Source organism: Pararhizobium polonicum (genome assembly GCF_001687365.1).
GTDB lineage: Bacteria > Pseudomonadota > Alphaproteobacteria > Rhizobiales > Rhizobiaceae > Pararhizobium > Pararhizobium polonicum.
This window is the reverse complement of sequence record NZ_LGLV01000012.1, coordinates 1-110,559: the sequence shown is the minus strand read 5'-3', so window position 1 is coordinate 110,559 and position 110,559 is coordinate 1. Positions and strand designations below refer to the sequence as shown.

The 110,559-nt window shown below is 61.8% G+C and carries 111 protein-coding genes and 4 pseudogenes (1 of these 115 only partly in view); 64 read left to right on the top strand and 51 right to left on the bottom strand.

Annotation, left to right across the window (positions count from 1 at the left end; genetic code table 11):
- Nucleotides 1-335 carry the 5' end (the start) of a zinc-dependent alcohol dehydrogenase family protein gene (locus tag ADU59_RS19315; protein WP_068955781.1) on the bottom strand. Its footprint begins 691 nt before the window's first position, so only the first 335 of its 1,026 coding nucleotides appear in the window; it begins with the start codon at nt 333-335; the stop codon falls past the left edge of the window.
- Nucleotides 336-449: 114 nt separating this feature from the next.
- On the opposite strand from ADU59_RS19315, the gene ADU59_RS19310 reads away from it, so the two are divergent.
- From ADU59_RS19310 to ADU59_RS19275, 8 genes are all read left to right on the top strand, one after another.
- The gene (locus ADU59_RS19310) at nt 450-1,355 is read left to right on the top strand and encodes a LysR family transcriptional regulator (protein WP_068955918.1); all 906 of its coding nucleotides are present in this window, start codon (nt 450-452) and stop codon (nt 1,353-1,355) included.
- A gap of 132 nt (nt 1,356-1,487) precedes the next feature.
- Entirely contained in the window at nt 1,488-1,772 is a 285-nt protein-coding gene (locus ADU59_RS19305) for an acyl carrier protein (RefSeq protein ID WP_099050880.1), read from the top strand.
- 224 nt (nt 1,773-1,996) lie between these two features.
- Nucleotides 1,997-2,482, top strand: a complete 486-nt coding sequence (locus ADU59_RS19300) for a 3-hydroxyacyl-ACP dehydratase FabZ family protein (RefSeq protein ID WP_068955916.1) — start codon at nt 1,997-1,999, stop codon at nt 2,480-2,482.
- 2 nt (nt 2,483-2,484) lie between these two features.
- Nucleotides 2,485-3,690 carry a beta-ketoacyl-ACP synthase gene (locus tag ADU59_RS19295; RefSeq protein WP_068955780.1) on the top strand — a complete coding sequence of 402 codons (1,206 nt, stop codon included), beginning with the start codon at nt 2,485-2,487 and terminating at the stop codon, nt 3,688-3,690.
- Nucleotides 3,691-3,702: 12 nt separating this feature from the next.
- A complete protein-coding gene (locus tag ADU59_RS19290; RefSeq protein ID WP_068955779.1) occupies nt 3,703-4,986 on the top strand; it encodes a beta-ketoacyl-ACP synthase in 1,284 nt (427 codons plus the stop codon).
- 55 nt (nt 4,987-5,041) lie between these two features.
- Nucleotides 5,042-6,070: a zinc-binding dehydrogenase gene (locus ADU59_RS19285; protein WP_068955778.1), complete on the top strand. Its 1,029-nt coding sequence runs from the start codon at nt 5,042-5,044 to the stop codon at nt 6,068-6,070.
- Nucleotides 6,071-6,081: 11 nt separating this feature from the next.
- Nucleotides 6,082-7,014 carry a lipid A biosynthesis lauroyl acyltransferase gene (locus ADU59_RS19280; RefSeq protein ID WP_068955777.1) on the top strand — a complete coding sequence of 311 codons (933 nt, stop codon included), beginning with the start codon at nt 6,082-6,084 and terminating at the stop codon, nt 7,012-7,014.
- 405 nt (nt 7,015-7,419) lie between these two features.
- Complete coding sequence (locus tag ADU59_RS19275) at nt 7,420-8,136, top strand: PAS domain-containing protein (protein WP_068955776.1); 717 nt, start codon at nt 7,420-7,422, stop codon at nt 8,134-8,136.
- 55 nt (nt 8,137-8,191) lie between these two features.
- On the opposite strand, the gene ADU59_RS19270 is transcribed toward ADU59_RS19275, so the two are convergent.
- Both ADU59_RS19270 and ADU59_RS19265 read right to left on the bottom strand, forming a co-directional pair.
- The gene (locus tag ADU59_RS19270; RefSeq protein WP_068955775.1) at nt 8,192-8,542 is read right to left on the bottom strand and encodes a VOC family protein; all 351 of its coding nucleotides are present in this window, start codon (nt 8,540-8,542) and stop codon (nt 8,192-8,194) included.
- Between the two features lie 15 nt (nt 8,543-8,557).
- The gene (locus tag ADU59_RS19265) at nt 8,558-8,947 is read right to left on the bottom strand and encodes a polyketide cyclase (protein WP_068955774.1); all 390 of its coding nucleotides are present in this window, start codon (nt 8,945-8,947) and stop codon (nt 8,558-8,560) included.
- Nucleotides 8,948-9,408: 461 nt separating this feature from the next.
- Between ADU59_RS19265 and gndA the strand changes: the two genes are divergently transcribed.
- Nucleotides 9,409-10,839 carry an NADP-dependent phosphogluconate dehydrogenase gene (gene gndA / locus ADU59_RS19260; RefSeq protein ID WP_068955773.1) on the top strand — a complete coding sequence of 477 codons (1,431 nt, stop codon included), beginning with the start codon at nt 9,409-9,411 and terminating at the stop codon, nt 10,837-10,839.
- Nucleotides 10,840-10,908: 69 nt separating this feature from the next.
- Here the strand turns inward: gndA and ADU59_RS19255 are convergent, their stop codons facing one another.
- On the bottom strand, nt 10,909-11,946 hold the full coding sequence (locus ADU59_RS19255) for a LacI family transcriptional regulator (protein WP_068955772.1): 1,038 nt from the start codon (nt 11,944-11,946) through the stop codon (nt 10,909-10,911).
- Nucleotides 11,947-12,443: 497 nt separating this feature from the next.
- On the opposite strand from ADU59_RS19255, the gene ADU59_RS19250 reads away from it, so the two are divergent.
- The 9 genes from ADU59_RS19250 (at nt 12,444) to mgrA (ending at nt 23,198) form a co-directional block, all read left to right on the top strand.
- On the top strand, nt 12,444-13,679 hold the full coding sequence (locus ADU59_RS19250) for an ABC transporter substrate-binding protein (RefSeq protein WP_068955771.1): 1,236 nt from the start codon (nt 12,444-12,446) through the stop codon (nt 13,677-13,679).
- 123 nt (nt 13,680-13,802) lie between these two features.
- On the top strand, nt 13,803-14,705 hold the full coding sequence (locus ADU59_RS19245; RefSeq protein WP_068955770.1) for a carbohydrate ABC transporter permease: 903 nt from the start codon (nt 13,803-13,805) through the stop codon (nt 14,703-14,705).
- 76 nt (nt 14,706-14,781) lie between these two features.
- Complete coding sequence (locus ADU59_RS19240) at nt 14,782-15,630, top strand: carbohydrate ABC transporter permease (protein WP_244506469.1); 849 nt, start codon at nt 14,782-14,784, stop codon at nt 15,628-15,630.
- Nucleotides 15,631-15,634: 4 nt separating this feature from the next.
- On the top strand, nt 15,635-16,720 hold the full coding sequence (locus ADU59_RS19235; RefSeq protein WP_068955768.1) for an ABC transporter ATP-binding protein: 1,086 nt from the start codon (nt 15,635-15,637) through the stop codon (nt 16,718-16,720).
- 206 nt (nt 16,721-16,926) lie between these two features.
- Nucleotides 16,927-19,392, top strand: a complete 2,466-nt coding sequence (locus ADU59_RS19230; RefSeq protein WP_068955767.1) for a beta-mannosidase — start codon at nt 16,927-16,929, stop codon at nt 19,390-19,392.
- A 9-nt stretch (nt 19,393-19,401) separates the two neighbouring features.
- On the top strand, nt 19,402-20,091 hold the full coding sequence (locus ADU59_RS19225) for a D-lyxose/D-mannose family sugar isomerase (protein WP_068955766.1): 690 nt from the start codon (nt 19,402-19,404) through the stop codon (nt 20,089-20,091).
- Between the two features lie 20 nt (nt 20,092-20,111).
- Complete coding sequence (locus ADU59_RS19220) at nt 20,112-20,873, top strand: sugar phosphate isomerase/epimerase family protein (RefSeq protein ID WP_068955765.1); 762 nt, start codon at nt 20,112-20,114, stop codon at nt 20,871-20,873.
- Nucleotides 20,874-20,888: 15 nt separating this feature from the next.
- A complete protein-coding gene (locus ADU59_RS19215) occupies nt 20,889-22,037 on the top strand; it encodes a Gfo/Idh/MocA family protein (protein WP_068955764.1) in 1,149 nt (382 codons plus the stop codon).
- A 129-nt stretch (nt 22,038-22,166) separates the two neighbouring features.
- Nucleotides 22,167-23,198, top strand: coding sequence for an L-glyceraldehyde 3-phosphate reductase (mgrA, locus tag ADU59_RS19210; protein WP_068955763.1), 1,032 nt, complete (start codon nt 22,167-22,169; stop codon nt 23,196-23,198).
- Between the two features lie 92 nt (nt 23,199-23,290).
- On the opposite strand, the gene ADU59_RS19205 is transcribed toward mgrA, so the two are convergent.
- From ADU59_RS19205 to ADU59_RS19190, 4 genes are all read right to left on the bottom strand, one after another.
- Nucleotides 23,291-24,310, bottom strand: coding sequence for a sulfate/molybdate ABC transporter ATP-binding protein (locus tag ADU59_RS19205; RefSeq protein WP_068955762.1), 1,020 nt, complete (start codon nt 24,308-24,310; stop codon nt 23,291-23,293).
- On the bottom strand, nt 24,307-25,212 hold the full coding sequence (cysW, locus tag ADU59_RS19200; RefSeq protein ID WP_068955761.1) for a sulfate ABC transporter permease subunit CysW: 906 nt from the start codon (nt 25,210-25,212) through the stop codon (nt 24,307-24,309). The genes ADU59_RS19205 and cysW overlap by 4 nt, the downstream gene beginning before the upstream one ends.
- Nucleotides 25,213-25,214: 2 nt before the next feature.
- On the bottom strand, nt 25,215-26,069 hold the full coding sequence (cysT, locus tag ADU59_RS19195; protein ID WP_083198342.1) for a sulfate ABC transporter permease subunit CysT: 855 nt from the start codon (nt 26,067-26,069) through the stop codon (nt 25,215-25,217).
- Between the two features lie 62 nt (nt 26,070-26,131).
- A complete protein-coding gene (locus ADU59_RS19190) occupies nt 26,132-27,109 on the bottom strand; it encodes a sulfate ABC transporter substrate-binding protein (RefSeq protein WP_068955759.1) in 978 nt (325 codons plus the stop codon).
- A 516-nt stretch (nt 27,110-27,625) separates the two neighbouring features.
- Here ADU59_RS19190 and ADU59_RS19185 point away from each other — a divergent pair.
- On the top strand, nt 27,626-28,732 hold the full coding sequence (locus tag ADU59_RS19185) for a TRAP transporter substrate-binding protein (RefSeq protein WP_068955758.1): 1,107 nt from the start codon (nt 27,626-27,628) through the stop codon (nt 28,730-28,732).
- Nucleotides 28,733-28,841: 109 nt separating this feature from the next.
- On the opposite strand, the gene ADU59_RS19180 is transcribed toward ADU59_RS19185, so the two are convergent.
- Both ADU59_RS19180 and ADU59_RS19175 read right to left on the bottom strand, forming a co-directional pair.
- Complete coding sequence (locus ADU59_RS19180) at nt 28,842-30,641, bottom strand: TRAP transporter large permease (RefSeq protein WP_068955757.1); 1,800 nt, start codon at nt 30,639-30,641, stop codon at nt 28,842-28,844.
- Nucleotides 30,638-31,210, bottom strand: coding sequence for a TRAP transporter small permease subunit (locus tag ADU59_RS19175; RefSeq protein WP_068955756.1), 573 nt, complete (start codon nt 31,208-31,210; stop codon nt 30,638-30,640). The genes ADU59_RS19180 and ADU59_RS19175 overlap by 4 nt, the downstream gene beginning before the upstream one ends.
- Before the next feature lie 579 nt (nt 31,211-31,789).
- Between ADU59_RS19175 and ADU59_RS19165 the strand changes: the two genes are divergently transcribed.
- Nucleotides 31,790-32,143, top strand: a complete 354-nt coding sequence (locus tag ADU59_RS19165) for an RcnB family protein (RefSeq protein ID WP_068955754.1) — start codon at nt 31,790-31,792, stop codon at nt 32,141-32,143.
- A 197-nt stretch (nt 32,144-32,340) separates the two neighbouring features.
- Here ADU59_RS19165 and zigA read toward each other — a convergent pair whose 3' ends face one another.
- Nucleotides 32,341-33,546: a zinc metallochaperone GTPase ZigA gene (zigA, locus tag ADU59_RS19160; protein WP_068955753.1), complete on the bottom strand. Its 1,206-nt coding sequence runs from the start codon at nt 33,544-33,546 to the stop codon at nt 32,341-32,343.
- A 94-nt stretch (nt 33,547-33,640) separates the two neighbouring features.
- Nucleotides 33,641-34,618, bottom strand: coding sequence for a zinc ABC transporter substrate-binding protein ZnuA (locus ADU59_RS19155; protein WP_068955915.1), 978 nt, complete (start codon nt 34,616-34,618; stop codon nt 33,641-33,643).
- Between the two features lie 120 nt (nt 34,619-34,738).
- On the opposite strand from ADU59_RS19155, the gene ADU59_RS19150 reads away from it, so the two are divergent.
- From ADU59_RS19150 to ADU59_RS19135, 4 genes are all read left to right on the top strand, one after another.
- On the top strand, nt 34,739-35,686 hold the full coding sequence (locus tag ADU59_RS19150) for an ATP-binding cassette domain-containing protein (RefSeq protein WP_068955752.1): 948 nt from the start codon (nt 34,739-34,741) through the stop codon (nt 35,684-35,686).
- Nucleotides 35,679-36,512, top strand: coding sequence for a zinc ABC transporter permease subunit ZnuB (znuB, locus tag ADU59_RS19145; protein WP_068955751.1), 834 nt, complete (start codon nt 35,679-35,681; stop codon nt 36,510-36,512). The genes ADU59_RS19150 and znuB overlap by 8 nt, the downstream gene beginning before the upstream one ends.
- The gene (locus ADU59_RS19140) at nt 36,512-36,916 is read left to right on the top strand and encodes a Fur family transcriptional regulator (protein WP_068955750.1); all 405 of its coding nucleotides are present in this window, start codon (nt 36,512-36,514) and stop codon (nt 36,914-36,916) included. The genes znuB and ADU59_RS19140 overlap by 1 nt, the downstream gene beginning before the upstream one ends.
- Nucleotides 36,917-37,007: 91 nt before the next feature.
- Entirely contained in the window at nt 37,008-39,392 is a 2,385-nt protein-coding gene (locus tag ADU59_RS19135) for a heavy metal translocating P-type ATPase (protein WP_068955749.1), read from the top strand.
- A gap of 6 nt (nt 39,393-39,398) precedes the next feature.
- Here the strand turns inward: ADU59_RS19135 and ADU59_RS19130 are convergent, their stop codons facing one another.
- From ADU59_RS19130 to ADU59_RS19120, 3 genes are all read right to left on the bottom strand, one after another.
- Nucleotides 39,399-39,929, bottom strand: a complete 531-nt coding sequence (locus ADU59_RS19130) for a gamma carbonic anhydrase family protein (RefSeq protein ID WP_068955748.1) — start codon at nt 39,927-39,929, stop codon at nt 39,399-39,401.
- Between the two features lie 18 nt (nt 39,930-39,947).
- Nucleotides 39,948-40,631: a fumarylacetoacetate hydrolase family protein gene (locus ADU59_RS19125; protein ID WP_068955747.1), complete on the bottom strand. Its 684-nt coding sequence runs from the start codon at nt 40,629-40,631 to the stop codon at nt 39,948-39,950.
- A 67-nt stretch (nt 40,632-40,698) separates the two neighbouring features.
- Nucleotides 40,699-40,902 (bottom strand): hypothetical protein, encoded by a 204-nt coding sequence (locus tag ADU59_RS19120; protein WP_068955746.1) that lies wholly within the window; start codon nt 40,900-40,902, stop codon nt 40,699-40,701.
- A 314-nt stretch (nt 40,903-41,216) separates the two neighbouring features.
- Here ADU59_RS19120 and ADU59_RS19115 point away from each other — a divergent pair, with 314 nt between their 5' ends.
- Together ADU59_RS19115 and ADU59_RS19110 are read left to right on the top strand one after the other, a co-directional pair.
- Complete coding sequence (locus ADU59_RS19115) at nt 41,217-41,465, top strand: hypothetical protein (RefSeq protein WP_068955745.1); 249 nt, start codon at nt 41,217-41,219, stop codon at nt 41,463-41,465.
- A 252-nt stretch (nt 41,466-41,717) separates the two neighbouring features.
- Entirely contained in the window at nt 41,718-41,960 is a 243-nt protein-coding gene (locus ADU59_RS19110; protein WP_068955744.1) for a DUF982 domain-containing protein, read from the top strand.
- A 148-nt stretch (nt 41,961-42,108) separates the two neighbouring features.
- Here ADU59_RS19110 and ADU59_RS19105 read toward each other — a convergent pair whose 3' ends face one another.
- Complete coding sequence (locus ADU59_RS19105; RefSeq protein WP_083198341.1) at nt 42,109-42,531, bottom strand: hypothetical protein; 423 nt, start codon at nt 42,529-42,531, stop codon at nt 42,109-42,111.
- Between the two features lie 338 nt (nt 42,532-42,869).
- On the opposite strand from ADU59_RS19105, the gene dusA reads away from it, so the two are divergent.
- The gene (gene dusA / locus ADU59_RS19100) at nt 42,870-43,958 is read left to right on the top strand and encodes a tRNA dihydrouridine(20/20a) synthase DusA (RefSeq protein ID WP_068955743.1); all 1,089 of its coding nucleotides are present in this window, start codon (nt 42,870-42,872) and stop codon (nt 43,956-43,958) included.
- A 156-nt stretch (nt 43,959-44,114) separates the two neighbouring features.
- On the opposite strand, the gene ADU59_RS19095 is transcribed toward dusA, so the two are convergent.
- Complete coding sequence (locus ADU59_RS19095; RefSeq protein WP_037095903.1) at nt 44,115-44,327, bottom strand: cold-shock protein; 213 nt, start codon at nt 44,325-44,327, stop codon at nt 44,115-44,117.
- A 556-nt stretch (nt 44,328-44,883) separates the two neighbouring features.
- Between ADU59_RS19095 and ADU59_RS19090 the strand changes: the two genes are divergently transcribed.
- The gene (locus tag ADU59_RS19090; protein WP_068955742.1) at nt 44,884-45,468 is read left to right on the top strand and encodes a J domain-containing protein; all 585 of its coding nucleotides are present in this window, start codon (nt 44,884-44,886) and stop codon (nt 45,466-45,468) included.
- 28 nt (nt 45,469-45,496) lie between these two features.
- Here the strand turns inward: ADU59_RS19090 and ADU59_RS19085 are convergent, their stop codons facing one another.
- The 6 genes and pseudogenes from ADU59_RS19085 to ADU59_RS19065 all read right to left on the bottom strand — a co-directional run bounded on the left by ADU59_RS19085 (nt 45,497) and on the right by ADU59_RS19065 (nt 53,110).
- On the bottom strand, nt 45,497-45,940 hold the full coding sequence (locus tag ADU59_RS19085) for a hypothetical protein (protein ID WP_068955741.1): 444 nt from the start codon (nt 45,938-45,940) through the stop codon (nt 45,497-45,499).
- A 1,153-nt stretch (nt 45,941-47,093) separates the two neighbouring features.
- Nucleotides 47,094-47,351: pseudogene (locus ADU59_RS31470) on the bottom strand (hypothetical protein); the annotation flags it as partial.
- 183 nt (nt 47,352-47,534) lie between these two features.
- Nucleotides 47,535-50,636 (bottom strand): excinuclease ABC subunit UvrB, encoded by a 3,102-nt coding sequence (gene uvrB / locus ADU59_RS19080; protein WP_068955740.1) that lies wholly within the window; start codon nt 50,634-50,636, stop codon nt 47,535-47,537.
- Between the two features lie 691 nt (nt 50,637-51,327).
- Complete coding sequence (locus ADU59_RS19075; protein ID WP_068955739.1) at nt 51,328-51,627, bottom strand: putative quinol monooxygenase; 300 nt, start codon at nt 51,625-51,627, stop codon at nt 51,328-51,330.
- Between the two features lie 78 nt (nt 51,628-51,705).
- Nucleotides 51,706-52,256, bottom strand: a pseudogene (locus tag ADU59_RS29700) (IS1595 family transposase); the annotation flags it as partial.
- Nucleotides 52,257-52,477: 221 nt separating this feature from the next.
- Nucleotides 52,478-53,110, bottom strand: a complete 633-nt coding sequence (locus ADU59_RS19065; protein WP_068955737.1) for a CatB-related O-acetyltransferase — start codon at nt 53,108-53,110, stop codon at nt 52,478-52,480.
- Between the two features lie 360 nt (nt 53,111-53,470).
- On the opposite strand from ADU59_RS19065, the gene ADU59_RS19060 reads away from it, so the two are divergent.
- From ADU59_RS19060 to ADU59_RS19045, 4 genes are all read left to right on the top strand, one after another.
- The gene (locus ADU59_RS19060; RefSeq protein WP_068955736.1) at nt 53,471-53,824 is read left to right on the top strand and encodes a DMT family protein; all 354 of its coding nucleotides are present in this window, start codon (nt 53,471-53,473) and stop codon (nt 53,822-53,824) included.
- Nucleotides 53,825-53,905: 81 nt separating this feature from the next.
- A complete protein-coding gene (locus ADU59_RS19055; protein WP_068955735.1) occupies nt 53,906-55,423 on the top strand; it encodes a DUF1800 domain-containing protein in 1,518 nt (505 codons plus the stop codon).
- A 7-nt stretch (nt 55,424-55,430) separates the two neighbouring features.
- Nucleotides 55,431-56,615, top strand: a complete 1,185-nt coding sequence (locus tag ADU59_RS19050) for a DUF1501 domain-containing protein (RefSeq protein ID WP_068955734.1) — start codon at nt 55,431-55,433, stop codon at nt 56,613-56,615.
- 286 nt (nt 56,616-56,901) lie between these two features.
- Nucleotides 56,902-57,681 carry a hypothetical protein gene (locus tag ADU59_RS19045; RefSeq protein ID WP_068955733.1) on the top strand — a complete coding sequence of 260 codons (780 nt, stop codon included), beginning with the start codon at nt 56,902-56,904 and terminating at the stop codon, nt 57,679-57,681.
- A 3-nt stretch (nt 57,682-57,684) separates the two neighbouring features.
- Here the strand turns inward: ADU59_RS19045 and ADU59_RS19040 are convergent, their stop codons facing one another.
- The 4 genes from ADU59_RS19040 to ADU59_RS19025 form a co-directional block, all read right to left on the bottom strand.
- Nucleotides 57,685-58,554 (bottom strand): ATP-binding cassette domain-containing protein, encoded by an 870-nt coding sequence (locus ADU59_RS19040; RefSeq protein WP_068955732.1) that lies wholly within the window; start codon nt 58,552-58,554, stop codon nt 57,685-57,687.
- A gap of 47 nt (nt 58,555-58,601) precedes the next feature.
- Entirely contained in the window at nt 58,602-59,381 is a 780-nt protein-coding gene (locus ADU59_RS19035; protein WP_068955731.1) for an ABC transporter permease subunit, read from the bottom strand.
- Between the two features lie 70 nt (nt 59,382-59,451).
- On the bottom strand, nt 59,452-60,420 hold the full coding sequence (locus tag ADU59_RS19030) for an aliphatic sulfonate ABC transporter substrate-binding protein (protein ID WP_068955730.1): 969 nt from the start codon (nt 60,418-60,420) through the stop codon (nt 59,452-59,454).
- A gap of 181 nt (nt 60,421-60,601) precedes the next feature.
- A complete protein-coding gene (locus ADU59_RS19025; RefSeq protein WP_068955729.1) occupies nt 60,602-61,516 on the bottom strand; it encodes an AraC family transcriptional regulator in 915 nt (304 codons plus the stop codon).
- Between the two features lie 90 nt (nt 61,517-61,606).
- On the opposite strand from ADU59_RS19025, the gene ADU59_RS19020 reads away from it, so the two are divergent.
- A complete protein-coding gene (locus ADU59_RS19020) occupies nt 61,607-62,437 on the top strand; it encodes an SDR family oxidoreductase (protein ID WP_068955728.1) in 831 nt (276 codons plus the stop codon).
- 55 nt (nt 62,438-62,492) lie between these two features.
- On the opposite strand, the gene ADU59_RS19015 is transcribed toward ADU59_RS19020, so the two are convergent.
- Nucleotides 62,493-63,080 (bottom strand): hypothetical protein, encoded by a 588-nt coding sequence (locus ADU59_RS19015; protein WP_068955727.1) that lies wholly within the window; start codon nt 63,078-63,080, stop codon nt 62,493-62,495.
- A gap of 68 nt (nt 63,081-63,148) precedes the next feature.
- Nucleotides 63,149-63,529 (bottom strand): acyl-CoA thioesterase, encoded by a 381-nt coding sequence (locus ADU59_RS19010; protein WP_068955726.1) that lies wholly within the window; start codon nt 63,527-63,529, stop codon nt 63,149-63,151.
- A 281-nt stretch (nt 63,530-63,810) separates the two neighbouring features.
- On the opposite strand from ADU59_RS19010, the gene ADU59_RS19005 reads away from it, so the two are divergent.
- Nucleotides 63,811-64,416: a Kazal-type serine protease inhibitor domain-containing protein gene (locus ADU59_RS19005; protein ID WP_068955725.1), complete on the top strand. Its 606-nt coding sequence runs from the start codon at nt 63,811-63,813 to the stop codon at nt 64,414-64,416.
- Between the two features lie 26 nt (nt 64,417-64,442).
- On the opposite strand, the pseudogene ADU59_RS29695 reads toward ADU59_RS19005, so the two are convergent.
- Nucleotides 64,443-64,725: pseudogene (locus ADU59_RS29695) on the bottom strand (transposase family protein); the annotation flags it as partial.
- An 85-nt stretch (nt 64,726-64,810) separates the two neighbouring features.
- Between ADU59_RS29695 and ADU59_RS19000 the strand changes: the two are divergent.
- The 6 genes from ADU59_RS19000 (at nt 64,811) to ADU59_RS18980 (ending at nt 68,836) form a co-directional block, all read left to right on the top strand.
- Nucleotides 64,811-65,461: a LysE family translocator gene (locus ADU59_RS19000; RefSeq protein WP_068955724.1), complete on the top strand. Its 651-nt coding sequence runs from the start codon at nt 64,811-64,813 to the stop codon at nt 65,459-65,461.
- Between the two features lie 87 nt (nt 65,462-65,548).
- The gene (locus ADU59_RS18995; RefSeq protein ID WP_193427093.1) at nt 65,549-66,358 is read left to right on the top strand and encodes an endonuclease/exonuclease/phosphatase family protein; all 810 of its coding nucleotides are present in this window, start codon (nt 65,549-65,551) and stop codon (nt 66,356-66,358) included.
- 22 nt (nt 66,359-66,380) lie between these two features.
- Complete coding sequence (locus tag ADU59_RS31195) at nt 66,381-66,605, top strand: hypothetical protein (RefSeq protein WP_244506464.1); 225 nt, start codon at nt 66,381-66,383, stop codon at nt 66,603-66,605.
- The gene (locus ADU59_RS31190; RefSeq protein ID WP_338012945.1) at nt 66,551-66,823 is read left to right on the top strand and encodes a DUF488 family protein; all 273 of its coding nucleotides are present in this window, start codon (nt 66,551-66,553) and stop codon (nt 66,821-66,823) included. The genes ADU59_RS31195 and ADU59_RS31190 overlap by 55 nt, the downstream gene beginning before the upstream one ends.
- 222 nt (nt 66,824-67,045) lie before the next feature.
- Nucleotides 67,046-68,335, top strand: a complete 1,290-nt coding sequence (locus ADU59_RS18985) for an extensin-like domain-containing protein (protein WP_068955723.1) — start codon at nt 67,046-67,048, stop codon at nt 68,333-68,335.
- Between the two features lie 114 nt (nt 68,336-68,449).
- Nucleotides 68,450-68,836: a GFA family protein gene (locus ADU59_RS18980; protein ID WP_068955722.1), complete on the top strand. Its 387-nt coding sequence runs from the start codon at nt 68,450-68,452 to the stop codon at nt 68,834-68,836.
- Between the two features lie 55 nt (nt 68,837-68,891).
- Here ADU59_RS18980 and ADU59_RS18975 read toward each other — a convergent pair whose 3' ends face one another.
- Entirely contained in the window at nt 68,892-69,965 is a 1,074-nt protein-coding gene (locus ADU59_RS18975; RefSeq protein ID WP_068955721.1) for an aldo/keto reductase, read from the bottom strand.
- Between the two features lie 90 nt (nt 69,966-70,055).
- Between ADU59_RS18975 and ADU59_RS18970 the strand changes: the two genes are divergently transcribed.
- Nucleotides 70,056-70,973: a LysR family transcriptional regulator gene (locus ADU59_RS18970; RefSeq protein WP_068955720.1), complete on the top strand. Its 918-nt coding sequence runs from the start codon at nt 70,056-70,058 to the stop codon at nt 70,971-70,973.
- A 108-nt stretch (nt 70,974-71,081) separates the two neighbouring features.
- Here the strand turns inward: ADU59_RS18970 and ADU59_RS18965 are convergent, their stop codons facing one another.
- Entirely contained in the window at nt 71,082-71,513 is a 432-nt protein-coding gene (locus ADU59_RS18965) for a winged helix-turn-helix transcriptional regulator (protein WP_068955719.1), read from the bottom strand.
- Between the two features lie 89 nt (nt 71,514-71,602).
- On the opposite strand from ADU59_RS18965, the gene ADU59_RS18960 reads away from it, so the two are divergent.
- The 5 genes from ADU59_RS18960 to ADU59_RS18940 all read left to right on the top strand — a co-directional run bounded on the left by ADU59_RS18960 (nt 71,603) and on the right by ADU59_RS18940 (nt 76,111).
- Nucleotides 71,603-72,418, top strand: coding sequence for an oxidoreductase (locus ADU59_RS18960; RefSeq protein ID WP_068955718.1), 816 nt, complete (start codon nt 71,603-71,605; stop codon nt 72,416-72,418).
- 44 nt (nt 72,419-72,462) lie between these two features.
- Nucleotides 72,463-73,464, top strand: a complete 1,002-nt coding sequence (locus tag ADU59_RS18955; protein WP_068955717.1) for an NADP-dependent oxidoreductase — start codon at nt 72,463-72,465, stop codon at nt 73,462-73,464.
- A gap of 344 nt (nt 73,465-73,808) precedes the next feature.
- On the top strand, nt 73,809-74,735 hold the full coding sequence (locus ADU59_RS18950) for an ABC transporter ATP-binding protein (protein WP_068955716.1): 927 nt from the start codon (nt 73,809-73,811) through the stop codon (nt 74,733-74,735).
- Nucleotides 74,732-75,493: an ABC transporter permease gene (locus ADU59_RS18945; RefSeq protein WP_068955715.1), complete on the top strand. Its 762-nt coding sequence runs from the start codon at nt 74,732-74,734 to the stop codon at nt 75,491-75,493. Before ADU59_RS18950 ends, ADU59_RS18945 begins: the two co-directional genes overlap by 4 nt.
- 78 nt (nt 75,494-75,571) lie before the next feature.
- Nucleotides 75,572-76,111, top strand: a complete 540-nt coding sequence (locus ADU59_RS18940; RefSeq protein ID WP_068955714.1) for a hypothetical protein — start codon at nt 75,572-75,574, stop codon at nt 76,109-76,111.
- Nucleotides 76,112-76,177: 66 nt separating this feature from the next.
- Here ADU59_RS18940 and ADU59_RS18935 read toward each other — a convergent pair whose 3' ends face one another.
- The 5 genes from ADU59_RS18935 to ADU59_RS18915 form a co-directional block, all read right to left on the bottom strand.
- Nucleotides 76,178-77,317, bottom strand: a complete 1,140-nt coding sequence (locus ADU59_RS18935; protein ID WP_068955713.1) for a glycosyltransferase — start codon at nt 77,315-77,317, stop codon at nt 76,178-76,180.
- 563 nt (nt 77,318-77,880) lie between these two features.
- Nucleotides 77,881-78,363: a hypothetical protein gene (locus ADU59_RS18930; protein ID WP_068955712.1), complete on the bottom strand. Its 483-nt coding sequence runs from the start codon at nt 78,361-78,363 to the stop codon at nt 77,881-77,883.
- A 21-nt stretch (nt 78,364-78,384) separates the two neighbouring features.
- A complete protein-coding gene (locus tag ADU59_RS18925; protein ID WP_068955711.1) occupies nt 78,385-79,086 on the bottom strand; it encodes a TIGR02281 family clan AA aspartic protease in 702 nt (233 codons plus the stop codon).
- Nucleotides 79,083-79,307 carry a DUF1289 domain-containing protein gene (locus ADU59_RS18920; RefSeq protein WP_068955710.1) on the bottom strand — a complete coding sequence of 75 codons (225 nt, stop codon included), beginning with the start codon at nt 79,305-79,307 and terminating at the stop codon, nt 79,083-79,085. The genes ADU59_RS18925 and ADU59_RS18920 overlap by 4 nt, the downstream gene beginning before the upstream one ends.
- Nucleotides 79,308-79,354: 47 nt before the next feature.
- A complete protein-coding gene (locus ADU59_RS18915) occupies nt 79,355-80,143 on the bottom strand; it encodes an adenosylcobinamide-GDP ribazoletransferase (protein WP_068955709.1) in 789 nt (262 codons plus the stop codon).
- A 267-nt stretch (nt 80,144-80,410) separates the two neighbouring features.
- Between ADU59_RS18915 and cobT the strand changes: the two genes are divergently transcribed.
- The 5 genes from cobT to ADU59_RS18890 all read left to right on the top strand — a co-directional run bounded on the left by cobT (nt 80,411) and on the right by ADU59_RS18890 (nt 86,036).
- Nucleotides 80,411-81,427, top strand: a complete 1,017-nt coding sequence (gene cobT, locus ADU59_RS18910) for a nicotinate-nucleotide--dimethylbenzimidazole phosphoribosyltransferase (RefSeq protein ID WP_068955708.1) — start codon at nt 80,411-80,413, stop codon at nt 81,425-81,427.
- 238 nt (nt 81,428-81,665) lie between these two features.
- Nucleotides 81,666-82,082, top strand: coding sequence for a diacylglycerol kinase (locus ADU59_RS18905; RefSeq protein ID WP_068955707.1), 417 nt, complete (start codon nt 81,666-81,668; stop codon nt 82,080-82,082).
- A 163-nt stretch (nt 82,083-82,245) separates the two neighbouring features.
- Nucleotides 82,246-83,265, top strand: coding sequence for an iron ABC transporter substrate-binding protein (locus ADU59_RS18900; RefSeq protein ID WP_068955706.1), 1,020 nt, complete (start codon nt 82,246-82,248; stop codon nt 83,263-83,265).
- A 174-nt stretch (nt 83,266-83,439) separates the two neighbouring features.
- The gene (locus ADU59_RS18895) at nt 83,440-84,981 is read left to right on the top strand and encodes an ABC transporter permease (protein ID WP_244506467.1); all 1,542 of its coding nucleotides are present in this window, start codon (nt 83,440-83,442) and stop codon (nt 84,979-84,981) included.
- Entirely contained in the window at nt 84,978-86,036 is a 1,059-nt protein-coding gene (locus tag ADU59_RS18890) for an ABC transporter ATP-binding protein (RefSeq protein ID WP_068955705.1), read from the top strand. The genes ADU59_RS18895 and ADU59_RS18890 overlap by 4 nt, the downstream gene beginning before the upstream one ends.
- Before the next feature lie 6 nt (nt 86,037-86,042).
- Here the strand turns inward: ADU59_RS18890 and ADU59_RS18885 are convergent, their stop codons facing one another.
- Nucleotides 86,043-87,578 (bottom strand): sensor histidine kinase, encoded by a 1,536-nt coding sequence (locus ADU59_RS18885; protein ID WP_068955704.1) that lies wholly within the window; start codon nt 87,576-87,578, stop codon nt 86,043-86,045.
- Nucleotides 87,579-87,716: 138 nt separating this feature from the next.
- Between ADU59_RS18885 and ADU59_RS18880 the strand changes: the two genes are divergently transcribed.
- From ADU59_RS18880 to ADU59_RS18860, 5 genes are all read left to right on the top strand, one after another.
- Complete coding sequence (locus ADU59_RS18880) at nt 87,717-88,307, top strand: thermonuclease family protein (RefSeq protein ID WP_068955911.1); 591 nt, start codon at nt 87,717-87,719, stop codon at nt 88,305-88,307.
- Nucleotides 88,300-88,932, top strand: a complete 633-nt coding sequence (locus ADU59_RS18875) for a uracil-DNA glycosylase family protein (RefSeq protein ID WP_068955703.1) — start codon at nt 88,300-88,302, stop codon at nt 88,930-88,932. Before ADU59_RS18880 ends, ADU59_RS18875 begins: the two co-directional genes overlap by 8 nt.
- 65 nt (nt 88,933-88,997) lie before the next feature.
- On the top strand, nt 88,998-89,486 hold the full coding sequence (locus ADU59_RS18870; RefSeq protein WP_068955702.1) for an Lrp/AsnC family transcriptional regulator: 489 nt from the start codon (nt 88,998-89,000) through the stop codon (nt 89,484-89,486).
- A gap of 58 nt (nt 89,487-89,544) precedes the next feature.
- Nucleotides 89,545-89,826 carry a ribbon-helix-helix domain-containing protein gene (locus ADU59_RS18865; RefSeq protein ID WP_068955701.1) on the top strand — a complete coding sequence of 94 codons (282 nt, stop codon included), beginning with the start codon at nt 89,545-89,547 and terminating at the stop codon, nt 89,824-89,826.
- 4 nt (nt 89,827-89,830) lie between these two features.
- A complete protein-coding gene (locus ADU59_RS18860) occupies nt 89,831-90,124 on the top strand; it encodes a type II toxin-antitoxin system RelE/ParE family toxin (RefSeq protein WP_068955700.1) in 294 nt (97 codons plus the stop codon).
- Between the two features lie 22 nt (nt 90,125-90,146).
- On the opposite strand, the gene ADU59_RS18855 is transcribed toward ADU59_RS18860, so the two are convergent.
- Complete coding sequence (locus ADU59_RS18855; RefSeq protein WP_274534654.1) at nt 90,147-91,037, bottom strand: NAD(P)-dependent oxidoreductase; 891 nt, start codon at nt 91,035-91,037, stop codon at nt 90,147-90,149.
- Between the two features lie 247 nt (nt 91,038-91,284).
- Here ADU59_RS18855 and ADU59_RS18850 point away from each other — a divergent pair, with 247 nt between their 5' ends.
- The 3 genes from ADU59_RS18850 to ADU59_RS18840 all read left to right on the top strand — a co-directional run bounded on the left by ADU59_RS18850 (nt 91,285) and on the right by ADU59_RS18840 (nt 93,263).
- The gene (locus ADU59_RS18850) at nt 91,285-92,256 is read left to right on the top strand and encodes an aliphatic sulfonate ABC transporter substrate-binding protein (protein ID WP_068955698.1); all 972 of its coding nucleotides are present in this window, start codon (nt 91,285-91,287) and stop codon (nt 92,254-92,256) included.
- A gap of 378 nt (nt 92,257-92,634) precedes the next feature.
- The gene (locus tag ADU59_RS18845; protein WP_068955697.1) at nt 92,635-92,892 is read left to right on the top strand and encodes a ribbon-helix-helix domain-containing protein; all 258 of its coding nucleotides are present in this window, start codon (nt 92,635-92,637) and stop codon (nt 92,890-92,892) included.
- A complete protein-coding gene (locus ADU59_RS18840; protein WP_068955696.1) occupies nt 92,892-93,263 on the top strand; it encodes a type II toxin-antitoxin system RelE/ParE family toxin in 372 nt (123 codons plus the stop codon). The genes ADU59_RS18845 and ADU59_RS18840 overlap by 1 nt, the downstream gene beginning before the upstream one ends.
- Before the next feature lie 34 nt (nt 93,264-93,297).
- Here the strand turns inward: ADU59_RS18840 and ADU59_RS18835 are convergent, their stop codons facing one another.
- The 3 genes from ADU59_RS18835 to ADU59_RS18825 all read right to left on the bottom strand — a co-directional run bounded on the left by ADU59_RS18835 (nt 93,298) and on the right by ADU59_RS18825 (nt 96,375).
- Nucleotides 93,298-94,494, bottom strand: coding sequence for a hypothetical protein (locus tag ADU59_RS18835; protein ID WP_068955695.1), 1,197 nt, complete (start codon nt 94,492-94,494; stop codon nt 93,298-93,300).
- A gap of 11 nt (nt 94,495-94,505) precedes the next feature.
- Entirely contained in the window at nt 94,506-95,117 is a 612-nt protein-coding gene (locus ADU59_RS18830; RefSeq protein ID WP_068955694.1) for a hypothetical protein, read from the bottom strand.
- 442 nt (nt 95,118-95,559) lie between these two features.
- On the bottom strand, nt 95,560-96,375 hold the full coding sequence (locus ADU59_RS18825) for a class I SAM-dependent methyltransferase (RefSeq protein ID WP_068955693.1): 816 nt from the start codon (nt 96,373-96,375) through the stop codon (nt 95,560-95,562).
- A 232-nt stretch (nt 96,376-96,607) separates the two neighbouring features.
- On the opposite strand from ADU59_RS18825, the gene ADU59_RS18820 reads away from it, so the two are divergent.
- Entirely contained in the window at nt 96,608-97,312 is a 705-nt protein-coding gene (locus ADU59_RS18820; RefSeq protein WP_068955692.1) for an SDR family oxidoreductase, read from the top strand.
- Between the two features lie 24 nt (nt 97,313-97,336).
- Here the strand turns inward: ADU59_RS18820 and ADU59_RS18815 are convergent, their stop codons facing one another.
- The 4 genes from ADU59_RS18815 to ADU59_RS18800 form a co-directional block, all read right to left on the bottom strand.
- On the bottom strand, nt 97,337-97,603 hold the full coding sequence (locus ADU59_RS18815) for an usg protein (RefSeq protein ID WP_068955691.1): 267 nt from the start codon (nt 97,601-97,603) through the stop codon (nt 97,337-97,339).
- A 152-nt stretch (nt 97,604-97,755) separates the two neighbouring features.
- Complete coding sequence (locus ADU59_RS18810; protein WP_068955690.1) at nt 97,756-98,586, bottom strand: ABC transporter permease; 831 nt, start codon at nt 98,584-98,586, stop codon at nt 97,756-97,758.
- Entirely contained in the window at nt 98,583-99,386 is an 804-nt protein-coding gene (locus ADU59_RS18805; RefSeq protein WP_068955689.1) for an ABC transporter permease, read from the bottom strand. The genes ADU59_RS18810 and ADU59_RS18805 overlap by 4 nt, the downstream gene beginning before the upstream one ends.
- Nucleotides 99,387-99,512: 126 nt before the next feature.
- Nucleotides 99,513-100,295, bottom strand: a complete 783-nt coding sequence (locus ADU59_RS18800; RefSeq protein WP_068955910.1) for an ABC transporter substrate-binding protein — start codon at nt 100,293-100,295, stop codon at nt 99,513-99,515.
- Between ADU59_RS18800 and ADU59_RS30320 the strand changes: the two genes are divergently transcribed.
- From ADU59_RS30320 to ADU59_RS18790, 3 genes are all read left to right on the top strand, one after another.
- Nucleotides 100,270-100,527 (top strand): hypothetical protein, encoded by a 258-nt coding sequence (locus tag ADU59_RS30320; protein WP_139093195.1) that lies wholly within the window; start codon nt 100,270-100,272, stop codon nt 100,525-100,527. The genes ADU59_RS18800 and ADU59_RS30320 overlap by 26 nt on opposite strands.
- 146 nt (nt 100,528-100,673) lie before the next feature.
- Nucleotides 100,674-103,019 carry an OmpA family protein gene (locus tag ADU59_RS18795; protein WP_068955688.1) on the top strand — a complete coding sequence of 782 codons (2,346 nt, stop codon included), beginning with the start codon at nt 100,674-100,676 and terminating at the stop codon, nt 103,017-103,019.
- Nucleotides 103,020-103,142: 123 nt separating this feature from the next.
- A complete protein-coding gene (locus tag ADU59_RS18790) occupies nt 103,143-103,877 on the top strand; it encodes a polysaccharide deacetylase family protein (RefSeq protein ID WP_068955687.1) in 735 nt (244 codons plus the stop codon).
- Nucleotides 103,878-103,887: 10 nt separating this feature from the next.
- Here the strand turns inward: ADU59_RS18790 and mobB are convergent, their stop codons facing one another.
- From mobB to ADU59_RS18775, 3 genes are read right to left on the bottom strand one after another with little or no spacing between them, the layout of a single operon-like run.
- Complete coding sequence (gene mobB, locus ADU59_RS18785; protein ID WP_068955686.1) at nt 103,888-104,424, bottom strand: molybdopterin-guanine dinucleotide biosynthesis protein B; 537 nt, start codon at nt 104,422-104,424, stop codon at nt 103,888-103,890.
- Nucleotides 104,421-105,080 (bottom strand): molybdenum cofactor guanylyltransferase MobA, encoded by a 660-nt coding sequence (gene mobA, locus ADU59_RS18780; protein WP_068955685.1) that lies wholly within the window; start codon nt 105,078-105,080, stop codon nt 104,421-104,423. The genes mobB and mobA overlap by 4 nt, the downstream gene beginning before the upstream one ends.
- A 43-nt stretch (nt 105,081-105,123) precedes the next feature.
- A complete protein-coding gene (locus ADU59_RS18775; RefSeq protein ID WP_068955684.1) occupies nt 105,124-106,032 on the bottom strand; it encodes a DMT family transporter in 909 nt (302 codons plus the stop codon).
- A gap of 454 nt (nt 106,033-106,486) precedes the next feature.
- On the opposite strand from ADU59_RS18775, the gene ADU59_RS18770 reads away from it, so the two are divergent.
- Nucleotides 106,487-109,042, top strand: coding sequence for a methyl-accepting chemotaxis protein (locus tag ADU59_RS18770; protein WP_068955683.1), 2,556 nt, complete (start codon nt 106,487-106,489; stop codon nt 109,040-109,042).
- A 153-nt stretch (nt 109,043-109,195) separates the two neighbouring features.
- On the opposite strand, the gene ADU59_RS18765 is transcribed toward ADU59_RS18770, so the two are convergent.
- Together ADU59_RS18765 and ADU59_RS29690 are read right to left on the bottom strand one after the other, a co-directional pair.
- A complete protein-coding gene (locus tag ADU59_RS18765) occupies nt 109,196-110,260 on the bottom strand; it encodes an NAD-dependent epimerase/dehydratase family protein (RefSeq protein WP_158515737.1) in 1,065 nt (354 codons plus the stop codon).
- Nucleotides 110,261-110,424: 164 nt separating this feature from the next.
- Nucleotides 110,425-110,559: pseudogene (locus ADU59_RS29690) on the bottom strand (GTP 3',8-cyclase MoaA); the annotation flags it as partial.

Below are 110,559 nucleotides of genomic sequence, written 5' to 3'. Positions count from 1 at the left end.
GTCTTGTAGGCCGGTGTGCGGGCATTGCCGTTGTCTCCCGCGTCGATCCAGTCCGGTTTGAAAGTGGACATCACCCGGTCGCCGGGCTTGAACCGCGTGACACTGGTTCCAATTGCATCGACCACGCCCGCCATATCTGAAACGGGAATGAAGGGATCGGGAAGGGGCAGTCCCATCCCCGTCTCGATCACCAGCTTGTCGCGATAGTTGAGCGATGCGGCAGAAACCTTTACGCGGATTTCGCCTTGTCCCGGTTGCGGGATACCAACAGTCTCGAGTTTCAGTTTATCACGGCCGATGGCCGCCATCGACCAGCGCCTCATGAGGTCCGTCATGTTTCGTCTCCTGCTTTTGGTTTGTTCCAAGCTATGAGGCTAAACTAGCATTGCGTTTCATTCGCCAGTGGCGATATGATTTCCGATCATTGGTTCCTTGAGGGCTACAAACAGATGAACGATCGTTTGAGTGGCGTGTCCGTCTTTGTCGAGGCCGTCGAGGCTGACAGCTTTTCCGCGGCGGCCCAGCGACTAAATCTGTCCCGCTCGGCCGTTGGCAAGACGATTGCGCGGCTGGAAGATCGGCTCGGCGCTCGGCTTTTTCATCGCACTACGCGCAGTCAGACGCTGACTGAGGACGGACAGGCCTTTTATGAGCGTTGCCTGCGGGCGCTGGAGGAGTTGCGGGCAGGCGAAGCGATGCTCGAATCAGGCCGCAAGGAAGTCGTGGGTCGCCTGCGGATCTCCATGCCAGTCCTGTTTGGCCGCCGCTGTGTCGCGCCGATTCTACTGAAGCTTGCTGGCGAGCATCCGAAGCTCGAACTCGATCTGAATTTCACCGACAGCCGGGTCGACATCGTCGAAGACGGATTCGATCTCGCTATCCGCAATGGCCCGCTCAGCGAATGGCCCGGGTTGATGACCCGCCGACTTTCGCATCAGCGTATGACGGTCTGCGCGTCTCCGGAATATCTGCGCAGCCATGGCGTGCCGAAGACCAGGGAGGAGCTGCTTGAACATCCTGCAATCCTGTATGCCAGGTCCGGGCGTATCCGCTCATGGCTTTTCCCGGCGGAGAGTGGGCCGGATGCGGAAATCCTGCCGCGTTCACGCATGCGCTTCGACGATCTGGAAATGATCGCCGATGCCGCTGTCGCAGGGCTTGGGATTGTCTGGCTGCCCTGCTGGCTGGTCCAGGAAAGGGTTCGGGCCGGCAGCCTTGTCCGGCTCTTCGAAAATGAACGCCGATTGTCTTTCGATTGCTACGCCGTTTGGCCGAAAACGCCGCATCTGCCGCTCAGGGTGAGGCTTGCCATCGATGCGCTGGCAGCCCGTCTGCCTGCCGCGACCGGCCTTTGAGGGCAGGGATTGCGCGCATATCCTGCTGTTTGCGCAACACAGTTGTTCTAAATGCAACTCTTGGGCTCAAGGCCATTGGCTTTTCGGCCGCATTTACCTATAGGATCGGCCAAACATGTATTCTAAAGAGGTATGGGCGTGACAGCTACATTCGACAAGGTTGCCGACATCATTGCAGAAACCAGCGAGATCGATCGCGAGACGATCACGCCCGAGAGCCACACCATCGACGATCTCGGTATCGACAGCCTGGACTTCCTCGACATCGTGTTTGCGATCGACAAGGAATTCGGCATCAAGATCCCGCTTGAGCAGTGGACGCAGGAAGTCAACGAAGGCAAAGTTTCGACGGAAGAGTATTTCGTCCTGAAGAACCTCTGCGCCAAGATCGACGAACTGAAGGCCGCCAAGGCCTGAAACATATCCTGCGTTTGACGCGCGGAACACGCGTATGAACGATATCAATGCCGCCTGTCGCGTGGTCTGCGCTTGACAGGCGGCATTTGCGTTTTTACTTGACGGTCGCATGATCGCGACACCGGACCGGTTTCGGGCGGGGTCATGCGCTGATTTGAAATCCGGAGTCTTGCCGGCGCTGTCTTCAAAGCGCCGTGCTCCGGGCCAAGCTGGATTTGCTCCTGATGCTCCTTGAATATTTTCAGATGATCGATCGGGTCGAGACGGTCGATCTCAACGCCAAGACGCTGACGGCGCGATCGGTCGTTCCGGCCAAAAGCCCTGTTTTCGAGGGGCATTTCCCCGGCTACCCGCTGGTTCCCGGCGTTCTCCTGATCGAGACGATGGCACAGGCCTGTGGTTTTCTCGTGCTGGCCGCCACCGATTTCGCTGCCATGCCGTTCCTGATGTCGGTCGACAGCGCCAAGATGCGCACCTTTGTCGAGCCGGAAGCGGTGCTCGACATCGAAGCCTTTCTGGAGCATGACGGCTCCGGTTTTGCCGTCGTGAAGGCAAAGATCACCTCGCAGGGCAAGAAAGTCTGCGATGCGCAGCTGAAATTGCGCACCATGCCGTTCGATCAGGTGCCGCTCGGCCCGATCGTCAGGAAACGTGCCGAAGAAGTGGGGCTGATCGCCGCTATGGCGCATTCGGCCACGACGGAGGAATGACGATGAGCAAGTCCGCCAATGATGTCGTGATCACCGGTGTCGGCATCGTCACCAGCCAGGGCGTCGGTACCGAAGTGCACACAGCACTTCTGACGGCCGGCCAGCCGCCGGTGGTTCGTGTCGATACCGAACGTTTCGCGCCTTATCCGGTGCATCCGCTGCCGGAAATCGATTGGTCCCAGCAGATCGCCAAGCGCGGCGACCAGCGCCAGATGGAAAACTGGCAGCGCCTCGGCGTCTTCAGCGCCGGCCTGGCACTTGACGATGCCGGGTTCAAGGACGATCTGGACGCCTGCGGCAGCATGGACATGATCGTGGCGGCCGGCGGCGGCGAGCGCGATATCAATGTCGATTCGCTGATCGTCGACGAAGCCCTCAAGCGCAATGACCGCGAACAGCTGCTCAATGAAAAACTGACGACGGAGCTGCGCCCGACGCTGTTCCTGGCGCAGCTTTCCAATCTGCTGGCCGGCAATATCTCAATCGTCCACAAGGTCACGGGCTCTTCGCGAACCTTCATGGGGGAAGAAGGCGCGGGGATTTCGGCGATCGAAACCGCCTTTGCCCGTATCAAGGCTGGACAGTCGACCCATACGCTGGTCGGCGGCGCCTTTTCAGCCGAACGTCTCGACATGATCCTGCTTATCGAAGCGATCCAGGGCCATGCGCTTGGTGGCTATCATCCGATCTGGTCGCGCAAGCCGGAAGATGGTGGCGGCATGATCCTCGGCTCGGTCGGTGCCTTTTTGATGCTGGAATCGCGCGAACACGCTGAAGCGCGCGGCGCGCGCATCTACGCGACGATCGATGCGATCGGTGGCGACCGGGGCAGCCGTGACGGCGACCGCCTTGAGCAGCGGCTGGACTATCTGACGAAGCCTGCGGCCGATGCCGATCCGGCCGCAACGATCGTGTTTTCCGGCACGACCGGATTTCACGATCTCGCAGCCCGCGAAAGGGCGTTCCTGGATGCCCAGTTCCCGAAGGCAGCGATTCGCGCCTATGGCGGGCTTGCCGGGCATGGGCTGGAAGCGCAGTTCCCGCTGGGTCTTGCTTTCGCAGCGTTGGCGCTCGGTTCTGGCGCCAAGGTTCCACCCTTCGATCCGGCGGCTGAAGCGCCCATGGAAAAACCTGCCACGACGGCCATCGTCACGACGATCGGTCATGCACGCGGCGAAGGCATCGCCGTTCTCTCGGCAGCAGAATAAGGAGCGGCAGATATGACCAGCGCTTACAAGGATCATCTCGGCCGCCCGCTGATCGCCGTTACCGGCATGGGCGTCATCACCTCGCTCGGCCAGGGTCTCGAAGACAATTGGAAGGCGCTGACGTCGGGCGTTTCAGGCATCCACAAGATTACCCGTTTTCCCACCGAGGGCCTCTCGACCCGAATCAGCGGAACCGTCGATTTCATTGATATTCCAGCCGAAAACTCCGTCGAGCGGTCCTACGCCTTTGCCCGCGAAACGACCGCGGAAGCCTTGGCGCAGGCCGGTCTGTCCGGCGATTTCAATGGACCGCTGTTTCTGGCGGCGCCGCCGATCGAGCCGGAATGGAGCGCCCGCTTCGAACTGGCCGACCGGGCAAAGCCGTCCGAAAAGCCGGGCGATGCCTATAACCGTTTTCTCGCAGCGATGCGTGAACGTGCCGATGCAGTCTTCCACGAGGCCTCGCTGTTTGGCGCGATATCCGAGCGTCTGTCCGACCGGTTCGGAACGCGCGGCCTGCCCGTGACCCTGTCGACGGCCTGTGCCTCCGGTGCGACGGCCATCCAGCTTGGCGTTGAAGCGATCCGGCAGGGGCGCACGGATCGTGCACTCACTGTTGCCACGGACGGTTCGGTCAGCGCGGAAGCGCTGATCCGCTTTTCGCTTCTCTCTGCCCTGTCCACCCAGAACGATCCGCCGGAGCGGGCATCGAAGCCTTTCTCCAAGGACCGCGACGGCTTCGTCATTGCGGAAGGTGCCGCAACGCTGGTGCTCGAATCGCTGGAGGCAGCCGTGGCGCGTGGCGCGCGGATTTACGGCATCCTGAAAGGCTGCGGCGAGAAGGCGGATTCGTTCCACCGCACGCGTTCCTCGCCCGATGGCGGGCCGGCGATCGCAACGATCCGCGCAGCGCTTGCCGATGCCGGTTTGAGCGAGGGCGATATCGGCTATATCAACGCGCACGGCACATCGACGCCGGAGAATGACAAGATGGAATACGGCGCGATGCTGTCGGTGTTCGGCGAGGCCCTGCCGTCCATTCCCGTCTCATCGAACAAGTCGATGATCGGTCATACGCTCACCGCCGCCGGCGCCGTCGAGGCCGTGTTCTCGCTGCAGACGATCCTCACAGGCACGCTGCCGCCGACGATCAACTATCAGAATCCCGATCCATCCATCGTTCTCGATGTCGTGCCGAACGTGAAGCGGGACGCCAGGGTCACGGCCGTGCTGTCGAACTCCTTCGGCTTCGGCGGTCAGAACGCCAGCCTTGTCATGGCGGCCGAACCGGCCTAATTCGACACGCGACACTTTTCGATGAAAGATGCCCCCGGGCGTAAGGACTTATATCATGCGCGCTTTGCAACTGGTCGACGACCGCAAGCTGGAAATTACCGATCTTCCCGAACCGGAAGCACCGGGTCCCGGTGAAGTCACGCTCCGCGTCAAGGCTGTCGCGCTCAATCATATCGACGTGTGGGGTTGGCGCGGCATGGCGTTCGCCAAGCGCAAGATGCCGCTGGTGATCGGCGCGGAGGCCTCCGGCGTGGTCGATCAGATCGGCCCGGGTGTCGCCAATGTTCTGCCGGGGCAGCTTGTTTCCATCTACGGTGCCCGTACCTGCGGCCTCTGCCGTCCGTGCCGTGAAGGCCGCGACAATCTGTGCGAACATGTCGGCGGCGTGCATGGCTTCCATCTCGACGGCTTTGCCCAGGAAAAGGTCAATCTTCCGGCACGCCTGCTCGTTCCGGCCCCTCCGGGGGTGGATGCTGTTGCTGCTGCGGTTGCTCCTGTGACGTTCGGCACCGTCGAGCATATGCTGTTCGACAATGCCAAGCTTGAGCCCGGCGAAACCATCCTCATTCACGCTGGCGGCTCCGGCATCGGTTCGGCGGCGATCCAGCTTGCCAAGAAGATCGGCTGTACCGTCATCACCACCGTCGGCTCCGACGACAAGATCGAGCGGGCCAAGGCGCTTGGTGCCGATCACGTCATCAACTATCGCGTCGATCGCTTCGAGGGCGTCGTGCGCAAGCTGACCAAGAAGAAAGGCGTCGATGTCGTCTTCGAACATGTCGGCAAGGACACCTGGGCGGCGTCGATGTTCTGCCTGAAGCGGGGCGGGCGTCTGGTCACCTGTGGCTCGACCTCCGGCGTCTCGACCGAGATGAACCTGATGATGCTGTTCCAGCAGCAGCTGAAGCTGCTCGGCTCGTTCGGCTGCCGCATGGAAAACATGGCGGATGCCATGCAGAAGATGGCGCGCGGCCTCGTTCACCCCGTCATCGATACGGAAGTCGGTTTTGGTGAAATCGACAAGGCGCTGGAGCGGATGGAAACCCGCCAGGTCTTCGGTAAAATCATCCTGCGGATGGACTGAACGCCGTGCGCATGCTGATCACACGGCTGGTTCTCTCGGCGGAGCGTTTTCGCCAGTGGTCGATCGCCCAGTTCGTCTTCCTGCTCTTGGGCACGCTGAAGCTGTTCCCTGCCAGAGGCGCCATCGAGTTTGCCGACCGCTTTACCCGCTGGCTCGGACCGAAGCTGAAGGGCCGCCACAGGCTGACCCTGACCAATCTGCGCAATGCGTTTCCGGAAAAGAGCGAGGCCGAGATCGAGGCAATCGCGCTCGAAAGCTGGGGCAGCATCGGGCGGCTGGCTGCCGAATACGTCTTCCTCGACGAGATCTTCGATTTCGATCCGGCCAACACGAAGCCGGGCCGTATCGAGGTTTCAGGCATTCCGCTGTTTCTCGAACTGCGCGACAACCCGCGCCCGTTCATCGTCTTCACCGCCCATAGCGGCAATTTCGAGCTTCTGCCGGTCGCAAGCGCGGCATTTGGCCTTGACGTGACGGTGCTTTTCCGTCCGCCCAACAATCCGTATGTTGCCGAAAAAGTCTTTAATTTCCGCAAGCAGCGCATGGGCAACCTCGTTCCCTCGCATGCCGGTTCGTCCTTTACGCTGGCGCGCAAGCTGGAGGCGGGCGGCGCTGTCGGGGTTCTGGTCGACCAGAAGTTCCGCAAGGGCCTGACGACCACGTTCTTCGGCCGGGATGTGCGTACCAATCCGCTGCTGGCCAAACTGGTGCGGCAGTTCAATTGCGAGGTTTATCCGGCGCGCTCCATCCGGTTGCCGGACGGGCGCTTCCGGCTCGAGCTCGAGCCCGCCATCGACATTCCGCGCAGGGCTGACGGCAGCGTCGATGTCACCGCGACGGCACAGCTGCTCAACGATAAGGTCGAGAGCTGGGTGCGCGAATATCCGGGACAATGGCTCTGGTATCATGACCGCTGGAACATCAAGAAAAGCCTGAAAGACTGACACAGCGTTCGACTGCGGACGGCCCTTTAAAAAATGGGGGTTTCAAGCATGTTGCATCGCAATGGAATCAGTTAAACAGGTTTTACCCTTTCAGGTCGTATTTCTGATCTGGTCGCGCTATGGATGTTTTCCGTGGCGGAGGGCGTCATTTTTAAAAATGCTGCGGAATTGTATTTTATTTCATCTTGAGTGCCTAAAATAAGTTTACCGGAAACGTTTCAGGTTATTTTTGAGGAGTTGAACGCCTCTTCGTTGGGTGTAAACTTCAATAATTACAGTATGCGATTGCAAGCATTTCCGGGTTGAGACTGAGGGCTGCTCAATCGATTTATGTTTTGGTTGCGTTCAATTTTCCAAAAGCTCGGGCGGGCGATGTTGGAAGATCGGGTGGAGTGGGGTGGAAAATTGAAAGCACTGATCGAGCTCTTCTGGTTCAAATATTCTCAACTGCAATATGCGGTCAAATCCGGCGATGACCTGCTGATCAGCATTCTTGACCGCGAGATCGAACCGGTTCTGGGCGCGATCTATCAGGAAACGGCCGAGACTGTCGCCGAAGCGCGTCTGCAGTTTCAGTTCATTCTCGATCTGTTGAGCAAGGAAGCCGACGACGTCTCCAGTGTGCTGCGTCAGCGTGAAGCCCTGCAAGCGCTGGCGGACCGGTATTTTTCCCGGGGAAGCGATGAGGTTCTCGGAAAGCCTCAGGGGCCTTCTCCGGCGCCTGTCGCTGCGCTGAAGGGGCGGGCCGCCGACGAAGGGTTCCTCAATGAGGCGATCCTCGATTGTCTGCCGGATCGCATTGCGGTCATCACGCCGGACTACCGCTATCTCTATACCAATCCCGTCAACGCCGCGCGGCTTGAGGAGCGCCCGATGGATCTCGTCGGCCGTCACATCGTCGAGTTCGTCGGCATCCAGCGCTTCGAACAGCGGGTCAAGCCGAACCTCGACAAATGTTTTTCCGGTGAAATGGTCGATTATACCTTCGCCAAGGAGGTCGGAAGCCGGACTATCGTGGTGCGCTGCCGCATGACGCCATGCATGTCGAGCACCGGCAAGATCATCGGTGCGATCCTGATGCTGCAGGAAATCGCCGACCGCCGCCGCTCAATCGCGGCCTGAAGGCCGAAAGGCGAGGGCGGTTTGCCCTCGCGCAATCTCAATTGTCGTTTTGCCGTTATTTGTCGGACCACACAGCCAGTTCGTAGCCGTCCAGGTCCTGGAACTGGAACCGCCTGCCGCCGGGGAAGGCAAAGGTTTCAACGACGATGCGGGCACCCGCCGCTTCCAGCCGCGCCTGTGTTGCGGCGAGATCGTCCGCATAGAGAATGACCAGGGGACCGCCCGGTTTGACTGGCCCGGTCGTCAACCCGCCGGTCAGCCGCCCATCGCTGAATTCGCAATAGGTCGGGCCGTAGTCGGTGAACGACCAGCCGAAGGCAGTGCCATAGAATGCCTTCGAGCGGGCGATGTCGGCAACCGCGAATTCGATGTTGTCGATCTGGCGATCGATGCCCTTCTGTCCCATTTCCGTCTTCCTTGTTTATGTTTGCAGCAGTTTTTTCAGTGTGGTGAGGTCCTTGAGGACCCAGTCGGCATCAGCTTCGAATTGTTCGTCGCTCATCCCGGACTGTTTCAGCAGGGTGAACATGACTTCCGTCCCGTCACCGTTCGGCACGACGCGCAGCACATTGTTGACCTGTTGGCCTGATTCCATCGTGACGAGGTGATCTAGCACGCCAAAATCGTTGTATGGCGTGAAATGCACGCGGACGCTGCCGAGGACCCCGTGCGCCACCCAGTCCTCGCCATCCGGCTCCAGCCCGGTCCCAAGTCCGGATGCCCAGAGCGGCATGTTTTCCGGTCTGGCTGCGAAGGCATACACATCGCGCCAGTGTCTTTCGATGCTGATATGGACGATTCTTGCTTTCATCGCGGGCACGGTGTTTTCCTTTCATCCCGCTGCCGGCGAATTTGCCGCTGCCGGAGCGCAAAATCTTGAACGAAACGGACAATCAACCGGCGCATTGCCGGCGAATGTCGCTGGCCGACAAGCCGGGATGGCGCCGGCTGCTGCTCCCTGTAGTGTCCGGCAGACGATGCCATGACCAGCTCTTTCGGCTCCATATTCAACCGTCGTCCTCCGCCTCTCCATCCGACCGCACGACGCTTTCGCACGCTGCTAAACTTATCCGGCCTGTCCGGAAAAGTCTCGCTTTTGACAACAATCACTTGTCGTTAATCGATTTGAATGCCAAAACTCCGTCAGCATTCGCTAGGCGGGTTCAGGCGTTCAGCGCCGTACAAAAAATGTCCCGCACAGTTCAATCTGGTGGAGTTGTCGCCAATGCCCGGCCGGGCTGCGGCGCTCCGCCATCCAACGGAGGCACATACGTGGCACAGGCAGAAATCGGCCTTATCGGTCTTGGCGTTATGGGATCGAATCTGGCGCTCAACATTGCCGAAAAGGGCAACAAGATCGCAGTCTTCAACCGCACGGTCGACGCGACGCGGAAATTTTATGCCGAAGCTGGCGAATTGCAGAGCCAGATCGTGCCTTGCGAAACCATCGAGGAATTCGTTGCCGCCATCCGCCCGCCGCGCCCGATCATCATCATGATCAAGGCCGGCGAGCCGGTCGACCAGCAGATGGAACTGCTCAAGCCATACCTTGAGAACAACGACATCATGATCGATGCCGGTAATGCCAATTTCCGCGATACGATGCGCCGCTTCGACAATCTCAAGGACAGCGGCCTGACCTTCATCGGCATGGGCGTGTCCGGCGGCGAGGAGGGCGCGCGTCATGGCCCGTCCATCATGGTCGGCGGCAAGGAAGAGTCCTGGAAGCGCGTCGAGAAGGTTCTGACCTCGATCGCCGCCAAATACAATGAAGACCCGTGCGTTGCCTGGCTCGGTGAAAACGGCGCCGGTCACTTCGTCAAGACCATCCACAACGGCATCGAATATGCCGACATGCAGATGATCGCCGAAATCTACGGCATCCTGCGCGACGGCCTGAAGATGAGCGCCACGGAAATCGGCGAAGTCTTCGGCACGTGGAACAAGGGACGGTTGAACTCCTACCTGATCGAAATCACCGAGAAGGTCCTGAAGGCAGCCGATCCGATCACCGGCAAGCCGATCGTCGATCTCATCCTCGACAAGGCCGGCCAGAAGGGCACCGGCAAGTGGTCGGTGATCGAAGCGCAGAACATGGGTATCCCGGCAACCGCCATCGAGGCTGCCGTTGCCGCCCGCAGCATCTCGTCCGTCAAGAGCGAACGCGAAGCGGCTGAAAAGGTGCTCGGCCTGCCTGCCGTCGGCGAATTCAAGGTCGCCGACAAGGCTGCCTTCCTGAAGGACCTCGAAAGCGCGCTGCTGGCCGCCAAGATCGGCGCTTATGCGCAAGGCTTCGCCGTCATGGCGCAGGCCTCGCGTGAGTTCAACTGGAACCTGCCGATGCCGACGATCGCCAGGATCTGGCGTGCGGGCTGCATCATCCGCTCGGTCTTCCTCGACGAGATCACCACGGCCTTCACCAAGGATCCGAACGTCGCCAACCTGATCGTCACCCCGGCCTTTGCCGATATGGTCAAGGAAACCGACGGTGCGCTTCGCCGGGTTGTCTCGGCGGCTGCTCTTGGTGGCCTGCCGGTACCGGCGCTCGCTTCGGCGCTCGGCTATTTCGACAGCTATCGCCGCGGCCGCGGCACGGCCAATGTCATCCAGGCACAGCGCGACTTCTTCGGCGCGCATGGCTTTGACCGCGTTGATGGCGCCGATGCGCATCATGGCCCCTGGGGCAGCGGACTGAACGCCTGATATCGGGCTTGATTGAGAAAGCACATGGAGCGGCCGCTGATCGACAGCGGCCGTTCTGCTTTGTGCCGGTCAGTTCTGCAGAACCGGAAAGCTCAGGGTCTGCAGTTCTGCCGCAGACTGACCTTCTATGCGGGCAATCACTGCCTTTGCCAGTTCGCGGCCTGCCAGCCGGAAATCTTCCCTGAGCGTGATGACTTCGGGCCTGAGCCACTGAAGGAAGTCGTTCGATTGTTTCGACACCATGTCGACGTCGTGCGCGAGCTTCAATCCCGCATCTTCAGTTCCGGCCACGAGCGCCACGGCTCCTGCGCCGCTGCCTGAGATCACGCCGTCGGGGGCGTCTGGCGCGCGCATTGCAGCCTCGCAGGCCGCGCGGATATCCACCAGGCTGTTGTCGAGATCGACCTTGTTGAACGGAACCGCCGTCGCGCCGAAATCGCGCAGACCGCGCTCGAAACCGGCGCGCATGTGCATATGATAGGTCAGGGACGGTGGCGGGTGCAGCAGCATGATCCGGCGGCGGCCGCGTTCCACCAGCATGCGCACGGCATCATAGGCGAAGCGCTCGTTGTCGAAGTCGTGATAGGGATGGACGAGGCCCATTTCGGTGCGGCCATGCGTACCAAAGGGAAAATTGCGCTCCATCATCAGGGCGACGCGCGGATCCTTCGGCTCGGTACGTGAGATGATGACGCCATCAGCGGCTCCCGTCTCCAGAACATAACGCACCGGATCGAGCGGATCGCTGCGGGCGCTGTAGGGCGTGATGACCAGGTGATACTGGGTGGCCGCAAGGACTTCCGAGATACCGACGACCATGGGGCTCGTCAGGCCGATGAATTCTTCTTCCAGGCTGAGGATCAGGCTGATGACGTTTGTCTTGCCGGTGCGCAGCCGAACGCCGGCGCGATTGGGCTGATAGCCCACCTGCTTGGCGACAAGCCGCACCCGTTCCTTGGTTTCGGCGCCGATATCCGGAGCGTCCTTCAATGCCCGCGACACCGTGGTGATGCCGAGACCGGTCATGAAGGCGATTGTCTTCAAGGTCGGCCGTTCATTCAGCGAGGGGGGCGTTATTGCCTGCCTGCTCTTGGTCTTCTCGTCCATTCCCCACCCATCGCCTTCCTGTATTCAGGCCGCAACGTCGCACGGACGGTGGCACCCTGCAGCGGAGCCCCCAAGCTCTCATCTGCCTTATATCTGATTTGCGATTTTTAGGCACCTGTCGCCCATTCTCTCCCCCAATGCCAAAATCTGTAACGATACAGTAGACTTGTCGAGCGGTTTTTTCGCTTTCGAAACGGCATTTCTCCGTAAGGTTGAATCATGCGCTGCATGATGTGAATTTTGCATCTGCGAAGTGCGTGGCCAGCCGGAATTTATACAAATGTGCAAAAATACACAGAAATATTTGCATTTAATATGATTTTTTCGACGAATACGCAGCGCAGCAAAGGGACGGCGCCAATGCGCAGTTTTGAGGATTTATACATCTATAAATTGTTGTTTGGTTTTTATGAGGAATTATGCGTTGTGTCTGTTGCGTCTGCAAATCGATTGAACTAAGTTTTTTACGGTAACGTTACAGTGAGGGAGGAAAACTCATGAAATTGCGTTTGTTGGCTGCTGCATTGGCGGCGAGTGTAGTGCTTCCATTTGGTGCGGCTAACGCGGCCGAGCTGGAAGTGACCCATTGGTGGACGTCCGGCGGTGAAGCTGCGGCGGTTGCAGAACTTGCCAAGGCATTCGATGCCACCGGCAACAAATGGGTGGACGGCGCGATCGCCGGTTCCGGCGGCACGGCGCGGCCGATCATGGTCAGCCGCATCACCGGCGGCGACCCGATGGGCGCGACCCAGTTCAACCACGGCCGTCAGGCCGAGGAGTTGGTTCAGTCCGGATTGATGCGCGACCTGACCGATGTTGCCACCAAGGAACATTGGAAAGACATCATCAAGCCGTCGAGCCTGCTCGACAGCTGCACCATCGACGGCAAGATCTATTGCGCCCCGGTCAATATCCACTCCTGGCAGTGGCTGTGGCTCTCGAATGCGGCCTTCAAGACGGCCGGCGTCGAAGTGCCGAAGAACTGGGACGAATTCGTGGCTGCCGCTCCGGCGCTTGAAAAGGCGGGTATCGTTCCGCTGGCAGTCGGTGGCCAGCCATGGCAGGCAAACGGCGCCTTCGGCGTCCTGATGATCGCGATCGGCGGCAAGGATGTCTATCAGAAGGTCTTCGCCGACAAGGATGCGGAAGCGGCCGCTGGCCCGGAAATGGTCAAGGTCTTCAAGGCTGCCGACGATGCGCGCCGCCTGTCGAAGGGCACCAATGTCCAGGACTGGAACCAGGCGACCAATCTGGTGATCACCGGAAAGGCAGGCGGCCAGATCATGGGTGACTGGGCGCAGGGTGAATTCCAGCTTGCCGGCCAGAAGGCTGGTACCGACTATACCTGCCTGCCGGGTCTCGGTGTGAATGAGGTCATTTCGACCGGTGGCGATGCGTTCTATTTCCCGCTCCTGAAGGATGAGGAAAAGTCGAAGGCGCAGGAGGTGCTTGCATCGACGCTTCTGAACCCAACGACGCAGGTCGCGTTCAACCTGAAGAAGGGCTCGCTGCCGGTCCGCGGTGACGTGGATCTTGCTGCTGCCAACGATTGCATGAAGAAGGGCCTCGATATTCTGGCCAAGGGCAATGTTGTGACCAGCACCGACCAGATGGTTTCCGCGGACACCCAAAAGCAGATGGAAGATCTCTTCTCCGAGTTCTTCGCCACGCCGACGATGACGCCGGACGCTGCGCAGAAGCGTTTCGTCGATATCATCGCTGCGGCTGACTGACAGGACCAGTCTCTGTGGAAGGCCGGCTCCTCCTGTGGGGCCGGTCTGAAGTTCCCGGTTGATGCCATATCCGGACTTTCGCCACGTCCGCAAGAAAACCACGATCCAGGGGAGGGTTGACCTATGACGGGCCACGCGAACGCCGGCCGGCCAAACCAGTTGTTGCGCAATCTGCATTCGAAGATTGCCTCAATTCCGATGATTCTCACCGCCGTCGTCATCTTTCTCGGCGGTACGCTCTGGACGGTGTTTTATTCCTTCACCAATTCCAAGCTTCTGCCGCGCCTGACATTTGTCGGACTGGATCAGTACGAGCGGTTGTGGTCGGCACCCCGCTGGCTGATTTCCATCCAGAACCTGGCCATCTACGGCGTTTTTTCGCTGATTTTCAGCCTAGTGATCGGCTTCCTGCTCGCGGCGCTGATGGACCAGAAGATCCGGTTCGAGAACACCTTTCGCACGATCTTTCTCTATCCCTTCGCGCTCTCCTTCATCGTCACCGGCCTGGTCTGGCAGTGGATCCTCAATCCGGAGTTCGGCATCCAGTCGGTCGTGCGCTCGCTTGGCTGGAGCACATTCACGTTCGACCCGCTCTACAATCCCAGCATCGTCATCTACGGCATCCTGATCGCTGCACTCTGGCAGGGCACCGGGCTTGTCATGTGCCTGATGCTGGCAGGCTTGCGCGGCATCGACGAGGATATCTGGAAGGCTGCGCGCGTCGACGGCATCCCGATGTGGAAGACCTATCTTTTCATCATCATCCCGATGATGCGCGCCGTGTTCATCACCACGCTTGTGATCATCGCCAGCGGCATCGTCCGGGTCTACGACCTTGTCGTGGCGCAGACCAGCGGCGGTCCCGGCATCGCGTCGGAAGTGCCCGCCAAATACGTCTACGACTACATGTTCCAGGCGCAGAACCTCGGTCAGGGCTTTGCCGCCTCGACCATGATGCTGATCACCGTCGCCATCATCATCGTGCCCTGGGCCTATCTGGAATTCGGAGGACGCAAGCGTGGCTGATACGATATCCCTGAAGACGACAGCCGCCACGGCTGGACAACTCGCCGCCGGGCCGCGGGGCAAGAAGCCGCGCCCGATGTTTTCGCCGCGCAACATCATGATCTACGGCGCGCTGATCTTTGCCGCCGCCTATTACCTGCTGCCGCTCTACGTGATGGTCGTCACCTCGCTGAAGGGCATGCCGGAAATCCGGCTCGGCAACATCTTCTCGCCGCCGCTCGAAATCACCTTCGAGCCCTGGGTAAAAGCGTGGTCCAGCGCCTGCACGGGTCTCAACTGCGACGGCCTTTCGCGGGGGTTCTGGAACTCGGTGCGGATCACCATCCCCTCGACGATCGTTTCCATCGCCATTGCCTCGATCAACGGCTATGCGCTGGCCAACTGGCGCTTCAAGGGCGCGGACCTGTTTTTCACCATCCTGATCGTCGGCGCCTTCATCCCCTATCAGGTGATGATCTATCCGATCGTCATCGTGCTGCGCGAAATGGGTCTTTATGGCTCGCTCACCGGCCTGATCATCGTGCACACGATCTTCGGTATGCCGATCCTCACACTGTTGTTCCGCAATTACTTCACCTCGCTGCCGGAGGAACTGTTCAAGGCGGCGCGTGTGGATGGGGCAGGGTTCTGGACGATCTATTTCAGGATCATGCTGCCGATGTCGCTGCCAATCTTCGTGGTTGCGATGATCCTGCAGGTCACCGGCATCTGGAACGACTTCCTGTTCGGCGTCGTGTTCACGCGGCCGGAATACTACCCGATGACCGTCCAGCTCAACAATATCGTCAATTCGGTTCAGGGCGTGAAGGAATACAACGTCAACATGGCGGCAACCATCCTGACCGGTGCCGTGCCGTTGATCGTCTACTTCGTCTCCGGACGGCTTTTCGTCCGTGGCATCGCCGCCGGCGCAGTGAAAGGGTAATGGCATGAACAGCAACAGCGTATCGGTCAGGGATCTGTCGTTGAGTTTCGGTGCGGTCACCGTTCTCGAAACGCTCAATCTCGACGTCAAGGACGGCGAATTCCTCGTGCTTCTCGGTTCGTCCGGCTGTGGAAAATCGACCCTTCTCAATTGCATCGCCGGCCTTCTCGATGTCTCCGACGGCCAGATTTTCATCAAGGACAAGAACGTCACCTGGGAGGAACCCAAGGATCGCGGCATCGGCATGGTGTTCCAGTCCTATGCGCTTTATCCGCAGATGACGGTGGAGGGCAACCTGTCCTTCGGCCTCAAGGTCGCAAAGCTGCCGCAGGCGGAAATCGACAAGCGGGTGGCGCGCGCCGCCGAAATCCTGCAGATCCAGCCGCTGCTGAAGCGTAAGCCGTCCGAGCTGTCCGGCGGCCAGCGCCAGCGTGTGGCGATCGGCCGGGCGCTGGTGCGGGATGTCGATGTGTTCCTGTTCGACGAGCCGCTATCCAATCTCGACGCCAAGCTGCGTTCGGAACTGCGCGTCGAAATCAAGCGGCTGCACCAGTCTTTGAAGAACACGATGATCTACGTCACCCACGACCAGATCGAGGCGCTGACGCTGGCCGACCGGATCGCCGTGATGAAGAGCGGGGTCATCCAGCAGCTGGCCGATCCGATGACGATCTACAACATGCCGGAAAACCTCTTCGTCGCCGGGTTCATCGGTTCGCCGTCGATGAATTTCTTCCGTGGCGAGATCAAGGACAAGGGCGGCCGCAAGGTTGTCGATGTTAACGGCGTCGATTTCGGCATGGATGCCTATCCGGCCCGCGGACCTCTGGAGGCTGGCCGCAAAGTCGTTCTCGGCGTGCGCCCGGAACATGTCAAGGTCGACGAGCCCGGTGAGGAAATCCACGATGCGGTCGTGGATATCGAGGAGCCGATGGGGGCCGACAATCTCCTGTGGCTGAAGCTGGCCGGACAGACCATATCGGTGCGCATTGCCGGTTCGCGGCGCTATGCGCCGGGGACTGCACTGAAGCTCAGCTTTGACATGTCGATGGCCTCGATCTTCGATGCGGCGACGGAGAATAGGGTTTGATGGCTTGAATGGAGGGCGTGCGGGGTCCCCCCTGTCCCTCCGGGACATCTCCCCCACAAGGGGGGAGATTGCCCGAAACCTTGCTGCCCTCCCGACGCGATATGCGTGAGGGAAAAGAACAATCTTCCCCTTACGGGGGAGATGTCACCGAAGGTGACAGAGGGGGGTGAAAGCCCCAGACACGAAAGCATATTGGATATTCTCGCATGACCACCTTCATCCAGAACACCGCCATCGATCTTTCCGGCGACTGGCAGCTTGCCTCCTCCGACAACAGTCATGCGCTGACCATCGCCATTCCCGGCGATGTCCACAGCGCCCTGCAGACGGCAGGCGTGATCGCCGACCCCTATGCCGGCCGCAACGAGGATGACGTGCAATGGGTGGCGAACAAGGATTGGGTGCTTGAGCGGACCTTCGACATCGATGCGGCGGAGCTTTCGGGTCGCTGGTATCTCGACATCGCGAGCCTCGACACGATCGCCGACGTCTATGTCAACGAGCAGCAGGTTCTGCGAGCCGACAACTGCTTCCGGCGGTATCGCCCCGAGGTTGGGACCGCTCTGAAGGCAGGTGAAAATTGTCTGCGCGTCATCCTGCATTCCTCGATCGCGGCGGGTGCTGCACGGCAGGCCGAACAACCATTCTACATTCCCTATTCGATCGACAATTCGCCGATCCCCAACGGCAACATGCTGCGCAAGCCGCAATGCCATTTCGGCTGGGACTGGAATATCGCCATCGCGCCGCTCGGCATCTACGGCACGATCGCGCTGAAAAAGCTTGGGCCAGCCCGCATCGAGCATGTGACGACGCGGCAGGTGCCGCAGGTCGGCGGCGCGATCGATCTTCAGGTGACGGTGACGCTGTTTGCCAGGGAGCCCGGCGTGGCCAGCCTCGATTTCGCGCTCGACGGGCAGCGGCAACGTCTGGACTGCGGCGTCAATGCCGGTGAAACGCAGGTGACGCATGTTTTCACCGTCGAGAACCCGAAACTCTGGTGGCCGGCCGGCAGCGGCGAGCAGGCGCTGTCTGAACTGACCGTTGCGCTTGCGGGCGAAACCGTTACCCGCCAGATCGGCTTTCGAACCGTGGAACTGTTGACCGACAAGGATGCCGCCGGCAGCCGTTTTGCCTTCCGTATCAACGGCCGTGAAATCTTCTGCCGGGGCGCCAACTGGATCCCGGCCGACGCGCTGGTTTCGCGCGTGACGCCGGAAGGCGTCGAGGACCTGCTGCGCTCGGCTGTCGATGCCAACATGAACATGATCCGGATCTGGGGCGGCGGTTTCTATGAGCCGGACTGGTTCTACGATCTCTGCGACCGGCTCGGGCTGATGGTCTGGCAGGATTTCATGTTCGCCTGCAATCTCTATCCCTCGACGCCGGACTTTCTCGAAAACGTCGCTGCCGAAGTGGATTATCAGGTCAAGCGCTTGTCCTCGCATCCCTCGATCGCGCTGTGGTGCGGCGACAATGAACTGGTCGGTGCGCTCAACTGGTTCAAGGAGAGCCGCAAGGATCGCGACCGCTATCTCGTCTCCTACGACCGGCTCAACCGCACCATCGAGACCGGTATCAAGGCAGCGGCCCCGGAAGCAGAGTGGTGGCCGTCCAGCCCATCGGTCGGTCCGCTCAATTTCGGCGATGCCTGGCATGCCGATGGTTCCGGCGACATGCACTATTGGTCGGTTTGGCACGAAAACAAGTCGTTCGACAATTACCGCACGGTGCGGCCACGCTTCTGCTCGGAATTCGGCTTCCAGTCCTATACGTCGATGCCGATCGTCCGGCAGTTCGCAGAACAGAAGGATCTGAACGTCGCTTCGCCTGTCATGGAGGCGCACCAGAAGAATGCCGGCGGCAACGAGCGCATCGCGGCCACCATGTTCCGCTATTTCCGCTTTCCGAAGGATTTTTCCAACTTCGTCTATCTCAGCCAGATCCAGCAGGGGCTGGCGATCCGCACCGCCGTCGATTTCTGGCGGTCGCTGAAGCCCCATTGCATGGGCACGCTCTACTGGCAACTCAACGATACCTGGCCGGTCGCCTCCTGGGCGAGCCTCGACTATGGCGGCAACTGGAAGGCCATGCACTACATGACGCGCCGGTTCTTCCAGCCGGTCGCGGTCGCCGCCATTCCGTCCGGCGATGGCAAAGAGATCGCTTTTTCGATGGTCAACGATACCGCGGCACCGGTCACCGTCGAGCTGCAGACATTCCTGGTCTCGCTGTCCGGTGAGAAACAGCCCCTGATGGCCGCAGCCGGCACCTGCAGCCCGGATCGCGCCGCGACGCTGACGGCCATTACCGCCTCGGATATCCCGAAGGACATGCTGCTGTTCTGGTCCTTCGAGGCATCAAACGGCATGCGGGGCGAGGGGCATCATGTTCAGGGCACCTACAAGGCGCTCGATCTTGAGCTATCCGGCCTCTCCATCTCCGCAGTCTCGGCGGGAGACGGCACCTACGATGTCACGGTCTCCGCCTCCGGACTTGCCCTGCATGTAATGATCGAAGCCGATGTGGAGGGCCGTTATTCCGACAACGCCTTCGATCTGACGTCGGGCGAAAGCCGCGTCGTTCACTTTACCCCGAAACAGCCGCTGGCGGCGGGCGTTGCCCCGGTCTTTACCGGCTATGACCTGCAATCCTGCCAGGGCAACGGATAGGAGGTTTTCATGCTGCGGAGCGAAGTCAATGCCATCATCGCGCGGAGCGACGCCTTCATGCGCCAGCATGGTTTCGTGCTGCCGCCGTTTGCCTCTTGGTCGCCGGAGGAGATGCAGGCGCGTGTCGTGTCGGATGCGCCTTCGATCCACGATACGAGGCTCGGCTGGGACATCACCGACTATGGCAAGGGCCGTTTCAGCGAATTCGGCCTCGTGCTCTTCACCCTGCGCAACGGTTCTGCCGCAGCGCTCGCCCATGGGCGCGGCATGCTCTATGCCGAAAAGCTGATGATCACCGCCAAGGGGCAGGTCAATCCGCTGCATCGGCACGCCGTCAAGACGGAAGATATCATCAACCGCGGCGGCGGCACGCTGGTGCTGCAGATGTACAATTCGCTTCCCGACGGCTCCGTCGATGAGACGACCGATGTCGTGGTTGCCACCGACGCCCGCCTACGCACGCTCAAGGCCGGCGCCTTTCTGCAGCTTGCGCCCGGTGAAAGCGTCACGCTTCTGCCCGGCAACTGGCATGCCTTCTGGGCCGAAGGCGCCGATGTGCTGATGGGCGAGGTTTCCACCGTCAACGACGATCTTACCGACAACTATTTCCGCGAGCCCGTCGGCCGCTTTTCCACCATCCAAGAAGACACCCGTCCGAGCCATCTGCTGGTCTCGGATTATGACACCTGGCTCCCATAGTTCCCAAGGAGGACTTTACCATGCAGACCGTCAGCTTCCAGCTCTACAGCGCCCGCAATTTCCCGCCGCTTTCCGATGTCCTCAAGACCGTCGGTGCCGCCGGCTACACACAGGTCGAGGGTTACGGCGCGCTTTATGCATCGCTTGACGATGCCGCCCTTGCTGCTCTCAAGTCCGACATGGACAAGAGCGGCGTGACGATGCCTTCAGCCCATTTCGGTCTCGACATGCTCGAAACCGATCCGGCCCGGGCGCTGAAGATCGCTCATGCTCTCGGCATCAAGGCGATCTATTGCCCCTATCTGCTCCCCGATCAGCGCCCGGCGGATGCGGCCGGCTGGAAGGCTTTTGGCGAACGTCTCGAAAAGGCCGGAAAGCCGTTCCGCGATGCCGGCCTCGATTTCGGCTGGCACAACCATGATTTCGAATTTGCGGCACTGCCGGATGGATCGGTTCCGCAGGATCATATCTTTGCCGGTGGACCGAACCTTTCGTGGGAGGCCGATATCGCCTGGCTCATCCGGGGTGGTTCCGACCCGTTTGCCTATATCGAGAAATACGGCAAACGCATTACCGCCGTGCACGTCAAGGACATTGCTGCCGCCGGTGAGAACACCGATCAGGACGGCTGGGCAGACGTCGGCCACGGCACTGTCGGCTGGGCGAAGCTGTTCAAGGCTCTGTCTGCGACATCCGCCAAATACTACGTCGTCGAGCACGACAATCCCAAGGATTACAAGGCGACGGCCGAGCGCTCGATCGCATCGATCAAGACTTACTGAGAGAAAGACCAGTCCATGACACGAGAATCTACGACACGGGATTTGGGCATCGGCATCATCGGATGCGGCAATATCTCCACCACCTATTTCAAGCTCTCGCCGCTCTTCAAGGGCATCAAGGTTCTGGCCTGCGCCGACATCAACCCGGCGGCGGCTGAAACGCGCGCTTCGGAATATGGCGTCAAGGCGCAGACCATCGAGGAGCTGCTGGCCAATCCGGACATCGATATCGTCGTCAACCTGACGATCCCGGATGCGCATTTCCCGGTCTCCAAAATGATTCTGGAAGCCGGAAAACACGTCTATTCGGAAAAGCCGCTGGTGCTGTCGCTGGAGCAGGGCGAACAGCTGCGCGGTATTGCCACCGCCAGCAACCTGAAAGTCGGCTGCGCGCCGGACACGTTCCTCGGTGGCGCACACCAGCTGGCGCGTGACTATATCGACCAGGGCAAGATCGGCCGCGTCACCTCGGGCACCTGCCACGTGATGAGCCCGGGCATGGAGATGTGGCATCCGAACCCGGATTTCTTCTTCCTGCCCGGCGGCGGCCCGATCCTCGATCTCGGCCCCTATTACATCGCCAACCTCGTCAACCTCATTGGCCCGGTCAAGCGCGTCGCGGCCCTGACGTCGATGGCAAACCCGACCCGCACCATCACCAGCGAGCCGCGCAAGGGCGAGGTCATCCCGGTGGAGACCCCGACCAATATTCATGCGCTGCTCGAATTCCAGAACGGTGCGACGATTACCTTGTCGGCCAGCTGGGATGTCTGGTCGCACCGTCATGCCAACATGGAGCTTTACGGTACGGAAGGCTCGCTCTTCGTGCCCGATCCGAATTTCTTCGGCGGCACGGTTTCGGCCAGCGGCCGCGACAAGGACATCCAGCCGCTGGAAACCTGGGATCATCCGTTCTCGGTAACCAACCAGGAGCATCCGCATGGCATGATGGCCAACTACCGCACCGCCGGCCTTGCCGATATGGCGATCGCCATCCTCGAGGGCCGCGATGCACGCTGCTCGCTGGAACGCGCGCTGCATGGCGTCGATGTCATGGTGTCGATCCTGAAATCGGGCGAAGAAGGCCGCTTTATCGAGTTGACGACGACCTGCACGCAGCCGGCGGCGCTCGGCATCGAGGAAGCCAAGGCTTTGCTGCGATAGAAACTGGTGGTGCGCGGCAGTATCGCCTTGCACCGTCATCACAATAAAATATACCGATTTTATCACAATCATTCCCGGAGCGTCGCTGCTTCGGGAATTCCGTTTTCAAGCATAGGGCAGGATGAAACGATGAGCTGGCAACCGGCGGACAATCGCTACGAGACGATGAAGTACAATCGCTGCGGCAAGACCGGGCTGAAGCTGCCGGCGATCTCGCTCGGCCTGTGGCACAATTTCGGCCATGACACGCCGCACGAGCGCAAACTCGACATGTGCCGCACGGCATTCGATCTCGGCATCACCCATTTCGACCTCGCCAACAACTATGGTCCGCCTCCGGGCTCGGCTGAAACCGCTTTCGGCGAAATCCTGCGTACCGATTTTGCCGGTCTGCGTGACGAGCTGATCATTTCATCCAAGGCCGGCTACGACATGTGGCCGGGTCCTTACGGCGAATGGGGCAGCCGCAAGTACATGATCGCCTCCTGCGACCAGAGCCTCGCCCGCATGGGTCTCGATTATGTCGATATCTTCTATTCGCACCGCTTCGATCCGGAAACGCCGCTCGAGGAAACCTGCGGCGCGCTCGATCACATCGTGCGTTCGGGCCGGGCGCTTTATGTCGGCATTTCCTCCTACAATTCGCAGCGCACCCGCGAGGCGGCCGCCATCCTCAAGGATCTCGGCACGCCGCTGATCATCCACCAGCCGAGCTATTCCATGCTCAACCGCTGGGTCGAGGATGATGGGCTGGTCGATACGCTGGATGATCTCGGCGCAGGCTCGATCGTGTTTTCACCCCTGGCGCAGGGCATGCTGACGACGAAATATCTCGGCGGCATTCCGGCCGACAGCCGCGCGGCGCAGAACCACTTCCTCAAGAAGGATTTCATCCGCCCGTCGATCATCGACAATATCCGCAAGCTCAACGAGATCGCCGAGAAACGCGGCCAGACGCTGGCGCAGATGGCGATCGCCTGGGTGCTGCGCGGCAGCCGCGTTACTTCGGCGCTGATCGGCGCCAGCCGTTCGTCGCAGATCGTCGATTGCGTCGCTGCACTGAACAACGACACGTTCACGGCGGAAGAACTGGCCGAGATCGATATCTATGCCAAGGAAGCCGACATCAACCTCTGGGCGACGTCGGCCGAGCGCGTGTAAGCCTCGGCCACCCGTTCAGGGCGTCAATGAAAAGGCACCGGGTCATCCGATCCGGTGCCTTTGTCGTTTCGGGCGCAAGCAGGCCGGAGTGTTCAAACCGGGTAGACGCGTGGACGGCGGATATCGACGAAGCCACGCGTATCGGCACGGAACGGAAATTCCGGAGCGGTATCGAATTCGATGGCCTGGCCATCGACCGTCAGAGCCAGCACGCGTTTGGAATCCGGCCGGTCGATGACGCGGGCAATCGTCGCCTGGATACCATGGCCGTCTTCGCGCCAGGTGACGTCGGCCGGCCGGAAATACAGTTCCGCCGGGCCGTCTGCGATGCCGGGGGCATCGAAAGCGACGTCCTGAATATGGGCTTTTTCGCCCGAAACGGTGACCTTGAGCCGGTTGGCATCGCCAAGGAAATTCATTACGAAGGCGCTGGCCGGTGCGCGGCAGACCTCTTCCGGCGTTCCCGTCTGGACGATTTTTCCCTTGTCGAGAATGACGACCCGGTCGGCGAGATCGAGTGCCTCGGCCTGATCGTGCGTCACGAACAGAGTGGTGATGCCGAGCTCCTCGTGGATTTTCCGCAGCCAGCGGCGCAGATCGCGCCGGACATTTGCATCAAGCGCGCCGAAGGGCTCGTCGAGCAGAAGCACTTTCGGATCGACGGCGAGCGCACGCGCCAGCGCCACGCGCTGCCGCTGGCCGCCGGAAATCTGCGCTGGAAACCGGTCCTGCAAGCCTTCGAGCTGAACCAGGTGGAGAAGCTCCGTCACCCGGTCGGAAATCGCCGAGGCCGAGCGTTTGGTTTTCGAGACCTTCATGCCGAAGGCGATGTTTTCGCCGACGGTCATGTGTGGAAACAGCGCATAGTGCTGGAAGACGAAGCCGACGCCGCGATGGCGCACTTCGATATCGGTGGCATTTTCGTCACCGAAATAGATGGCGCCATCGTCGGGAAATTCGAGGCCGGCGACCATGCGCAGGATCGTCGTCTTGCCGGAACCAGAAGGGCCGAGCAGGGCCACCAGCTCGCCGCTCTCAATATCCAGCGATACGCCGTGCACGGCGCGAAAGGTGTCGAACGTCTTGACGACGGTGTCGAGGCGGATTTTCACGGCGTGGTCTCCGGTAGGGGCTGCGATCCTGCCGGGGATGCGCCGGCAAGCGAGGGCGGGCGCACGCGGCCGGCGCCCCGGCGCTCGAGCGCCACCTTGGCGATCAGGGTGACGACGGCCAGAGCCGCCAGGATCGAGGCGGCGGCAAAGGCGCCGATGGCGTTATAGTCGTGGTACAGCAGTTCGATGTGCAGCGGCAGCGTGTTGGTCTGGCCGCGGATGTTGCCGGAGACCACCGAGACGGCGCCGAATTCGCCCATGACGCGGGCATTGCACAGGATGACGCCGTAGAGCAGCGCCCATTTGATGTTGGGCAGCGTCACGGAGAAGAACGTCCGCCAGCCGCTGGCGCCGAGCGAGGTGGCGGCCTCCTCCAGATCGCGGCCCTGCGCCTGCATCAGCGGAATGAGCTCGCGGGCAACAAAGGGTGCGGTCACGAACATGCTGGCCAGCACGATGCCGGGCAGGGCGAAGAGGATCTTGATATCGGCCGATTGCAGTGCATCCCCGAACAGGCCCTGCAGGCCATAGACGAACATATAGGCGACGCCGGCGACGATGGGCGACACCGAGAAGGGGATCTCGATGACGATCAGGAGCAGGCGGCGGCCCGGAAAGTCGAACTTGGTGATGGCCCAGGCGGCAGCGACGCCGAAGGTCGTGTTGATGGGGACGGCGATCAGTGCCGTCAGCGCCGTCATCATGATGGCGTGGCGCGTATCGGAATTGGCGATGGTCTTGCCGAAATAGGCGACGCCCTTGGAAAAAGCCTCGAAACCGATGACGGCGAGCGGTGCGACGATGACGAGGACGACAAACACCAGCACGATGGCAATCATCGTGTTGCGGAACACCGGGGCTTCGCCGATGCGCGGCGGGCGTCTGGTCTTGGTTTGGGCCATGGTCAACCCTTTACCGTGTAGCGCAGGGCGCGGGCCTGCAGGAGGTTGGTCACGGCCAGCATGGTGAAGGCGGCGATGAGCATCACCGAGGCGATCGCGGCCGATGCCGGATAGTCGTATTCCTCCAGCCGGATGAAGGCGAGGAGGGCGGTGATCTCCGTATCGAAAGGCTGGTTGCCGGCAATGAAGATGATCGCCCCGAATTCGCCGAGGCTGCGGGCGAAGGACAGCGACAGACCGGCCAGCAGCGATGGCGCCAGCTGCGGCAGGATGACCCGCAGGAAAATTTCCAGATCGCTGGCACCGAGCGTCTGCCCGGCTTCCTCAAGCGCGGGATCGAGTTCTTCGAGTACCGGCTGTACGGTGCGGACGATGAAGGGCAGGCTGGTGAAGGCCATGGCGATGATGATGCCGAGCGGCGTGTAGGCGACCTTGATGCCGATCGCCCCCAGGGGGCCGCCGAACCAGCCGTTGGAGGCAAAAAGGGTGGTGAGCGCAATCCCGGCGACTGCCGTCGGCAACGCGAAGGGCAGGTCCACCAGCGCATCGATCAGCCGCCTGCCGGGAAACCGATAGCGGACAATGATCCAGGCGAGCGACAGGCCGAACACCAGGTTGAACAGCGTCGCGGCAAGAGCGCAGAGAATGGTGATGCGGTAGCTGGCGACGGCCCGTTCGGAAGAGATGATCCGCCAATAGTCTTCCGGGCCGAGGCTTGCGGCCTTGAAAACCAGCGCGCCAAGCGGCAGCACGACGATGATGGCCACATAGACGAGCGTGATGCCGAGCGTCAGGGGCAAGCCTGGAAGAATGCGCCGTGCCAAAACGTGCCCTTTGAAAGCCGGAGTTGAAAACATCGGGAAGCCGCGCCGGACGATTGTCCGACGCGGCCCCGGTTTTTCACATTATACGGTTGGGATCAACGAGCGCCGTAGATTTTATCCAGCGCTGCGCCTTCGGCAAAATGCTCTTCCTTGATCTTGCCCCAGCCGCCGAACACATCTTCGACCGTGAGAAGGCGAACATCCGGGAACTGGTCCTTGAATTCCGCTGCCACCTTCGGGTCATTCACGCGATTGCCGTTCTCGGCGAGAATCTTCTGGCCTTCCGGTGTGTAGAGGAAGTCGAGATAGGATTTCGCCAGGTCGCGGGTGCCGTGCTTGTCGACCACCTTGTCGACGATGGCGACCGGGAATTCGGCCAGAAGGCTGACGGACGGCGTGACGATGTCAAACTTGTCCTCGCCGAATTCTTTGGCGATGCCCTTGGTTTCGGCCTCGAAGGTGATCAGCACGTCGCCGGTCTCGCGCTCGACGAAGGTCGTCGTCGCGGCCCGGCCGCCGGTATCGAACACCGGAACATTGTCGAAGATCTTCTTGACGAATGCTTCCACCTTGGCCGGATCGTTGGCGAATTTTTCCTTCGCATAGGCGGTTGCCGCCAGATAGGTGTAGCGGGCGTTGCCAGACGTCTTCGGGTTCGGGAAGATCACCTTGACGTCGTCGCGAACGAGGTCGTCCCAGTCCTTGATGCCCTTCGGATTGCCTTCGCGAACGAGGAAGGACGGGAAGGAATAGAAGGGCGAGGCGTTGTTGGCAAAGTCGCTCTTCCAGTCTTCCGAAACAAAGCCACCCTTTACCAGCGCATCGACATCCGTCACCTGGTTGAAGGTGACGACATCGGCTTCCAACCCTTCGAGAATGGCGCGCGCCTGCTTGGACGAGCCGCCATGCGACTGATCGACCGTGACGCCGGGATGGGCGGCGATGAAGGCCTCGTTGACCTTTTCGAACAACTCGCGCGAAACGTCGTAGGATGCGTTGAGCAGCTTGTCGGCAGCGGCAGCCGGAACGGTCAATGCTGCGAGTGCCGCACCGATCAGAAGAAGACGTTTCATGGAATACTCCCCGAGAAATGATTTTCGAAGGCAGCATAGGGTGCATGCGGAGCCATTCCGAGGAACCCGCGCGTGTCTGTTCGGGCCGATGGTGGAAAAAAATTGCCCCAATGGCCGGAGGGAGGAAACAGATGCATCGTGGCGTTGAAATTGCCGGTCTCTCCGGGCGTGGGCGTCTATGAGACTATTCAACAGGTTGGCGCCGCATCCTCATACCAAATCACCGTGCGGCCCGCGCGATGATGAACCTAACGTAAGTTGCTGCAAACATTGAGGCTTGTCATTAGACAAAAGTCGAAGGCAGGCCCCGATCCACGCCGCTGGACATGAGGGGATGAGCGTGTAAGCTGCCTGTGGAGGCACGTGATTTCATTGCAATGATGCGTGACTGGATATCGTGAATTCAGAAATGCGCATGTCCGTTTGAACCAGCCGCGACCGGCTGGTGCGGCCTGCGCCCGCGGGGAGGAGCAGCATCGGCAAGCCCGGGCTGCCCGCGAAAACAGAGGAGAGAACATGGATCGCCGTCTTTTCATCAAGCGCGTGGGTCTCGGTGGCGTTGGTGCCGCCGCTGCCACGGCGCTCGCAGCGCCTGCCATTGCCCAGAGCAACCCCAAGATCAACTGGCGCCTGGCGTCGTCCTTCCCGAAATCGCTCGATACCATTTATGGCGGCGCCGAAGTGCTGTCAAAATATCTGTCCGAGGCGACGGACGGCAATTTCCAGATTCAGGTCTTTGCCGCCGGTGAAATCGTTCCCGGTCTGCAGGCGGCCGATGCCGCCGCTGCCGGCACGGTCGAGGCCTGCCACACGGTTTCCTATTACTATTGGGGCAAGGACCCGGTCTGGGCGCTCGGCGCTGCCGTGCCCTTCGCGCTCAATGCGCGCGGTCACAATGCCTGGCAGTACCATGGCGGTGGCATCGACATGTTCAACGAATTCCTGGCAACCCAGGGCCTCGTCGGTTATCCGGGCGGCAACACGGGCGTGCAGATGGGCGGCTGGTTCCGCAAGGAAATCAAGACCGTGGCCGACATGTCGGGTCTGAAGATGCGTATCGGCGGCTTTGCCGGCAAGGTGGTCGAGAAGCTTGGCGTCGTGCCGCAGCAGATCGCCGGCGGCGATATCTATCCGGCGCTGGAAAAGGGCACCATCGACGCGGCCGAATGGGTCGGTCCCTACGACGATGAAAAACTCGGCTTCTACAAGGTGGCGCCGTACTACTACTATCCCGGCTGGTGGGAAGGCGGCCCGACCGTGCATGCCATGTTCAACAAGGCTGCCTTCGACGGTCTGCCGAAGAGCTATCAGTCGCTGCTGCGCACGGCCTGCCAGGCGACCGATGCCGACATGCTGCAGAAGTACGACTATCTGAACCCGGCTGCGATCAAGCGGCTTGTCGGTGCGGGCGCCAAGCTCAGCCCGTTCAGCCCGGAAATCCTGTCGGCCTGCTTCGACAAGGCCAACGAGGTCTATGCGGAAATCGAAGCGACAAACCCGACCTTCAAGAAGATCTGGGAGTCGATCAAGGCCTTCCGCGGCGAGTATTACCTGAACGCCCAGATCGCCGAATACAACTACGACACCTTCATGATGATCCAGCAGCGCGGCGGCAAGCTCTAAGCACAAGTGCCATCGGCGAAATTGAAAACCCTGGAACAGCCATTGTTCCAGGGTTTTCTTTGTCTATGACTATGGAGAAGGGCCGGTGTCGAGACCGGCCCTTTGATGGTCAGTTGAAGGACGGCGGAGCGCTGAGGTCGTTGGCCGGCTTCTTCTGTTCGCCGGTCGCGCCGTTCTGGTCCGTCGGCTTCTGGCTGCTTCCGTCGAGCGGATTGCCGGCCGGTAGCTGCAGGCCGCCGGGCAGGCCAAGCCCGCCGCCATTGTCGGGCAGGGTGAGACCGCCGCCGCCGGTGCCGAAGCCCGGCACCACGATATTGATCGTCGCCGGATCGACGGCCGGAGCATCGCCCTTGTAGTGCATGACCATCTGCGGGAACATGATGGTCAGCGCCACCATGATGATCTGGATGCCGACGAAGGGCACGGCACCCCAGTAGATCTGTCCCGTTGTCACCGGTTGTGTCACCTTGCCTGTAACCCTGTCGAGATAGGGCACCTTGGCAGCGACCGAGCGCAGGTAGAAGAGCGCGAAGCCGAAGGGCGGGTGCATGAAACTCGTCTGCATGTTGATGCCGAGCAGCACGCCGAACCAGATGAGATCGATCCCCAGAGCGTTGGCTGCCGGTACGAGCAGCGGCACGATGATGAAGGCGAGCTCGAAGAAATCCAGGAAGAACGCCAGGAAGAAGACGAGCAGGTTGACCATGATCAGGAAGCCGGTTTCGCCGCCCGGCATGGAGACCAGCAGATGCTCGACCCAGACATGGCCGTTGACGCCGTAGAAGGTGAGCGAGAAGACCCGCGCGCCGATCAGGATGAACAGCACGAAGGACGACAGCCGGGTGGTGGCCGTCAGCGCCGAACGGACCACATCCATGTTCAGACGGCCCTTCGCCGCTGCCATGACGAGAGCGCCGACCGCGCCCATGGCGCCGCCTTCCGTTGGTGTGGCGATGCCGAGGAAGATCGTGCCGAGCACCAGAAAGATCAGCGCCAGGGGCGGGATCAGCACGATGATGACCTGTTGTGCCAGCCGGGACATGGCGTTGATCTTCATCGTCCGGTCGATGAGGGCGACCACATAGATGAAGCCGACACCGACCGTTGCCCCGAGGATATCGGCATTTTCTCCGTGTGTCGGCGAAAGATAGACATGGGCCGCATAGGCAATGCCGGCTGCGACGATCAGCGCGATGATCAGCGAGGTGACGCCGGAGCCGAGCGTGCGTGCTTCGAGCGGCAGCGCCGGCATGGAGTCCCGCCGGACGAAGGTCATGATCAGGATGTAGAGCATGTAGAGCCCGGTGAGCACCAGACCGGGGATCAGCGCGCCGGCATACATGTCGCCAACCGAACGGCCGAGCTGGTCGGCAAGCACGATGAGGACGAGGGACGGCGGAATGATCTGGGCAAGCGTCCCGGATGCCGCAATGACACCGGAGGCGACGCGCCGATCGTAGCCGTAGCGCAGCATGATCGGCAGCGAGATCAGGCCCATGGCAATGACCGAGGCCGCGACCACGCCGGTGGTGGCCGCCAGCAGCGCACCGACAAAAATCACGGCATAGGCAAGGCCGCCGCGAATCGGTCCGAACAGCTGGCCGATCGTATCGAGCAGGTCTTCGGCCATGCCGGAGCGTTCGAGCACGATCCCCATGAAGGTAAAGAAGGGGATGGCAAGCAATGTGTCGTTCGACATCACCCCCCAGAACCGGTCCGGCAGCGCGTTGAGCAGAGGCCAGGAGAGGTTGATCGAACCGGCAGACAAGGGAGCAAGCTCCACGCCGACGACGAAGAACAGCAGACCGTTCGCCGCCAGCGAGAACGCCACCGGATAACCCAGTAGCAGGAACACGATCAGCGAAACGAACATGATCGGCGCGAGGTTTTCAGCGATGAATGCCATCACGTGCGCACCTCCGGTGCCACATCTTCCAGCGGCGCATGTGTCGGCACGTAGGGCGTTGGGTCCTCCATGTTGCCGGTCATGATCGCGATCTTCTTGATGATTTCGGAGACGCCCTGCAGGGCGAGCAGGATGAAACCGAACAGCAGGATCGCCTTGGCCGGCCAGATGATCAGCCCGCCCGCGCTCGACGACATCTCGCCGGAGACGTAGGACATCTGGGCGTAGGGAACCAGATAGTAGAGCATCAGCAGGACGAACGGCATCAGGAAGACGGCATGGCCGAACAGGTCGATCCAGTGCTGCACCCGGCGCGAGAACATGCCGTAGACGATGTCGATGCGGATATGCTCGTTCTGGCTGAGCGTATAGGCGGCGGCGAACATGAAGGCGGCACCGAACAGGTACCATTGCGCCTCAAGCCAGGAGTTCGACGACATATTGAATATTTTTCGGATAATGGCGTTGCCGGCACTGACCAGAACGGCCACCAGGATCAGCCACGAGACTGATTTTCCGATGATTTCCGTAACACGGTCGATGAGCCTGCTGATGCCGAGCAGTGCGGTCATGCATATTCCTCCCCGCTAAGCTGATTTTCGATTTTTTTTGCCAAGCACAGCCACAGTGCCGATTTCAGGCCCCGTTTCAAGTCCGCGCGCGCATAGTCCGGCAACGTCATACCAAAGTCGCATATGGACTTAACAGCAATGCCTAAAGCTTGAGCAGAAATAGAGGGAAAACCGTGCTGCCATGTGGAAAGAGGCAGCCTACGTTGCTGCGGAGCGGTGAGCCGGAGGAACGTGACGAATGGTGTCGGCGACGATCGGCGCTCGACCCGCCAACGGGCGTCTGGTGGGGGCGCTTGCCCCGAAGTGATTGTCGTTGCCGGCGGAATGATCGGGCGTTCGCTGCCGTCTTTGTCGTTGATATATCGGGCCGGGCGCAGGGATATATCGGGCCGGGCGCAGGCCACCGATTTCGATCGCGTCGGCGATGAGCCGCTGTAACCGCCGGTTGCATGTTTGGTCGGTGTATCAGTTAATTCTTATAATTAGCTGATTCCATTACAATTTTGTAATTTTTACTTTCAGTTTCCGTTCATCATTGGGACGGTAGTTTCGGGGTGTCAAAAACGAAAGGACACCCCGATGAAACGTCTGTTGATTGCGCTGGTCGCAAGCTCCTTCCTGACGGCGCCGATGGCCTTCGCGCAGTCTGCCAAGCCCTTCGAGGTCGCTCAGGTGAACGAGCGCCATGTCGATAGGAACGTCTACAAGCACGGCAACAAGAAAACTGTCGAGAAGCGCGTCATTGTCAAGAAGCGCTGGGCACGCGGCCACCGCCTGTCGCCGGCCGAGCGCCGCCATATCTCGGCGGTCAATGATTACCGCCGCTACAAGCTGCGCGCTCCGCCGCGTGGCCAGCAATGGGTACGGGTCGATAACGATTTCCTGCTGATCAGCGTCGCGACCGGCGTGATCGTCAATCTGGCCACCCGATAGGACCAGACGGGCCTGTGGCCTGATGGCCGGGCCTTACCTGAACGGCGATGTGCGCGCGGGGTCCGCGGGCACATCGAAATGCTCCGGCGCGAGCTTTTGTCTGCTCCTGGCCGTTTCATTCAGCGATTCCGCCGGGACACCCGGCCTCGCTTGCGTGACAGGGCAGAGTGTCACCGCAGGATACCGCGCAGGGAGCGTCAGGCCGCCCGTTGGCTCCAGTCCGGAAACGGGTCCGGCAGGTTGCGCCAGTGGTTCGGTGAAAAGGCGGAACTGTCGACGAGACATGCATCCAGTTCGGCCTCCAGTGCTGCCTGGTCCATCGGATCGGCACCGATGAAGACGATCTCCTGGCGCCGGTCGCCCCAGATGGGGTCGAGGAAGGGCTCCATCATCGCCAGGAATCCCGGATCATCCGGCCATTGGGCCTTGGGAACCGCCGACCACCAGAGCCCCATCTTCGACGTGCGCACCATCGGTCCCGTCTGGCTGAGTTCGCCGACGTGATGCGGGCGCGTCGCCAGCCAGAAAAAGCCCTTTGCCCGCACGACTCCCGGCCATGGCCGATGGACGAAACTGTGGAAACGGGCCGGATCGAACGGCCTTTTCGCCCGGTAGACGAAGGAGCGGATACCGTATTCCTCCGTTTCCGGGATGTGATCCTTGAAGCCGTGCAATTCCTTGTACCACAGCGGATGCTGCTCGGCCTTCGCCATGTCGAACAGGCCGGTGCCGAGAACGTCGCGCAACCCCACTTTGCCGAAATCCGTCTCGATCAGCCGCGCATCCGGATTGAGCCCGACGATGATTTTTCGCGCCGCATCGCGCTGTTCCGGCGTGGCGCTGCCGGTCTTGTTGAGGATGACGACATCGGCGAACTCGATCTGCTCGACCAGCAGATCGACAAGCGTGCGGGTATCGCCTTCGCCCGCGGTGTCCCCACGGTCTGCGAGGAAGTCGGCGGAGGAATAGTCGGCCAGAAGGTTGGCGGCATCGACGACGGTCACCATCGTATCGAGCCGGGCCACGTCGGACAGGCTGTTGCCGTTCTCGTCGCGGAATTCGAACGTGGTGGCAACGGGGAGGGGCTCGGCGATCCCCGTCGATTCGATCAGCAGGTAGTCGAACCGGTCCTGTTCCGCCAGCTTGCGGACCTCGTTGAGGAGATCGTCGCGCAGGGTGCAGCAGATGCAGCCATTGGTCATCTCGACCAGTTGCTCCTCCGTTCGCGACAGGTTGGCGCCGCCGTCGCGCACCAGCGCCGCGTCGATATTGACCTCGCTCATGTCGTTGACGATGACGGCCACCCGCAGTCCGTCGCGGTTGTTGAGGATGTGGTTGAGCACCGTGGTCTTTCCGGCGCCAAGGAAGCCGGAGAGAACGGTGACCGGAAGTCTGTCGGACATTGGCTGCATTCCTTTATGTTATATTATTACATTTGATGGTCTGAAAAAGGCGGACTTGTGGCCCGCCTCTCTCAGTCGCTCGGGAGGAACGTGTTCAGTTGCCGGAAGACAGGCAGGTCTTCAGCGACGTGCCGATGCCTTCCATCAGCTGGAAATAGAGGTCGGGACCGGCGTCGAGCGTGGCTGCTTCCGGATCCAGCGTACCGGATTTCGCCGGTGTGCCTTCGAGCACGATGTTGACCAGCTTGGGTTCGAACTGCGGTTCGGCAAAGACGCAGGTTGCGCCCAGTTCGACGATCTTCTGATGGATCTGCTTCAGACGCGCAGCACCCGGCAGCGTCTCGGGGCTGACGGTGATCGAGCCGGCGACCTTCACGTGGTAGCGATGCTCGAAATACTGGTAGGCATCGTGAAAGACGATGAAAGGCTTGTCCTTGATCGGCGCGACGGTCTCGGTCAGAGTCTTGTCGAGGGCGTCCAGCCGCGTGCCGAGCGCATCGAGATTGGCCTTGTAGGCCGCCGCATTGTCCGGATCGGCTACGGCAAGCGTCTTTTCGATTTCGACCGCCATCGCCCTGGCATTGGCCGGATCGAGCCAGAGGTGCATGTCGTATTCGCCTTCGCCATGATGGTGACCCTCTTCGTGGGCATGGGCGCCTGCTTCGTGTTCGTCGCCGTCATCATGGGCTTCGAACGCGCCGCCTTCGCGGAATTTCAGTTTTTCCAGCCCCGGCGCGTCGTCCAGTTCGACGATTTTTGCGCCGCTGCCCAGCGTTTCCAGCGGCTTCTCGAGAAAGGCCTCCAGCCCGTGGCCGACCCAGAAGACCACATCGGCCTTTTCAAGCGCCGAGGCATTGGACGGCTTCATGCTGTAAGTGTGGGGGGAGGCGGCGCCCTCGACGATCAGGGCGGGTTCGCCGACACCCTGCATGATGGCTGAAACCAGCGAGTGGATCGGCTTGATCGAGACGACGACATTGGGAACCTCGGCATGCGCGGTGCCTGCTGCCAGAAACAGGGCGGGGGCGAAAAGCAGGGTAGATGCGAGAAACTGCGGTTTTTTCAGGCGCATGCGGAACTCCTTGTATTGCAAGCATCGGGTCTTGCAAATATACGTAATGTTATTACATCAATTGCGTTACGCTATAACGTGTGGCATAGCCACTGGCAACATCTCACCCGGATTTTTTTGATGCTGAATTTCCGCAAGACCGATCAGGCGCCGCTCGTTTCCCTGAACAATGCCGGTGTGCGCCGCAACGGCCGCTGGCTGGTGCGCGGCGTCGAGTTCTCGATCAGCCGCGGCGAGATCGTCACGCTGATCGGCCCGAACGGTTCGGGAAAATCGACGACGGCGAAGGCGGCGATCGGCGTGTTCAAGCCGGACGAGGGCTGGGTCGAGAAACTGCCGGGACTGAAAGTCGGCTACGTGCCGCAGAAGCTGGCGATCGACTGGACGCTGCCCTTGACCGTCGAACGGCTGATGACGCTGACCGGACCGCTGAAGGGACGCGAGGTTGAGGAAGCGCTGCATTCGACCGGCATTGCGCATCTCGCCCGCGCCGAGGTGCAGCACCTGTCTGGCGGCGAATTCCAGCGGGCGCTGCTGGCCCGCGCCATCGCCCGCAAGCCGGACCTCCTGGTTCTCGACGAACCGGTGCAGGGCGTCGATTTCTCCGGCGAGATCGCCCTCTACGATCTGATCAAGTCGATCCGCAACCGGACCGGCTGCGGCATCCTCTTGATCTCGCATGACCTGCATGTGGTGATGGCCGAGACCGATACGGTGATCTGCCTGAACGGTCATGTCTGCTGCCGCGGCACGCCGCAGATGGTCAGCCAGAGCCCGGAATATCTGAAACTGTTCGGCAGCCGGGCCGCCCAGACGCTCGCCGTTTACAGCCACGACCACGACCATACCCATCTGCCTGACGGCCGCGTCCGCCATGCCGACGGCAGCATCACGCAATATTGCCATCCCGACGACGGTCATCATCACGGTGACCATGATCACGACCACGACCATGCTCATGATCACGCCGGTCACGTCCATGGACCGGATTGCGGCTGCGGTCACAAAAGCCGCCTGCAAGGGTTTGACAAGCAGGGATCGGACACGAAGGAGACGCGCCGTGTTTGACGATTTCTTCACTCGCGCGCTCATTGCCGGCATCGGCCTTGCCATCACGGTCGGCCCGCTCGGTTGCTTCGTCATCTGGCGGCGCATGGCCTATTTCGGCGATACGATGGCCCATTCGGCGCTGCTCGGCGTGGCGCTGTCGCTATTGTTTAATCTCAACCTGATGATCAGCGTCTTCATCGTCGCCGCGGCCGTGTCGCTGCTCCTTTTGCTGCTGCAGAAGCGCGGTGCGCTGTCCACCGATGCGCTGCTTGGCATCCTGTCTCATTCGGCGCTGTCGATCGGCCTTGTCATGGTCGCCTTCATGACCTGGGTGCGCATCGATCTCGTCGGCTTCCTGTTCGGCGATATTCTCGCCGTTTCCGAGGCCGATATCGATCTCGTCTGGGGCGGTGGTATCCTCGTTCTGGCGGCGATCGTCTATCTCTGGCGGCCGCTGCTTGCCTCCACCGTCAATCCGGAACTGGCCGAGGCCGAAGGCCTGCAGCCGGAGCGGGCACGGCTCTATTTCATGCTGCTGATGGCGCTGGTGATCGCGATCGCCATGAAGATCGTCGGCATCCTGCTGATCACCTCGCTGCTGATCATCCCGGCCGCGACCGCGCGGCGCTTTGCCACCTCGCCGGAGATCATGGCCGTGCTTGCCTCGGTGATCGGCGCGCTTGCCGTCACCGGCGGGTTGTTCGGATCGCTGCATTTCGATACGCCGTCCGGGCCGTCGATCGTGGTTGCGGCGATGGGGCTTTTCGTGCTCAGTCTTTTGCCGTTCAGGCGGAACGCACAAGCCGAGACGGCCATTCACTCGACGCATGGGGGACATCACTGATGGCGATACAGAAACTCACCAAGAACCAGTCGCTGGTGCTCGACGCGCTCGAGCATGCAGAGGGGCCGCTCAGCGCCTATACCATCCTCGACAAGCTGCGCGACCACGGTTTTCGCGCGCCGCTGCAGGTCTACCGGGCGCTGGACAAGCTTCTGGAGTTCGGCCTGATCCACCGGCTGGAGAGCATGAATTCCTTCGTCGCCTGCACCCATCCCGATCACCATCATCACCATGATCATGGCGTGACGGCCTTTGCGATCTGCGAGGATTGCGGCCAGGTCACCGAGATGCATGACGCGGGCATGGAGGAGCGCCTGTCGGTGCTTGCCGGCAAGCAGCATTTCAAGACCGAGAAAACGACGGTCGAGATTCGTGGTCACTGCCAGAATTGCACCGCTGAATAAGCGCTGCACCGCCGAATAAGCTTGGCGAGGGCAGTCGACGTCCTGTTGCCCAAGCGGATGCCGAGACATCCCAACCCGCCAAGGTCCCCCCGTGAACAATCACGAATCGCTATCCGACTCTCTGTTTTCAGCCGATGCGCATGGTCACGCTCATCATCATGCGCACGCCGATGCCGCAGCATCCGGTACCGCGATCGACCCTGTCTGCGGCATGACGGTCAAGCTCGATGCGGGCAAACCGAGCCTCGACTATCAGGGCACCACCTATCATTTCTGCAGCCAGCGCTGCCACGACCGCTTTGGCGCCGATCCGTGGTTCTTCCTGTCCGGCCATTCGAAGAACAAGCCGAAGGTGGCGAAGAAGGCGACGCTCTATACCTGCCCGATGGATCCCGAAATCGTCCGCGACGCACCGGGTCCGTGCCCGATCTGCGGCATGGCGCTGGAGCCGATGGGCGCTCCGGTCGATGCCCCCAACCACGAACTCATCGATTTCACCCGGCGCTTCTGGGTAAGCCTTGCCTGCGCCGTGCCGCTGGTCATCCTCTCGATGGGGCCGATGCTCGGCCTGCCGATCCGTGACTGGATCGGCGGCAGGCTCACGGCTTACCTGGAATTGATCCTGGCAACGCCTGTGGTGCTGTGGGCGGCACGGCCGTTCTTCGAGCGCGGCTGGGTTTCGGTACGCACCGGCCACTACAATATGTGGACGCTGATCATGCTCGGCGTCGGGGCTGCCTATCTCTATAGCGTCGTTGCGACGCTCTTTCCCAGCCTCTTTCCCATGGAGTTCGGTGGGCATCATGGCGATGTCGCCGTCTATTTCGAAGCGGCCGCCGTCATTGTTGCACTGGTCTTCGTTGGCCAGATCCTCGAGCTTCGCGCCCGTGAGCGCACTGGCGATGCGATCCGTGCCCTGATGAAGCTGGCGCCGAAGATTGCCCGGCGGATCCAGCCGGATGGGACGGAGCAGGACGCGCCGCTTGAGAACATTCTCGCCGGCGACCATGTGCGTGTGCGCCCCGGCGAAGCCGTACCCGTCGATGGCATCGTCACCGAAGGCCGCTCCAGCGTTGACGAAAGCCTGATCACCGGCGAGCCGTTGCCGGTGGAAAAGACGCAGGGCGCCGGGGTGACCGGCGGCACGGTCAACGGCAACGGCACGCTTGTCGTGCGGGCGGAAAAGGTTGGCAGCGACACGGTGCTCTCGCAGATCGTCGAGATGGTTGCGTCCGCCCAGCGCTCGCGGGCGCCGATCCAGAAGCTGGCCGATCGCGTCTCCGGCTGGTTCGTGCCTACGGTCGTCATCGTCGCGGTATTGGCTTTCGTGGGTTGGCTGTTGCTTGGTCCACAACCGTCCTTCGTCTATGGGCTGGTGGCGGCCGTTTCCGTGCTCATCATTGCCTGCCCCTGTGCGCTGGGGCTGGCAACGCCGATCTCGATCATGACGGCGACGGGCAGGGGGGCACAGTCGGGCCTACTGGTCCGCGAGGCCGCCGCCCTTGAGCGCCTTGCCGCCGTCGATACGCTGATCGTCGACAAGACCGGAACGCTGACCGAAGGCAGGCCGCGCCTGACCGACGTGCTGGTGCATCCCGCCTTTCCCGAAAACCGGCTGCTGATGCTGGCGGCCTCCCTGGAAAGAGCGTCGGAGCATCCGCTGGCCGAAGCCATCGTTGCCGGCGCCGCGGCGCGGGATGTCCTGCTCACCTCCGTTACCGATTTCGAAGCGATCAACGGCAAGGGCGTATCGGGCAAGGTCGACGGGGAGACGGTGATGGCCGGCAATGCCGCCATGATGGCGGATGCGGCGATCGACATCACCAGCTTTGCCGGCCATGCGGAAAGCCTGCGCCAGAACGGCCGCACGGCGCTTTACATCGCCGTCAACGGCCAGCCTGCCGGTCTGCTGGCGCTTGCCGATGAAATCAAGCTCAACGCGGCCGAGGCGATCCGCGCACTGCATGCCGATGGCGTTCGCGTCATCATGGCGACCGGCGACAATGCGGTCACGGCTCAGGCCGTGGCAAAGGCGCTCGGGATCGACGAGGTTGCGGCCGATCAGTTGCCGCAGGCCAAGAAGGCACTGGTCGAGCGGCTGAAGGCCGAAGGCCGCGTGGTCGCTATGGCGGGCGACGGTATCAATGATGCGCCGGCACTGGCGGCAGCCGATGTCGGCATCGCCATGGGCACCGGCGCCGACGTGGCGCTGGAGAGCGCCGGCATCACACTCTTGAAGGGCGACCTGTCCGGCATCGTGCGGGCACGGACCCTGTCGAAGGCGACACTTTCGAACATCCGCCAGAACCTGTTCTTTGCCTTCGGCTACAATGCGATCGGCGTGCCGGTCGCGGCCGGATTGCTCTATCCGCTCACCGGCTCGCTGCTGTCGCCGATGCTGGCCGCCGCCGCGATGAGCCTGTCGTCTGTCTCCGTCGTTGCCAATGCGCTGCGGTTGAGGAGATTGAAGCTCTGATCGCGTCTACTCGATCACCGACAGGCTGGTGGCAAACAGCTGCCATTTGCTGACATAGCCGTTGGCCGATTTCCTCAGCCCGGTGACGGCCGTCTCGTCCAGCAGGCGAATGGCCTTTGCCGGAGCGCCGACGATCAGCGAATTGTCGGGGAAGACCTTGCCTTCGGTCACCAGCGCATTGGCGCCAACCAGGCAGTTGTCGCCGATGACGGCGCCGTTCAGCACCGTCGCGCCCATGCCGATCAACGAATTGTCGCCGATGGTGCAGCCATGCACGATGGCGCGGTGGCCGATGGTGCAGCCTTCTCCGATCGTCACCGGAAAGCCGGGGTCGACATGGATGACGACACCTTCCTGAATATTGGTGCGGGCACCGACCCGGATCGGCTCGTTGTCGCCGCGCAGCACCGCACCGAACCAGATGCCGACATCCTCGCCCAGTTCGACCTTGCCGATGACATGCGCATCCGGCGCCACCCAATAGCTGCCGTCAGGCGGCACATCGGGGCGCGTCGGGCCAAGAGCGTAAAGCGGCATGATCGGTTCTTTCTTCTCTTAGACGACCGTGACGGTCAGTGTGGCGACGCCATCGACGCCGCAGGACACCACGTCGCCGCGCGATACCGGCCCGACGCCCGACGGCGTCCCGGTCATGATCACGTCGCCGGCCGCCAGTGTGAACAGTTTTGACAGCTCGGCGATGATTTCGGGCACTTTCCAGATCATCTGGTTGAGATCACCCTGCTGTTTCGTCTCGCCGTTGATCTTCAGCCAGATATTGCCGTTCTCGGGATGGCCGATTGCCTGCGCCGGGACAATCTCAGAGACCGGCGCCGAGTGTTCGAAGGCCTTTGCCGCGGCCCAGGGTTTGCCTGCCGCCTTGGCCTCGGCCTGCAGGTCGCGGCGGGTGAAGTCGATGCCGACGGCATAGCCATAGACGCAGTCAAGCGCATCTCCGGCACGGATGGCGTCGCCGCCCTGTTTCAGCACGATGACGAGTTCGACTTCGTGGTGTACGTCGGCCGAAAGCGGCGGATAGGGGAACTGTGCCGCCGGCTGAAGGTTTTCCGGGTTTTTCTGGAAGAAGAAGGGCGGTTCGCGGTTGGGATCATGGCCCATCTCGATCGCATGGGCAGCATAATTGCGCCCGACGCAATAGACGCGGCGAACGGGAAAGGTCTGATCTGACTGTGCCACCGGCAGCAGCACGGGCGCGGGAAGGGGAATTACAGTTGTCATCGATATCCAGACATTCGATTGCGAATGCCTGATGATAGCACCCCTTTACGGAGTGGGGAAAGACGCTTCAGCTGCAGACGTAGGCCTCAAGCTGGTCGCGTGTCAGGAACTGGCTGCCGGCCCGGGCGTTCCGTTCCGGATTGGTATATTCTAGGCTCGGGACATCGGGAAGCTCAAGCGCCTGACGGACGGTCATGATACCGACATCGCGGCGATCGGTGCCACGCTTCAGGCTGACTTCGACGATGCGATACAGATTTTCCTCTACCATGTGATTTCTCCCGTCTCTTTATTTTTTTGATTCTGGATTGCAGTAGCTACTCCGAAATTGGTTTTTATGAGGCACCTCATCTATTAGCATGCCACATATGATGGGATCGCGACAGTCATTTTTTAGCAGGTGCTTGGATTCGCATCGTAATGATGCGCAAATGGCTGTCGAAGAAGGCTGAAACCGGCCTATTTTCGGGCATACGCTCAGGGGACGGGCATCCTCCCTGCCGATATGGAACATTCCCGCGTTCCAGGTGTTTTCGCCGGTGAGACAGCCAGGGACAGAGCCCAGGGACAGAGAAGGAGCGCGAGATGGCCAATATCAAGAATTTGCGGACCGGTTTCACCGGCGAACTGGACGAGACAAGCGGCATGGCGGCACGCGCCAAGCAGGCGGTCGGCTATGTCAAGGACGAGGCGAGCGCCGTGGTCCGGACCGCACAGGACCACCCGTCGGCGACCAGCACGGCGCTGCTCATGTTCGGCGCCGCGGCCTTTGTCGCCGGCTACCTGATCGGCAGCGGTTCGAGCGCTCCGTCACGCAGCCGCCGCTCCTGGTAATTGTTGCGCCGCATAAGATTCGCCTTGATTTTGATGCAATGCAACAATAAAGTCATATTTATCGCAGCGATTCACCTCCTCCCGAAACGCTGCGGCCGATCAGCGGTCACCTCCTCCCGACCGTGGGTCATTTTCAGAAGCCTGCCGCACCTCCTCCCGCGGCAGGCTTTTTTCGTTTTGCACACTGCCCTTGCGGAACCAAATCAGCTATTCTCCTGTTGTGGTCTGGCAAGACATTCGGAGGAGACGCTCATGCCAAATACCAAATGGTCCAATCCCGTGGAGGTGGGGTTCGCCCACAAGGGCTCTCAGGTGGTGCTGGGGCCGTTCGATGCCCTCATCTGCCTGATGGACACCTGGCCGGATCTGCGCGGCCCCCGCTACGTTGCCGCCAGAAGCTTCTGCCGCGCAGCGCTCGATGGCCGCAAGTCGCCGGAAGAGGCGAGGGAGGTCTTCATCTCTGCTGCCAAAGAGGCGAAGCTTCAGGCGCATTAGCGCCGCGTTCCTCGCCCGGTCCTGACCATCCATGATCCGTGTCATGCGGCTGGGATGTCCGGTTGCGTGTCAACGAGTGATGTCCCGACGGGCAGCTGATATGTTTTCCCGGATGACGGTGGATGTTCATTCCTCTTGAGCGCCGGCGTCAATCCTCCGTCAGATCGGCGTCATCGTCATCCAGCCTTTCGTTCGGCTGGAAATGCTTGGCGCTCAGGGCTGCGACGCAAAGCGCGATGGATGGCGTGACGGCTGTGAATGTCGGCCCGTCGTTGATGCGGGCGGTTGCATTGCGGGGGCTCCAGGTGAAGCCGCCGATGCAGCCGGGCAACAACGTTTGGGCCAGAAGTTGGGCGGCGTCAATCCTGGAGGTGAAGAGGGGGACCACCGTGCTTTCCTCGCCGTCTGAAGGATACAGCCAGATCACCTTTCGTCCCTTTTCACCGCCCTTGCCTTCCCCGGTGGTGATACGGCGTTTGTAACCCATGATGAGGCCGATGGAGACATCGAGCTTCCGGTCGTGTTCCGTGGCATGCTGAAGCTCAAGAATAAGATCGGCAACTGTCTTCATTTCGATCGGGCTCCTGATGACGGTTCGCGGGTACTTATCGCTCCGGGCGAGCAATAACCGTACAGCAATCCGGCATCAACACCAAAGGACGGCATCACGGCTTTGCTCGGCCCGCCCACGGTAACCCCAACCGGGCCGCTCTTGCCTTCATGGCCGCCAGCGTGTAGCGATCTATCGCATCGGCGAGCGATATAGGCGCGGTTTTTGTCACGGCAACCCTGGCCCCGACGAATATGGTCCGGACGCATAATCGCAGGCTGGGACCCGTGCGGCTGCCGCCGGTCCGACAATCGCAGGCAATTCCGGATGGTGGCTGCGCGAGAGCGAGATTTGAGAGCATGACGGCGAATTCCTGTTTTTACAGTCCTGTGGCGGCGCACCGGCCGAACGTCTTCGCCGTCGCCCCGATGATCGACTGGACGGACCGGCATTACCGCTTCCTGGCCCGGCAGCTGTCGAGCCATGCGCTGCTCTATACCGAGATGATCGTTTCCGAGGCGATCCTGCGCGGGGACCGGGGGCGGTTGCTGGGGTTCGATGCGGTCGAGCAGCCGGTGGCGCTGCAGCTGGGCGGCAATGATCCGGCCAAGATGGCGGAGGCGGCACGGATCGGCGAGCAGTTCGGCTATGCCGAGATCAACATGAATGTCGGTTGCCCGTCCGACCGGGTGCAGTCGGGCACGTTCGGCGCCTGCCTGATGCGCGAGCCTTCGGTGGTGGCCGACTGCGTGGCGGCGATGAAGGCGGCGGTGGCGATCCCGGTGACGGTGAAGTGCCGGATCGGCGTCGACGACCAGGCGCCGGAGGTGGCGCTGCGCGATCTCGTTGCCCGCGTCGCCGATGCCGGCACGGACGCGGTCTGGGTGCATGCGCGAAAAGCCTGGCTACAGGGGCTGTCGCCCAAGGAAAACCGGGATATTCCGCCGCTGGATTATGATCTCGTTCATCGTCTCAAATCGGAAAACCCTCATCTTTTCATCGGTATCAACGGCGGTCTTGGCACTTTGAATCACGCCGTCGAAGAACTGAGCCATGTCGATGGCGTCATGCTTGGACGGGCTGCCTATCATGATAGCGCCATGCTGACGGCCGTGGACGGATATTTTTCGCATCCGCTGAGCGGGGCCGCGCCGGCCGATTTCGGCGACGAGGCCCTGACCGCCGGCGGACACCGGGCGTCGCCGGATTTCTGGGCCGGGGTGCGCGATGCGATGATGGCGCATGCGGCCGGGCATATCGCGGCCGGCGGACGGCTCATTCACGTCACCCGCCACATGGTCGGCCTGTTTCAGGGCTGGCCGGGGGCGCGGCGGTTCCGGCAGATCCTGTCGGCCGACGCGACGCGGGCAGGGGCCGGGCCGGAGGTGATCGCCGCGGCCTTCGAGGCGATCTTTTCGGCTGCGGGGGCTCAGCAGGCGGCGGAGTAAAAAAACAGGCTTGCAAACCCGTCGGCTTGCGCCGGTGCCGGCCGATCCAGCCGATCATTGCACGGATATTTGCCCCGGGGATGATCGTCAGACAAAAAAACGGCGCCCCGAGGGACGCCGTTCAATTCAGTCATCGCGAGGCGATCAAATCGAGGCTTAGTCGGCCTGGATGTTGACGGCCTTCGGGCCCTTGCCCATGCGATCCGGCTCGGTGTCGAAGGTGACCTGCTGGCCGTCCTTCAGGGTCTGGAGACCAGCGGCCTGCAGCGCGGAGATGTGTACGAACACGTCCTTGGCGCCGCCTTCCGGCGTGATGAAACCAAAACCCTTGTCCTGGTTGAAGAATTTTACGGTGCCCTTGGTGGCCATGGGAGAAGTCCTTTTTTCCCTTAAACGATGTGTCCTCACCCCTGCCAGGGTGGAGACGTTTTTCTTTCCGGTTTTGTCTTTATTACGGAAAGCCAGTCGGTGAAGTCACGATAACGGGGAAAGAACGTCTACAGTGCCGTTTTTATCGACACGCCCGGATTGTCTCCGGGACCATACAGCCAGTCCAGTCTCCGGGATAGAAAACGCCCGAACACGGAAATATTTGCAGCAAAAAAAGAAAATAGCAAGCGTTTAATCCTTTGCACTCAATTCTATGGTGTGGCCGGAAAAAATGCACCAATGTGCAGCATTTGCCCGTCCGCCGGGTTTTCGCCCGGCCGGGGTCGCGGCGGCGATCGAGCCCGCCGGGGAAAACCGGGGGGCCGCCCCGCTCTTGCCCCAATTTGGTCCCGACCATGGCCGAAGAAGGGGCCGCCCGCGCTGCCCGCTGCTCTGCCGATCCGGGCTGATGTGGGGCCGATGCGGGGTTGATGCCGGCCGGGCGACGGGTTAGGTCAGGAGCGGAATAACGAATGCTGGACTGCGAGGTGGCGCTGTGATCGATCCTTACGAAACGCTCGGTCTGGAGCGCGACGCCGACGAGCAGGCGATCAAGGCGGCCTGGCGCAAGACCGCCAAGACCGCCCATCCCGACAGCGGCGGCGATGCCGAGGCCTTCGGCCGCCTGCAGGCCTGCTACGACCTTTTGAAGGACCCGGTGCGCCGCAAGGTCTATGACAATACCGGCTACGACCCGCAGCTGGCCGACCCGCGCGACCTGCAGGGGATTCTCAGGCTGGAAACGCTGGTCAACGATTTCATCCTCGACGAGCGCGAGCCCGGCAGCTTCGATCCGGTCGCCGCCATGCGGCGCAAGCTGTCGGATGATATCGTCAAGAGCCGCTTCCATATCCTCGAGCTGGAGCGCCACCGCGCCCGCGTGCGCCAGCATATCGACCGGCTCGGCCGCCGCCCCGCCGCCGATGTGCTCGGCTCGATGCTGCGCACCCGCTCGCAATCGATCGCCGACGCCATCCGCAATGCCGAGGCGCAGATCGAGGCGATCGAGCAGGCCTATACGATGCTGGAAGGCTATTCCTACGAGCTGGAGCTGCTGGAAGAGGTGAAGGCGGCGGAATAGGGCGGCTCTTCCTGCCGGGACGCGTCGCCTACACATTGCTGTTGCCGCCGTCTTTTTTCTGGTCTTGGCGGCGCGCCTGCACCGATAGCGCAAAGTTGCTCCAGAAGGGCAGCGACGCATGCAGCCAATGGCCGCGCGGCTGGGCCAGGCGGACAATTTCGGACACGGCGAGCGCCTGCACATCCCCCGCGACGGTGGCGCGGACATGGGCGGTGATCAGGCCGTGCAGATCGGTGGCGCGTTTGCGGGCGGCGGCGAGCAGCCTGTCGTGCAATGCCCGGGCCTCCGGCGACAGATGCACGAGGCAGGCGGGGGTGCGATCGGCGCCGGTGACGAAGCCGCATCGCCGATGGCGCCGGCAGGCGCTATAGGGGCAACCGAGGGGAATGCCGATCATTTCGAGCGTGTTGCGCCGCAGGGTGTCGTCCTGGCGCTGCTCGGCCGCGGTCTGTTTCGGGGCGGGGTTCGGCATGATCTCTCCTGTGGTTGGGGATGTGCTGGGCGGCGGGCACGGGCCCGCCTTCGCGCGGCCTTTCGGCCCGCGGTCTGCCTTGGTTGATGTCCGTCTTGCCTGGAGGGGCAGGGATCGGACGGGGCGCTCGCAAGAGCCTTTTTGGGTAGTGGGAAAATGGCTCTCGCCAGCGCCCCGTTCGGCGGTTTTTGCCCGCGACTCCGGTTTCTCTGCAACCGGCCCCTTGGCCGGTCTTCTGTGCCGCACAGGCACGTCCGCAGCCGCGACAGCCTGCGGAGGGAAACCATTTTCCGCGAACCCCCGATATGAGGACTTCCGTCCTTTCCCCACACCCGGCGCCGGCCCCGCCTCGCTGCCACGGCTGGCAGTGTATCCTCGGCGGAACGATCAGGAGTATGGCATGGGTTTTTGGGGCGGGGATTTTGAGCGTGGAGTGGGGAGCCCCTCACCAACAAAATCTAACACTTAGCCTTTGGCTAAGATGTTGATTTTGTGTCCTCTCCCGCAAGGGGAGAGGGAGGGGTGGTGCGTCCCGGCTGCGATGGTGCATCCCCGCCTTGGTTTATGATGTGGGTACTTTCTCTCCTCCGTCATTCCTGTGCTCGTCACAGGAATCCAGCCACGGCGCGTCTGCGCCGTGAGAGAACTCTCCTGCTCGCATTGTCGAAAAAGAGTCTTGCGCGCCGTGGACACGGCGCACTGGATTCCTGTGACAAGCACAGGAATGACGGGGGTGGGGTTTCGCCGGAGGGAGACCATTTTCCGCGCGCCCCGGATAGGAGGACTTCCGTCTTTTCCCCACACCCGGCGCCGGTCCCGCCTCGCTGCTGCGGCTGGCAGTGTATCCGTGGGCGGGACGACAAGGCGTATGGCATGGGTTTTTGGGGGCGGGATTTGTACTCGGGGTCGGGAGACCCTCACCAACAAAATCTAACACTTAGCCTTTGGCCTAAGATGTTGATTTTGTGTCCTCTCCCGCAAGGGGAGAGGTAACGATGCCGTGCCTTCGCGGCTCGAAGTCATCCCCGTTTGGCCGGGAGGGCTGCGGATTACCTCTCCCCTTGCGGGAGAGGAAGCAATTTCAACATCTTAGCTTTAGCTAAGTGTTAGAAATTGCAGGTGAGGGGGTAATTTCGGACTGTGTCGTCAACAGTCACTGCCCCGGCCGTCCCGTCTTTCCCTTGGTTCGCTTCTGGCGTTTGGCGTCGCCGGCATCCTCGTAGGAGCCGACGCCGGCCTTGGCGCGGATGAAGGGTTTGAGGTCGTCGGTGGCCCCCCTCACCAAGCTTGCCTCGCCAAACGGCTGCGCCTCTTGGGGCTCGTCCTGCCCTGCGCTTGCGCTTCGGGCGTTCGTTGCTGCAATCGATTCACTGGATCGATTGCTCCGGCTTGCGCCGGATCGCTCCTCACCCTCTCCCGCAAGGGGAGAGGTAACGATGCCGTGCCTTCGCGGCTCGAAGTCATCCCCGTTTGGCCGGGAGGGCTGCGGATTACCTCTCCCCTTGCGGGAGAGGAAGCAATTTCAACATCTTAGCTTTAGCTAAGTGTTAGAAATTGCAGGTGAGGGGGTAATTTCGGACTGTGTCGTCAACAGTCACTGCCCCGGCCGTCCCGTCTTGCCCTTGGTTCGTTTCTGCCGTTTGACGTCGCCGGCGTCCTCGTAGGAGCCGACGCCGGATTTGGCGCGGATGAAGGGTTTGGGGTCGTCGGTGGCCCCCCTCACCAAGCTTGCCTTGCCAATCGGCTGCGCCTCTTGGGGCTCGTCCTGCCCTGCGCTTGCGCTTCGGGCGTTCGTTGCTGCAATCGATTCACTGGATCGATTGCTCCGGCTTGCGCCGGATCGCTCCTCACCCTCTCCCGCAAGGGGAGAGGAAGAACCCGGCAAGAACGGCTTTTCCGGCAGCTTGCCCCTGGTGTTGAGCGGCTTTTCGGTGCGGCCGACGGTCATTTCGTCGAGGCTGTTCTTGCGGAAGAGGCTGGTTTCCGGGCGGGCGGGGCGGGTCATGTCGGTGCCCGGACCCATGCTGTCGAGAGATGGTTTGGCGAAGAGGGAAGCGGGCTGCCCCTCATCCGCCCTGTCGGGCACCTTCTCCCCGCTGGCGGGGAGAAGGGACTCGCGGCTGGCTTTGCCGCCCTTCTTACCACTACCCTCCATCGCCCTGGCTTCCTGCCGGGCCATCGGATCGTCCATGACGGCCAGTTCGGCGGCCTTGAGGCGTTTGATTTCGTCGCGCAGGCGGGCGGCGGTCTCAAAATCGAGGTCGGCGGCGGCGTTGCGCATCTGTTTTTCCAGCGCCTCGAGATGGGCGGCGAGGTTGTTGCCGACCATGTCGGTGATGCCGCCCTTGACGCCCCTGATGCCGATATCGGCGCGGACATGGTCCTTTTCGTAGACCGAATCGAGGATGTCGGAAATGCGGGCCTTGACCGATTCCGGGGTGATGCCGTGGGCCGCGTTATAGGCCACCTGCTTTTCGCGGCGGCGGGAGGTTTCCTCCATGGCGCGCTTCATCGAGCCGGTGATGGTGTCGGCATAGAGGATGACCTTGCCGTCGACGTTGCGGGCGGCGCGGCCGATGGTCTGAACGAGGGACGTTTCCGAGCGCAAGAAACCTTCCTTGTCGGCATCGAGGATGGCAACGAAGCCGCATTCGGGAATGTCGAGGCCTTCGCGCAAGAGGTTGATGCCGACCAGAACGTCGAAGGCGCCGAGGCGCAGGTCGCGGATGATCTCGATGCGCTCCAGCGTGTCGATATCGCTGTGCATATACCGGACGCGAACCCCCTGTTCGTGCAGGTATTCGGTGAGGTCCTCGGCCATGCGCTTGGTGAGCACGGTGACCAAAGTGCGGTAGCCGGCGGCCGCGGTCTCGCGGATTTCGCCGAGCACGTCGTCGACCTGGGTTTTCGCCGAGCGGACCTCGACCGGGGGATCGATCAGGCCGGTGGGGCGGATGACCTGTTCGGCAAAGACGCCGCCGGACTGTTCCAGCTCCCAGGCTGCAGGCGTCGCCGAGACGGCGATGGTGTCGGGGCGCATGGCGTCCCATTCCTCGAAGCGCAGCGGCCGGTTGTCCATGCAGGACGGCAGGCGGAAGCCGTATTCGGCCAGCGTCGCCTTGCGGCGGAAGTCGCCGCGATACATGCCGCCGATCTGGCTGACGGAGACGTGGCTCTCGTCGATGAACAAAAGGGCGTTGTCGGGGATATATTCGAACAAAGTCGGTGGCGGCTCGCCGGGCTGGCGGCCGGTGAGGTAGCGCGAATAGTTCTCGATGCCGGCGCAGGAGCCGGTGGCCTCCAGCATCTCGATATCGTAGCGGGTGCGCTGTTCCAGCCGCTGGGCTTCGAGCAGGCGGCCGCCCTTTTCCAGCTCGGCCAGGCGCAGCTTCAGCTCTTCCTTGATCGACTTGATCGCCTGGTTGAGCGTCGGGCGCGGCGTCACATAGTGGGAATTGGCGTAGATCTTCACCGATTTCAGGTCGTCGGTCTTCTGGCCGGTGAGCGGATCGAACTCGGTGATCGAGTCGATCTCGTCGCCGAACATCGAGATGCGCCAGGCGGCATCCTCCAGGTGGGCCGGGAAGATTTCGATGGTGTCGCCGCGCACCCGGAAGGAACCGCGCTGAAAATCCATGTCGCGGCGCTTGTATTGCTGGGCGACGAGGTCGGCGAGCAGCTGGCGCTGGTCGAGCGTGTCGCCGACCGTCATCTGGAAGGTCATGGCGGTATAGGTCTCGACCGAGCCGATACCGTAGATGCAGGAGACCGAGGCGACGATGATGACGTCGTCGCGCTCGATCAGCGAGCGGGTGGCCGAGTGGCGCATGCGGTCGATCTGCTCGTTGATCGACGATTCCTTCTCGATGAAGGTGTCGGAGCGCGGCACATAGGCTTCCGGCTGGTAATAATCGTAGTAGGAGACGAAATATTCGACCGCATTGTCGGGGAAGAAGTTCTTGAACTCGGAATAGAGCTGCGCTGCCAGCGTCTTGTTGGGCGCCAGGATGACGGCGGGGCGTTGCGTCGCCTCGATCACCTTGGCCATGGTGAAGGTCTTGCCGGAGCCGGTGACGCCGAGCAGGACCTGCGAGCGGTCGCCGTTCGACAGGCCCTCGACGAGGTCCTTGATGGCGGTCGGCTGGTCGCCGGCGGGCTCGAAATCGGACTGCATGCGGATGGCGATGCCGCCTTCGGACTTTTCCGGGCGGGCCGGCCGGTGCGGCGTCCACAGCTTGCCGTCCTTGAACAGCGGATTGCCGGATTCGATCAGGGCGGAGAGCGCCTCGACGGTGGCGGTGACGGCGGAGGGCGCGAGCGCATCCTCCAGCGCCGTGTCCATGCCGGCCACGGGGTTCAATCCGGCGGCGGCGCGGGCTTTCGGATCGGACGTGCCGCCCATGGAGGTGCCGCGGGCGCTACGGCTGGCGCCGACGCCATCATTGGTCTTTTTCTTTTGTGCGCCTTCGGCGTCGCGGGCCTTCTGCGCCGCGATCTCCACCTTCTTGCGGTGCTTGCCGGCCTTGGAGGCGACGTCGTGGCGGGTCTCGATGGTCTCCGCCTCGGCCATGCGCTGCAGCTCGTTGGCCCAGTCGGCAACGCTTGATGACAGCGGGGCGCCTTCGAAGGAGGCCTGCGGGGCCTCCTCGAAGCCGCCAAGGCCGGGACGGGGGGATTTTTTCGGAGCTTTCGACATGCGGCGAATATGGAGAGAGTCCGGGGAAATGTGAAGGGGCAGAGGAGTACAAAAAGGCAACAGCCGGCGGGCTACTGCCAGTTTCTGACATGGGCGGCGGAGTGTGGTTTCCGTAAACTTTTGCTTGCAGGGGGATATGTTGGTATTTTGCCAACGGAGGGACGGGGATGGCCGGGCACGGTGGTTCAGCTGTTACTCTGCGGAGACAAGGGCTTTTTGCTGTTCGCGGGCAGAAAGAACGTTTTCGAATTGCCGGGCATCGATCAGTCAATCACCTACGAGACGAATCTGCGGCCTATGATCCGCGCGCTCCAGTCGGTTCTGACGGCGGCGAATCTAATTCGCAGCACGGCCGTCTTCAAATAGCGGGATTTCTCATGAACGCCAGAAAACCCGATCGAGCCTGTCTATAGGTTTCTATCATCGAGACTTGGTCTTTCCCGAAATGGCTTATCCGTGCGCAGGTACACACTTCCAATCGCATATCGGGAAGAACGGAATTCCGTTCCGCAAGTCGAGCGAGATGCGGTCCAGAGGCCGGAGAGAGCTCAACAGCTTTGAAGCAGGTCGGATTCGCCAAGCGATGTCGCGTCAGACTGCAACGGTGGTCGATTGGTCCGCAGATGTTTTCTGGAGTGAGGGAGTACACACCACCCGCGTAGGATAGCGTTCGGCCCTACGCTGACTCTCGTTAATTCTGTACAGGTCCGGAGATATTGTAGTCACGCGCGATGGTGGACGTCGCAGTGAACCACTCGGACGCGCGGGTACGTTGCTGATGAAAATCGAAGGCGGCCCGGTCTATAAAAAGCTCTTCTACACGCCACACCAGGGGATCATCCGCTTGCGACACCTCAAAGGAGAGGCAACCCGGCTCCGCTCTGGTCAGACGAAGGTGATCGGGAAGATGGCGTTTGACGATCTCGACATCCTCCATCGAGACGCAGCGTAGGAAGCCGGAGAGCCTCACCTGGTCTGTCATGTTGTCCATATCGCATCTCCAATGAAAGGGTTCGAGGCATTGCTACCTGAGTTCGGATGTCATTCGTCGGGCTCCGGTCAACTTCGACCCGATGGGGCTACGGTCCTGACCGCCGCCTTCCGGCTCGTCCCTGGGGCGGAACGGCACGTTCGTCTCATCGATCTCGACAATGCCACGCAGCGGACGCCTGTCCGGATCGACCATCGCCCGACGGAGCTTGTGGAGCAGAAGCCAGGCGGTCTTGTCGCTGCCGAGCCCCAGATTCGGCTGGAGTTGCAGAGCCGACATCCTGTTGGAATGAGTTGCGAGGAGGTAGGCAGCGAGAAACCAGACCGTAGCGGAAGATGCGTGCCGTGCATCACCGTTCCGGCGATGAGCGAGGTCTGGTGTCGGCAGCCGGTCACCGTCCGTGTCCCCTCATCATGGACGGTGACGCCCTGGCACTCCCAGACCCACGGTTGAGCTTCTAGCCGCCAGGCACGGTTCCCACCGCAACGCGGACATCGAAAGCCCGCATTCCACCGCTTCCTGGCCAGATATTCCGCGCAGGCGTAGTCGTCGGCGAAGTCCGACGTGAACTTCTCCAGCGATGGAGGCCGATCATTGGCCCAGTGTGTCGGAAACAGGCTCTCGCTCATGCTGTTGCAATAGCGAAGCAGGAGAGATGAGTCACTCTCAAACGCTAGATGTGATGAATACCTGTGCCAACGGGATAAGCCATTTCCCGACTATGACACCGTCTTCGCGTCTCATGCCCTTTTCAAGGCCTACTGGCACAATGAGGTTTAGATGCGTTTTTCAACGCTATTGGCCCGGAGCGGCCATCAGGATGCCGCGGCAGGAAACCACGATTGCCCGGCTAAACCATCTTGAGAGCGGCGAGGTCGCCGTTTTCCAGCAAGGACAAGTTCGCTTCGATTTTTTCAACGGGCCAATCCCACCAGGCAATATTGAGAAGCGCGCTGATTGTTCCGGCGGGGTAGCGCATCCGGATGACCGTGGCCGGGTTTCCTCCGACGACCGCGTAGGGTGGGACATCGCGCGTGACGACCGACGCAGCGGCGACGATCGCGCCCGCGCCGATGTGCACGCCCGGCATGATCGCCGCGTCATGGCCAATCCAGACGTCGTGCCCGACCACCGTATCTTTCACCGGCAGGTCCTTGTAGCCGAAGGTCTCGGGTTTGAAGATGCGGAATGGATAGGTTGTGAAGCCCGTCATCGGGTGGTTGGCTGAGCTTGTGATGAAATAGCTTCCCCGGGCGATCTGGACAAATTTGCCGATGATGAGCCGCTCGCGCACGCCATGACCCAGATAGGGTGCGAGGATTTCGGCCGTGTCTTCCGGCCTCCCGGAATGCGTGAAATAGCTGTAGTCGCCGATCTCCATGCGCGGATGGCTGATGACATTCTTCAGGTAGACGGTATCGCGATAAAGCGTTCCGTCCGGCAGAGTGATTGGGTGCGTTGCATTCGCGTCGAGAAGAGGCATCAAAATGACCGTTCAGAAAAAGCGGCGCCGTTGGATGACCGATGCTAATTCCGACGAGGGGCCGAAACCATCGCGCAGCCCAAATGCTTTCATGAATAATTTGAATGGCGAGGCGTCTGACGCTTTTAAGGGGGCATCCGCGATAACGGCGTCCGGCCTTTAGCAGCTCCCTTGCAGCCTTGCGGGCGCTTGGGGATGTCCAGCTCCGATAGAAGCTCATGACACGGTGAAAATGAGCGATGCGATCGTGGCGCGGGCAATATTTGGACAGCTTGGGAGTGCTGCTGATTCCGCCTTGAAGCACGGCATATTAGCGGTACATGCTGTGCGTCCTGTCATTCCGCGTCCCAAGGATTCGCCATGCCGTTTTCGCTCAATTCCGCCGCCGTCCTGCCGATAGTGCTGCTCGTTCTGTCGAATGTCTTCATGACCTTCGCCTGGTACGGGCATCTGAAATATACCTCGTCGCCGCTCTACATGGCCGTCATCGCCAGCTGGGGCATTGCCTTCTTCGAATATTGCCTCGCGGTTCCGGCCAACCGGATCGGCCACACGGTCTATTCGGCGGCGCAGCTGAAGACCATGCAGGAGGTGATCACGCTGGTGGTCTTTGCCGGTTTCTCGGTGTTCTGGCTGAAGGAATCGCTGACCTGGAACCACGCCATCGGCTTCTGCATGATCGCCGGCGGGGCGGCCTTCGTGTTCAAAGGTTAAATTTTCGTAAGGATCACGTTCACCCGCAGAAATGCCACAAGCGGCGCCCAACCCTACACCGATGCGTGAGGGCAGGGTCCGATGAGTCTGACATTTTCCACCATGGCGGCATTGCGGTTCGGCACGGGTTTCAGGCCGGGACAGGCGCCGCCGGAAAGCGTCGAGGAATTGCTGGGGCAGCTGGATGCCGGCCGGCGTGAAACACCGGATTTCCCGGAGGGCGGCCTTGCCGCAGCCAAGGCGCGGATTTCTGCCAAAGCATCGGAGCTTGCCGCCCTCAAGCTGGCCGACAGGGACATGGATCCGCTGACCCAGCGCGCCAACCGGGCGCGCTTTCGCATCGGGCTCGACAATTGCCTGACACGGGACGAGCATGCCCGCTTCATGCAGGCCGTGCTGTCGCCCAACGGCTTCAACGAACGGCTTGCCGGGTTCTGGTTCAACCATTTCAGCGTCAGCTCCCGCAAGGAAGATTTCATGCGGCTGGTCGTGCCCGTCTACGAGGCGGAGGCGATCCGCCCGCATATGGCCGGGCGGTTCGCCGATCTGGCCAAGGCGGCGGTGCTGCATCCGGCCATGCTGATCTATCTCGATCAGGTGAAATCCTTTGGGCCCACGTCGCCGCTGGGCCTCAAGCGCAAGAGCGGGCTGAACGAAAACCTCGGCCGCGAGCTTCTGGAGTTGCATACGCTCGGCGCCGGCAGCGGCTATACGCAGGCAGACGTGCGCAACGCGGCCTCTGTGCTGACCGGCATGACCGTCGACCGCGCCACCTATCGCTCCCGCTATGCCGTCAACATGGCCGAGCCGGGATCGCGGCGTGTGTTCGGCACATCCTATGGCGGTGGTGTGCGTGGGGAGGGCGATATTGATGCGATGATCGACGATCTCGCTGCGACGCCGCAGACGCGCGATCATATCTGCCGCAAGCTTGCCCGTCATTTTCTCTCCGACACGCCGCCGCCGGAGGTGGTGGACGCGATGGCCTCCGCCTGGACGCGCAGTGACGGCGATCTCACCGCCGTCTACACCGCGATGCTTCGCCACCCCAGAAGCTGGGATAACGAGGGCCAGAAGGCCAAGCTGCCGTTCGATTACATCGTTTCGGGGCTGCGCGCGCTTGCGGCTGAGGAGAAGGATCTGGCCGCCGCCCCGCAAGCGGTCAAGCCGGAGCCGGCCGCCACGGGCAGCGAGGGTATGGCTGCCATGCCGGTGGCTGTGATGGCGGATTCTGCTGTTCCGGGTGGGCCGGGCACGGACGCCATGACGGCGGACCCGGCCGTGCGCAGGCTCCGGACCAATCCGCTGACCGTGCAGGCTGCCGAAAGGCTGGGGCAGCCCCTGTGGAGGCCGCCGAGCCCGGCGGGCTTCGATGACGGTTTTTCGACCTGGATTGCCGGCGGGCCGCTGGCCGACCGGATCGCCTGGGCGCGGCTGGCCGCCGCCAAACTCGGCGGCAGCCGCGATCCGCGGGACTTCCTGCGGGAGACGCTGCGCGACGCGGCGCGGCAGGACACTATCGACATCGTATCGAAGGCGCCGAACCGGCAGATGGGGCTTGCGCTGGTGCTGGCATCCCCCGAGTTCAACAGAAGGTAGACCGCAGATGGGCATGGACGACACGATGGCGCTCAGCCGCCGCGCTTTTCTCACCTCGGCCTGCTGCGTGGCCGCGGCACCGCTGATGACCTCGATGACGCTGGCCGCCGCACCCGGCGACAAGCGTCTGATCACCATCATTCTGCGCGGCGCCATGGATGGGCTGCATCTCGTCCAGCCCTATGGCGACAAGGCCTTCGCGCTCTACCGGCCGACGCTGGCGGCAACGCCGGACAGCGGCCTGATCGATCTCGACGGCTTCTATGGGCTGAATCCCGACGCCAGGGCGCTGCTGCCGCTGTGGAAGCGGGGCGAGCTGTCGTTCGTCCAGTCGGTTTCGACGCCCTATCGGGATGCGCGCAGTCATTTCGACGGGCAGGACGTGCTGGAGAACGGCGGCGTCCGCGTCGGCGAGGAAAAGACCGGCTGGCTGAACCGGGCGCTCTCCGCCATTCCATCCGTGCATTCGCGCAAGGCGATCGACGTCAACACGTCGGCGGAACTGGTGCTGAGCGGCGACAACGATGTCGAGGTCTGGTCGCCGCGCACCGATCTGGCGATGAAGAGCGACGAGAAGAGCTTCTTCGAGCGGCTCTATCGCAACGATCCGCAGTTTGCCGCGGCGATGGCCGATGCGGCCGACACCGATTTTTCCGCCGATGCTGTGTATGGCGACGAGAAGCGCGGCGCCAGGACGGCCGATGTGGCGCGTCTGGCGGCCGGCATGCTGATGCTGGACTACCGGATCGCCAGTTTCTCGATCACCGGATGGGATACGCATGCCGGGCAGGCGGCGGCGTTCAAGGCGCCGGCTGCCGATCTGGCCACGGCGATCCTGACCATCCGCGATACGCTGCCGCACGCCGTCTGGAAGGACACGATCATCGTCGCCGTCACCGAGTTCGGCCGCACCGTGCGCGAAAACGGCTCGTTCGGCACCGACCACGGCACCGGTGGACTGGCTGTTATCGCCGGCGGCGGCATCGACGGCGGCAAGGTCATCGGCACATGGCCGGGGCTTAGCGAGGCAAACCTGCTCAATGGCCGCGACCTGATGCCGACCGGCGACGTGCGCGCGCTGGCCGCGGCGATGCTGTTCCGCCAGTTCGACATCGCGCCGGAGAGCCTGACGAACGCGGTCTTTCCGGGGCTGGATTTCGACCGGTCGTCGATTTATCTGAAGTCGGTGTAGGGGGCTGATCCGCTCTGCTCGGAGTGGACCGGATCGACCGGGGAAAATCACCGGTCCCCGTCAATGCTTCCTGCCAATATCCCCCAAATGGGCAGCGCATGCCTTTGTCCGTCCGCCGCTTCGCCGGTTGACATTCCCCGGTGATGTCGGCATTGCGCGGGCTGGCTGCGGCTAAAGCCGTTGCCCGGCCGGTATCGGCCGTCATGGGGGATGCGGTCCCGGAAGGCTTCGAATGTGCCCGGCGCAAGCCATGGGCAGATCAAGCCATCGGCACCGGCAGAATGGAATGAACGGCACCGGCATGATCCTCCTGAAACTGACTTTGGTTCCGTTCTTTCTGTTTGCCGTTTCGATGGCGGCCGTGCGCTGGGGGCCGGCGGTGGCGGGCTGGCTTGCCGGCTTGCCGATCGTGGCGGGGCCGATCCTCTATCTTCTGGTGCTGGAACAGGGCGCGGCGTTCGGCGTTGGCGCCGCTGCGGCGGCCCTGTCGGCGATTTTCGCCTCCGAAGCCTTCAATCTGGCCTATGCCTGGACATGCCGCTGGTACCACTATTGCATCGCCGCGATCATGGGGCTTGCCGCCTGGTTCGTCGCTGCCGTCGGCCTGACGAGCCTGCCGGGGACGCCGCTGTTTGCGCTCGGTGCGGCGCTGCTGGGCGTTGCGGCGGCGCAGACGTTTCTGCCGCGAACCCATGCCGCCGGCAAGGTGATCTCGATCACCCGGACCGACCTGATCATGCGCATGGTGGCCGGTGCCGTTCTGACGCTGGCGGTGACGATGCTGTCGGCTTCGCTTGGCGCGCAATGGAGCGGCGTGCTGACCGTTTTTCCGCTGCTGGGGCTGATCCTGTCGGTGTCATCGCAGCGGGCCTATGGGCCTGATTTCGTTGTCCGGCTGCTGCGCGGCATGGTGCTGGGGCGCTTCTCGTTCGCGGCCTTCTGCCTGTGCCTGATCTGGCTGCTGCCCCGGCAGAATGCCGAGATCGCGTTTCTGGTCTCGTCCGCCGTGTCCGTTGCCGTTCAATGGGCCAGCCGGCAGGCTGCCGCCGTCCTGCGGCGGGCTTAGGGATCAATCGGCGCCGCCAAACAGCGTATCGAGAATTTTTCCTTCCAGCCGAGCCAGTTCCGGCGAGCCGTGGCGGCGGGGGCGTTCCAGCGGGATGTCGAGGTCGAGCGCGATCCTGCCGTGATCGATGACGATGACGCGGTCGGCCAGCGCCACGGCTTCCGCGACATCATGGGTGACCAGCACGGCGGTGAACGTCTGCTGTTGCCAGATGCGTTCCAGCAGCTGCTGCATTTCGATGCGGGTCAGCGCATCGAGCGCGCCGAGCGGCTCGTCCAGCGCAAGGATATAGGGATGGGCGACAAGGGCCCGGGCCAGGGCGACGCGCTGGCGCTGGCCGCCGGACAGGACGGACGGCCATTCTTCGGCGCGATCGGCAAGGCCGACTTCGTTGAGGATGGCGAGCGACTTTTCGCGGGCTTCCGCCCCCTTGGCGATGCCGGTCAGGCCGACCTCGACATTCCTGGCGATCTTTGCCCAGGGCAGGAGACGCGGCTCCTGGAACATGATGCGGGTGCGGTTTTCGCCCTGCGCGCCCCTGTTGACCGTCAGCGTGCCGGATGTCGGCTTGTCGAGGCCGGTCAGCAGGCGCAGCAGCGTGCTCTTGCCGCAGCCGCTCTTGCCGATGACGGCGATGAACTGGCCGGCGGGGACATCCAGATCGATGTTATCGAGCACGGTCTTGTCGCCGAACTTGCGGCTGATGCCACGGAAGGAGAAGGCGTTTTCGCGGGTGTCCTGCGCGCGGGGCTGGGGGGCTGCGTAGGGAAACCATTGGCCGGGAGGGGTTTCGCGCAGCGCGCGGGCCTCGGCCGTCTCCTTCGTTGCTGCGCGTGCGGCACCGTTTTTCTGGTCGAGGGCGATGACGGACATTTTCGGCACTCCGTGTTTCGTTTTGCTTTGGCTCGGCAGTCGGGCGGTCAGGCGGTCTGGAAGGCCGGATGCCATTGCAGGGTGAGCCGTTCGAGCAGCCGGGCAAAGCTGTCGGCAAGCTTGCCGAGCAGGGCGTAGATCAGGATCGACAGCACGACGACATCGATCAAAAGGAACTCGCGGGCCTGCATGGCCATGTAGCCGAGGCCGGAGGAGGCGGCGATGGTTTCGGCGACGATCAGCGTCAGCCACATGATGCCCAGCGCATAGCGCAGGCCGACGAAGATGGCGGGCAGGGCGCCGGGCAGGATGACGCGGAAGAACAGGGTGGTGCGCGACATGCCGTAGACGCGGCCCATCTCGACCAGCTGCGGATCGACGCTCTGGATGCCGAGCAGGGTGTTGACGTAGATCGGGAAGAACACGCCGAGCGCGACGAGAAACAGCTTTGCCTCCTCGTCGATACCGAACCAGAGGATGACCAGCGGGATCAGCGCCAGATGCGGGATGTTGCGGACCATCTGCAGCGTCGTATCGGTCAAGTTGCGCGACAGGCCGGAGAGACCGTTGGCGAGGCCGAAGGCAAGGCCGATCGAGCCGCCGATGACGAAGCCGGAGAGGGCGCGGGCGGTGCTGACGCCGATATTGCGGATGAGTTCGCCTGACAGCAGCAGCCGCCAGAAGGCTTCGGCGACGGCCGAAGGGGCGGCCATGACATTCGGCGAGATCAGGCCGGTGCGGGCGGCGAATTCCCAGAGGAGGAGGATGAGGGCGGGCAGCAGCCAGCCGGTGCCGTTTCGCAGGATCGATTGAGCGGTGGATTTCATGATCTGCCCTTCTATCTCTCGCGTGCCGGCCCGGATGGACCGGCACGCTTCGGCATTTCCTGGGAGGAAATCAGTTGGTCGGTGCCGTCCAGACGGCATCGGAAATGGTGATCTGCTTGGGGATCAGGCCGAGCTTGAAGAAGCGGTCGGCGGTCTGCTGCTGGCTGGCGACGATCTCCGGGGTGACCGGCTCGATACCGAACACGGTGCGGTTGGCAGCGATCGTCTGGGCTTCGAGCGGCACGCCGGTGACCTCGTGCAGGGCTTGCGCCACCTTGTCGCGGTTGGCATCGGCCCAGGCGGCGGCATCCTTCAGGGCGGCGATGGTGGTCGTGACCGTTTCCGGGTGCTGCCTGGCGAAGTCGCGGTTGGCGAGGAAGTAGGTCTTGACGTTCAGCGTCTCGGCCGAGGTGGTCAGGATGCGCGGCTTGTAGCGGGTTTCGGCGATGGCGAAGAAGGGGTCCCAGACGGCCCAGGCGTCGATCTTGTCGCTGGCAAAGGCGGCGGCCGCATCGGCGGGGCTCAGATAGACCGGGGTGACGTCCTTGAAATCGATGCCGGCCTTTTCAAGCGCTGCGACGACGAGGTTATGGGCTGAGGTGCCCTTGCCGACGCCGATCTTCTTGCCCTTGAGCTCGGCCAGAGACTGGATCGGCGACTCCGGCTTGACGAAGATCGCCTCGCCGGCGCCGTTGGAGGGAAGGGCGGCGACATAGGTGATGGCCGAACCGGCGGCCTGGCCGAAGATCGGCGGCGCATCGCCGGTCCAGCCGACATCGATCGAGCCGACATTCAGCGCTTCGACCAGCGGCGGACCGGCGGTGAATTCGACCCAGGAGACGGTGATGCCCTTGGGCTCCAGCGCCTTCTCGACGATCTGCTGCTGGCGGGCGATGACCGGCAGGCCGGTCTTCTGGTAGCCGATCTTGAATTCGGTCAGTTCGGCGGCGGCCACTCCGGCAGCCGACAGGCCGGATGCGGCAAACAGGCTGGTGGCCAGCAGGCCAGCGCCGAACAGGCGTCTTGTCAGTGTGAACATCGATCCCTCTTATGGTTGGCGGCAGCGCTGAAGCCGAAGCGCTTTTCCGCATGACATGGGATCATGCTAGTGAAATCGATGAAGCTTATAGAGTTTATTTATTTTGTAGATTGGACGTGCAGGGAAACGCTTTTCCGCGACGGGTGGGCAATCGGTTGGATTTTTCCGTTGGTGATCGCCGTCAGGCTTGTGGCGTATCGATGCGGGAGCGCGCGAAGGCGCCGGGGGCGCAGCCGACGCGGCGGCGAAAGGCCGTGCTGAAGGCGCTGGCGGAGTCGTAGCCGATGTCTTCGGCCAGGCGATCCAGCGATGTGCCGCCCCGGCTGAGCGTGTCCTTGGCGCGCGTCATGCGCCAGCGCGCCAGATATTCCATCGGGGCGCAGCCGAGCATGCCGCTGAAGCGGGCAGCAAAGGCGGATCGCGACATGCCCGCGATTTTGGCAAGGTCGGCGACCGTCCAGCCGGCGCTGATATCGGCATGCATGGCACCGAGCGCACGGGCAAGGGCGGCATCCTCCATTCCGGCCAGCAGGCCGGCGGGCAGGGTGGTGGTTCCGGCACCCGGCCAGCGCAGGCACTCCATCAACAGGACTTCGAGAAGCCGTTCGAGGATCATCTCCCGGCCGGGCCGTTCCGTTGCACATTCTTCCATGATCAGATCGATGATACCGGCGAGACGCCGGGTGCTGCCATTGGCTGCGCTGACGTGGATGATCTTTGGCAGCAAAGCCACCAGAAGCGGTGCATTGACCGGACTGAGCCGGAAGCTGCCGCCGAGCATGCGGAAATCGGGCGCGCCGCCGGGATCACCATGCCGAATATCCGTGGCCATCGGCTGGCCGGGAACGCATGGTGCACCCGGTCGGCTCAGCATCTCGAAGGCAGGCGAGGACGGCAGCAGCACGAAATCGCCACGCTGCAGAAGCACCGGTTCATCCGCTTCGACCGCCAGCCAGCACTGGCCGGACAGCACAATGGCAAAACCCGGCGCCCCATAGGCCGGATAGCGCACGCCCCATTCTCCCTTGCCGGTGATCGGCTTGGAGAAGACGGCATGCGGGCGAAGCAGGGCGATGATGTCGCTGAAAGGATCCATTTGGACGATCCATAATAAAATCTGGATCATTCATTATATATCGTCTTTGCGTTTTGTCTATTCTGAGGGCGACAAAACATGGAGATCCGAATGACCAAGACAGTCCTCATCACCGGCACCTCGTCGGGCTACGGCAAGGCGATTGCCGAACTCTTTCTGGCGCGCGGCTGGAACGTCATCGCCACGATGCGGCGGCCGGATGCCGGCGTTTTTGCAACGGCGTCCGATCGCCTGCTGATCCTGCCGCTGGATGTGACCAAGGCGGAAACGATCGACAAGGCGATCGCCGACGGCGTTGCGGCCTTTGGCGCGATCGACGTGCTGGTCAACAATGCCGGTATCGGCATGGCGTCCGCCGTCGAAGTCACGCCGGACAGCACGATCCGGGAGATTTTTGAGACCAACACCTTTGGTGTTTTCGCAACCTGCCGGGCCATTATTCGACAGATGCGCGCCCAGGGGCATGGCACCATCGTCAATGTCACATCGAGCGTCACGCTCGGCGTCATGCCGCTGGTGGCGATCTACGCTGCCAGCAAATGCGCCGTCGAAGGCTATACCGAGTCGCTGTCCTACGAGCTGGAACTCTTCAATATCAAGGCGCGGCTGGTGGAGCCGGGCCTTGGACCGACCACCGGCTTTGCCGCCAATGGCGGGCCGCGCATGCAGGGGCTGATTCCCGAGGACTACGGTGCGTTTGCGCAGGCCTATTTCGGCATCATGGCCAATTATCCGACGCCCTATTGCACCGAGGCCGAGGTTGCCGGGGCAACGTTTGCGGCGGCAACCGATGAAGGCGATGCGATCCGCTTTCCGGCCGGTGCCGACAGCAGGATGCTGGCACAATTGCGCTGGTCGACCTCCGAGGAGCACTATCTCGCCAGAATGCGGGAGATGTTCCGGCCGGTCATGCCGGCGTAGGCGCGCGCCTTCGATGGGGCAACGATTTTGGCGGGCGCTGCGGTGTTCCCGGCGCTCAATCCAGCAGATCGAAAGCCCGGAAAATCCAGACGACCTGATAGGTCAGGCCGGCGATCAGGAAGGCCGCGTGGAAGCGCCGGTTGGGCGTGATCGCGGCTGCGATGCACAGCAGGATGTAGATGGCGTTGCGCAGCGGATATTCCAGGCCGTAGGAGAGGAAATAGGCCTTTCCCTTGACGGCGGTATCGACGAGATCGACGCCATAGGCCAGCGCCAGGAAGCCGAAGAACCAGGCGCGGCGCGACATGAAATACTGCTCGTAGCCGCTGTAATCCTCCAACGACGTCGGAAACAGCAGGACGCAGAGGAAGAAGAAGATGCAGCAATAGGAAATAACGAAGAGATAGACGCTGAAATCGATCACCGGCACCGCATGCAGCCGGTATTCCCACCACCAGAAATAGATCAGGAACAGGAACATGAAGAGCACCCAGCCGAGGTGCAGCCAGTAGATCCTGGTCTTGCCGGGATGCTGGACAAACAGCGCCAGCCCCGTCAGCAGCCGCGCCATCGAGAGGCTGATGACCATGCCCATGATGACGCGGATATGGGAGAAGATCTGCGGATCGGCCGGGTGGTCCATGGCTCAGGCCTCCATGATGGTCGGGATTTGGGATGATCGGGATTTGGGATGATCTGGCTTCGGAATGATCAGGCTTCGGGCGGCACCGGTTTCGGATGGCCGGCCTCGTCGAGCGCCACCATGACGAACAGGGCGTCGGTGACCTTGTCCATGCGGTCGGAGAGATAGCGCTGCGCCCAGGCTTCGACCTTGAGGGTGATCGAGGTGCGGCCGACCTTGACGACATCGGTATAGATGCAGAGCGTATCGCCGATCTTGACCGGCAGCTCGAAGGCCATTTCCTTGACGGCGGCGGTGACGACGCGGCCGCGGGCCCGCTCGGCGGCGCGGATGCCGCAGGACAGGTCCATCTGCGCCATGACCCAGCCGCCGAAGATATCGCCGGCCGCATTGGCGTCGGCCGGCATGGCCAGCGTGCGCAGGGTGAGGTCGCCGTTCGGTTTTGCCATGGTCTGTCGCTCTCCGTTTGGTTCGATGTAACCTGATGCGGCGGGATCGGAAAAGACCCTTGTGGAAATATAGGCGGGAATGGCGTTTCGGGGCGCGGTTGTTAGCGATGGCCGGGTGTAATCCGGGGAATGGGGCGGTCTTTGCGGGACAGGTGCGCCACGCGCTTGACCGGGCCGGATTTACCGACAGAATGGCCGGGTGATTCAAGGTGTTACAGCGTCCGTTCGTATCGCTGGCGATGCGGGGCGTTTCAGGGGGAATTGGGGGAGGAGGACTGCGAATGATGCCGTTTCAACGCGTTATGATCCGTATCGCGGCGTTGGCCGCGCTGTCGCTGGGTGCTCTGACGGCGTGTACCGTCGTCGTTGATGACCCGGGGCAGCGGCCCCGTCCGCGTCCGGAACCGTCGACCCCGCAGATGTGCACGATGCAATACGACCCGGTCTGCGCCCAGCGCGGCGGCGACCGGCGGACGTTTTCCAATGCCTGCCAGGCGCGGGCGGACGGATACCGCATCACCGGCCGCGGCGAATGCCGCCCGGAGCGGCCCGATTTCGGCAACGGCCGGCCGCAGGTCTGCACCCGCGAATATGCGCCGGTCTGCGCCACGCAGGGGCGGCGCCAGCAGACGTTTGCCAACGGATGCATGGCGCAGGCTGAAGGGTTCCGCGTGATCGGCCGTGGCGAATGCCGCCGTCCGGACAGGCCCATCGATGACAGCGGCATGCGTCCGCCGCCGCGCGATCCGGATCGCCGGCCGCAAGCCTGCACCCGCGAATTCGCGCCGGTCTGCGCCCGCCAGGGACGCCAGCAGCAGACCTTTCCTAATGCCTGCACGGCGCAAGCCCAGGGTTTTCGCGTGATCGACAACAACGCCTGCCGGTAAGGTGGCGGTTTTTCGCCAGGCCTTAGCTCATAAACTCGTAGCCAAAGGCGATCGAGGCGCGCTGGACCATGGCGAGGACGTTAACGGCGAGCCTGTCGTATCGAGTGGCGGCCTCACGAAAATGCTTCAGCCTGGAGACGAAGCGTTCGATGAGGTTTCGCTCACGGTATAGCCATGTGCTGAAGCATGGTTTTGCCCAGCGGTCCGGCCCAGCCGGACCGGGAGGCCTTGCCCGTCCACGACCGCATGCATTTTGGCCGGGAGCCCGCATCGGGAGCGACCGAGAGAATGATCTCGATCCCCCTTTTTGCCGTCGCAGCCCGTCAGAAGAGAGCTTCACATTGGACGCAGCCCAATCTATTGTTACTGTAATAGCAAACGGGGCAAGACAATCATGGATTTGGCAATTCCCAGCGCAACGAATCTCAGCCTGTTCGTCAGCGCCACACTGGTGCTGCTTCTCGTGCCGGGACCGGCCGTTCTTTACATCTTCGCGCGCTCAGTCGAGCAGGGCCGCTCTGCCGGCCTCGTGTCGATCCTTGGCATCCATACGGCGACGCTTGTTCATGTCATCGCCGCTGCTGTGGGGTTGTCGGCGCTCCTGGCGTCATCCGCGCTCGCCTTCAGCATAGTGAAGTATGCCGGCGCGGCCTATCTGATCTGGCTTGGCTTCAAGAAACTATTCGGTTCGTCTGACATTCCCGACATCGAGGGCGGTTTACCGGCGCGTAGCCGCATGCGCCTCTTTCGCGAGGGCTTTATTGTCAACCTGCTCAATCCGAAGACGGCGCTGTTCTTTCTGGCTTTTCTGCCGCAGTTCGTTGAGGTCGACCGTGGCCATGTGGCAATGCAGATCGCTTTTCTCGGGATTGTCTACACCGTGATTGGCGTCCTGACGGACTGCTCCTACGCATTTGCCGCCGGTACGGCCGGCAAATGGCTGAAGCGCAGTCCCGTATATCTGAAGGCTGAACGCTGGGTCAGTGGTTTCGTGTATATCGGCCTTGGCTTGACGGCCGCTTTTGCTGGCAATCAAAAGAAATAGACCGCCCGTCTTTCCCTAAAAGCCGCCCTGAACGGGCCGCCTCATCCGGGCGGTTCAATCTTGACGACGAACGGCTGGAGCCGGTGAATGGCGTTGCGCATCGTTTCCTTGAACGTCTGGGGCGGTCGGGTCCATGCGCCGCTGATGGACTATCTCGTCGCGGTGGATGCGGATGTGATCTGCCTGCAGGAGGTGGTGCGCACCCCGGCTGCGCCATCGGACTGGCTGGTCTACCGGGATGATGGCGTGGAACTGCCGCAGCGGGCGAACCTGTTTGAGGAGATCGGCGCGGCGCTGCCGGGCTATGACGGTTTCTTTGCGCCGGTGGCGCGGGGCACACTGTTCGATGGCGAGCGGGCGGTGCCGTCGGAGTTCGGACTGGCGACTTTCGTGCGCCGGCCGCTTGCGGTGATCGGCCAGGTGCAGGATTTCGTCCATGGCGCATTTTCGCCGGATGGGTGGGGACCGCATCCGCGGGCGCGCAATGCCCATTGTTTCCGCCTTTTCGATTATGACGGCGGTGTTCCGGTCACCATCGCGCAGATGCACGGTCTCAGGGACGTTGCCGGCAAGGGCGATACGCCGGCGCGCGACGCGCAGACGGCGGCCCTGATCGATGTGATCCGGCGCGTCTGGCGCGGCGGTGAGCGGCTGGTGGTCTGCGGCGATTTCAACGTGCTGCCTGATAATCGCATGTTCGGCGCGCTTGCCGGGCTGGGGCTGACCGATCTGGTCATATCGCGGGGGCATACCGATACGCGGACCTCCCATTATGAAAAGGCCGGGCGTTTTGCCGATTACATGCTGGTGACGCCGGATGTGGAGGTCGTCCGGTTCGATGCGGTGGCGCAGCCAGAGGTCTCCGATCATCGCGCCCTGCTGCTGGAGATGCGGTAGACGCAGGAGAGGAGCGGTGCGAATGGCAATCGATGTCGCCACGATCGGGTTTACCCAAAGCACGGCCGCCAATTTCTTCGGCCGCCTGCGGCAGGCCGGGGTGAAGAGGGTTCTGGATATCCGGCTTCACAACACGTCGCAGCTTGCCGGGTTCGCCAAGGCGGCCGATCTGCCGTTTTTCCTGAAGGAACTCTGCGGCCCGACTATGCCCATCAGCCGCTTCTCGCGCCGACCGAAGACATTCTGACGGCCTTCAAGACGGAGAAGGGCGACTGGAACAGCCTGCGTCACCGGTTCATGGACCTGATGGCGCAGCGCCGGGTCGAGACCTGTCTCGAACCCGGCCTATTTGCCGGCAGCTGCCTGCTCTGCTCGGAAGCGTTGCCGCATCAATGCCACCGCCAGCTCGTCTGCGACTATCTCAACGGCAAATGGGGCGGCGCGCTGACTGTCCGGCATCTGTGACGGAGACCGGCCCTTGCCGCATGATCGGGCGGCAACCCCATATCCGGTGATATCTTCGAAAGCCTTCGTTTACCCTGTTTGCATAAAATCCTCTTCAGTCACGGTCTTTCCGCATCGACGCCCGCCTTTGGACACAGGTGGTCCGCAGGTTTTGCGCAGGGACAGGACGGATACGGATGGTGCATTTCGATGCATCGTCATCGGTAGAGGCGGCAATTGAGTATGGCGTATGTTTCCCTTTTCCGGCGGCCGGCGCTGGTTTTCGTGCTGGCGCTTGCGCTGGCCGCCTGCTCGACGGATGACCTGAGCCCGCCGGCCCGGATCGATTCCGCCACACGGGTGAGCGCCATCGAGCCGTCACGCCCGCACCGGCGCGTGGCGCGGGAAAATGCCTATCCTGCGGCGGCCATGCCGGTCGGCACATTCTCCGAAAATTCCGGTTCCGAAAACTCCGGCAATGCCGTCGCTGCCGATCCGCGCCGGCAGGCCGCGCGGCTGCCGATGATCGATAGCGAGCCGCAAAACACGATGCAGCAGCCGATGACCGTGCCTTCCGAGGGCGTCAACATGGATGCGATGCTGGGTGTCGAGACCGGTTCGACGCCGGTTGTCGGCCTTGCCGAGGAGCAGAACCGCGATATCGCCGGGGGCAATGATATCGCCGAAGGCAATGCCAGCCAGCCGGTGGTCGGTGGCATCGGCGGTGACAGCGTGCAGCAGCTGGGCGGGCCGCAGGGAATGCCGGCCGCGGTGCAGGCCAATCCCGGCGACGATCCGGACCTGCCGCCGCTGAGTGCGAAAAACCGCGCCGCGGAGGAGGCGCGCCAGGCGCAGTTCCTCGACCAGCAGCAACGGGTGATGCTGCGCCGGCAGCAGGCGCAGCAAGAGCAGCAGGTGGCTTTCCTGCCGCGCGCCGGCAATCCGCTGTCTGAATCCGAGCCCGACTTCACCGGACAGATGCCGGCCTCCGAAATCGCCTGCCGCCAGCGGTTGAAGAAGCTCAGGGTCGAATTCACCGATATTCCGCGCATTTCCAACGGCAAGGCCTGCGGCATCGACTATCCGATCGAGCTGACGGGCCTTTCCGGCGGCATCGACGTCAAGCCGTCGGTCAAGCTCAACTGCGAGGTGACCGAGGCCTTCGCCAAATGGGTGAAGAACGAGCTGGTGCCGTCGGCCCGCTACCGCTATCTCTCCGGCATCAAGACGATCAAGCCGCTCGGCGGCTATTCCTGCCGGACGATGAATTCGCAGCGCGGCAATCCGATGTCGGAGCATGCCCATGGCAATGCCATCGACGTCGGCAAGTTCGTGCTGAATTCCGGCAAGGAGATCGACGTGCGCAAGCCCGGCTTCTTCGCCTTCCGCGAAAAGGGCCTGCTGAAGGCGGTGCGCAGCGACAGCTGCAAATATTTCAACACGGTGCTCGGCCCCGGCAGCGATCCGCACCACAAGGATCATTTCCACTTCGATCTGAGAGAGCGCAAATCCGGCTACCGGCACTGCGACTGAGCGGACGGTTTTGCCGCGCGCGGGTTAACCGTTAACGCGCGGTCCGCGATCTGTGTCCGGACGATGAAAATCTGTATTGCGGCGTAGCGCGGCACAGAAGGACGAGGATTCGCGATGGAGACCAGAGAGTATCTCGGCGGATGCCTTTGCGGCAGCATCCGGTTTCGCGCGACGGGCACGCCCGGCAATCCGCACACATGCTCCTGCACAAGTTGCCAGCGGCATTCCGGCGCACCGACGCTCAGCTGGGTGGAGTTTCCAAGCCATGCCGTCGAATGGACCGGCGAGGGCGGAATGCCCGCGCTCTACCGGTCGTCGGACTATTCCAGCCGTTCCTTCTGCCCGACATGCGGCAGTACGCTGGGCGCCGTCGACGATGAGCCGGTCATCGCGCTGGTGACCGGCAGTTTCGATGCGCGCGACGACGCGGCATTGCAGCCGGTATCCCATTCTTTCGACGATTCGTGCCCCGCCTGGTGGAAAGTTCCGGCGGCGGGGTAGGTCGAGGCGTGGCGGGTGGAGGGAGAGGGCGGCACCGGCCGCCCCCGGTGTCCGCTCAGGCGTGTCTTCTGTTTTCGATCCGGACGTCGCCGGTCATGATCGCCTTGGTCATGGGGCGGGCGAGGAATGTATGCGGGAATCCAAGCTCGATGGCGCTGACGGTGTCGAGCCTTGTACGATGGGCATCGTCCAGCGCGAGATCCAGCGCGCCGAGATTGTCCTGCAGCTGGCCAAGCGTGCGCGCACCGATGATGGGCGCGGTGACGGCGGGGTTCAGCAGGGTCCAGGCGAGCGCGACCTGCGACGGCGAGCACCCCAGTTCACTGGCGATGTCCTTGACGGTATCGGCAATGACGAGGCCTCTTTCCGTCAGCGAGCCGTTGCCGGCAGCGACGTCACGCCGCGTCCCTTCTGCAGCGGATCCCTCCGGTTGCGGGCCGAGATCGGCGCGGCTGTATTTGCCTGCAAGCACGCCGCTTGCCAGCGGCGACCACGGAATGACGCCGAGACCCATCTCGGCCGCCATCGGGACGAGATCGCGTTCTCCCGTGCGCTCGATCAGGCTGTATTCGATCTGCAGCGCGACGAGCGGCGACCAGCCGCGCAGATCGGCGATCGCCTGCATGCGCGAAACCTGCCAGGCGGGAAGATCGGACAGGCCGAGATACAGGACCTTGCCCGCCCGCACGAGGTCGTCCATGGCGCGCAGCACCTCCTCGACCGGGGTCGTGTTGTCCCAGGCATGCAGGTAAAGGAGATCGATATAGTCGGTTCCAAGCCGTTTCAGGCTGTCCTCGACCGAGCGGACCATCGACTTGCGATGGTTGCCGCCGGAATTGGGATCGCGGGGCTGCATCGGCAGGGTATATTTCGTGGCGATGACGAGGCTGTCGCGCCGCCCCCCGGCAAAGGCGCCAATGAAACGCTCCGAGGTGCCCTCCGTGTAGCGGTTGGCGGTGTCGATGAAGTTTCCGCCCCGATCGACATAGGTATCGAAGATGCGGCGCGCTTCGGCTTCGTCCGCGCCCCATCCCCAGTCCGAGCCGAAGGTCATGGTGCCGAGCGAAAGCGGCGAAACGCGAAGGCCGGAGCGGCCGAGCAGGCGGTAGTGATCGAGTGCTTTGGTCATGATCTGTCTCCTTCGAAAACACTATCGCCGCTCAACTTTGATTTGATAATCGCCTATGATCGATGTGATCTATGAAGCAAAGGATATACAATGCGCGGATCCGACTATGCCGAACTGCGCGCCTTCGCTGTGATTGCCGAGCATCGCAGCTTTCGGCGCGCGAGCGCCCATCTGGGCATGTCTCCCTCGGCGCTCAGCCAGACGCTTGGCCGCCTGGAAGCGAGACTGGGCGTGACACTCCTCAACAGGACGACCCGCAGTGTTTCGTTGAGCGAGGCCGGGGAAGGCCTGCTGTCGCGATTGCGGCCGGCTCTTGTCGATCTCGATGCCGCAGTGATGCATGTTGCGACCGCGCGCGGCGTCATTGCCGGCACCTTGCGGATCAATACGACACGGATCGCCGCGCAGCACCATCTGGCACCGCTGGTGACGCCGCTTCTGCTGGCGCATCCCGAACTTGTTCTGGAGGTGACGGTGGAAGAGGGGCTAGTGGATATCGTGGCCGGCGGTTTCGATGCCGGCATCCGGCTTGGCGAACGGCTTCATGCGGATATGGTCGCTGTTGCGATCAGCGGCGAGCAGCGGATGATGTGCGTGGCCTCGCCCGCCTATCTCGCGCGCGCCGGAACGCCGTTGACGCCCGGCGATCTTCGCGGTCATTCATGCCTCAACTATCGCTGGCCGACCGATCAGAGCCTTTACCGGTGGGAATTCGAACGGGACGGACAGGAGATCGAGATCGGCGTCGAAGGACAGATCGTCGTCAATGACACCGACATGCTGGTGCGGGCGGCTATCGACGGCCTCGGCATCGCCTATCTTCTGGAAGATCAGGTTTCCGAGGCGGTCGCCAGCGGACGCCTGCTGTCCCTGCTGGCAGACTGGACGCCACGATTTCCCGGCTTCTACCTCTACTATCCGAGCCGGCGGCAGGCCTCGCCGGCGTTGCGGGCGCTGATTGCCATCGTGCAGCGCGCGGCATCGCGCCCGGTGTCGGCGGATATGTAGAGTGCAGCCCAAAAACTGGCCGGCACCGTTTCATGACCGCACGGGCAGATTTCCAATCCCGGCGGTTCTTCCGGCGGCGGGATAAGTCGAGGCGTTGCTATGGGCCGTTCATTCCGGTCCGGCGATCCGGATGGGGCGTGTTCCGACCGGAGCGCCGGTGACGCGGTCGATGGTGACGGCATCGATCTCCGTTCCGGTCTCGGCATCGAAGAACCGCGTCACCGGGCCGCCGCTGCGATGCTTGCGTCCCCACGCGCCGATGGCAAACAGCACCGGCAGAAAGTCGCGGCCGGCTTGCGTCAGCAGATATTCGTCCCGTGGCGGACGCTCGGAATAGCGGTGTTTTTCCAGCAATCCGTCTTCGGTCAGGGCGGAAAGCCGCGCCGTCAGCATGGTTGGCGCGATACCCAGACTTTTGCGGAATTCGTCGAAACGGGTCAGCCCCGCATGGGCGTCGCGCATGATCAGCATGCTCCATGCGTCCCCGACAAGGGCAAGGCTGCGGGCGATCAGGCATGGCTGGTTTGAAAGATTCTTCATGTCGATATCTTTTTGATAGTGACTTACTACTAAAATCATAGTAACTGATTGTTCATCGAAGTTCCACGACAAAATGAAAGTTGAACACAATGAGCAAGACAGAACGCGGCATCGCCCTGGTGACGGGCGCATCCTCCGGGATTGGATTGGTAACGGCACGCGCGCTGCGGCATGACGGCTACCGCGTCTTCGGCACCAGCCGAAAACCGATGCCCGATACCCAAGACGGGATCACGATGCTGATCTGCGATGTCACGGATGACGCGTCGGTGCAGGCTGCCGTCGACGCGGTTCTCAGCCGCGCAGGGCGGATCGATCTTCTCGTCAACAATGCCGGTATCGGACTGCTCGGCGGCGCTGAAGAATCTTCCGCGGCCCAGGCAAAGGCCGTGTTCGACGTCAATGTGTTTGGCGTCCTGCGCATGACGAATGCGGTCCTGCCTGTGATGAGACGCCAGCGCCGGGGCCGGATCGTCAACCTGAGCTCGATACTCGGGCTCATTCCTGCTCCCTATAACGCCCTCTATGCCTCGACCAAGCATGCGATCGAGGGCTATTCGGAATCTCTCGACCATGAGGTTCGAACGCAGGGTATCCGCGTTGTGCTTGTCGAGCCCGGCGTGACGCGCACCTCCTTCGAGGAAAATGTCATCCGGGCGGACCGGCCGCTTGCCGTCTATGATGCGGTTCGTGCCGACGCGGAGAAGCTGATGCGCGATATCGTCGAAAAGGGGGACGCACCGGAGATCGTCGCGAGAGCCGTCGTCAGGGCCGCCAATGCGGCATCGCCCAAAAGGCGCTACACGGCAGGCAAAGCAGCCGGACAGGTCCGCTTCATACGCCGCTTCCTGCCGGAGTCCTTCGTCGACAAAAACCTGCGGAAATTCAACCGGCTTGCGGATTGACGTCTTCCGCTCCACCATAGACCTTAGAAACGAAAGTCAATCCGATGAAATCATTCCTGATCGATCGCTATGTGAAGGGCGGCGCGCTGCGTTTCACCGAAAGCCCGCAGCCGGAGCTGCGGGACAATGATGTGATGGTGGAAATCCATGCCGCCAGTGTGAATGTTCTGGATGCCAAGATCCGGGACGGCGAGTTCAAGCTCATCCTGCCCTACCGGCTGCCGCTGATCCTGGGCAACGACGTCGCTGGTATCGTCGTCCAGGTCGGAGCCAGGGTGACGCAGTTCAAGCCGGGTGATGCGGTCTATGCGCGTCCGGCGCAGGATCGCATCGGGACATTTGCCGAGTCTATCGCCATCGACGCGGCCGATGTGGCGCTGAAGCCCGCCAACCTGACCATGGAGGAGGCCGCGTCGATTCCGCTTGTTGCGCTGACGGCATGGCAGGTGCTGGTCGAGCGGGCCAATGTGCAGAAGGGACAGAGGGTGCTGATCCATGCCGGCTCGGGTGGCGTGGGCACGATTGCGATCCAGCTTGCCAAGCATCTCGGCGCCCATGTGGCGGCGACGACCAGCACAGCCAATATCGATCTGGTCAAAAGTCTCGGCGCGGATGTCGTGGTCGATTACAAGAAGGACGACTTCGAAAAAGTGCTGCAGGGTTATGACGTCGTGCTCAACAGTCTTGGCAAGGACACGCTGGAGAAATCCCTTTCGGTGCTGAAGCCCGGCGGCAAGCTGATCTCGATTTCCGGTCCGCCGGATGCGGATTTCGCAAGGGAGAACGGTTCCGGCTGGCTGCTGCAACAGGTCATGCGCCTGCTGAGCTTCGGTATCCGGAAAAAAGCAAAACGCCGGGGCGTCCACTATTCCTTCCTGTTCATGACGGCCAATGGCGGACAGCTTGCAAAGATCACCGCTTTGATCGAGACGGGCGTGATACGCCCGGTGGTGGACCGGATCTTCCCGTTCGAAAAGACCAACGAGGCACTGGCCTATGTCGAAACGGGTCGCGCGAAAGGCAAGGTCGTTATCGCCGTGAAGTGATGCCAGCAGGGGGCGGGCAAAAAAAATGGCCGGTCGAAACCGGCCTAAAGCGAACCTTACCGAAGGGGGGACTGCGGGCGGGTTCTTGCAAATCAAACAAGCGTTGTGTGTTCCACGGGGCGAACATGCGCGAAGACCATCACCGTTTCATGACAGAAAGGATGGATTTCCGATCGCAGCCGTTGGTCCGGCGGGATGGCGGCGGTCGAAACCCCGGCGGACATGGCTGCCATCGCGATTGACGGTCTGTTTTCGTCTTTTCGCGATTTTGCAGCTGAAATTTTCGGCAGAACACCCCATATAGGGCATCTCTTTCCGAATCCTGTCCTCCCGGAACAAAATTCATGGCGCCCATCGTTTCCGTTTCCAATCTGGTGAAAACCTATGCGTCCGGCTTTCAGGCGCTCAAGGATGTCAGCCTCGATATCGAGGAGGGCGAAATCCTTGCGCTTTTGGGGCCGAACGGCGCCGGCAAGACGACGCTGATCTCGATCATCTGCGGCATCGTCAATCCAACGTCCGGCACGGTGCTGGTCGGCGGCCACGATGTCGTCAAGGATTTTCGCGCCACCCGCTCGATGATCGGGCTGGTGCCGCAGGAACTGACGACCGACCAGTTCGAGACCGTCTGGAACACGGTGTCCTTTTCGCGCGGGCTGCACGGCAAGAAACCGAATCCCGCCCATATCGAGAAGGTGCTGAGGGACCTGTCGCTCTACGACAAGAAGGACAACATGCTGCGCGAGCTTTCCGGCGGCATGAAGCGCCGGGTGCTGATCGCCAAGGCGCTTTCCCATGAGCCGCGCGTGCTGTTCCTCGACGAGCCGACCGCCGGTGTCGACGTCAACCTGCGCAAGGACATGTGGCAGGTGGTCGAGAAGCTGCGCGAGACCGGCGTGACGATCATCCTGACGACGCACTACATCGAGGAGGCGGAAGAGATCGCCGACCGGGTGGGCGTCATCAATGGCGGCAAGATCCTGCTCATCGAGGACAAGAAGGACCTGATGAAGAAGCTTGGCCGCAAGGAGCTACGCGTCGATCTGCAGGAGCCGGTTTCGGCCATCCCCGAGACGTTGTCGTCCTACGATCTGAAGATCGAGGATGGCGGCAATTCGCTGATCTACGATTACAACACGGCAGGCGAGCGCACCGGCATCACCACGCTGCTGACGGCACTGGCCGAAGCCGGGATCAGGCTCAAGGACATCTCGACGCGGCAAAGCTCGCTCGAGGACATTTTCGTCGAACTGGTGGGAGCAAAAGCATGAACCTCGAAGCGATCAAGTCGATCTATTTCTTCGAGATGGCGCGCACCCGGCGCACGCTTTTGCAGAGCGTCGTCTCGCCGGTTATCTCCACCTCGCTCTATTTCATCGTCTTCGGCGCTGCCGTCGGCTCGCGCATCCAGGAGATCGACGGGGTCTCCTACGGCGCCTTCATCACGCCGGGGCTGATCATGCTGACGCTGCTCACGCAGTGCATCGGCAACGGCTCGTTCGGCATCTATTTTCCGAAATTTACCGGTACGATCTACGAGCTTTTGTCTTCGCCGGTGTCGATGACCGAGATCGTGCTCGGCTATGTCGGGGCGGCGGCGACCAAGGGCATGATGATCGGCATCATCATCCTGGGGACAGCCTCGCTGTTCGTCGACCTGTCGATCGCCCATCCCTTCGTGATGCTGCTGTTCTTCGTTTTGACGGCCGTCACCTTCAGCCTGTTCGGCTTCATCATCGGCATCTGGGCCAAGGATTTCGAGCAGCTGAACCTGATCCCGATGCTGGTCATCCCGCCGCTGGTCTTCCTTGGCGGCAGCTTCTATTCGGTCAACATGCTGCCGCCCTTCTGGCAGGCGGTCAGCCATTTCAATCCGGTGCTGTATCTCATCAGCGGCTTCCGCTGGAGCTTCTTCGAGATCGCCGACGTCAACCCGGTGGTGAGCTTTGCAATCATCATCGTGTTTCTGGCCGTGCTGATGGGATTGCTGACGTGGATATTCAGGACGGGGTACCGGTTGCGGAACTGATTGAGATGTTTTTCAATTGTTGAGGCGAGGGACGTATTTCGACATCAACTGCGTTCGAGTCGCTATTTGGAAGCTCTGATGACTGAAACTGAATTTGTCGTGACGGAAAGGCGGCTGCTGGAAACCCTCAGTGCCGTCTTTGCGGCGGCAAGCGTTGCGGTTGATGAGAAAAGCAGTTTGGTGGAGGATATTTCCGAATTGCGCGACGGTTTCATGAATGGCGCGGTGCAGATTTTTATAAAATCGCCCTCCTTTTCCAAAGAGGGATTTGTGATCAAATGGCTTGAGGCCAAGAGCGGCCTCTCAAGATATATTGTTGATCAATTTGCGGGCGACGGCCATCTTACAATGCGGATGGTGCCTTTCCCGTTTTCAGATCAAACCATATTCAGACTGTCGATTTCCTACCAAAGCTTTTTTGTAAGGTATGATGGTAGCCATGCCGGTCCTTCGAACGAACTGAAACTGTTCTACAAGTCCCTCGTTAGACATGCCTCCAGAGAAACGAAGAATGTGGAGGTCTGGCCGCGCCGCTTTATGAGGATTCAAAGTGGGCTCCAGGGTGACGAGCGTAGCCTTCTGGAGGCGATAAAGGCACCTTTTCGGCGTTCGACGTGAGCTGGAATAAAACTGGCTGAGAGAGTGGCTTGTCGCGCCATCAAACCTGCGAAGCCTCATGCCGTTCTACTGCACCACCTCTTCCAGTTCGCAAGCATTCTTGTCGATCGTCATGGCGTTGCCGCGCCAGACGAAGGCGCCGTTGCCCCAGCTTCGGATCCAGACCAGCGGCAGCATGACGTCGCGCACGAGGATGGCGGGCAGGGAGAGGAGCGAGACGCGCCAGCCCTTGGCAAGGCCAAGCGCCAGTTCCGGCAGGTAGATTGCGGCAGTGACGGCGAAGGCGGTTGCGGGCGCATTGACGCCTGCGAGCAGGGCAGCCGTGACCGCCAACAGGAGCGGCGGCAGGGCGCCGAGCAGAATTTCCGGCGTGAAGAACAGCGGGAAGGTGACGCGGCGCAGGCGTGCCCAGCGGGCCTGGCGCGACCATACGTCGTGGCGGCTGCGGCGGCCGAGCGGCTGGTCGAAGGGGGAGGAGACAAGATGGACCTTGTATCCCAGACGATTGACCAGCTTGGTTGCGGCCGCATCCTCGGCAATCTCGGCGGCGAGCGCTTCGATGCCGCCATTGTCGTCAAGCAGCGGCTTGAACCAGAGCATGCTTTTTCCCTGCGCAAACCCGAAACCGAGCGCTTCGCCGGCATATTGCCAGCGGGCCTGCTGGGTGTTGAGGAACATGCATTCGACTTCGGCCCAGAAACCGTCCGGGCGCGCGCCGATCGGCGTCGAGCAGACGAGGCCGGTGTTCCTGTGCCAGCCCGCCATCAGATGTGCCACGTAGTCCTTTGGCATCAGCACGTTGGAATCGGCCAGGATCACCCAGTCGTGCCGGGCGGCCTTCCAGCCCTTGACGCAGTTGTTGAGCTTCGGATTGGCGCTGATCCGGTCGTCGCCGGTCAGGATGCGTGTGGGAATGCCGGGATGTGCGGCCATCGCCCGGCGTATCGCGGCAACAACCGGATCGCGCGGACTGGCGACGCAAAAGATCAACTCGTAGCCGGGCCAGTCGAGCGAAAAGGCGCGCGCGAGCGTCTCGGTGGTGAATGCTTCGATGCCGCGGGCGGGCACGACGATCGAGACCGGCGGCCGTTGCCTGACCGACGGAGCCGGTTTCCCGCTTGGCGCCATCCGCCAGCCGGCGATGATGATGCTGAGAAGATTGACGAGGACGAGGATTGCGGCCGCAGCGGCAAACGTGATGATCATGCACTGTTCCTTGCTCGCACCGCCGCGTCATGGCGAATCTGCCACAGCAGCTTTGCGATCCAGAAACATCATTGTCACATGACACGCGGATGACAGGCGGGGGAACTGGTTCCTGACACGGGCGGCAGGGCTCCGCCGCTGATCGATCATCGTCGGCGTTCTGGCGGTGCCGGCGGGGATTGCTGACATGGATTGCGGAATTGACGGGAGTTACCTCTCCCCTTGCGGGAGAGGACGCAAAATCAACATCTTAGCCGCAGGCTAAGTGTTCAATTTTGCTGGTGAGGGGGCAACTTTGCTTGCCTCCATGCCTACCCCCTCACTTGCAATTTCTAGCACTTAGCTTTCAGCTAAGATGCTGAAATTGCTTTCTCCCCTGCAAGGGGGGGAGATAAAGCGAAATTAGCCCCTCAACTGCAACTCGTTCGCCTGTATCTGCAGGAAATCCAGCGTTAAAGAAAACTCATGACGAACGGGCTTTGAACGAACTTACCGTCCTCAGTCAGTATGTTGTTTATGGAATTGCGGACATGAACATTCAAGTCGGGATACCGCTTGCTGAGTTAACGAGGTTTGCCGGGATGCGCGAGGTTTGAAAAGCCGATCCTCGACACCGGCGGCAGGCCTCTCCGCTTGTTGATTTCGGGTACCGGCCGACTGAAAACCGCCCTGATCGCGTTGGTCGTCCCGTCATCGGATTTGACCATCATCAGTATGTGAAGCTGTTCGCCGCGGCGGGCGAAGCCGAGCTCGAAGGGGGCGTTGCTATAAACGGCGGATGCCTTGTTCTGCCATTGGCCTGTTCCTGTCGAAAACGGCGCTTGTCCGCGGCGATCGGCCTGAATGACGGCCGACCAGCCGTTGTTTGCCGTTACGGTGAGAAGCTCTCCGTGCCGGACAATGGCGATGAGGCAGGTGTTGCATCGGCCGGCATTCGAATCCACCTGCTGCCACCGTCCGTGGAACACCGGATCTTCGGCAAATGCGCTGACAGGCGATAGCATCGCAGCAGCAACGATAGGCAGCGATCGCAACAACCGGCTCATGTTTGGTCTCCGTCGATCTTGCTAATCCCTCAGCCTCAGCTCATCCGTCTGCATCTGCAGGAAATCCAGGGTCGAGAGGAAGCTCATGCCGAGCAGGCTCTGGTCGAGCTTGCCTTCCTCGGCCACCATGGCCTTGATGTCGTTGCGGACGATCGGGCCGATCGAGACTTCCGCGAGCGTCACAGGGGCGGCGCGGGCCTGGCCGTTGGCGGTCAGGACTGTCTGGGTATAGGCGAGGCCGCCGGGGTTGAGGCCGAGTGCTTCGGCATCCTCGTAGGACAATGCCACCCGGCTGGCGCCGGTATCGACCAGCATCTGGACCGTTGCGCCATTGACCGTCACCGGCGTTTCGAAATGGCCGTTCTCTACCTTGTGCAGCACGACTTCCTGCATGCCTTCATTGTCGGTGAAGACGACCGCGCGGCCGGGAACGAGGCCGCCGGCCAGCCGGTTTCCGAAAGACTGGAGATCGCGGCGGTACAGATAGCCCGAGACGAGGATCAGGATGATCAGCACCCAGATGCCGAACTGGCGCAGGCTCTGGCCGAGATGCCCCCGGCTCTGAACGATGCCGGTGCCGATCATCGCCGCGATGGCGCCGAGCGTCACAAGGCGGCCGAAATCGTCGTTGACGAGGCCGAGCGTGCGGCCGCTGTCGTGGTTGAGGATGAGAAAGACGAGGCCGATGGCAAGAATGCCCAGAAGAATGGTCAGCCTGTTCATGCGCCGCTCACCCTTTCGCGGGCCATGCGGGTCCGGCGTGTTTCGCGCCGCGGCTTGCGTTCCATGGTTTCCATCCGGGCAGGCAGGCTGTTCATGATGTCGCGGCGCTCATCGGATGTGTAGAGCGTCCAGGCGCCGATCTCGTCACGCGTGCGTCCGCAACCGAAGCAGTATCCGGTTTTCATGTCGATCGAACAGACGAGAATGCAAGGCGATTCCATGAAGGTACGATGTCCGGATAAAGAACGTTCCAAACTATATCGTCGTTTCAGATCGCCAGCGCAAGGGCGGCGAAAACGGCGATTTCGGTCAATTGTTGTGTCGCTCCGATTGTGTCGCCCGTGTGGCCACCGATCTTGCCGTCGACGATTTGGCTGAAGGCTGGCACGGTGGCCACAAAGGCGGCGATGGCCAGCACGCAGGCAAGCAGCGGGGCACCGGACAGCAGCAGCAGGAGAGCGGCGGAGGCGACGCCGAGAACGAGCGCAAAGGTAACGGCGGCGGCCTGCGGCTCTCCGGCTGAAGCGGCAACGCCGTCCTGGCGGGCCGGCGGCAGTTTCGACCAGTGCCAGACCATGGCGGCGCGGCTGAGCGCGGCTGCGGCCAGCACCAGAAGTCCGGCACCGCTGGGCGACACCAGCGGCAGCACGGCGGCAAGTGCGGAGACCCTGAGACCAAAGGACAGGATGAGGGCGACGGCGCCGTAGGAGCCGATGCGGCTGTCCTTCATGATGATCAGCGCGCGTTCCTTGGTCTTGCCGCCGCCAAGGCCGTCGGCGGTGTCGCTGAGGCCGTCCTCGTGCAGGGCGCCGGTGATCAGCGCCTGGATCGCCACGGCAACGAAGGCGGTGAACAGCGGCGACACCTGAATGGCGCTGAAGATCGACACGATGGCGGCCGCCGGCAGCGCGATCAGCAGCCCGGCCAGCGGAAAGGCGCGCACGGCGCGGCTGAGGCGGCCGTCGAAACCGGCGAAATGGCGCTGCGGCATGTGGATACGGCTGAGGAACGCCACCGAGCGCGCCACATCGTCGATGAAATCGCGGATATCGAACATATTGGTTTCCCCCCGGTTTTCCCGCGAAGGCGGGAAAACGCTCCGATCTTTGATTTTGGAGCATCCTGCTCGATGCCGAGTGATTCCACTCGCATCCGGATGCTCCGGGCCGATCCGTCCCCGCGAATCGGTGTTTTCCCGCTGATCATGCGACGGCGACACGAACCGGTGCAAATGCCGTTGCCGGATTTGTCGCCGCGCTTTATGAGGGGGCAGCTTTGCGGGGCGAAACCCTGCTGACGAGACGACGACAAGAGGATACCGACCATGAGTGCCAGCGGCCTGCCGTTCGATGATTTCCGCGAGTTGCTGCGCAACCTTCCGGGCCCCGACAGCGCGGCGCTGGTGGCGGCGCGCGAGCGTGACGCGCAACTGACCAAGCCGCCGGGCGCGCTGGGCCGGCTGGAAGAAATCGCCTTCTGGCTTGCCGCCTGGACGGGCAGGGCGCCGGCCGTCAACCGGCCGCTCGTGGCGATCTTTGCCGGCAATCATGGCGTGACCAGGCAGGGCGTGACGCCGTTTCCGCCATCGGTGACGGCGCAGATGGTCGAGAATTTCGCCGCCGGCGGCGCTGCCATCAACCAGATCTGCGTCAGCCATGATCTCGGGCTGAAGGTGTTCGATCTGGCGCTGGAATATCCGACGGGCGACATTACCGAAGAAGCGGCCCTTTCCGAGCGCGACTGCGCCGCCACCATGGCTTTCGGCATGGAAGCGGTCGCCGGCGGCACCGACCTGTTGTGCATCGGCGAAATGGGCATCGGCAACACGACGATCGCGGCCGCCATCAATCTGGCGCTGTATGGCGGCACCGCCGAGGACTGGGTTGGCCCCGGCACCGGAGCGCAGGGCGAGGTGCTGGCCCGCAAGATCGCCGCCGTCGAAAAGGCGGTGGCGCTGCATGCCGATCATCTGTCCGATCCGCTCGAAGTGCTGCGCCGTCTCGGCGGCCGCGAGATCGCCGCCATGGCCGGTGCGATCCTGGCCGCCCGCATGCAGAAAATTCCCGTCATCATCGACGGTTATGTCGCAACGACCGCCGCCGCCATCCTGAAGGCCGCCAATCCGGCAGCGCTCGACCATTGCCTGATCGGCCATGTTTCGGCGGAGCCCGGCCATATGCGGGCGATCGAAATGCTCGGCAAGACGCCGCTTCTGGCGCTCGGCATGCGGCTGGGCGAGGGCACGGGGGCTGCCCTTGCCGCCGGTATCGTCAAGGCCGCCGCCGCCTGCCATTCGGGCATGGCCACCTTTGCGCAGGCCGGCGTCAGCAACAAGAGCTGACCGTCGCCTGCAGGTCATGGCACCGGCCGGCGGACGATTGATCCGCCGCTACCGTTAATTGTAAGCCTTGCCGGCCTGGAAAGCCGTGTTGGGGCTTGATAGCCCAGGGCTTTCCCCATATTCGGATGCGGCGATCTTTTCTGGCGGTCGCGGCGTGTATCGCCCGTGTTCACGGCGCATTCAGGCTGATGTCAGTATCGCGTGTTCCATGCAACTTTTTGTGGAGCGCGAAGCAAGCATGTATCTGGACGAGGACTATCGGGGAATGGGCAGCGAAAAGCCGGTAAAAAAGCTGACGGGTATCCGGCATTTCTTTGCGGCCGCGACCTACTCCTTCGGTGGCGCAAAGCGCCTTCTGGGCGAGGCCGCGTTTCGCCATGAACTGGGCGGGTTCGCCGTCGCCATGATCGCCTTCGTGATCACCGGTGCGACCCTCTTCCAGTATGTCGCGGCATTCGTGCTGTTTCTGCTGATGATCGCTTTCGAGGCTCTGAACACCGCGATCGAGGAAATCGTCGATCGCGTTTCGCCGGAAATTTCCGAAATGGGCAAGAATGCCAAGGATCTCGGCTCGCTCGCCTGCCTCTGCGTGATCCTCGCCAATGCCGGCTATGTCGCTTATGTGGTGTTTTTCTCACATTTTCTCAGCATTTGACGCCGTCAACCGCGAACCGTGATTTTATTCCCTCTTGATTAGTCACATTTAATTGAGCGGCGCCGGTGCCGGCCTGCATGAATCAAAGTTGACGAATAGGATCATGATTATATACCGGAGCCGCCGGACAGGATGGTCCGCAGAAAACTTTAGAGAGGTTTCCATGAAAATTTCCTTCTCAGGTTCAGCAGGCGTTTTGGCGCTCGCGGCCCTTTTCGCCAGCACGGGTGCGACCGTGGCCCTGGCGCAGGAGGACATCGGCATTGTCGTCTACAACGCCCAGCACGAAAGCCTCGGCGTTGCCTGGGCCGAAGCCTTTACCAAGGAAACCGGCATCAAGGTGACGTTGCGCAAGGGCAGCGACATGGAATTCGCCAACCAGATCGTTCAGGAAGGGGCCGCATCGCCGGCCGACGTGTTCCTGACGGAAAATTCGCCGGCCATGTCGCTGGTCGACGCCGCCGGCCTGTTCGAGCCGATTGCCGCCGACACGCTGGCGCAGGTGCCCGAGAATTTCCGTCCGTCGAACGGCCACTGGATCGGCGTTGCCGCCCGTTCCACGGTGTTTGCCTATGACAAGACCAAGCTGAGTGAAGACAAGCTGCCGAAGTCGCTGCTCGATCTGGCCGATCCGAGCTGGAAGGGCCGCTGGGCAGCCTCGCCGTCCGGCGCCGACTTCCAGGCGATCGTCAGCGCGCTGCTGTCGCTGAAGGGCGAAGACGTGACGGCCTCCTGGCTGAAATCGATGAAGGAAAACTTCACCGCCTACAAGGGCAACTCGACGGCGATGAAGGCCGTCAATGCCGGCGAAGTCGAAGGTGCCGTGATCTACAACTACTACTATTACGGCGATCAGGCGAAGACCGGCGAGAACAGCAACAATGTCGCCCTGCATTTCTTCAAGAACGAGGATCCGGGCGCCTTCGTCAGCATTTCCGGCGGTGGCGTGCTTGCCTCCAGCCAGCACAAGGACAATGCCCAGAAGTTCCTCGCCTGGCTCACCGGCAAGGGCGGTCAGGCCGTCCTGCGTGACGGCACGTCGTTCGAATATGCCGTCGGCAACGGCGAAGCGTCGAATGCGGCCCTTCCGGCCCTTTCCGATCTGCAATATCCGAAGGTCGATCCGGCAACGCTCAACAGCGCAAAAGTCACAGACCTGATGACGGCAGCCGGTCTGCTGTGATAGGCAGGGCCTAAACCTGAACGGAACGCTCCGCTTCAGCATCGTCATCCGGATTATCGGTGACATTCGCAGCGGCTCCGCAAGGGGCTGCTGCGCGTGTTTTTGGGTTTGAAAGCAGAGATTTTGAGCGCCACCGCGTTTCATGCCGAATCCCACTCCGCCCTGCGGCGGTTGGTGACTGCCGCCAGAGGCCGTTCTCGGGTTCCCTACCTCTGGGTCACGATCGTGGCGGCGTTCGTGTCGCTCATCAGTCTCGTGCCGCTCGGCTTCATTGCCTGGATCACCGTCCAGACCGGCTGGGAAACGGCGTCGAAGCTGATTTTCCGGGGCCGTGTCGGCGAGTTGCTGATCAATACGGCGCTTCTCGAGCTGTGCACCATTCCGCTGACGATCGTGCTTTCGGTGGCCCTTGCCTGGCTGACCGAGCGGACCGATCTGCCCGGCGCGCGTCTGTGGGCCTGGCTGGCGGTGGCGCCGCTTGCTGTTCCGGCCTTTGTCCACAGCTATGCCTGGATCAGCCTGTTTCCCGGGCTGCATGGGCTGACCGGCGGTGTGCTGGTTTCGGTTCTTGCCTATTTTCCGTTTCTCTATCTGCCGGTGGCAGCGCAGCTGCGGCGTCTCGATCCGGCGATCGAGGATGCGGCCGCCTCGCTCGGCCTCAATCCCTGGCAGGTGTTCTTTCGCGCCGTCCTGCCGCAGTTGCGGCTGGCGATCTGCGGCGGCTCGCTGCTGGTGGGCCTGCATCTTCTGGCCGAATACGGCCTCTACGTAATGATCCGCTTCGACACGTTCTCGACCGCGATCGTCGATCAGTTCCAGTCGGCCTTCAACGGCCCGGCGGCCAATATGCTGGCTGGCGTGCTGGTCAGCTGCTGTCTGCTGCTTCTGGCGATCGAGGCGCTGCTGCGTGGCGGCGAGCGCTATGCTCGGGTCGGCTCCGGCGCCGCGCGCCCGGCGGCCCGGCTGCTGCTCGGCCGGATGCTGGTTCCGGCGCTTGCCCTGAATATCGCAACGGTGGCGCTCGCCATCGGCGTGCCGTTCGTCACCCTGACGCGCTGGCTCTATATCGGCGGCGCCGAAATCTGGCGGATCGATCTCGTCGGCAGCGCCTTCGGCCAGACGCTCGTCCTGGCGGTTGCCGGCGGCGTGCTGGCGACGATCGCGGCAGCCCCGATGGCCTGGCTGTCGGTGCGCGCGCCCGGCCGCCTGCAACGGATATTCGAAGCCTGCCACTATTATGTCGGCTCGCTGCCCGGCGTGGTGGTGGCGCTGGCGCTGGTGACGATCACGGTGCGGCTGGTGCTGCCGCTCTACCAGACCTTTGCGACGCTGTTCCTCGCCTACATCATGCTGTTTCTGCCGCGCGCCATGGTCGGGCTGCGCACCAGCATCGCGCAGGCCCCGGTCGAGCTAGAGCGCGCCGCGATGGCGCTGGGGCGCACACCGTTCCAGGCGGTTCGCCAGACGACGATGCGGCTGGCGGCACCCGGTGTGGCGGCCAGCACGGCGCTGGTGGCGCTGGGCATCACCAACGAACTGACGGCGACCCTGATGCTGTCGCCGACCGGCGTCGAGACGCTGGCCACCAAATTCTGGTCGCTCACCAGCGAGATCGACTATGTCGCGGCGGCTCCCTATGCGGTGATGATGGTGCTTCTGTCGCTGCCGCTCACCTTCCTTCTTTACGCGCAATCCAGACGGGCAACCGGACAATGACGTTTCTGACAATCGACGCCATCAGCAAATCCTACGGCGCGACAGTGGCCCTGGACACCATCGATATCAATCTCGAGGCGGGTGGGCGCACCGCGATCGTCGGGCCGTCCGGTTCCGGCAAGACGACGCTGCTGCGCATCATTGCCGGTTTCGAGACGCCCGATAGCGGATCGCTGGTGCTGGATGGCCGGACTCTGGCCGGCAACGGCATTCTTGTTCCCGCGCACAAGCGCGGCATCGGCATTGTCGCGCAGGATGGCGCGCTGTTTCCGCATCTGACCGTCGCCGACAATATCGGTTTCGGACTGGCCAAGCATGCACCGGGCCGCGACCAGCGGATCACCGAGCTGATGGAGATGGTCGAGCTGGACGCCATCATGGCCGCCCGTCGCCCGCATCAGCTTTCCGGCGGCCAGCAGCAGCGTGTGGCGCTGGCGCGGGCCTTGGCGCTCAAGCCCCGGCTGATGCTGCTCGACGAGCCGTTTTCGGCGCTCGACACCGGCTTGCGCGACACGATGCGGCGAACGGTGGCACGCGTGCTGCGCGCCTCGGGCACGACCGCGATCCTGGTGACGCACGATCAGGCCGAAGCGCTGTCCTTTGCCGATCAGGTGGCGGTGCTGCGGCAGGGCCGGCTGGTGCAGTTCGGGCCGCCCCGTGTGCTCTATAAAAAACCGCACGACCGGGAAACCGCGGCCTTCCTTGGAGAGGCCATCCTGCTGGACGCCCATATCACGGCGGATCGGGCAACCTGCGCGCTGGGCCAGCTGACGGTCGAGCGGGGCCTGAAGGCGGGGCAGGCGACGATCATGCTGCGTCCGGAACAGCTGCGTCTGACCACGGCCGCTGCCGGGACCAGGCCCGAGGGCGCGGTCGGCCGTGTCGATGACGTGGAGTTCGGCGGCGGCAACTGCATGGTTCTCGTCCGGATCGACCGCAGCGACCGGGCGATGCCGGATTTCCTGTCGATCAAATGCGTCGGCTCCGAGATCCCCGAGCCCGGCGATCTGGTGAATATCAGCGTCCACGGCACGGCACATGTGCTGGCCGATTGACGCGCTCTAAGCGAAGCTTTTCCTGCGGCGCGCGACGGCCGGTGCGTCTTCGACGGCCGGAACGCTCTGCAGCACGCGCTTTGACGGCAGGATGGCGATGGCTTCCGTGCCTTCGCGCAGTTTCGAGCGCAGGATGAACTGGCCGTTGTGCTTGGCAAGGATCGCCTGCACGATCGGCAGGCCGAGACCGGTTCCCTGTTCGGCGCTCTTGATGGCGATCGAGCCCTGGCCGAAGGCCGAGAGGACGACGGGAATTTCTTCTTCGGGGATGCCCGGTCCGTTGTCCTTGATGGAGAGATACTGGCCGCCGCCGGCCGTCCAGCCGACCTTGACGGAGATCTCGCCGCCAGACGGCGTGAATTTCACGGCGTTCGACAACAGGTTCAGGACCACCTGGCGCATCGACTTTTCGTCTACCCAGACCGAGGGCATGCCGTATTCGAACTGTTCGGTGATGCTGATGTTCTTGGTGCGGGCTTTCAGCTGCACCATGCCGATGCAATCCTCGGTGATCTCGACCAGCTGGATGGCTTCCTCGCTCAGATCATATTTTCCGGCCTCAATGCGCGACAGATCGAGGATCTCGTTGATCAGGTCGAGCAGGTGCTGGCCGGAGCGATGGATGTCGCCGGTATATTCCTTGTAGATCGGGTTGTTGAGCGGGCCGAGCACTTCCGTCGACATGACCTCGGAGAAGCCGAGAATGGCGTTGAGCGGCGTGCGCAGCTCATGCGACATGGAGGCCAGAAAGCGGGATTTGGCGAGATTGGCTTCCTCGGCGCGGCGGCGGGCCTCGTCGGACATCGACTTGGCCACCTCGAGCTCGGCGATCAGGTCGTCCTTTTCCGATTGCACCGACAGGATGTGGACATTGGCGCGGTGCATGCGCTTGGTCATGAAGACGAGGAAGACCAGCGAGGTCGAGACAACCGCCGTCAGCGCCATGTAACCGGCATCACGGGTATTCAGCGTTATGCCGGCGAGCACCAGAATGACGGGAATGAAGGTGAAGAGCAGGGCGTTGCGCAGGAGAAACGTGCTCATCGCCGTCGCAGCCAGTGCGATCAGCAGGACGGCGCCCTTGAAGAAGCCGTAATTGACCGGGCCGCAGCTGTCGCAATCCTGCAGCATGAAGATCGCCCAGCAGCAGCCGAACACGATCTGGACGATCAGAAAGCGGCGTTGCCAGGAGGGCACCAGCTCGACCGGGATGTCCAGCGTCTTGGCCCGGCGCGCCAGCAGGATGCCGAGGGCATGGACGCACAGCCCCATGATGCCCCAGAGAACGAGATCGAGGCTTTGCGAGAGATAGATGCCGATACCGGTGACGATCAGCACGAAGATCGGCATGGCGATGGCGCCCTGCAGCATCGAATCGATATGAAGTCCGAGCATTTCCCTGTCGAAGCCGGACGTATTCGACGGGCCGGCCTGCAGGCGTTCACGGGTCATGCGCACGGCCTTCGACACAGCCGTGTTGCGATGGCTGCGCGATTTGTCGACGATAATCTTGTCGGTCGAGGTGCTGACGCCCTTACTCATGACTCTCAAATGCGTTAACGGAATCCGTTGAACTTTAAGGGGGAATCCTTAAGAAGTTGCTGCGGTTTCGTGTTTTTCGACGCATATTCCATCGGCTGAATTCGATGGTTGCGGCCAGTCAGGACAACAATGCAACGCATGGCACGCCTCATCCGCGACCTTCTGCTGACGGCATTGATCCTGCTGTTCATCGGGCTGATCGTGGTGCGCCTCGACAGTTCGCAAGGCGAGACGATGTCCGGGCGGGCGCGCATTGTCGACGGTGATACGCTGGTGCTTGACGGCAAGCGCATCCGGCTGACGGGCATCGATGCGCCGGAACTGCGGCAGGTCTGCCGGCGCGGTGCGCAGGACTGGCCCTGCGGTACCGAGGCGAGGGACCGTCTGCGGGGGCTGATCGGCGCGGAGCAAACGATATGCGCGGTCGATGGCGCCGACCGGTACGGGCGGTTGCTGGCCGTCTGCTCGGCGCGAAATCGTGATCTCAATGCAGCAATGGTTGCTGGCGGTTATGCCGTCGCCTTCGGGAAATATGCAGCAGAGGAAGATGCCGCGAGAAGGGACCGCCTCGGGCTCTGGGCCGGCACCTTCGATGCACCGCGGACCTGGCGGCAGACCCATGGCGGTATGGACGAGGCGCCGCATAGGCCGGATAACTCGCCGGATACGCTGTTTCAGCAGTTTGGCGACAGGGTAAAGGCGATATTTGCGGGGCTGTGGAATGGCTGAGGGCGACGGGCTTGAAGATTTGCGCGCGGCGATTGCCGCCTGCCGGATCTGTCGCGATGCCCCGGCGCGCGGGGCGGAGCACCGGCTGCCGCACGAGCCGCGTCCGGTCGCGGTGATCTCGTCGGCAGCGCGGATCCTGATCGCTGGTCAGGCGCCGGGATTGCGCGTCCATGAGAGCGGGTTGCCGTTCAACGATGCCTCCGGCGATCGGTTGCGGCAATGGCTCGGTGTGACCCGCGCGCAGTTTTACGACCCCGGCCTTTTCGCCATCGTGCCGATGGGGTTCTGCTTTCCCGGCTACGATGTCCATGGCAGCGACCTGCCGCCGCGCCGGGAATGCGCGCCGCGCTGGCGCCAAACGGTCATCGACGCGATGCCGCAGATCGAGCTGGTGCTGGCCATCGGCCACTATGCGCAAACCTGGCATCTTGGCGACCGGCGGGCTGCGACGATGACCGAAACGGTGCGCAACTGGCGCAGCTATCTGGGCTCGAACACCGGTCCGGCGGTGCTCGCCCTGCCGCATCCGAGCTGGCGCAATACCGGCTGGCTGAAGAAAAATCCCTGGTTCGAAGCCGACGTCCTGCCGGTCCTGCGCGCGCGCGTCGAAAAAATGACTGCCTGAAACAATTTTCTTTCATTTGGCTAATTTCACGCTATAGAGAGAATAATATTCGAAGGAGGCTGTTTATGGATCGTCTTGACCGCAAAATCCTGCGCCTGTTGCAGGAAGATTCCACGCTCGCCGTTGCCGATCTCGCCAAAAAGGTCGGCCTGTCCACCACACCTTGCTGGCGCCGCATCCAGAAGATGGAGGAAGACGGGGTGATCCGCGGCCGCGTGGCGCTGCTCGATCCGGTCAAGGTCAACACCAAGGTCACGGTGTTCGTGTCGATCCGCACCAACACCCATTCGATCGAATGGCTGCGGCGCTTTTCCGAAGTGGTCGGCGAATTTCCGGAAGTGGTGGAATTCTACCGCATGAGCGGCGATGTCGACTATCTGCTGCGCGTCGTGGTGCCCGACATTGCCGCCTATGACGCCTTCTACAAGCGGATGATCGCCAAGATCGAGATCCGCGACGTGTCCTCGGCCTTCGCGATGGAGCAGATCAAGTACACGACGCAGCTACCGCTCGACTACATGGTGATCGATCAGGCGAAATCCAGCGAGGATTGAGGCTGCTTGCCGCGACTTTATCGAACGCTTATGTTGGATGAGTTGAACGGAGGTTGCTATGGGCGTCGTCGAGAAAGTAACCGTGTCGCTAACGCAGGAAACTGCTGATTTCCTTCGCGATGCGGTGGAAAAGGGCGGCTATGCTTCGCCGAGCGATGTCGTTGGCGAAGCGGTGCGGGAGTGGAAAGAGCGGCGTGATCTTCTCGGATATTCTCCCGAAGAGCTTGGCGATATGGTTCGAGAGGCCGAAGGCAGCGGGACCAGCCGATTCGTGACGATGGATGACCTCAAGACCGAGGCACGCCGGCTTTATGCGGCAAAATCGACGATGAAACGGTGATCGATTGCGTGTTCTTTCACGCACCGTTGCTGCCGATCAGGACCTGATCGATATCTGGACCTATCTGGCACAAGAAAATCTGACGGCAGCCGACAGGCTGCTGGATTCCTTTCAGAACCGTTTTGAGCAATTGCTCGTTTATCCGGAGTCCGGTCAGAGGCGCGATGACATAGCGGCCGGTCTCCGGCATTTGACCTTGGGAAACCACCTCATTCTTTATCGTTACAGCGACGGGACCGTAACGATCTTGAGAGTGCTTCACGGCCGCCGGAAAATAGGTTCGGAGACGATCGAATAGGGCGCCCCGAACCTGGCGGGATTTATTTGCTGTCCAGACGCGCCAGCAGCGACGAGGTGTCCCAGCGGTTGCCGCCCATGGCCTGCACCTCGGCATAGAACTGGTCGACGAGGGCTGTGGCCGGCAGGCGGGCGCCGTTGTTGCGGGCTTCGGCAAGGACGATATCCAGATCCTTGCGCATCCAGTCGACGGCGAAACCGAAGTCGTATTTGCCGGCGTTCATGGTCTTGTGGCGGTTTTCCATCTGCCAGGACCCGGCGGCCCCCTTGGAAATGACCTCGATGACCTTCTCGATGTCGAGGCCGGCCTTCTTGCCGAAATGGATGCCTTCGGCCAGCCCCTGGACGAGGCCGGCGATGCAGATCTGGTTGACCATCTTGGTCAGCTGGCCTGAACCGGCAGGTCCCATCAGGCCGACCATGCGGGCATAGGCATCGATGACCGGCCGGGCGCGCTCGAATACGGCCGGATCGCCGCCGCACATCACCGTCAGCACGCCGTTTTCGGCGCCCGCCTGGCCACCGGACACCGGAGCGTCGATGAAATGGGCGCCGCGTGCGGTGGCGGCTGCATCAAGCTCGCGGGCGACCTCGGCCGAGGCTGTGGTGTTGTCGACGAAGACGGCACCGGATTTCAGGGTTTCGAAGGCGCCGTCCTTGCCTGTGGTGACCGAGCGCAGGTCGTCGTCATTGCCGACGCAGGAGAAGATGAAATCGGCGCCATCGGCAGCTTCGGCCGGCGTCGATGCGGCGCGTCCGCCGAATTCCACCGCCCATTTTTCGGCTTTCGAGAATGTCCGGTTATAGACGGTCAGCGCGTGGCCGCCCTTGACCTTCAGGTGACCGGCCATCGGATATCCCATGACGCCGAGACCAATGAACGCGACTTTAGCCATTCGAAAACTCCTGAGAATCTGATCTTGCGAGACCTAGATGCTCTAACCGATGCGGCCGGAGCGGGGAAGGGCCTGCGGGTGGCTGCGCTGTTGCAAAAGCGATCCTGAAACGATTTTCCGGCAAGGCCGTGTTCGCCGCCGCAAATTTTGTCGCAAGCCCCCTGTTTTAGATAATTATAATGTCGATAGAATTTGTGTGTTTATCCATTCTTGTCTGCGCAGACCCTGCTGGACGGCCGGGCAAACGGAACGAGAGGTGAAAGCCATGTTTACCCGCAGACAGACATTGTCGCTTCTGGGCGCGGCCGCAACGGTGGCGATCCTGCCGACGACGCGACGCGCATCGGCAGCGGAACCGCTGAAGGAGTTGCGTTTCGGCTGGCAGAAGAACGGCGTTCTGGCGCTTGCCAAGGGGACGGGCGCGCTGGAAAAACGCTTTGCCGACCGCGGCATTTCCATCAGTTGGGCGGAGTTTTCCTCCGGCCCGCCGCTGCTCGAAGCGCTGGGGACCGGTGCCATCGATTTCGGACCGACCGGCGACGTGCCGCCGCTGTTTGCGCAGGCCGCCGGCGGCAACCTGTTGTACGCCGGCACCTACAGGGGCTCGGTGGCCGCCTCGGCAATCCTGGTGCGCAAGGATTCGCCGATCCAGTCGGTTGCCGATCTGAAGGGCAAGCGCGTGGCCTTCAAGCGCGGCTCCAGCGCCCATAATTTCACCGTCAAGGCGTTGCGCAAGGCCGGGCTCGACATCACCGACATCGAGCCGGCCGACCTCTCGCCCTCGGATGCGGCGGCGGCTTTTGCCAGCAACCAGATCGATGCCTGGTCGATCTGGGATCCCTATCTGGCCGTCGCCGAGAAGGATCCGCAGACACGCGTGCTGACCACGGCCGAAGGGATCGTCGATTCCTGGAGCTACTTTCTCAGCAACGGCGACTTCACCGCGGCTCATGGCGATGTGCTGGCCGATGTGCTCGATGAGCTGGCAAAGGTGGGTGCTGCGGCGCAGGCGGACCTCGACGGGACTGTCGCGGCGCTGTCGAAGATCACCGGCGTACCGGAGGATATCCAGCGGATCGTGCTGACCCGCAAAGGGTTCAGCCTTGCCGATGTCTCGACGGTCGGCCCCGAGGCGATTGCCTACCAGCAGGCGCTGGCCGATGAGTTCTACCAGCTGCAGATCATCCCCAAGCAACTGACCGTCAGCGATATCGTCTGGAAGGGGCGGGCGAGCTGAGGCATGCCGCGCAAAAGACGAGCGGTTTTGCGAGAACGATATGCGTAAAATCAAGGACCTGAAGCGCGCTTGCGAATCTGGAAGATTGCGGCGCGCTTTGGGGCCTTGATTTCGGTGCAGGGTTCCCCCGTTTGACGGGGATGATAATCTCTTGGAGAATGCCGCGACACAGAAAATCCCGCGAAACAATTCTGCTGGCTGGAGTAGGGGGCGAACGTCGGTCTTTTTGCCCTGAGCGGTCGAAACGGCGCTAAAATGTCAAATATTGACATTAAGGTAGGGGTGCGGGATAGTTTCCGTAGTAGCGACTGCGTCATTCCTGAAGTCGGAATCGGGTAAGGATAAAATGATGCAGCGGTAATGTAAGGACGCGCATTTATGGCCAGCAGCCTGCATGTAAGTTTGCCCGACGAAATGCGCGCGTTCGTGGATATGCGCGCCGACGGTAAAAACCAGTACACGACACCAAGCGAATATGTGCGCGCCCTCATCCGCGAGGATATGGCACGCGAGGAAGACCGCCGTTATGCCATCCGCTCACTGCTGCGGGCAGAGGAAGAATTCCGGCGTGGCGATATGCTGCCTCTTTCGGCTCTTGATGCGATTGACACGGAACTCGCCGAAGAACTGCGCTAGTGGCTCCACGCATTTTCATTCTACCGACCGCTCTGGACAATTACCGGCTGGCAGTGCGCGAGACGGCGCGGACATGGTCCCGGGAACAGGCGAAAATTTATGGACGCCTGCTTCGGGAAGGCTTCAATGCCATCCCTGATGCCTATGCTCGTGTGAAGACGAAAAAGGATGAGCGGGTCGAAAATTCGCTGTTCCGGCTCCATAAGATCGAGCATCACTACGCCGTCTATATTGTCGTTGATGACGCGACCTTCGTGGTGGCAGCCGTTTTGCACGAGCGTATGAATATTCCTGCGCAGCTCAAGGTGATCGAGCGATTGACCGACCAGGAAAATGAAACCCTGATGGGATATCCTCGGCCGCGGAGCTGATGCTACCGCGTAAATGCCATATTGCCGTCCGGCCTCACGACGCATCGGTCAATTTTGCAAATACGCTGTGATAGATGCTTTCGTAGCGTTCCTGCTCCTGCGGTTTCAGGCGTCCACCCCGCACAAGCCGGCCGGCCCTGACGAAGTCATTGCTTTCGATGCTGGCGATGTAGCTCTTCTGCCGGTCCATGATCCAGGCAAGCGCGATGCGCGCCGCGACTTCCGGCTTCTTTGCGTCTTCCGGAACGTCCAGCAAGCTTGGGAAGCCGAGCCTGCTGGCCATTGCCGTATAATTCTGCCGGCCGGTGATGCCGACATATCCGCGTCCCCTGAATTTGACGCCATCGCCGGGCTGGGTGTTGCCGAGCCCGTCACTGCCCTCGTAACGTTCTCCGGCCGCAGCGGGCTCTTCGTAGGCGTTGAAGGACGGGGTCTCGATTGCCAGGGTCGCCAGGATGATCGCCACAAGCCTTGGATCGGATACCTTGAATTCCTTCAGGGCGTTCTGCAGGTAGACAAAATCCTCATCCAGCCGCGGTTTGGCATTTTCCGCGAAATAGGGATAGAGAAACTTGGCCGTCACCTTCTGGCTGAGAACGATGACAGCCTGGCCGTCGAGATTTTCCGCGCTGGCCGTTTCGACCGGAGCCCCTTGCGGGTCTGTGCTGCTCTTCTCCAGTACCGCCGCCACCTGGATGTCCGCGACCGACTTTGCCGCCTCCTTCTGCGAAAGCGTTTGATAGACGGTCAGAATGAGCCCACGCAATTCGACGATCTTTGCGTCGTCGTTGTTGGCGAATGCGACGTTCAGCTCGGAGCGAAGACTTTCTGCCTCGAGCTTGAGGCTGACGATCTCCCGTTCCGTATCCTCGCGGATCGACATCGCCTTTTGCCGCTCCGCCAGGTTCTTTTCCACTTGCGCAATATAGGTGGCTGCGACCTCCGCGCGCTTTTTCGCCCAGGGCTGCAGGGGATGCCCCTTCAGCTCGCTGAGGGCATCATAGACGAGGGCGCGATCCTGTACGTCGGTGTCCGCCGCCAGCAGGATATCAAGGTAGACCTTGGACAGGTCGCTGCGTTCCTTGATTGCTGCAAGCTCGAGGTTCTGGATCGCTTCCTGCTTTGCCGTCTGCTCCTTGTAGTATCCGTCGACCCATGTCGTGCCTGCCTGCCCGGTGGCGATGACCGCGGCGGCCAGGGCGGCCCATTTTCCCAATCCATCGGCGTCCATGGCTTGCCCCGTCACAGCGTGTAGCTGATGGCTGCGTAATATTTCAGCGCGTAGCTTGCGATCAGTTGAGCCTTGTCTTTTCCATTGATGATCTTCCGTGCGTCTTGCCAATTGGCCGATTGCGCCGAAAAATAATCGGAGAGCGATTTGCCCGTGAAGGTTCCCTTGATCATGCCGGTGATAAGGATTTCCGAGGCGGTCGCGAGACCCAGGGCAAGCTCAGGCTTGCCAACGAGGTCGATGTTCAGCCGTTTCGACCAGTCGGTATAGTTGCGGCGTCCGGTCAGCTGAACAAAACCACGGCCGCAATATTTGACGCCGTCGCCAGGAACGGTGTTGCCCAGCATGCGCGCAACGGCCGGCCGGTTCCCCTGGATATCGTAATTGTTGTGAAAATACTTGTCGCCGCCCCATTCCTTGATCGGCTGAAAGACGCGGCCGGTTTCATGGTGTGCCGTCGCCAGGATGTAGGCAAGGTAGCGGTCGTCGTCGGCAGCGTATTTGTCGTTCCAGACTTTCAGGATGGCATTCAGCCCTTCGACCTGCTTGGCCGAGATCCTGCCGTCAAACAGGTTCAAGCGGATATAGTCGAAGAAAAATTTACTGTTTAATTTACCGGCCATTTTCGCCTCCCCACAATAAATTCAAGTGTTCAAGAGCGTTCGTGCCGACGCATTTTCGGCATGAACAAGCAGCGTCGCCTTTGAAAAAGGCAACGTGTCAACTGAAGGTGATGAGATATCGACGGTCGTTACTTAGTGAAATCAAATGGTTACAAATAACATTTGCCGCTCCGGCAAGTGTTGTATTAACAATTCCTGCAATTAGAGATTATTAAACAACAACCAGCGCATATTGGCAATATTCTTTCATGCGGACCGCGAAAGATTCGGAAATGCATGCAGCATGTCGTCGCCGGTGGGGCGGGCCTTCAGTCCAAAGCGGTGAAGGGAGGCGTGTAGCCCGGAGGGGCATGACATCATTGCCCGCCCGCAGTTGCGCGGCGGTGCAGGCCGAAGAGGAGGAGCGTTGCTGCCGCGGTGGATCATCACCCGCGGCGCAATGTCAGCCGCGCAGCTTGGCAATCACCAGATGACCGGCGATCGGCTCGCCTTCTTCCTTGCGCACGGTGATGTCGGCGAGTTCAAGGACGTCGAAGCCGATGGCGTTCAGGCGTTCGCGGACATAGGCCTCGCTATGGGCGAAACGCTGGTGCGGGCCGACCATGAAGGGGCGGCCGGCGAAGGTTTCCGCCGGTAATGTTTCGCTTGAGAAGATGAACAGGCCGCCGGCATTCATGTTTTCGGCGGCGCCGAAGAACAGCGCTTCCAGTGCGCCGAGATAGGGCAGCACATCGGTGGCGGTGATGAGATCGAAGGGCTCGTCGTCGTTGTCCTCGAGGAAATCGACGACTTCGGCAACGTAGAGCGTTTCGTAGACGTCCTTTTCATGGGCGATCTCGACCATGTTTTCCGACAGGTCGATGCCGGTGATATCGTCCGACATGTCGCGCAAGGCGCCGCCGGTCAGGCCTGTGCCGCAGCCGAGATCGAGCACGCGGGCGAAGGGGCCGAGCTTGAGCGCCTGCAGGCGCTGGCGCACCAGCATCGGCACGTGATAGTCGAGCTGCTCGACAAGTACATCCTCGAAGACATCGGCATGCTGGTCGAAGAGGGTGGCGACATAGGCGTCGGGCGCCTTGTCGGGCGTTTCGCCGCGTCCCATCGAGGCGATGCGGACAGCGGCGCCGCCGTGATCGTCCGGATCGATCGCCAGGACTTCTTCATAGGCCTTGACCGCCGCCTCGACGTCACCGGATTTCTCCAGCGCGAGCGCGCGATTGTAGGCTTCGGCGAGGGCTTCTTCATCGATCTTCTGCATGGCGGCGTCTTTACGGCGCGGACAGGCGTTTGGCAATGTAAAAACCCGCATATGCGGGCGTTTGCGGCCGGAAAACGTTTGGCACGGCTGAAATCGGGACGTGACGGGCAAGGCCGGGGCGAAAAGCCGGACCGGTAAAACAGGCGGGCTGATGGCAAGTGCAGGATTTCTTGATTGTGATCTCTGCCCGCTGCTGGTTTTATCGCGCCTTCATTGACACGAGGAGACGACGATGACGGATCAGAAGGTTGCAATCATCACGGCGGGCGGGTCCGGCATGGGGGCCGTTTCGGCGCGCCGGCTGGCGGCGGAAGGATATCGCGTTGCGATCCTGTCCTCCTCCGGCAAGGGTGAGGCACTGGCGCAGGAGCTCGGCGGCATCGGTGTCACCGGTTCCAACCAGTCGAACGACGATCTGAAGCGGCTGGTGGATGCGGCCTACGGCAAATGGGGCAGGGTGGATGCGCTGGTCAATTCCGCCGGCCATGGGCCGCGTGCCGCAGTGCTCGATCTGACGGACGATGACTGGCACAAGGGGATGGACGTCTATTTCCTCAATGTGGTGCGCCCGACCCGGCTGGTGACGCCGATCATGCTGGAGCAGAAATCCGGCAGCATCGTCAATATCTCCACCTACGCGACCTTCGAGCCGGATCCGCTGTTTCCGACATCGGGCGTCTTCCGCTCGGGCCTTGCCGCCTTCACCAAGCTGTTTGCCGACAAATATGCCGGCGACAATATCCGCATGAACAATGTCCTGCCGGGCTTTATCGACAGCCTGCCGGCGACCGAGGAACGGCGGTTGCGCATCCCGATGGGCCGCTATGGCACATCGGAGGAGGTGGCCGAACTGGTGGCGCTGCTGGCGACCGATCGCGGCGGATATATTACCGGCCAGAACATCCGCATTGACGGCGGCATCACCCGGTCGGTGTAAATTGTTGAGCTCCAGGGCGAGAGGTCAGTTGATGATGAACTCGCCCTTGAGCGCCCGCCAGTCGGAAGCCGAGATCAGCTTGCGGTGAACGTAGCGCACCGAATGCAGGGGGCCTTCGAGCGTTTCCTGCCAGAATTTCAGAAAACTCTTCATTTCCGGAAAATCGGGAGCAAGGTCGTAGTGCTGCCAGATATAGGTCTGCAGGAAGCTCGGATGATCGGGCATGCGATAGAGGATCTGGGCCGTCGTCAGGCCGTAACCCTTGAGCTGCAGTTCCAGTTCGTGTGTCATGTCGGACCTCATTTTGCTGAATGATGGTCCCTGCTATTGAAGCACCCGATTGGTTAACCGGCTATGAATATTTTGAGCGTGTCGAAAAAATAGTGTTTAAAAACAAGCAATTGGCAGCATGTCGTGTCGAGTGCTGCCAGCTGTCCTCCGATTCAGCGCTTCAGGTGGCGGGTCAGGCGCGTTTCGAACCAGGCCCAGAGGTTGCGCAGCAGCTCGACCATGATGAGATAGAGAACGGCCGCCCAGAGATACATCTGGAAATCGTAGGTGCGCGAAAAGGCCCGGCGCGTTTCGCCCATCAGGTCGAACACGGTGACGATGGCGACGATGGCCGAACCCTTGATCATCAGGATGATCTCGTTGCCGTAGGGCCGCAGCGCCACGATCATCGCCTGCGGCAGGATGATCTTGAAGAAGGCGATCCGCTTGGGGAGACCCAGAGCCGCAGCGCCCTCATGCTGGCCGCGCGGCACGCTCTCGATGGCGCCGCGCAGGATTTCGGCCTGGTAGGCTGCGGTGTTGAGCGTGAAGGTCAGCAGGGCACAGAACCAGGCGTCCTTGAAGAACGACCAGAGGCCGACGGCTTCCAGGTAGGGGCGGAAGCTGCCGAGCCCGTAATAGACGAGGAAGAGCTGGGTGATCAGCGGCGTGCCGCGGAAGAAATAGACGTAGACATAGGCGATCCAGGACAGCACCTTGTTCTTGGTCATCCGGCCATAGGCGATCGGCAGGGACAGGATGCCGCCGAGAACGATCGAGATGGCGACGAGCGTGACGGTAACCCTGAGCCCCGAAAGGAAGCTTGGACCGTATTTGGCGAATTTCTCGACGCTCCAGGAATCGACGATGAACAGGAAAATGCCGACGGACGCGGCGAGCCAGACGCCGAGCAGGGCACGGCCGAGCAGACGGGAGAATGTATAGCGCTTCAGTGCTTCCGGCGGTGGCGGCAGGGCGGGCAGCATGGCTTGCGCGTGGCTCATCGGGCGACCTCCGACCGTTTGGTCCAGCGCTCGAGCGCGGAAAATACCAGGGAAGATACCATCGAGAGAATCAGGAACAGCAGGCAGGCGATCGAGAAGAATTCGAAGGCGTGTTTGGTGACGCGCGCGGCGACGCCGGTCTGGCGCAGGATATCCGGCAGGCCGATCACCGAGACCAGCGCCGTATCCTTCAACAGCGCCATCCAGAGATTGCCGAGACCGGGCAGGGCGATGCGCACCAGCTGCGGCAGGATGATCAGCCGCATGGTCTTGCCACGGTGAAAGCCGAGCGCGTCGCCGGCCTCGTACTGGCCGCGCGGAATGGCCTTGAAGGCCGATAGAAGAACCTCCGAACAATAGGCGGAGAAGACGACGCCGAGCGCGATCATGCCGGCCAGGAAGGCGTTGATCTCGACAGGTCCCTCATAACCGATGGCCGCCATCGCCTGCTGGGCGACGATCTGCAGGCCGTAATAGACGATGAACAGCGTCAGCAGTTCGGGCAGCCCGCGGAAAATGGTCGTGTAGATGTTGGTGGCAAGCCGCAGCGATTTTTCTTCGGACTGCTTGGCCAGCGCGATGAAGAAGCCGACGAAAAGCCCGATGGGCAGGGTGCAGATCGCCAGGCTGGCGGTGATCTGGAAACCATAGGCGATCTCGTCTCCCCAGCCATTGTCGCCGCATGACAGGAGCGATTCCTGCGACAGAAGCCGGAACACGCCGACCGGTCCGCACATCGGATCGACGATCCCGGCGAACCACGAGACAATGGAAGAGAGGGCAGCAAAAGCAGCCTGCATACGTCAGATTTCCCCGGTACGGCCTTGTGGCGCGCTTATTGTTATTGTCTTGGTGGTGTCCGTTGTCAGGCAAAAATGGCGGAAGGGCAAGCCTCCCGCCATCGCATTTCAGCAATCGGCCAAGGATTAATCGCCGTAGACGTCGAAGTCGAAGTACTTGTCGTTGATTTCCTTGTACTTGCCATTGGCGCGGATCGCGGTGATGGCAGCGTTGAACTTGTCCTTCAATGCCGTATCGCCCTTGCGCAGGGCAATGCCGGCGCCGATGCCGTTGATCTCGGGATCGGGCTTCAGGGCCTTGAGAAGCTTGCAGCAGGCACCATCAGCGGTCTTCAGCCAGGAGGACAGGACGACGACGTCGTCGATGACGGCATCGACACGGCCATTGGCAACGTCAAGCTTGTACTCGTCCGGGGTCGGATAGAGCTTCAGCTCGGATTCCTTGAAGAAGGCTTCGGCATAGTTGGAGTGAGTCGTCGACGACTGCGCGCCCAGCGTCTTGCCGGCGAGGCCTGCCTCCGTTGCTTCGGTGATCGGCGAATCCTTGGGAACGACGATGGCCGGGCCGGTATTGTAGTATTTGTTGGTGAAGTCGACCTTTTCCAGGCGCTCCGGCGTGATCGACATCGATGCGATGATGGCATCGAACTTCTTGGCGACCAGCGCCGGAATCATCCCGTCCCAATCCTGGGTGACGAAGGTGCATTCGGCCTTCATCTCGACGCAGAGCGCCTTGGCGATATCGACGTCGAAGCCGGTCAGCGTGCCGTCGGCCTCAAGGTTGTTGAAGGGCGGGTAGGCGCCTTCCGTGCCGATGACGATCTTTTCGCCGTCGGCCATGGCGGAGCCGGCCATCAGCGCGAAAACGGCAGCCGAAGCGGCCATGGCGAAACGTCTTGAAATACGCATGTTGATCCTCTCTGTTGGGCGGTGCCCGGTTTTTTCTTGTTCGCAGGCACCGACATCCCGGCCGTCGTTGCGGCCGGGCATCAGCGATATTCCTACGCTTTACTTGAAAAAATCAACAGAAAACCACGGTTATCTTCATGAAAAGTCGGCACATCGTCATGCGCCGGGCTGGCTTCTCGATGTTGCCGGCCTATCTCCCGCCGGGATGAACGAGGTATTCATCCTGAGTTAATGCAGGGTTCGCTAATCCTCGCTGGCTGATTTGAACCGGTACGCCTTTTTTTTACCGCTTGATCTGTCCAAAGGTGAAGGACGAGGAAAGCCGGGACGTCCTACCGGTTGCAAACAACGAAACAGGACCTCTGAAGGAGGAAATACATGAGCATTCGATCCAAACTTTTCGCGACCGTGGCGTTTCCGATGCTGTCGGTCTCGATCGCCATCCAGCCGGCGCTGGCCGACAGCTTGATGAAGCCGTTCGAAGTCGCGCAGGACAATGGCGTCTCTCAGGCGGACGGCGGCGAGCAGGTGCCGGAGGATCAGCTGCGCAAGAAGCGCAAGCAGCACGCCGAACAATCCGGAGAGCAGCCGGCCCAGGACGAGCAGCCAAGCCGCGCCGAGCGCCGCAAGCAGCGACAGGACGCCGAGCAGCAGCAGGAACAGCCGCAGCGGGAGGCCCAGCCGGCTCAGGACGAACAGCCGAGCCGCGCCGAGCGCAAGAAGCGCCAGCAGGCCGAGCAGCAGCAGGATCAGGCCCAGCCGTCTGGTGACGATGGGGCTGCGAAGGCTGCCGAGGACAAGGCCAAGGCTCGCGCCGAGCGCAGGAAGCAGCAGCAGGCCGAACAGCAGCAGCAAGATCAGGCCCAGCCGTCTGCCGATGACGGGGCCGCAAAGGCTGCCGAGGACAAGGCCAGGGCCCGCGCCGAGCGCAGGAAGCAGCAGCAGGCCGAACAGCAGCAGCAGGATCAGGCCCAGCCGTCTGGTGATGACGGGGCCGCGAAGGCTGCCGAGGACAAGGCCAAGGCCCGCGCCGAGCGCAAGAAACAGCAGCAGGCGGAGCAACAGCAGCAGGATCAGGCCCAGCCATCCGCCGACGATGACGCAGCGAAGGCCGCTGATGAGAAGGCGAAGGCGCGCGCCGAGCGCAAGAAGAAGCAGCAGGCGGAGCAACAGCAGCAGGATCAGGCTCAGCCGTCTACCGATGATGAGGCAGCAAAGACCGCCGACGAGAAGGCCAAGGCGCGCGCCGAGCGCAAGAAGCGCCAGGATGCCGCGCAGCAGCAGGACGAAGCACAGCCCGGTACGGAAGCCCAGCCTGGCACGGACGATGAGGCCGCGCAGAAGGCTGCCGAGGAACGCCGGCGTATTCGTGCCGAGCAGAAGGCGAATGGCCAGGCCGGGCAGCAGGATCCGGTGGCCGGGGACGACCTGCGTCCTGCGATCGACGGCGACGGCCAGGCGGCCGAGGGGCGCAAGCGGCCTGATCGCCGCAAGCCGATCCCCGATGTCGTCGACACGCGCACCGAGGCGGAAAAGCAGAAAATCGCCCGCGATCCGTCGAAAACCGATGAGACTGTGGTGCTTCCGGTCGACAACGGCGCGGCTGTTCTCGACAGCGACAAGGATGCCGACAATGCCGACAGCCAATCGCGCGAAAAGCGCCGCCAGCAGCGCGAACGGGCGCGCGCCGACGATCAGAATGTCGAAGTACCGAAGAGCGATGCCGAAGCCCAGTCGCGCCGCAAGGACCGCCGTCCGAGCCGGGATGAGCTGAACGCAGCGATCCGGGAAGACGGGCGCCGGGTCGACCGGGCGCCGGAATTCGGTGTCAACGACCTGATCGATGCCTTTACCGGCAACGACCGCCGCCGGCCGCGAATCGACGAGACGCGCGACAACCGCACGGTTCTCGATTTCGGCGACCAGATCATCGTTCGTGGCGACGACCGTCCGCGCCTGCGCCGCAACGCCCAGGAGACCTATTACGAAGAGCTGTCGCGTGGACGCTCGCGCGAAACGATCGAGCGGCCGAACGGTGTGCGGATCGTGACGATCTACAATCGTTACGGCGACATCGTGCAGCGTTCGCGGATCGACCGGGACGGGCGCGAATATCTGATGATCTATGCGCCGGAAGCCGGCGAAGGTCCGCGTCCGCCAAGCTTTGACGCCGGTGATGATCTGCCGCCGATGCGCCTGCGTGTGCCGGTTCGCGATTACATCATCGATACGTCGAGCGAGCCGGACCGGGATTACTATGACTTTCTGGCCGAACCGCCGGTGGAGCAGGTGGAGCGCACCTACTCGATCGACGAGGTGAGAAACTCGGCCCGTATCCGCGACAAGGTCCGCCGTATCGATCTCGATACGATCACCTTTGCGACCGGCAGTGCCGAGGTGCCGCTGTCGCAGGCCAAGACCCTGCGCAAGGTGGCCGATGCCATGCTGGAAGTGATCGAGAAGGATCCGGGCGAAACCTTCCTGATCGAGGGCCACACGGATGCCGTCGGTTCGGACGAATCGAACCTGGTGCTTTCGGACGAACGTGCCGAATCGGTCGCTTCGTTGCTGACGGAAGTCTATGACATTCCGGCGGAAAACCTGGTGACGCAGGGCTATGGCGAGCGCTTCCTCAAGGTTCGCACGCTGGCGGCCGAGCAGGAAAACCGGCGCGTGACAATTCGGCGCGTCACGCCGCTTGTCCGTCCGGTGGCCCAGAAATAGCCACAGTCCGGGCTTTGATCAACACGCCGTTGCAGACGGCCCGGTGCATGCAGCACCGGGCCGTTTTGCGTGGTATGCTTCTTCCCGCGGCCTGTGCCGCCGGACAATCTTGCGAGCCTCTTCATGAAAATCCTTCTTGCCACGCTTCTGATGACCGTTTCGGCCGGCCACGCCTCCCTTGCCGCGACCCGGCTGGTGGAGCCGCAGCTGCGGCTGCAAAAGCAGGAGAAGGGCGCACCCCCGCGTGTTGCGCTGACCTTCGATGCCTGCAGCGGCAAGACCGACGAGCGCATCCTGTCGACGCTGATCGACAACCGGATTCCCGCGACCATCTTCGTCACCGGCCGCTGGTTGAAGCGCAATGCAGCAGCGATCGCCGTGCTCAAGGCGCATCCGGATCTGTTCGAGATCGAGAACCACGGGGCGATGCATGTTCCCGCCGTCGATTTGCCGGTGTCGATCTACGGTATTGCGGCGGCAGGAAGCCCGCAGGCTGTCGAAGCGGAAGTGGCCGGTGGCGCAACCGCCATGGCCGGGCAAGGCCTGACGCCACACTGGTTTCGTGGTGCGACGGCAAAATACAGCCTGTCCTCGATCGGCCAGATCCGCCAGATGGGATTTCGCGTCGCCGGCTATTCGATCAACGGCGATGGCGGTTCGCTGCTGGCGGCACCGGCCTCGGAAAAGCGGATATCGGCTGCAAGGGACGGCGATGTGATCATCGCCCATATCAACCAGCCGACGCATGCTGCCGGTGCGGGGGTCGTCAAGGGCATCCTCGACCTGAAGGCCAAAGGCTACGCCTTCGTCCGGCTCAATGACGGGACGGAAGACGGCAGCGACGATACTGCCAACTGACGCCGATCCGTCAGTCCGGCTGTTTTGCCAGTCCGGTGGTGCGCTCGATGAAATCGGCGATCGCCATCGTGTCGTTCAGGTCGAACAGGACAAGCCCGGTGTCTTCAACCGGATGATCGGCGGCAATCGCCACGATATGCGGGTCGGTCGGGGCCAGCGGCTCGCGGTTCTGCGATTCCAGCCGCCGTGCCTCGATCTTGGGGATCGGCTCGCGCTTGTAGCCTTCGATCAGCACGAGATCGCAAGGGGCGAGGCGGGCGAGGATCTCTGCAAAGCTCGGCTCCGGTGCGCCGCGCAACTCGTGCATGATGGCGTAGCGTGTGCCGGACACGATGGTCACTTCATGGGCACCGGCCTCGCGGTGGCGAAAGCTGTCGGCGCCGACCTTGTCGATATCGAAATCATGATGGGCATGCTTGACCGTGGAGACGCGGTAGCCGCGCCGCGTCAACTCGGTGACCAGGCGCACGGCAAGGCCGGTCTTGCCGGAATTCTTCCAGCCGGCAATGCCGAAGATTTTGGGCTCCCGGGTTTTTGGCAATGTCATCTTTCAATGTCCTCGATGAGCGGCAGCCAGCGTTCGGCAGTATCGAGGTCGGCCGGCGTATTGATATTGAAGAACGGATCGATCGGGCCTTGCGGGGTGTCCGGCACGGGGAAATCGGCCTCGATCATCGGATGACGCTGGATGAAGCTACGCACCCGGCGCTTGTCGTCCGTCAGCAGCCAATGCTCGAGTTCGTCAGCGAGGGCGATCGGCCAAAGCGCGAAGACCGGGTGCAGGATGCCGCCCGATGTGGCGACGGCGATCTGGCCGGGCAGGGTGATCGCTGCCTGAAACCGGGCGACGAGATCCAGCGGGAGGAACGGCGTGTCGGTCGGAACGGTGACGACATGGCTGGCGGCCGGAAAATGCGTGGCCGCGTGGCGCAGTCCCGACAGCACGCCGGCCATCGGCCCGACATGGCCGGCAACGGTATCGGCAAAGACGGCGATGCCGGGTGCAAAATCCAGTTCGGTGGCGGTGTTGCTGTTGACGGCAAGGCCGGCTGTCTGCGGGGCGAGGCGCGCGATGACCCGCTGCAGAAGCGGCCTGCCGCCAAGCATCATCACCGCCTTGTCGCTGCCCATGCGCGAGGACCGGCCGCCGGCAAGGACGATGCCGGGTGCGGGAGGTGTCGACGGAATGGACGGTATGCTCATCGAATCTCCCCGTCTTTCGATCCGCTCATTTCGGCGAACCCGTTCATTTTGGTGAGCCCGGCTCCGATTGCTGTGCCACGGCCGTCGCCCGCCGCTTGTTTTCACGCGCGAAGGTATAGAGACCGGAGCAGACGATCACCGCGACGCCCGTCACCATCCAGATATCCGGTTGTTCGGAAAAGAACAGGATGCCGATGCCGATCGACCAGATCAGGCTGGTATAGCGGAAGGGGGCGACAATGGCGATTTCACCGTTGCGCATGGCGAGCACGATGAACTGGTAGCCGACCAGCAGCAACAGGCTGGCGGCTCCAAGGTGGCTGACGGAGACCAGCGACATCGGTTGCCAGCCGCCGAGCGGTACGACAAGTGCGGCGCCGACCAGCGTGATGACCACCGCGGTGATGGCGGAGATGAAGAGCGACGGCACGGCTGGATCGATCCGCCGGGTGCAGAGATCCCGGATCGCCGCGAAGACCACGGATGCCAGCACGCTAAGCGCTGCGCCGGTAAAGCCTTCCGGCCCGGGCCTGAGCACGATCAGCACGCCGGCGAACCCGGTGAGGATCGCCAGCCAGCGCCGCCAGCCGACCGGCTCCGACAGGAACAGCGCTGCACCGAGCGTTACAGCCAGCGGCAGAGCCTGCAGGATGGCCGAGGCATTGGCGAGCGGAATCTGGCCGAGTGCCAGGATATAGGTGATGGATGCGAAGACTTCGGCGACAATGCGAAGCGCGATGACCGGGGTGAGAATCAGACGAAACGACCGCAGTGCGCCGAAGTGGCGGGCAATCATCAGCACGAGAAGCGAGGTGAAGAAGCCGCGCACCAGCATGATCTGGCCGGCATTCATTTCGCCGGTGACGGATTTGACCAGGGCGTCGTTGCAGGTGAAGCCGGCCATGGCCAGGCACATGAAAACGGCGCCGCGGAAATTGGCGGTAGGTTGCATTCTTTTTATGGGTCCGTTCTCGCCGCCGCCCGTTTTTTTAAACCAGCCTGCGGCGGACTCGAAGGTTTGCAATGCTGATCTTGCCTATCTCTAAAGCATCGGCATTTCTTTTATGCAACTGCTATCCTTCATTTGTCACAATTCGCGGCAGAAAAGACAGAATAGCCGTTTCCTTGATCATTCCGCAGCGGTGAAATACGGTCCTGAGAAATCCGGCTGTACATCGCTAAACCACCGGATTTTTGGCGAAATATTAAGTTTCGCTGCCTAGTGTGCCGCTATTCCGCTGCCCTTCGCATGATGCGATTATGGTTGACGTAACGGTCAAGACTTTCCGTTCAGGTCAACCGGATGACTTTCCGGACGAGCGCCATGGTTGCGCACCGGTGTCGGTTCTCTTCTGCGAGAGCAGTCTGGCGGGAATGTCCGGTTTGCTCAATATCTGGAGTTCGGAATGTCCCTGATCGATCGTTCTTTGCAGCGCCTGCGCATTGTCACCAAGGTTTTGCTGTTTGTCGTGCCGCTGGTTGCCCTTATCGCCGGCATCGGCCTTGTCGGCTATTTCACCGCAAGCACGCTCAACGGCCACATGACCGTGACGCGCGAAACGATCAACAATCTCTCCGACTTTCAGGCGCTGCGCAGCGCGTTGCAAAGCTTCGTCGACCAGCCGGCCGATGAAACGCGGGCAACGCTGGCCGGGCGGATCGACGAGCAGGAAGACGGTATCCGTACGCTGAACGGCCTGCTGAGCGATGAGGTCGACAAGGCCAAGATCAGCTCGGTCGTGGCGCTGGGCGATGCGATGCGCGGGCAGCAGGAAAAGCTCTGGTCGATCAAGACCGAACGCGACGGCGTGACGGCATCGCTGGATGCGGCCCTTGCCGACATGACCGCGCAGGGCAATACGGCCTTCAAGCAGATCGACTTCCTGCGCAAGGAATCCGGCGAGAAGGAAGCCTTCGCCAAGGCGCTGCTGTTCGATGCCGCCGCCTATCAGGGCCTTGCCGAGCGCATCAAGAAATTCCGCCTGCCGGTCACCATGGCGATCGCGCCGGACGCCAAGGTCGAGCAGGCCACCAAGCTGCTGCCGCATCTGCTCAAGCAGATCACCGAGGCCGAGAAAATCGCGTCCGACAAGGTGCTGACGCGGATTGCCGACGTGAAGGCCGATACGCAGGCGGTCCAGGATATCCTGGCAAATGCCGATCCGAACGACGTCAAGAAGACGCAGCTGGGTTCGGTGCTGATCAAATTTTCGAAATATGAGGCGGACTTCGCCAAGGAAGCCGCGATCAATTCGGACACGGCGGCCAAGCGCTTCGTCGGCATGGACAGCGAGATTTCCACGCTGAAGGCGCTGATCGGCCTGATGAACGACACGTTCAAGGGGCTCGACGCCACCCGCCTGCACATCAGCGAGCTGCATCGCAGGCTGGATACCGCCAGCCGCGACAGCGTGATGAGCGATCTCGTCGCGGTGCGCGAGAGCGTGGCGAAACTGTCGGAAATGGGCGGCAAGAATGCCGCCTTGCGCGATCTCGCCGGCAAACTTGCACCGTCGCTGCAGGATATCGATACCGGTACCGCGCAACTGATCGACGTCGGTGCCCGCTGGCAGGTTGCCAAGGCGGAGGCTGCAACGCTGGTGGCAAACGCCAGCCAGACGCTGGAGAGCTTCGTCAGCAGCGCTCAGGAAGCCGGCAAGCAGGATAGCCAGCGTTCGGCCGATGTGTCGATCACCGCCATGGTGGCGGGCACGCTGCTGGCCATCATCGGCGGTCTGATGCTGATCGAAACCCTGCGCGGCCCGCTCAAGCGCGTGACCGAGACGATGACGCGGCTTGCCAATGGCGATCTCGACGTCGCCATCGAAGGCCGCAACCGCGGCGACGAGATCGGCGACATGGTGCGCTCGGTCGCCGTCTTCCGCGACAACGCGGTCGAAAATGTCCGGCTCGGACAGGAAGCCGAAGCTGCCCGCACGCTCTCGGCCGAAGAGGAGGCCCGCCGCCGTCAGGAGCGCGCCCGCATCGAGGCCGATCAGATCGAAGCGCTGACCGCACTCTCCGACGTTCTGGCAAAGCTTGCCGACGGCAATCTGGAAGAGGGCATGGCGGAAAATCTTTCCGAAGATTACATCGTCATGGCCCGCACCTACAACAATGCCGTCGAGGCGCTGCGGGCGACGCTGATCGACGTGCGGACCGTGACCGACGAAATCACCAGCGGCACCGGCAACCTGGCATCGTCGGCCGACGATCTGGCCCGCCGCACCGAGCAGCAGGCCGCAGCCCTCGAGCAGAGTTCGCGGGCCCTTGGCCAACTGACGGAAATCGTTCGCTCGACGGCTGAAAGCGCGCGCAAGACGACGGTGTCCGTCGACCAGACGCACAGCTATGCCAAGCATTCCGGCGAGGTCGTCGCCAAGGCGATCGACGCCATGGCTGCGATCAACAAATCGTCCGACAAGATCTCGACGATCATCGGCGTCATCGACGAGATTGCCTTCCAAACCAACCTTCTGGCGCTGAACGCCGGTGTCGAGGCGGCCCGCGCGGGCGATGCCGGCCGCGGCTTTGCTGTCGTAGCCCAGGAAGTCCGCGAGCTTGCCCAGCGCTGCGCCGGGGCGGCCCGCGAAATCAAGGGGCTGATTTCCGAAAGCTCGGTGCAGGTGCGCGGCGGCGTGGAGCTGGTACAGGAAACCGGCAATGCGCTTGGTGTCATCAACGAACACATCTCGACCATCCACCAGCTGGTCAGCAACATCGAATCGGCTGCCGCCGACCAGTATCGCGGCCTCAACGAGGTCAACGAGGCCGTGCGCGAGGTCGAGCTGATCACCCAGCAGAACGCGACGATGGTGGAGGAAAACACCGCCGAAATCCACGGCCTGCGCCGTCAGGTGGATATCCTCAACGAGAAGATCGAGCGCTTCAAGACCGGCACCAGCCGTTCGGTGGCGGGCGGCCGGGCGCAGCAGGGATACGGGCGAAGCTACGCGGCTTGAGGCTGGTGATCGCTTGCCTCAAGCCAATTGAACTGTGGCACGCTCGTTTGTGTGCCCATCGAAAAAAGCTGGCTCAGCTTGGACTTTTGCCAGCGGAGGTTTGCGACAGAGGTTTGGGGGGCTTTCAAGTGTCGTCGCGTTGTCGCGACATTTTTAGAGTTCCCGCAAATCTCCAGTCGCCAGAAATTCATCTTCGGTCAAATAATCAAAGAGTTCACGAGGATAGGCCGCGAGGATCGGGAACTTTTCTTTCCAATCGGCGCCATTTTTACTCAAGAGCCAATCGCATGTCTTGGCGATCGAATCTTCATACGCCGTCACCGGCTTATACCCCATAGCGGTTGCAGCATCGGTGTTGAGAGTAAATGGAGCAGGTACTGACCAAGGGGACCAGCCGACAGCAGCATTGCCCTTTTCGTCTCTACTATCAATCGGCAGTATCGTGCCGTCATAGCCCAGATGCCTGCCAATCAATGCGCCGATTTCAGCGACAGTCAGCGCAGTCGGATCGGCGATGTTGAGGATACGGGTAGCCGGGTTTTTGACAGCGGCGCCGATCAGCGCGGCAATGTTTGCCACCGCCGACGTATGGAAACGGCTTTGGCCCCGATATGCCAGAGGGATGACCTTCCGGCCGTCGAGCATGCGTTTGACGAACCAAAATTCGCGCGGATGGGTCGAATAAGGGCCGTGGATCGCGCATGGCCGCACGATGGTGACCGGCGGGCTGGCTCGATCCAAAAGGCGACGTTCGAGCGCGACCTTCCGGGTGGAGTAGGTTTCCGGGCCTGGATCAACGGTTGATTGGGATTCTATGATTGGCTCGGGAAAGTCCGGAAAACCGGTTTGCCCTGCCTCATCGAGGGTTCGGCCAGCATCGTCGCGGTAAACGCTGGATGACGATATGACGACGAATGCGCCGACATCGCGCTCGATCTCAAGCAATTGATTGGCGTGAGCTTCAGTATAAGCGATCATGTCGATAACGACATCCGCGCCATTTGCCAGTACCTTCGCCAGAACCCCCGGCTCCTCGCGATCCACAACCGCAACCGTCGCCCCTCGCGAAACAAGGGAACCATGACTGGGTCGCGTGCCGCGGCTGGACAATGTGACACGCCAACCCTGGTCCAGAAACTGAGTAGCAACGGCGTGGCCTATCTGACCTGTGCCGCCAATGATGAAGGCATGACCGACCACAGAAAATCCTTCGCTCACGACCGTAAATGTCAAAATTAAGCCTACGCTTTGCGTCCGAATTTTCTACTATCGCAGAATCGGTTTTCCGAGACAAAATGCGCGACAGCCGTTGAAATATCTTCCGCGCGGCATGATTGTCGTCAACATGGCATGGCAGCTCGATGGCATCCGCCAAACGAACTTCACCCGCCCGTAACGCTCATATGCCTTGCGACTGCCGGTTTGTTGCGGGTGCGGTCGATGATGAAATCGTGGCCCTTGGGCTTGCGGGTGATCGCCTCGTCGATGACGGTGGACAGATAGGCGTCGTCTTCGGA

What these genes read in the sequence shown, in the direction of transcription:
- ADU59_RS19060 (WP_068955736.1), top strand. Translation starts at nt 53,471, where the DNA reads ATGCCGTTTTCGCTCAATTCCGCCGCCGTCCTGCCGATAGTGCTGCTC.
- ADU59_RS19270 (WP_068955775.1), bottom strand. Translation starts at nt 8,542, where the DNA reads ATGGGACAGAAGGGCATCGATCGCCAGATCGACAACATCGAATTCGCG.
- ADU59_RS18955 (WP_068955717.1), top strand. Translation starts at nt 72,463, where the DNA reads ATGAAATCATTCCTGATCGATCGCTATGTGAAGGGCGGCGCGCTGCGT.
- ADU59_RS18995 (WP_193427093.1), top strand. Translation starts at nt 65,549, where the DNA reads ATGGCGTTGCGCATCGTTTCCTTGAACGTCTGGGGCGGTCGGGTCCAT.
- mobA (WP_068955685.1), bottom strand. Translation starts at nt 105,080, where the DNA reads ATGAGCATACCGTCCATTCCGTCGACACCTCCCGCACCCGGCATCGTC.
- ADU59_RS18900 (WP_068955706.1), top strand. Translation starts at nt 82,246, where the DNA reads ATGAAAATTTCCTTCTCAGGTTCAGCAGGCGTTTTGGCGCTCGCGGCC.
- ADU59_RS19240 (WP_244506469.1), top strand. Translation starts at nt 14,782, where the DNA reads ATGTTTTCGCCGCGCAACATCATGATCTACGGCGCGCTGATCTTTGCC.
- ADU59_RS18970 (WP_068955720.1), top strand. Translation starts at nt 70,056, where the DNA reads ATGCGCGGATCCGACTATGCCGAACTGCGCGCCTTCGCTGTGATTGCC.
- ADU59_RS19030 (WP_068955730.1), bottom strand. Translation starts at nt 60,420, where the DNA reads ATGTTCACACTGACAAGACGCCTGTTCGGCGCTGGCCTGCTGGCCACC.
- zigA (WP_068955753.1), bottom strand. Translation starts at nt 33,546, where the DNA reads ATGTCCGACAGACTTCCGGTCACCGTTCTCTCCGGCTTCCTTGGCGCC.
- ADU59_RS19155 (WP_068955915.1), bottom strand. Translation starts at nt 34,618, where the DNA reads ATGCGCCTGAAAAAACCGCAGTTTCTCGCATCTACCCTGCTTTTCGCC.
- ADU59_RS19075 (WP_068955739.1), bottom strand. Translation starts at nt 51,627, where the DNA reads ATGGACAACATGACAGACCAGGTGAGGCTCTCCGGCTTCCTACGCTGC.
- ADU59_RS18945 (WP_068955715.1), top strand. Translation starts at nt 74,732, where the DNA reads ATGAACCTCGAAGCGATCAAGTCGATCTATTTCTTCGAGATGGCGCGC.
- ADU59_RS19130 (WP_068955748.1), bottom strand. Translation starts at nt 39,929, where the DNA reads ATGCCGCTTTACGCTCTTGGCCCGACGCGCCCCGATGTGCCGCCTGAC.
- ADU59_RS19190 (WP_068955759.1), bottom strand. Translation starts at nt 27,109, where the DNA reads ATGAAACGTCTTCTTCTGATCGGTGCGGCACTCGCAGCATTGACCGTT.
- ADU59_RS19285 (WP_068955778.1), top strand. Translation starts at nt 5,042, where the DNA reads ATGCGCGCTTTGCAACTGGTCGACGACCGCAAGCTGGAAATTACCGAT.
- cysW (WP_068955761.1), bottom strand. Translation starts at nt 25,212, where the DNA reads ATGGCCCAAACCAAGACCAGACGCCCGCCGCGCATCGGCGAAGCCCCG.
- ADU59_RS19150 (WP_068955752.1), top strand. Translation starts at nt 34,739, where the DNA reads ATGCTGAATTTCCGCAAGACCGATCAGGCGCCGCTCGTTTCCCTGAAC.
- ADU59_RS18805 (WP_068955689.1), bottom strand. Translation starts at nt 99,386, where the DNA reads ATGCAGGCTGCTTTTGCTGCCCTCTCTTCCATTGTCTCGTGGTTCGCC.
- ADU59_RS18810 (WP_068955690.1), bottom strand. Translation starts at nt 98,586, where the DNA reads ATGAGCCACGCGCAAGCCATGCTGCCCGCCCTGCCGCCACCGCCGGAA.
- ADU59_RS19295 (WP_068955780.1), top strand. Translation starts at nt 2,485, where the DNA reads ATGAGCAAGTCCGCCAATGATGTCGTGATCACCGGTGTCGGCATCGTC.
- cobT (WP_068955708.1), top strand. Translation starts at nt 80,411, where the DNA reads ATGAGTGCCAGCGGCCTGCCGTTCGATGATTTCCGCGAGTTGCTGCGC.
- cysT (WP_083198342.1), bottom strand. Translation starts at nt 26,069, where the DNA reads ATGTTTTCAACTCCGGCTTTCAAAGGGCACGTTTTGGCACGGCGCATT.
- ADU59_RS18880 (WP_068955911.1), top strand. Translation starts at nt 87,717, where the DNA reads ATGGCACGCCTCATCCGCGACCTTCTGCTGACGGCATTGATCCTGCTG.
- ADU59_RS31195 (WP_244506464.1), top strand. Translation starts at nt 66,381, where the DNA reads ATGGCAATCGATGTCGCCACGATCGGGTTTACCCAAAGCACGGCCGCC.
- ADU59_RS18795 (WP_068955688.1), top strand. Translation starts at nt 100,674, where the DNA reads ATGAGCATTCGATCCAAACTTTTCGCGACCGTGGCGTTTCCGATGCTG.
- ADU59_RS19310 (WP_068955918.1), top strand. Translation starts at nt 450, where the DNA reads ATGAACGATCGTTTGAGTGGCGTGTCCGTCTTTGTCGAGGCCGTCGAG.
- ADU59_RS19105 (WP_083198341.1), bottom strand. Translation starts at nt 42,531, where the DNA reads ATGAAGACAGTTGCCGATCTTATTCTTGAGCTTCAGCATGCCACGGAA.
- ADU59_RS19095 (WP_037095903.1), bottom strand. Translation starts at nt 44,327, where the DNA reads ATGGCCACCAAGGGCACCGTAAAATTCTTCAACCAGGACAAGGGTTTT.
- ADU59_RS18890 (WP_068955705.1), top strand. Translation starts at nt 84,978, where the DNA reads ATGACGTTTCTGACAATCGACGCCATCAGCAAATCCTACGGCGCGACA.
- ADU59_RS18870 (WP_068955702.1), top strand. Translation starts at nt 88,998, where the DNA reads ATGGATCGTCTTGACCGCAAAATCCTGCGCCTGTTGCAGGAAGATTCC.
- ADU59_RS18905 (WP_068955707.1), top strand. Translation starts at nt 81,666, where the DNA reads ATGTATCTGGACGAGGACTATCGGGGAATGGGCAGCGAAAAGCCGGTA.
- ADU59_RS18815 (WP_068955691.1), bottom strand. Translation starts at nt 97,603, where the DNA reads ATGACACACGAACTGGAACTGCAGCTCAAGGGTTACGGCCTGACGACG.
- ADU59_RS19120 (WP_068955746.1), bottom strand. Translation starts at nt 40,902, where the DNA reads ATGGTAGAGGAAAATCTGTATCGCATCGTCGAAGTCAGCCTGAAGCGT.
- ADU59_RS18915 (WP_068955709.1), bottom strand. Translation starts at nt 80,143, where the DNA reads ATGTTCGATATCCGCGATTTCATCGACGATGTGGCGCGCTCGGTGGCG.
- ADU59_RS18935 (WP_068955713.1), bottom strand. Translation starts at nt 77,317, where the DNA reads ATGATCATCACGTTTGCCGCTGCGGCCGCAATCCTCGTCCTCGTCAAT.
- ADU59_RS18865 (WP_068955701.1), top strand. Translation starts at nt 89,545, where the DNA reads ATGGGCGTCGTCGAGAAAGTAACCGTGTCGCTAACGCAGGAAACTGCT.
- ADU59_RS19235 (WP_068955768.1), top strand. Translation starts at nt 15,635, where the DNA reads ATGAACAGCAACAGCGTATCGGTCAGGGATCTGTCGTTGAGTTTCGGT.
- ADU59_RS18850 (WP_068955698.1), top strand. Translation starts at nt 91,285, where the DNA reads ATGTTTACCCGCAGACAGACATTGTCGCTTCTGGGCGCGGCCGCAACG.
- ADU59_RS18875 (WP_068955703.1), top strand. Translation starts at nt 88,300, where the DNA reads ATGGCTGAGGGCGACGGGCTTGAAGATTTGCGCGCGGCGATTGCCGCC.
- ADU59_RS19035 (WP_068955731.1), bottom strand. Translation starts at nt 59,381, where the DNA reads ATGAAATCCACCGCTCAATCGATCCTGCGAAACGGCACCGGCTGGCTG.
- ADU59_RS18845 (WP_068955697.1), top strand. Translation starts at nt 92,635, where the DNA reads ATGGCCAGCAGCCTGCATGTAAGTTTGCCCGACGAAATGCGCGCGTTC.
- mobB (WP_068955686.1), bottom strand. Translation starts at nt 104,424, where the DNA reads ATGACATTGCCAAAAACCCGGGAGCCCAAAATCTTCGGCATTGCCGGC.
- ADU59_RS18825 (WP_068955693.1), bottom strand. Translation starts at nt 96,375, where the DNA reads ATGCAGAAGATCGATGAAGAAGCCCTCGCCGAAGCCTACAATCGCGCG.
- ADU59_RS18980 (WP_068955722.1), top strand. Translation starts at nt 68,450, where the DNA reads ATGGAGACCAGAGAGTATCTCGGCGGATGCCTTTGCGGCAGCATCCGG.
- ADU59_RS18930 (WP_068955712.1), bottom strand. Translation starts at nt 78,363, where the DNA reads ATGAGCCGGTTGTTGCGATCGCTGCCTATCGTTGCTGCTGCGATGCTA.
- ADU59_RS19065 (WP_068955737.1), bottom strand. Translation starts at nt 53,110, where the DNA reads ATGCCTCTTCTCGACGCGAATGCAACGCACCCAATCACTCTGCCGGAC.
- ADU59_RS18790 (WP_068955687.1), top strand. Translation starts at nt 103,143, where the DNA reads ATGAAAATCCTTCTTGCCACGCTTCTGATGACCGTTTCGGCCGGCCAC.
- ADU59_RS18820 (WP_068955692.1), top strand. Translation starts at nt 96,608, where the DNA reads ATGACGGATCAGAAGGTTGCAATCATCACGGCGGGCGGGTCCGGCATG.
- ADU59_RS19230 (WP_068955767.1), top strand. Translation starts at nt 16,927, where the DNA reads ATGACCACCTTCATCCAGAACACCGCCATCGATCTTTCCGGCGACTGG.
- mgrA (WP_068955763.1), top strand. Translation starts at nt 22,167, where the DNA reads ATGAGCTGGCAACCGGCGGACAATCGCTACGAGACGATGAAGTACAAT.
- ADU59_RS19005 (WP_068955725.1), top strand. Translation starts at nt 63,811, where the DNA reads ATGATGCCGTTTCAACGCGTTATGATCCGTATCGCGGCGTTGGCCGCG.
- ADU59_RS19020 (WP_068955728.1), top strand. Translation starts at nt 61,607, where the DNA reads ATGACCAAGACAGTCCTCATCACCGGCACCTCGTCGGGCTACGGCAAG.
- ADU59_RS18925 (WP_068955711.1), bottom strand. Translation starts at nt 79,086, where the DNA reads ATGAACAGGCTGACCATTCTTCTGGGCATTCTTGCCATCGGCCTCGTC.
- ADU59_RS19185 (WP_068955758.1), top strand. Translation starts at nt 27,626, where the DNA reads ATGGATCGCCGTCTTTTCATCAAGCGCGTGGGTCTCGGTGGCGTTGGT.
- ADU59_RS18940 (WP_068955714.1), top strand. Translation starts at nt 75,572, where the DNA reads ATGACTGAAACTGAATTTGTCGTGACGGAAAGGCGGCTGCTGGAAACC.
- ADU59_RS18975 (WP_068955721.1), bottom strand. Translation starts at nt 69,965, where the DNA reads ATGACCAAAGCACTCGATCACTACCGCCTGCTCGGCCGCTCCGGCCTT.
- ADU59_RS19250 (WP_068955771.1), top strand. Translation starts at nt 12,444, where the DNA reads ATGAAATTGCGTTTGTTGGCTGCTGCATTGGCGGCGAGTGTAGTGCTT.
- ADU59_RS18985 (WP_068955723.1), top strand. Translation starts at nt 67,046, where the DNA reads ATGGCGTATGTTTCCCTTTTCCGGCGGCCGGCGCTGGTTTTCGTGCTG.
- ADU59_RS19110 (WP_068955744.1), top strand. Translation starts at nt 41,718, where the DNA reads ATGCCAAATACCAAATGGTCCAATCCCGTGGAGGTGGGGTTCGCCCAC.
- ADU59_RS18920 (WP_068955710.1), bottom strand. Translation starts at nt 79,307, where the DNA reads ATGGAATCGCCTTGCATTCTCGTCTGTTCGATCGACATGAAAACCGGA.
- ADU59_RS19055 (WP_068955735.1), top strand. Translation starts at nt 53,906, where the DNA reads ATGAGTCTGACATTTTCCACCATGGCGGCATTGCGGTTCGGCACGGGT.
- ADU59_RS19040 (WP_068955732.1), bottom strand. Translation starts at nt 58,554, where the DNA reads ATGTCCGTCATCGCCCTCGACCAGAAAAACGGTGCCGCACGCGCAGCA.
- ADU59_RS19265 (WP_068955774.1), bottom strand. Translation starts at nt 8,947, where the DNA reads ATGAAAGCAAGAATCGTCCATATCAGCATCGAAAGACACTGGCGCGAT.
- ADU59_RS19280 (WP_068955777.1), top strand. Translation starts at nt 6,082, where the DNA reads ATGCTGATCACACGGCTGGTTCTCTCGGCGGAGCGTTTTCGCCAGTGG.
- ADU59_RS19255 (WP_068955772.1), bottom strand. Translation starts at nt 11,946, where the DNA reads ATGGACGAGAAGACCAAGAGCAGGCAGGCAATAACGCCCCCCTCGCTG.
- ADU59_RS19300 (WP_068955916.1), top strand. Translation starts at nt 1,997, where the DNA reads ATGCTCCTTGAATATTTTCAGATGATCGATCGGGTCGAGACGGTCGAT.
- ADU59_RS18800 (WP_068955910.1), bottom strand. Translation starts at nt 100,295, where the DNA reads ATGCGTATTTCAAGACGTTTCGCCATGGCCGCTTCGGCTGCCGTTTTC.
- ADU59_RS18965 (WP_068955719.1), bottom strand. Translation starts at nt 71,513, where the DNA reads ATGAAGAATCTTTCAAACCAGCCATGCCTGATCGCCCGCAGCCTTGCC.
- ADU59_RS19305 (WP_099050880.1), top strand. Translation starts at nt 1,488, where the DNA reads ATGGGCGTGACAGCTACATTCGACAAGGTTGCCGACATCATTGCAGAA.
- ADU59_RS19125 (WP_068955747.1), bottom strand. Translation starts at nt 40,631, where the DNA reads ATGACAACTGTAATTCCCCTTCCCGCGCCCGTGCTGCTGCCGGTGGCA.
- ADU59_RS19015 (WP_068955727.1), bottom strand. Translation starts at nt 63,080, where the DNA reads ATGGACCACCCGGCCGATCCGCAGATCTTCTCCCATATCCGCGTCATC.
- ADU59_RS19175 (WP_068955756.1), bottom strand. Translation starts at nt 31,210, where the DNA reads ATGACCGCACTGCTCGGCATCAGCAGGCTCATCGACCGTGTTACGGAA.
- ADU59_RS19220 (WP_068955765.1), top strand. Translation starts at nt 20,112, where the DNA reads ATGCAGACCGTCAGCTTCCAGCTCTACAGCGCCCGCAATTTCCCGCCG.
- uvrB (WP_068955740.1), bottom strand. Translation starts at nt 50,636, where the DNA reads ATGTCGAAAGCTCCGAAAAAATCCCCCCGTCCCGGCCTTGGCGGCTTC.
- ADU59_RS19165 (WP_068955754.1), top strand. Translation starts at nt 31,790, where the DNA reads ATGAAACGTCTGTTGATTGCGCTGGTCGCAAGCTCCTTCCTGACGGCG.
- ADU59_RS19000 (WP_068955724.1), top strand. Translation starts at nt 64,811, where the DNA reads ATGGATTTGGCAATTCCCAGCGCAACGAATCTCAGCCTGTTCGTCAGC.
- ADU59_RS19025 (WP_068955729.1), bottom strand. Translation starts at nt 61,516, where the DNA reads ATGGATCCTTTCAGCGACATCATCGCCCTGCTTCGCCCGCATGCCGTC.
- ADU59_RS18885 (WP_068955704.1), bottom strand. Translation starts at nt 87,578, where the DNA reads ATGAGTAAGGGCGTCAGCACCTCGACCGACAAGATTATCGTCGACAAA.
- ADU59_RS19010 (WP_068955726.1), bottom strand. Translation starts at nt 63,529, where the DNA reads ATGGCAAAACCGAACGGCGACCTCACCCTGCGCACGCTGGCCATGCCG.
- ADU59_RS19085 (WP_068955741.1), bottom strand. Translation starts at nt 45,940, where the DNA reads ATGCCGAACCCCGCCCCGAAACAGACCGCGGCCGAGCAGCGCCAGGAC.
- ADU59_RS19140 (WP_068955750.1), top strand. Translation starts at nt 36,512, where the DNA reads ATGGCGATACAGAAACTCACCAAGAACCAGTCGCTGGTGCTCGACGCG.
- dusA (WP_068955743.1), top strand. Translation starts at nt 42,870, where the DNA reads ATGACGGCGAATTCCTGTTTTTACAGTCCTGTGGCGGCGCACCGGCCG.
- ADU59_RS18775 (WP_068955684.1), bottom strand. Translation starts at nt 106,032, where the DNA reads ATGCAACCTACCGCCAATTTCCGCGGCGCCGTTTTCATGTGCCTGGCC.
- ADU59_RS18770 (WP_068955683.1), top strand. Translation starts at nt 106,487, where the DNA reads ATGTCCCTGATCGATCGTTCTTTGCAGCGCCTGCGCATTGTCACCAAG.
- ADU59_RS30320 (WP_139093195.1), top strand. Translation starts at nt 100,270, where the DNA reads ATGGCGAAACGTCTTGAAATACGCATGTTGATCCTCTCTGTTGGGCGG.
- ADU59_RS18950 (WP_068955716.1), top strand. Translation starts at nt 73,809, where the DNA reads ATGGCGCCCATCGTTTCCGTTTCCAATCTGGTGAAAACCTATGCGTCC.
- ADU59_RS19045 (WP_068955733.1), top strand. Translation starts at nt 56,902, where the DNA reads ATGAACGGCACCGGCATGATCCTCCTGAAACTGACTTTGGTTCCGTTC.
- ADU59_RS19245 (WP_068955770.1), top strand. Translation starts at nt 13,803, where the DNA reads ATGACGGGCCACGCGAACGCCGGCCGGCCAAACCAGTTGTTGCGCAAT.
- ADU59_RS19225 (WP_068955766.1), top strand. Translation starts at nt 19,402, where the DNA reads ATGCTGCGGAGCGAAGTCAATGCCATCATCGCGCGGAGCGACGCCTTC.
- ADU59_RS18835 (WP_068955695.1), bottom strand. Translation starts at nt 94,494, where the DNA reads ATGGACGCCGATGGATTGGGAAAATGGGCCGCCCTGGCCGCCGCGGTC.
- ADU59_RS19115 (WP_068955745.1), top strand. Translation starts at nt 41,217, where the DNA reads ATGGCCAATATCAAGAATTTGCGGACCGGTTTCACCGGCGAACTGGAC.
- ADU59_RS19290 (WP_068955779.1), top strand. Translation starts at nt 3,703, where the DNA reads ATGACCAGCGCTTACAAGGATCATCTCGGCCGCCCGCTGATCGCCGTT.
- ADU59_RS18830 (WP_068955694.1), bottom strand. Translation starts at nt 95,117, where the DNA reads ATGGCCGGTAAATTAAACAGTAAATTTTTCTTCGACTATATCCGCTTG.
- ADU59_RS19215 (WP_068955764.1), top strand. Translation starts at nt 20,889, where the DNA reads ATGACACGAGAATCTACGACACGGGATTTGGGCATCGGCATCATCGGA.
- ADU59_RS19050 (WP_068955734.1), top strand. Translation starts at nt 55,431, where the DNA reads ATGGGCATGGACGACACGATGGCGCTCAGCCGCCGCGCTTTTCTCACC.
- ADU59_RS18960 (WP_068955718.1), top strand. Translation starts at nt 71,603, where the DNA reads ATGAGCAAGACAGAACGCGGCATCGCCCTGGTGACGGGCGCATCCTCC.